Source organism: Pseudomonas nicosulfuronedens (assembly GCF_005877905.1).
GTDB classification, from domain to species: Bacteria; Pseudomonadota; Gammaproteobacteria; order Pseudomonadales; family Pseudomonadaceae; genus Pseudomonas; species Pseudomonas nicosulfuronedens.
In genome coordinates this window covers 1-115,343 of sequence record NZ_SWDV01000019.1, presented here as the reverse complement: position 1 = coordinate 115,343, position 115,343 = coordinate 1, and the positions used below count along the sequence as shown (strand labels likewise).

Here is a 115,343-nt window from a genome sequence, read left to right as displayed (position 1 = left end):
GATCAGCACTTCCTGCTGGATCTTCGGGTTGTCGGCCACGACCGTGCCGATGCCGCTCTCGTCGAAGTAACGGCCAACGATGGTTTCATGGGCACGCTCGACCACTTCCACTACGGCGCCTTCACGGCGACCACGGCGATCGAAGCCGGACACACGTGCCAGAGCGCGGTCGCCGTCGAACACCAGGCGCATCTGCGTCGGGCTGAGGAACAGGTCGTCGCTGCCGTCATCGGGGATCAGGAAGCCGAAGCCGTCGCGGTGGCCGGCAATGCGGCCGAGGATCAGGTCGAGCTTGTCCACCGGCGCATAGGCGCCACGGCGGGTATAGATAAGCTGGCCGTCGCGCTCCATGGCGCGCAGGCGGCGCCGCAGCGCTTCTTCCTGCTCTTCGCCGGAGAGGCCAAGCTCGTCCATCAACTGGGAGCGAGTCGCGGGTGCGCCGCGCTCGGCGAGGTGCGCCAGGATGAGTTCACGGCTGGGGATGGGGTTGTCGTATTTTTCCGCCTCGCGGGCGGCCTCGGGATCGAGGTTTTGCCAATCGGCCATTAAAGTGCGGTCACCTTATATATAGGGGTATGGATCGCCATGTGCTTATTGAAGCGCGAAATCCGCTCATCGGTCAGCTTCGAGCAAGAATAAATTTTTTATCACATCAGGGGTTTACAAGCGAAAAGGCTGCCCGTATAGTTCGCGCCCACAGCGTCAGACAGACGTTGTAACACGGAAACGATGAGTAATCATCGACTCCAGTGCCCAGGTGGCGGAATTGGTAGACGCACTAGGTTCAGGTCCTAGCGGTGGCAACACCGTGGAAGTTCGAGTCTTCTCCTGGGCACCATCTTCAAACGAAAAAGCCGAGCACTGCTCGGCTTTTTCGTTTTCGGCATTCCGAAAATCCTGGAGCCGAACGCCGCAGCGCCCCACTCCTCCCTCACGCCTTGAATTGCCCCAGGCTGGCGCGCAACTGACCGGCCAGGCCATCGAGCACTCGACCACTGCTCGCAGTCGCACTCACCGCTTCCGCTGCGCGGCTCGCCTCGGCATGGATCACTTCGACCCGACCACGCACCGCCGCGGCGCCGGCTGCCTGCTGTTGCGCTGAATGGGTAGCCGCCTCGATGGCGCCATGCACCTCTTCCACCGCACTCTGCACTTCGCGCTGCAGCCGCTCGCTGTCCTGCAGCGCAGTCAAACCCTGCACCGCCTGCTCACGGGCCTGCCCAATGGCGGACACCGCCTCGCGCGCACCTTCCTGCAGCGCACCGATGTGCGACTGGATATCACCCGTGGATTGCTGCGTCTTGCTGGCCAGCGCACGCACCTCGTCCGCCACCACGGCGAACCCCCGCCCACTCTCACCCGCGCGCGCCGCCTCGATGGCCGCATTCAGCGCCAGCAGGTTGGTCTGCTCGGCGATGCCATGGATCACCGACAGCACCACCTCGATCTGCTCGCTCTGCCGCGCCAGGCGCTCGATCACGCCAGCACCGTTCTGCACGCGGGACTCCAGAGTCTCGATCAGGCCACCGACCTTGCGGGCAATGGCTGCATTGTCCTGCGCCGCCTTGCGGATCTCGCCGACCCGCGCCAGCGCCGCCTGCATCGAACGACTTTCCATCTCGGCTTCCGCCACCATGCCGGAGAGCGCCTCCAGACTGCCGGCCACCTCATTGCGCTGCCGGTCCGCCGCCGCTTCGGCACTGGCACTTCGACTGGCCAGCGCAGCGATCTCACTACCAGTCTGCTGCGCCACCTGCCCCGCTTCTCGCACGATGGGCTGGAGCTTGTCGACGAAGCGATTCACCGCCGTCGCCATCTCCCCCAACTCATCACGACTATCCAGCCGAACGCGACGAGTCAGGTCACCCTCCCCGGCCGCCAGGTCGTTCAGCGCGTCGATCAACAGGCGCAGGCGGTTCACCACGCGGTGCCCCAGCACGATCGCCAGACACAGCAACACGCCCAGACCGACCAGCAGCAGCCCCATGCCGATCCGCCAGCGCAACGTTCCCGCCGCCTCCTCGATGGATGCCTTCGCCCCCTGACTCATGCCTTCTGCCGCCTGCTTCGCGGATTGCAGGCGCGCCGTCAGCGCCTTGGTGCTGTCGGCCGCCGCGCCGGCGAGGCTGTCGCCCACCAACTGATCACCACTGGCGACCAGGGCGGAGAAGCGCTGGTCGAGCGCAGCAATCTGCTTTTCGATGGCGTCAGTGGAAACGCCCAGGCGCACCGTGCCGATGACCACACCATTAGGGCTGATCGGCGCCTCGACAAGGAACACCGAGTCGTCGTGCCCCGCCGCCTCCAGCACCTTGTCCAGCGCGCGCTCGCCCTTGCCTTTCTCCAGCAGCGCCTGAACTCGTGCATCTTCGCGATTGAGGTAACGGGTCAGGTGCTGCCCCTGGGGATCGTCATAGACCACAAAAAGCACATTGGGATTGGCCTGGGCACGCCGGGCATAATCAGAAAGCACCGGTACGTCGTTGTCCCACATGGCCTTGGGCGCCACGGCGGCCAACAGTTGCGCCAATTCAGTGGCGGACTGGCGCAAGCTCTGCTCCAGTCCCTGGCGCAATACCGCCTGCTCCTCCTCCAGGCGAGCCGAAAGTGCCGACCCCAGGCGCTCACGGGTGCGCGCGGACAACTCATTCAGGCCGGAAGTGACTTCCTTGCCGGCCTGCTCCAGCTCACCGGCCAGGCGCTCCGATTCGTTACCCAGATGAGCGCCAAGGTCATTGACCAGACCATCGACAGTACTGCGAGTAAGCCACAGGGCAATCGCCAGCTGCACCAGCAGCGCAATGCCCAGGGCGATGAAAGCGGGGCGCAGCAAGCGGCTGCGCAACAAAGACAGGACGGCGGACACGGCGGGTTTCCTCCGGACGTAACGGATGTCTGGCGCGAAAGGCGCCAATCCGTTTCACCAGCAAAGCGCATGCCGCCGCGCAAATTGGATCCCCAGAAACGACAACGGGCCGCATGAGCGGCCCGTTGCAGTTCACAGCTGTAGATCAGCCGAACGGATGGCGCAGGACGATGGTCTCGGCGCGGTCCGGGCCGGTGGAGATGATGTCGATGGGTGCACCGACCAACTCCTCGATGCGCTTGATGTAGGCGCGCGCATTGGCCGGCAGGCCATCCAGGGACTGAACACCCACGGTGGATTCGCTCCAGCCCGGCAGGTCTTCGTAGATCGGCTGCAGGCCGATATAGCTGTCGGCGTCGGTCGGCGCGTCGGTCAGCAGCTCGCCCTCGGCGTTCTTGTAGCCGGTGCAGATGCGCACGGTCTCCAGGCCGTCGAGGACATCCAGCTTGGTCAGGCACAGGCCGGACAGGCTGTTGATCTCGATGGCGCGACGCAGGATGACGGCATCGAACCAGCCGCAACGACGGGCACGACCGGTGGTAGCACCGAACTCGTGACCCACCTTGGCCAGGCGCGCACCGACGTCATCGAACAGCTCGGTCGGGAACGGGCCGGAACCCACGCGAGTGGTGTAGGCCTTGGTGATACCCAGGATGTAGTCCAGGTACAGCGGACCGAAGCCCGAACCGGTGGCGGTGCCGCCAGCGGTGGTGTTGGAGCTGGTGACGAACGGGTAGGTGCCGTGGTCGATGTCCAGCAGCGAACCCTGGGCGCCTTCGAACATGATGTTCTCGTTGGCGCGGCGCAGGTCATGCAGGGTCGAGGTGACGTCAGCCATCAGCGGACGCAGCTCTTCGGCGTAGGCCATGCACTCATCCAGAGTCTTCTGGAAGTCGACGGCCGGCTCCTTGTAATAGTTCTGCAGGACGAAGTTGTGGTAGTCCAGCAGCTCGCCCAGCTTGGCGGCGAAGCGCTCGCGGTGGAACAGGTCACCCACGCGCAGGCCACGACGGGCCACTTTGTCTTCGTACGCCGGGCCGATGCCGCGACCGGTGGTGCCGATCTTCGCGTCGCCACGGGCCTTCTCGCGAGCCTGGTCCAGGGCCACGTGGAAGGACAGGATCAGCGGGCAGGACGGGCTGATGCGCAGGCGCTCGCGCACCGGTACGCCCTTTTCTTCCAGCTTGGCGATTTCGCGCATCAGCGCGTCGGGCGCCAGCACCACGCCGTTGCCGATCAGGCACTGCACGCCTTCGCGCAGGACGCCCGACGGAATCAGGTGCAGTACGGTCTTCTCGCCAGCGACTACCAGGGTATGACCGGCGTTGTGGCCGCCCTGGTAACGCACCACGGCAGCAGCCTGGTCGGTCAGCAGGTCGACGATCTTGCCTTTGCCCTCATCACCCCACTGGGTGCCCAGGACTACGACATTCTTACCCATAACTCTTGTCCCCATCGTGGATGTTCGGTGCCGGCCGCGGCCGGCAGAAACTCGAAGTGGCGCGCCTCAGAGCGCTGCCACCTGCCAATTGCCATCGCGAACCAGCAATTGCTGGTCGCAGCCCGCTTCGGAAGCCGAAGCCGCATCCTGCCCGGGCAGCGCCTGTACCACGCGCACACCCTGACGGCGCAACTGCTGCACCGCCTGCCACAAGCCAGCGCCATCGGCCGGCGCCCAGACTCCGGTGCGCGGCTCGTCGAGCTGGGCGCGACCAAGAGTGACCAGGGTCTTGAGGTCAGTAGAGAAACCGGTAGCCGGACGCGCACGGCCGAAATCGGCGCCGATATCGTCGTAACGACCGCCCTGGGCGATGGACTCGCCAACCCCGGGCACGAACGCGGCAAACACCACGCCCGTGTGATAGTGATAACCGCGCAGCTCGCCCAGGTCGAAGTACAGCGGCAACTGCGGGAAACGCGCCGCCAGCGAGTCAGCGATGGCGGTCAGGTCAGCAAGCGCCGCCTGAACGTTGGCCGGAGCGCCAGCGAGCACCTCGCGCGCTTGCTCCAGCACTTCACGGCTGCCACACAGTTCAGCGAGGGCGCGAAGCATGCCGGCGAGCTCGCTCGGCAGGCCTTCGGTCAGTGCCGCGACTTCGTCCACGGCCTTGCGCTGCAGGGCGTCGAACAGCAGTTGCTCGACCTCGCCGGACAGGCCGGCTGCCTGGGCCAGGCCACGGTAGATACCGACATGCCCGAGGTCCATGTGCACATCCGGCACCTGAGCCATTTCGAGCATGTCGAGCAGCAGGCTGATGACTTCGACGTCACCGGCCGAACCGGTGTTGCCGTAGAGTTCGGCACCCAGCTGGATCGGGCTGCGCGAAGTGGCCAGCGCACGCGGACGGGCATGCAGCACACTGCCGGCGTAGCACAGGCGATTCGGGCCTTCGCGACGCAGGCTATGGGCATCCATGCGCGCCACTTGCGGGGTGATGTCCGCACGGAAACCCATCAGACGGCCGGAAGCCGGATCGGTGACCTTGAAGGTACGCAGGTCCAGATCCTGGCCGGCACCGGTCAGCAGGGATTCCAGGTATTCGATATGCGGGGTGACGACGAACTCGTAACCCCAGCGCTGGAACAGATCCAGCACCTGACGGCGGGCTGCTTCAACGCGAGCCGCCTCCGGTGGCAGCACTTCTTCGATTCCATCTGGCAGCAGCCAGCGGTCTACCGTTGCCATGTCGCCTCTCTCCTTTTTTAGGCCGGGCGGCACTTCAATGAATGCAGTAAAGAAGGACGGTGCCGAGCAGCATGCTGCCCAGCCCGATGAGTCTCAGACTGCGGTCGCCAAGGCGTCCGAGCCCGCTCACGGCGTCGCGCCAGCCACGCGGGTACAGGAATGGAAGGATGCCTTCCAGCACCAGCAACAGACAGAACGCCTTGCCCAATTCCTGCCACATGGCTCTCGTACATCATTCTCGCGGACGCAAAAAAGCCGGGATTTCCCGGCTGACCCATGATAACACGATTTCTCCGGCGGGCGCTGCCGCCCGCCGGAGACTTTGACTTACGGTTTAGCTTTTTCCAGATAGCGGAAGAACTCGTTGCTCGGATCGAGCACCAGCACGTCCTTCTTGTCTGCAAAGCTTTCGCGGTAAGCCTTGAGGCTGCGAGTGAAAGCGTAGAACTCCGGATCGGCGGTGTAGGCCTTGGCATAGATCGCCGCCGCCTTCGCATCGCCATCACCACGGGTCTCTTCCGACTCGCGATAAGCCTCGGCCAGCAATACACGACGCTGACGGTCGGCATCCGCGCGGATACCCTCGGCCAGTTCGCGACCCTTGGCGCGGTGCTCGCGGGCTTCCCGCTCACGCTCGGTGCTCATCCGCTCGAACACGCTACGGTTCACTTCCTTGGGCAGGTCGATGGCCTTGACGCGAACGTCGACCACCTCGATGCCCAGCTCCTTCTGCGCCATGCGGTTCAGCGAAGCGGTGATATCGCCCATCAGCGCATCACGCTCACCCGACACCACTTCGTGCAGGGTGCGCTTGCCGAACTGATCACGCAGACCGGCTTCCAGACGACGGGACAGACGCTCGTCGGCGATCTGCTTCATGCCGGAAGTCGCAGTGTAGAAGCGCTCGGCATCGGAGACGCGCCACTTGGCGTAGGCGTCGACCATCACCGCTTTCTTCTCCAGCGTCAGGAAGCGCTGGGTCGGCGAATCCAGGGTCAGCAGGCGGCCGTCGAACTTGCGCACCGTGTTGACGTACGGGATCTTGAAGTGCAAGCCAGGCTTCACGTCTGGCTCGACCACGCGACCGAAGCGCAGCATGACGGCGCGCTCGGTCTGCTGCACCACGTAGACGCTGCTCCAGACGGCAACAGCAACCACCACACCCGCGATGAGGGCGATCAGGGACTTGTTACTCATCAGCGGCTCTCCCGGGTACGCGTGTCACGCTGCTGCAGGTCGCTGGCGACCCGCGAACCGATATCCGGCGTGCTGCTGCTCGCGCTGGGCGCGGCGCTCGGAGCTGCCGAACCACGGCCATCCATCATCTTGTCCAGCGGCAGGTAGATCAGGTTGTTCTGACCTTGCTGGCCGGTGACCAGCACCTTGCTGGTCTGGCTCAGGACATCCTGCATGGTGTCCAGATACAGACGCTGACGGGTGACATCCGGCGACTTGTGGTACTCGCTGGCCAGCTTGGTGAAGCGATCCGCCTCACCCTGGGCGCGGGAGACCACTTCATCGCGGTAGCCATTGGCTTCCTCGATGATGCGCTGGGCCTGACCACGGGCTTCAGGCACCACGCCGTTGGCGTAGGCTTCGGCCTGGTTCTTCTCACGCTGCTCGTCCTCGCGGGCACGGATCACGTCGTCGAACGCTTCCTGTACTTCACGCGGCGCGGCGGCGCTCTGGATATTCACCTGAGTCACCGTGATACCGGTCTTGTAGGTATCGAGGAAACGCTGCAGACGATCACGCACCTCGGTGGCCATCTGTTCACGGCCCTCGGTGAGGATCTTGTCCATGGTGGTGGAGCCGGCCACGTGGCGCAGGGCGCTTTCGGTGGCGTGCTGCAGGCTCACTTCCGGCTGGTCGACGTTGAGCACGAAGTCCTTCAGGTTGCTGACCTTGTACTGCACGGTCAGCGGAACCTCGACGATGTTCTCGTCCTCGGTGAGCATCTGACCCTGCTTGCTGTAAGCACGCTCGCGGGTGACGTTCTCCTGGAACTTCTTGTCGATCGGCGGGAAGTAGATGTTCAGGCCGGGGCCCACGGTGTCGTGGTACTGGCCGAAGCGCAGGATCACCGCCTGCTCCTGCTCATCCACGACGTAGATGGCGTTGTACAGCCACAGCACGGCGAGGATCGCCAGGCCGATGCCGAACAGACCGAGGCTACCGCCCCGGCCACTGCCGCCACCGCCCGAACCACTGCCGCGCTTGGGTTTGCCGAAAATTCCGTTCAGGCTGTCTTGCAGCTTGCGGAAGGCCTCATCCAGATCAGGCGGGCCCTGGCGACCACCACCACGGCGTCCACCCCAGGGGTCCTGGTCGTTCTTGTTCGAGTTGTCACCCGGCTCATTCCAAGCCATAGCGCTCTCCATCTGATAACGCGAAAACGCGCCTACGGCGCGCCCACCTATGCTACCGAATGCCCCTTACCCTGCCAAAAACAGTGTGCCGGGCTTTATTGCAAAGTGTGTTGCGCAATGAACTCCGCCGGCTGCCAGCCTTCGCGGCTCACCATGCGGTTCAACTCGACACGCGGCAGGCGAACCTGCAAAACGGCGCGTCCTTGTTCGTCGTGATTCTCCGACTGTACCGCACCCAGCTCGAAGAACTGAGCCCGGAGTCGTCCCAGGCGCTGTGGCAGGCAGAGCGTTCCCACGAACATGTCCTCCCCCAGCAACTCGGCGACCGCCTGCTCCAGCAGCTCCAGCCCGCGCGATTCCCGCGCCGACAGCCAGACTCGCACCGGCTTGCCCAGTTCGTCGCGCTGGATCATCGGCTGCAAGTCCGGCAGCAGGTCGATCTTGTTGTACACCTCGAGCATCGGCAACTCGTTCGCGCCGATTTCCTTGAGCACCGCCAGCACCTGCTCGATCTGCGCATCACGATCCGGCTCGTGGGAGTCGATCACGTGCAACAGCAGGTCGGAGTTGCTGGACTCTTCCAAGGTAGCCCGAAACGCCTCCACCAGCTTGTGCGGCAGGTGGCGAATGAAGCCTACGGTATCGGCCAGCACGATCGGACCGACGTCATCCAGCTCCAGACGGCGCAGGGTCGGGTCGAGGGTGGCGAACAACTGGTCGGCCGCGTAGACCTCGGAAGTAGTCAGCGCATTGAACAGCGTGGACTTGCCGGCGTTGGTGTAACCCACCAGGGACACCGCTGGGATCTCTGCTCGGCGACGGCCACGACGAGCCTGCTCGCGCTGGCTGCGGACCTTTTCCAGGCGCGACTTGATCTGGCGGATGCGCCCACGCAGCAGGCGGCGGTCGGTTTCCAGCTGGGTTTCACCCGGGCCACGCAGGCCGATACCGCCTTTCTGGCGCTCAAGGTGAGTCCAGCCGCGCACCAGACGCGTGCTCATGTGTTCCAGCTGGGCGAGCTCCACCTGCAGCTTGCCCTCATGGGTGCGGGCGCGCTGGGCGAAGATGTCGAGGATCAGACCCGTACGATCGAGCACGCGACACTCGAGCGCTCGCTCGAGGTTACGCTCCTGGCTCGGCGTGAGGGTGTGATTGAAGATGATCAGCTCGACCTTCTCGGCGTGGACGAGGTCGTGCAACTCTTCGACCTTGCCGCTGCCGATCAGGTACTTGGCTGAGGGTTGATGGCGCGAAATGCTGACGAAAGCAACCGATTCCGCGCCTGCCGAACGGGCCAGCTCCTGGAATTCCTGCGGGTCTTCGCGCGCCTCGGGGTCCTGACCTTCCAGATGGACCAGAATGGCCCGTTCCCCACCACCCGGGCGCTCAAAGAACAAGGCGGACTCCCGTCAAACGTTTCCCGGCTCGGCCGGTTGATCACCGGTGGGCAGGCGCACGGGGCGGCTGGGAACCACGGTGGAAATGGCGTGTTTGTAGACCATCTGGCTGACAGTGTTCTTCAGCAGGATGACGAACTGGTCGAAGGATTCGATCTGACCCTGCAGCTTGATGCCGTTGACCAGGTAGATGGAAACCGGAACGCGTTCTTTGCGCAGGGTATTGAGGTAAGGGTCTTGTAGCGAATGCCCTTTTGACATATGCCGCACTCCTTGTAAGGGTAAAAAACTGATTTAGTAGTAGTCGAATTTGGCTTAACGCCGTCCTGAACCCCAAGGATAGACGGCCGGAATTAAGGTCTCGAGCCTATATGGAGACCGCCTCAAAGTATTTCAAGGCACGCGGCAAATTGTCGCTTGCCTGACTGTCCAACCAGTGTAGATCGCTCCAGCTGCGGAGCCAGGTGAACTGGCGCTTGGCCAGCTGCCGCGTGGCGATGACGCCGCGCTCCACCATCTCAGCGTAGGACAGTTTGCCCTCGAGGTAATCCCATACCTGTCGGTAACCCACCGCTCTTATGGACGGTAGCCCCACGTGCAAGTCACTCCTTGCGCGAAGGCGTTCGACCTCGGCGATGAAGCCCTGTTCCAGCATCTGGTCAAAACGTTGCGCGATACGCTCGTGCAACACCTGGCGCTGCAGAGGCGCGATCGCCAGATGAGCCACAGTATACGGTAATTGTCCACCGCCTTGCGCGCCGAGACCCGCATTTTCACTCGCCTGGCGAAGGCGGTGTGCAGTCATGGACATACCGCTGACGCGGTACACCTCGAGGGCCCGGACAAGTCGCTGGGGGTCATTGGGATGGATACGCGCAGCCGACTCCGGATCAACGCGGGCCAGCTCTTCGTGCAGGGCACCCCAGCCTTCGGCGGCGGCCAGGCCTTCCAGCTCAGCACGCACGGCGGGGTCGGCGCTGGGCATGTCGGCCAGGCCTTCCAGCAACGCCTTGAAATACAACATGGTGCCACCCACCAGCAGCGGGATCTTCCCGGCCGCGGTGATCTCGGCCATGGCCACCAGGGCGTCGGCGCGAAATTCCGCCGCCGAATAAGCCTCGCTGGGGTCACGGATGTCGATCAGGCGGTGCGGGAAAGCCTCCAACACCTCACGGGGCGGCTTGGCGGTGCCGATGTCCATGCCACGGTAGATCAGCGCCGAATCCACGCTGATCAGCTCCACCGGCAGCAGACGCGCCAGCTCCAGCGCCAGGTCGGTCTTGCCGGCGGCGGTGGGGCCCATGAGGAATATCGCGGGAGGCAGGGACATCAGGGACTCGTTGTTACGCACTGCTGGTTATTGCGTGCTGCTGAATCGATTGGCGTGCAGTTTACTGCACTTTCCTGAACGCAAGCTTACGAAAATCAACGTCCACGCAGGAACAGCTTGTCCAGTTCGTCGAGCCCCAGCTGCGTCCAGGTCGGCCGTCCGTGGTTGCACTGGCCGCTGCGCTCGGTCACTTCCATGTCGCGTAGCAGGCCGTTCATCTCCGGCAACGTCAGGCGGCGATTGGCGCGCACGGCGCCGTGGCAGGCCATGGTGCCGAGCAACTCGTTGAGATGCGCCTGGATGCGGTCGCTGGTGCCGTACTCCAGCAGGTCGGCAAGCACGTCTCGCACCAGCTGGGTGGCCTCCGCCTGCTTGAGCAGCGCGGGAATCTGTCGGATCGCCAGGGTCTCCGGGCCGAGCCGTTGCAGTTCGAAGCCGAGCCTGGAGAACCAGGCGCCATGCTCTTCCGCGCAGTCCGCCTCTCGCTCGCTGACGGCGATGGATTCGGGCACCAGCAGCGGCTGGCCGCGCAGGCCTTCGCTGGCCATGGCGGTCTTCAGGCGTTCGTACATGATCCGCTCGTGGGCGGCATGCATGTCCACCAGCACCAGGCCGTGGGCATTTTCCGAGAGGATGTAGATGCCCTTGAGCTGCGCTAGCGCATAGCCCAGCGGCGGCACGTCCTGACTGCTTTCCGGCAGGGCCTGGGGCACCTGATCGGGCAGCGGCGCGAAATAGGCCTTGTAGGCGCCCTGGGCCTCCTGGATTGGCGGCAGATCCGGGCGCGTCGGCTGGTAGCTGTAGCCACCACTGCCACCGGACCCACTCGAAGACGGGCTCGGCTGCCAGGCTCGCGCAGCGGCCGGGGCTTCCAGCACGGTCTCGGACAGGCGCATCTCCCCCTGCGGACCGAACTCGCCAGCCTCAGCGCCGGTCGGGCGCGGCACGGTCAAGGTGGTCGCTCCAGGCGGCGCCAGCTGGTCGTCCGGACGCACTTCCGCCAGCGCCCGGTGCAAGGTGCCGTAGAGGAAGTCGTGGACCATGCGGCTGTCGCGGAAGCGCACTTCATGCTTGGTCGGATGGACGTTGACGTCCACCACCGACGGGTCGACCTCGAAGAACAGCACGAAGGTCGGATGACGGCCGTTGTACAGCACGTCGCGGTACGCCTGGCGCACGGCGTGGGCGACCAGCTTGTCGCGCACCATGCGGCCGTTCACGTAGAAATACTGCAGGTCCGGCTGGCTGCGGGAAAAGGTCGGAAGACCGACCCAACCCCACAAATGCAGGCCGTTGCGCTCCACTTCGATGGGCAACGCCTGCTCGAGGAAGCCGGTGCTGCAGACCGCGCCCACGCGGCGAGCGCGGGAGGCTTCGTCCTTCGCTTCGTGCAGCGAAAGGATGGTCTTGCCGTTGTGCCGCAGGTGGAAAGCCACGTCGAAGCGCGCCAGCGCCAGACGCTTGATGACTTCCTGCAGGTGATCGAACTCGGTCTTCTCGGCGCGCAGGAACTTGCGGCGCGCCGGAGTATTGAAGAACAGATCGCGCACTTCGATGCTGGTGCCTACCGGGTGGGCCGCCGGCTTCACCGTGGACTCCATGTCACGGCCCTCGACTTCCACCTGCCAGGCCTGCTCGGCGTCGGCGGTACGGGAGGTCAGGGTCAGGCGCGAGACGGAGCTGATCGAGGCCAGCGCTTCGCCACGGAAGCCCAGGCTCATCACCCGTTCCAGGTCTTCCAGCTCGCGGATCTTGCTGGTGGCGTGGCGCGCCAGGGCCAGAGGCAGGTCGTCGGCAGGAATGCCACTGCCATCGTCGCGCACGCGCAGCAGCTTGACGCCGCCCTGCTCGACCTCGATGTCGATGCGCTTGGCGCCGGCGTCCAGGCAGTTTTCCAGCAGTTCCTTGATGACCGACGCGGGTCGCTCGACCACTTCGCCGGCCGCGATCTGGTTCGCCAGCCGCGGAGTGAGCAGCTGGATTCGGCGAACGTCACTCATTGCTGCGACGCCAGGGAGGTGCCCGGGATCTTCAGCACCTGACCAATCTTCAGTTCGTCGCTCTTGAGCGAGTTGGCGCTGCGGATCGAGGCCGTGCTGACGTCGAAGCGGCTGGCAACCATCGCCAGGCTGTCGCCACTGCGCACCACATACTCACGCGGGCCGGAAGCCAGTTGGCCACCATCGCGCAGCGAGGCGATGTAGGTGCCCGGCGGCGGGGTCTGCACGAAGTACTGGCGCACGCCGGCGGCGATGGAGCGCGCCAACGCCTGCTGGTGCGAGCCGCTGGCCAGCTTGGCAGACTCGTTCGGGTTGGAGATGAAGCCGGTTTCCACCAGGATCGACGGGATATCCGGGGACTTCAGCACCATGAAGCCGGCCTGTTCCACGCGGCGCTTGTGCAGCGGGGTGACGCGACCGACGCTGGTCAGCACTTTGTGGCCGACGTCCAGGCTGGAAGACATGGTGGCGGTCATCGACAGGTCGAGCAGCACGCCGGCGAGCATCTTGTCCTTGTCGTCGAGATTCACGCCGCCGTCGCCGCCGATGAGGTCGGAACGGTTTTCCGTGTCAGCCAGCCAGCGCGCAGTCTCGGACGTTGCGCCACGGTCGGACAGGGCGAATACCGAGGCCCCGAAGGCGCTGCGGCTGGGCGCGGCGTCGGCGTGGATGGAGACAAACAGGTCCGCGCCCTTCTTGCGGGCGATCACGGTGCGGTTGCGCAACGGAATGAAGTAGTCGCCGGTGCGCGTCAGTTCGGCACGGAAGCCCTTCATCTGGTTGATCTGCCGCTGCAGTTCGCGGGCGATCGACAGGGTGATGTTCTTCTCGTGCAGACCGTTCGGACCGAGGGCGCCGGGGTCTTCGCCGCCGTGGCCGGCGTCGATGGCAATCACGACGTCGCGCTTGCCGCCACTGCTGGGCGCGGGAATCTTGGCGACCGACTGCGCCGGGCTGACCGGCGTGGCGGGCACGCTGGGGGTCGGGGTCGCGGGGACGTCCGGGGCGATGTCGGCGCCCTGGTCATAGAGATCGACGACCAGGCGGTTGCCGTACTGCTGGTTCGGCGGCAGCACGAAGCTCTTGGGCGTGACCGCGTTCTTCAGGTCCAGCACCAGGCGCAGGTCGGTGGGCGAGCGCTGGGCAGAACGCATTGCGGTGATCGGCGTATTGCCGAGCTTGAGCTTGTCGAGGGCGGCGGACATTTGCGCGCCGTTGATGTCGACGACGATGCGGTTGGGCGCACTCAGGGTGAACAGACTGTGCTGCACGGGACCGGACAGATCGAACACCAGGCGTGTGTTGTCCGGCGCGCGCCAGATGCGCACGCTCTTGATTTGCGTGGCGGCAGAAACCTCACCGGCAACGAATGCCAGCAGAACGGACACCCCGATAAACAACGCCCGAAGGCGCAACCCCCAACCCATCTTTTTTCTATGCTCCCGTGGCCAGGGCGGCACACCAGGCTTCGCCCCGTGTTCCGTGCGGGTCGAGGCGCAGCATGCGTCCGCCCGCATGCGGAACAATGGTAATGTCCATGTCGGCCTTTGGCAAAATGCCTTTGCCGCGCTCTGCCCACTCGATCAGGCACAAGGCATCGCCTTCGAAGTAGTCGCGGATGCCCAGGAACTCCAGTTCCTCCGGGTCGGCGAGGCGGTAGAGATCGAAGTGGAAGGCGCGCAGATCGCCGATTTCGTAGGGCTCGACCAGGGTAAAGGTCGGGCTTTTTACCGAGCCGCCATGGCCCAATCCCCGCAGAATGCCGCGCGACAACGTGGTCTTGCCCGCTCCCAGGTCGCCATGCAGGTAGATCACCCCGTGTCCACCGGTCGCTTCGGCAATCCGGCGGCCGAGATCGACCATGGCCTCTTCGCCGTCGGCGAACAGATTCAGTTCAGGCATGGCGACAGCTCCTCGAGCAACTGACGAACGGCAGGAATCAGATCGGCGGCAGCCAGGCCGCGCCCTTGCGCGCCAAGCGACTCGCCAGCGCGGGCATGCAGCCAGACTGCCAGGCACGCTGCTTCGAAAGCAGGCACCCGCTGCGCCAGCAGCGCACCGAGGATGCCGGACAGCACATCCCCCAACCCGGCGCCCGCCATGGCGGGATGCCCGTGATTGCACAGCGCCAGCCGACCATCCGGAGAGGCGACCAGACTACCGACGCCCTTGAGCACGGCTACCGCCTGGTAGCGCTGCGCCAACGCGTGCGCGGCTTTCGGCCGGTCGGCCTGGACCTCGGCGGTGGAGAGGCCCAGCAGGCGCGCCGCCTCAGCCGGGTGGGGGGTGATCACCCAGTCGCCGGCCGGACGAGCGACCAGGCCTTCGGCCAGCAGGTTGAGCGCATCGGCATCCCACACCTGTCGGCGCTCCAGGCTCGCGGCGGCGCTGACCAGCACGCGCCCCCAGGCTTCGCGGCCGACACCGGGGCCGACCACCAGCACATCGGCACGCTCGGCGACGCGCAGCAGCTCAGCGGAAGAAGAGACGCCACGCGCCATCAGCTCAGGCCGGCGAGCCAGTGCAGCGGGTACGTGAGCGGCACGGGTCGCCAGCGACACCAACCCGGCACCGCAGCGCAGCGCGCTCTCGGCGGCCAGCAGCACGGCGCCGCCCATACCGGTATCACCACCGATCACCAAGGCGTGGCCGAACAGCCCCTTGTGCGCGGCCTTCGGGCGCGCAGCCAGGCGAGCCAGCGAGACCGGAGCGAGACGGCGCGCCACGCCGTCCTCGGAAATCAGCGCAGGATCGGCATCGAGCCCGTCGAAAGCCAGCTCGCCGCATTGATCGGGACCATTGCCGGTGAACAGGCCGAGCTTGAGGCCGATGAAGGTCACGGTCAGGTCGGCATTCACCGCGCAACCCAGCACCTGCCCGGTGTCGGCACTCAGACCGGAGGGAATGTCCACAGCCAGCACCGGTAGCCCGCTGGCATTGATCGCAGCAATCACAGAGGCATAAGGCTCGCGCACCTCGCCGCCCAGACCGGTGCCCAGCAACGCGTCTACCAGCACACCGCGCAGCTCGGCGCGATCACTCCAGGTCTCGATATCCACGCCGACCGAGCGCGCTTCGCCATGGGCCGAAGCCGCATCGCCGGACAGGCGGGAGACATCGCCCGCCGCCAGCACGCGTACACGCCAGCCGGCGCGCAAGGCCAGGGCAGCGATCAGATAGCCGTCGCCGGCGTTGTTGCCATGGCCGGCCAGCACGGTGATTTCGCCGGCATCCGGCCATTGGCGGCGCAGGGCGCGCCAGGCGGCATGCGCGGCGCGGCGCATCAGCTCGAAGCCGGGCGTGCCGGCGGCGATCAGGCGCGCGTCAAGGTCGCGTACCTGCTGGGCGCTGTACAGATCAAGGGGCAGTTCGTCGTGGGCAGTCATCGCGGTTCCGGGCGGCAGAATGTGTCGCCTTGGCGTACGGACGGGCCGACGCCGGCAAGGTCTGGCAGAATTATACGCACCCGGACTTCGCTTTCTCGCCTTCCATGCACGATTCAACACTCGACTATGCCGACCTCGCCCTCTCCATCAAGGACTGGGGGCGCGAACTCGGCTTCCAGCAGGTCGGCATCAGCGGGCTGGACCTGGAAGCGCATGGCGAGCACTTGCAACGCTGGCTGGAGGCGGGCTACCACGGCGAGATGGACTACATGGGCGCCCACGGCAGCAAGCGCTGGCGGCCCGACGAACTGGTGCCCGGTACGCTACGGGTCGTATCGCTGCGCATGGACTACCTGCCCGGCGATACGCGCATGGCGCAGGTCCTGGGCGATCCGGAGAAGGCCTATGTGTCGCGCTACGCCCTGGGCCGCGACTACCACAAGCTGATCCGCAAGCGCCTGCAGCAACTGGCCGAGCGCATCCAGCAGCAGATTGGTCCGTTCGGCTTCCGCGCCTTCGTCGACAGTGCGCCGGTGCTGGAGAAGGCCATCGCCGAGCAATCGGGCCTGGGCTGGATCGGCAAGAACACCCTGGTGCTCAACCGCAAGGCCGGCAGCTACTTCTTCCTCGGGGAGCTGTTCACCGACCTGCCGCTACCGGTGGACGAGCCCCACGGCACGGAGCACTGCGGACGCTGCACGGCCTGCATGGACATCTGCCCCACCGCCGCCTTCGTGGCGCCCTATGTGCTGGATGCGCGGCGCTGCATTTCCTACCTGACCATCGAATTGAAGGGCCCGATCCCCGAAGACCTGCGCCCGCTGATCGGCAACCGCGTGTTCGGCTGCGACGACTGCCAGATGGTCTGCCCGTGGAACCGCTTCTCCCGCGCCACCGACCAGGGCGACTTCCAGCCACGCCACAGCCTGGACAACGCCGCGCTGGCGGAGCTGTTCCTGTGGACGGAAGAAGAATTCCTCAGCCGCACCGAGGGCTCGCCGCTAAGACGCGCCGGTTACGAGCGCTGGCTGCGCAACCTGGCCGTGGGGCTGGGCAATGCGCCGTCGACCATTCCGGTGATCGAGGCGCTGCGCGCGCGGCGGGAGTTCCCGTCGGAACTGGTGCGCGAGCATGTGACCTGGGCGCTGCACCGGCACGGCGCCTAAGGCTTTTTGTAGGAGCGAGCTTGCTCGCGAACAGCCTCGCAGCGGGTCTGGTTCGCGAGCAAGCTCGCTCCTACAGCTACGGCCTCGGACATGAGGCACCGTGGTTACAGCTTGATGAAGTGCTCGCGGTAGTAACGCAGCTCGGCAATGGACTCGCGGATGTCGTCCAGCGCCAGGTGGGTGTTGCCTTTCTTGAAACCGTCGCGCACCGCAGGCGCCCAGCGCGCGGCCAGCTCCTTGAGGGTGGAGACGTCCAGGTTGCGGTAGTGGAAGTAGCCTTCCAGCTTCGGCATGTGGCGGTAGAGGAAGCGGCGGTCCTGGCAGATGCTGTTGCCGCAGATCGGCGAGCTGCGCTTGGGCACCCACTTTTCCAGGAAGGCGATAGTCATGGCTTCGGCTTCGGCGGCGGAGATGGTGCTTTCGCGCACGCGCTGGGTCAGGCCGGACTGGCCGTGCTGCCGGGTGTTCCACTCGTCCATGCCGGCGAGCAGCTCCTCGCTCTGGTGCACGGCGATCACCGGGCCTTCCTCGAGGATGTTCAGGTCACTGTCGGTGACGATGGTCGCCATCTCGATGATGACGTCCTTGTCCGGGTCCAGCCCGGTCATTTCCAGGTCGATCCAGATCAGGTTCTGCGGGTTCTGCATGATGGGGCTCCTCAGCTCAGCCCTCTAGTTTAGCGGGAAGCACGCCGCCGCATGCTAAACTCCGCCGCGATTTTCCCTGTGGATACCCTATGGCCAAGCGTCACCTCACCCGCCGGCAGAGCTGGCGGATCGAAAAAGTCCAGGAAGAACGCGCCGCGCGCGCGGCGAAGCGAGAGTCTCGCGCCCTGGAAGAACTGGAAGGCGGCGACCTCGGCCCGGAACAGACCGGCCAGGTGATCGCTCACTTCGGTGTGCAGGTGGAAGTCGAAGCCCAGGACGGCGACGCCGCCGGCCAGGTGTTCCGCTGCCACCTGCGCGCCAACCTGCCACCGCTGGTGACCGGCGACCAGGTGGTCTGGCGCCCGGGCAACCAGGGCATCGGCGTGATCGTCGCGCAGCTGCCCCGCACCTCCGAGCTGCGCCGCCCGGACATGCGCGGCGTGCTCAAGCCCGTGGCGGCCAACGTCGACCGCATCGTCATCGTATTCGCACCGCGCCCCGAGCCCCACGCCAACCTGATCGACCGCTACCTGGTGGCTGCCGAGCACGCGGGCATCAAGCCGCTGTTGCTGCTGAACAAGGCCGACCTGATCGACGAGGACAATGCCCCCTTCCTCGACTCGCTGCTGGGCACCTACCGCGAGCTGGGCTACCCGCTGCTGGAGGTCTCGGCCGCCAACGGCCTGGCACTGGACGCCCTGCGCGCCGCACTGAACGAGCACGTCAGCGTGTTCGTCGGTCAGTCGGGCGTGGGCAAGTCCTCGCTGGTGAACGCGCTGCTGCCGGGCGTCGACACCCGTGTCGGCGACCTCTCGGAAGTCACCGGCAAGGGCACCCACACCACGACCACCGCGCGGCTGTTCCACTTCCCCGCCGGCGGCGACCTGATCGACTCCCCGGGCATCCGCGAATTCGGCCTCGGCCATGTCAGCCGCGATGACGTGGAAGCGGGCTTCATCGAGTTCCACGACCTGCTCGGCCGCTGTCGCTTCCGCGACTGCAAGCACGACCGCGAACCGGGCTGCGCCCTGCTCAAGGCGCTGGAAGACGGGCGTATCTCACCGCAGCGGATGAACAGCTATCGGCACATTCTCGCCAGCCTGCCGGAAGACACGTACTAAACGATCTGTAGGGCGCATAACGCCTCAAGCGTTATCCGCCGCCTGGCCGTGCAGATGGCGCAAAGAAAAAGGCCAGCTTTTCAGCTGGCCTTCTGCGTTCTTACTGCTGCTTGTTCAGCTCGTCGAGCTTCAGCGTGCCGCCGTCGTCGAACAGGTTGAGCTTCTGCTTGAGCTGGTCCGGCGGCAGCGGGTCACCCTGCCCGGCTGCCGGCTGGGCCGGAGCGGCGCCCGGCGCGACCGGAGCAGCACCCTCGGGCAGCTTCTGCGTCCCGCCATCCTGTCCCTCGATGGCCCGCTGGGCCTTCTTGGTCAGGACGATGATGTCGATGCGGCGGTTCACCGGGTTGAGCGGCTTGTCACGGTCGAACAGCGCGGAAGAGGCGTACCCCACCACGCGGGCGATCTGGTCTACCGGGTAGCCGCCGGCCTCCAGCGCACGGCGTGCGGCGTTGGCGCGGTTGGCTGACAACTCCCAGTTGCCGAACTCGCCGTTGCCGGCGTAGGGCTTGGCATCGGTGTGACCGCTGATGCTGATCTTGTTCGGCACCTGCTTGATGGTCTCGGCCAGCGCCAGCAGGATGTCCTCGAAGTACGGCTGCAGGCGCGCGCTGCCCAGGTCGAACATCGGCCGGTTGTCCGAGTCGACGATCTGGATGCGCAGGCCGTCCTGGGTGATCTCGAAGAGGATCTGGTCCTTGAAGCGCTTCAGGGTCGGGTTCTCGTCGACCTTGTTCTGCAACTCCTGCAGCAACAGCTCCAGACGTTCCTTTTCCACCTGCTCGGCGACGTCCTGGGCCTGTTGCTCGGTGATCTTGGCATTCTCGTCCGGGTTGATCCGCGTCTCGTCGGCGTCCGGCTGGGCCTGGATCTGCGGGTTCAGGGTCTTGTCCGGCGCCGGCGTCGGCGTGCCACCCAGGTCGATGACATAGGGGCTGGCACTCTCGGTGAAACCGATGGGGTCCTGGAAGTAGCCGGAGATGGCCTTCTTCTGCTCCGGCGTGGCCGAGGACAGCAGCCAGAGCACCAGGAAGAACGCCATCATGGCGGTGGCGAAGTCGGCGAAGGCGATCTTCCAGCCACCGCCATGGTGGCCGGCGGCATAGCGCTTGATGCGCTTGACGATGATCGGCTGGTTGTTATCCATGCTTAGCGCCCACGTACCGCCTGTTCCAGCTCACTGAAGCTGGGACGGTGCGCCGGCAGCAGCACCTTGCGGCCGAACTCGACGGCCAGCGACGGCGGCATGCCGGAGGCGGACGCCACCAGGCAGGCCTTGATCGACTCGTAAAGGTTCAGCTCTTCCTTGGCGTCATGCTCCAGGGCGTTGGCCAGCGGACCGACAAAGCCGTAGGCCGCGAGAATACCGAGGAAGGTACCCACCAGCGCTGCGGCGACGTGGTGGCCGATCTCGGCCTGGCTACCCTGGCCGAGCAGGGCCATGGTGATCACGATACCCAGGACCGCGGCAACGATACCGAAGCCCGGCAGGGCGTCGGCGACGCGGGTCACGGCATGGGCCGGGTGTTCCAGATCTTCCTTCAGGCTGCCCAGCTCCATGTCGAACAGGCCTTCCAGCTCGTGGGGCGCCATGTTGCCGGAGGACATGATGCGCAGGTAATCGCAGACATACGCCGTCATGCGTTCGTCCTTGAGCACCGCGGGGTACTTGCTGAAGATCGGGCTGGCGGCCGGGTCCTCGACATCGGCCTCGATGGCCATCATGCCTTCACGACGGCTCTTGTTGAGCACTTCATAAAGCATGCCCAGCACCTCCAGGTAGAAGGTGTGGGTGAAGCGGTTGCCGAACATCTTCGGCGCCTTCTTCAGCACGGTCATGAAGGTGCTGCCGGGGTTCGCCTGAAGGAATGCACCCAGCGCGGCGCCGCCGATGATCAGCACCTCGAACGGCTGAATGATGGCCGCGATCTTGCCGCCGGAGAGCATGTAGCCGCCGAGTACGCTGGCCATGAGAACGATGATGCCGATGATTTTTGCCATGGGGACCGGACTGAAACGGTGAACAGAAAGGGAGGCATGTTTCCCGCCTCCCTGTTGTTATCGGAGATTTCGGGCAAGACTATAGGCCGAAAACACTAAAAACCAGTTCGGCGCCTCACGCATGTCAAAGCAAATGCTTCATCCAGAGCGTCTCAAGGCCTGGCTCGATCAGTTGGAAGATCTGCCTTTACCGGTTCCGCTGGAGCAGCGCGATGACATTCGCCGTGCGTTGAACGATAGCCGGCGCTCGATCCGAGAGATCGCCGACCTGCTGCAGGACGCGCCAACGCTGGCGTTCGCCATCCTGCGCGAAGCCAACCGGGCACAGAGCGCCAGGGACAATCCGGCGGAAAGCCTGGAAGTTGCGCTCAACCGCCTGGGCCTGAGTCGCGCCAGCCAGTTGCTCGACAGCCTCCCCGCGGTGCCCGAGGCGCAGATGCCGCGCGCGCTGAACCAGCTGCTGCTGATCAGCCGCCATGCCATGCAGCAGGCCAGCGGCCTGTTCGCCAATCGCCTGGCGCGACTCTGGCAGGAAATTCACTGGGGCAGTCTGTTCACCCTCGCGCCGCTGTGGGCGCTGGCGACCGCAAGACCGGAGCTGATGGAGAGCTGGCAGCGCCAGGTCTACGGCCTGGGCCGCTGCAGCAGCGAGGTCGAAGAGGAACTGCTCGGCACCCGGCTGCTGCCGCTGTGCCGCGCGCTGGCCGACAGTTGGCGGCTGCCGGACTGGGTTGGCCAGGGCTACGCCCTGCTCAGCGACGACAAGCGCCTGCTGGTGCGTGCCCTGCATGTTGCGCATACCGAGCATGAACCACTGGGCCAGCAGCAACGCCTGGACGCCGACCCGGAGCTGCAACGCTGGCTGACCCGCCCGGCCAACACCATTCTCCTCGCCAACAGCATCGCCATGGCCGCGCACCAATCCTGGGGCGGCGTACACATGCTGCGCTGGCAGCGCCTGACCAGCCTTTATCTGCAGATACCGCTGGAAGAACTGCAACAGATAGTCCACGGTCTCGCCGCGCAGAGCGCCCGCCGCCACGCCCGCCCGCTACTCTGGCACCCCGCCGAGGCGCTGCTGTGGCCCTGGGACGCGCGCCGCTGGCTCAACGGGCCGAAAGCCGAGGAACCGGCCAAGGCGCCGGACACCCTGGCCGAATGGCGCCAGCACTGCACCCGCCTGATGCAGGCGCCCAGCCCGTTCGGCAACGCCGTGCAGCTGCTCGACTGCGCCACCGCAGCGCTGCAAGCCTGCGGCCTGCAGCGCGGCATGATCCTGCTGGCCGACAAGGGCGGCAACTGGCTGCAGGCGCGTCGGCACTTCGGCCTGGACGGCGAGATCGGCGATTTCAAACTGGAGGTCGCCGCCAGCCCGGTGCTGCGCAAACTCCTGCAACAACCCGGTCAGTTGCGCCTGAGCCCGGCCAACATGGCCGAGTTCTCGGCGCTGATTCCCGGCGCGCTGAAGGCGCTGATCCCCAGCGAACACCTGCTGCTGCGCTCGCTGGGCAACGGCGCGCGGGTGGTCATGCTGGTCCTCAGCGACCGCCACGGCCAGCCGCTGGCGGACCTTCACGCGCAGGCCTTCGGCCGCACCGTGCAGTGCATCGAGCACGCGGTGAAGCAGATGGCACGGGGCGCCTGATCGGCGAAAGGTTTGCGCACCGCCGCGTCCCCTTTAAACTAACCGCCCTCACGGGGTAGCCCAGGGCGCCTGCTCACGTTGCCTCCCCCCACCGTTCCCGCCGGGAGACTCCGACATGTCCGCCTTCTCCGCCCTGCCCCTGGTGATCGAACCGGCTGACCTCGCCAGCCGCCTCGACGCCCCCGAACTGATCCTGGTCGACCTGACCAGCGCCGCGCGTTATGCGCAGGGCCACATTCCCGGTGCACGCTTCGTTGCTCCCGCGCGCACTCAGCTGGGCGGCACGCCGGCTCCGGGCCTGCTGCCGGCCAAGGCCGACCTGGAAGCGCTGTTCGGCGAACTGGGCCACAACCCCGATGCTGTCTATGTGGTCTACGACGACGAAGGCGGTGGCTGGGCCGGCCGCTTCATCTGGCTGCTGGATGTGATCGGCCACGGTAACTACCACTACGTCGACGGCGGCCTGCACGCCTGGCTCGCCGACGGCCTGCCACTCTCCGAGGACGTCCCGGCGCCAGCTGGCGGCCCGCTGCCGCTGACCCTGCACGAAGGGCCCACCGCCACCCGCGAATACCTGCAGAGCCGCCTGGGCGCCGCCGACCTGGCCGTCTGGGACGCCCGCAACCCCAGCGAGTACAGCGGCCAGAAAGTCCTCGCCGCCAAGGCCGGCCATGTGCCCGGCGCCGTCAATTTCGAATGGACCGCCGGCATGGACCCGGCCCGCGCCCTGCGCATCCGTACCGATATGCCGCAGATCCTCCAGGACCTGGGCATTACCAAGGACAAGGAAGTGATCACCCACTGCCAGACCCACCACCGTTCCGGCTTCACCTACCTGGTGGCCAAGGCCCTCGGCTATCCGCGGGTCAAGGGCTATGCCGGTTCCTGGTCGGAATGGGGCAACCATCCCGACACCCCCGTAGAGGTTTAAGGAATGTCGTTCAAAGATCGTCTGTTCATCCTCGCCCAGTACCTGCTGCCGCATCACCTGCTGTCGCGCCTGATCGGCTGCGCCGCAGAGTGCCGCGCGCCCTGGTTCAAGGACCGCCTGATCCCCTGGTTCGCCCGCCGCTACCGGGTGGACATGCGCGAAGCCCAGGTCGAGGACCTGCGTGCCTATGAGCACTTCAACGCCTTCTTCACCCGCGCCCTGAAAGACGGCGCGCGCCCGCTGGACGACACCGCCGGCTCCGTGCTCTGCCCCGCCGACGGCGCCATCAGCCAACTCGGCCCGATCGAGCACGGCCGTGTGTTCCAGGCCAAGGGCCACAGTTACAGCCTGATGGAACTGCTGGGCGGCGACGCCGAACGCGCCGCGCCCTTCATGGGCGGCGAATTCGCCACCGTCTACCTGTCGCCCAAGGACTACCACCGCGTGCACATGCCGCTGGCCGGCACCCTGCGCGAGATGGTCTATGTGCCAGGCCGCCTGTTCTCGGTGAACCAGCTGACCGCCGAGCAGGTGCCGGAACTGTTCGCCCGCAACGAGCGCGTGGTGTGCATCTTCGACACCGAGCGCGGGCCGATGGCGGTCGTACTGGTAGGCGCGATGATCGTCGCCTCCATCGAAACCGTCTGGGCCGGCCTGGTGACCCCGCCCAAGCGAGAGCTGAAGTCGTTCTCCTACGACGAAGCTTCCCGCGCACCGATCCACCTGGAGAAAGGCGCCGAGCTGGGCCGCTTCAAGCTCGGTTCCACCGCCATCGTGCTGTTCGGGCCGGAGCAGGTGAGCTGGGCGGAAAACCTCGCTGCCACCAGCGCCGTGCGCATGGGCGAGCGCCTGGGTGGCGCGCGCCAGGGCTGACGCCCATTCCTATAAGGCGGGCGGCCAACGAGTCGCCCGCCAACGCTTTCCGCCTCATCGTGCCAATTCCCTGCCATGAAACGCTTCCTGCATCTGATGGGCTGGCGTGCCAACGCCACCAGCCATCTCGAGAAATGGCTCTCCGCAATCGGAGCGCTGTGCGGCATCGCCGTCATCTATGCCGTCACCCACTGGGTCCTGCCCAGCGAAGCGGCCATCTGGGTCGTCGCCTCCATGGGCGCCAGTGCCGTGTTGCTGTTCGCCGTCCCCCACGGCGCGCTGTCGCAGCCCTGGGCGGTGCTCGGCGGCCAGGTCCTCTCGGCCATCGTCGGAGTGATCTGCCAGAAACTCTTTCCCGGCCAGGCCTTCACCCCCGCTCTCGCGGTGGGCGCGGCGATCCTGGTCATGCACTACACCCGCTGCATCCACCCACCGGGTGGCGCCACCGCGCTGGCGGCGGTGTCCGGCGGGCCGGCAATCAGTGCGCTGGGCTTCCACTACGTGCTCAGCCCGGTACTGCTCAACGTGGCGCTGATCCTCGCCGTTGCCGTGCTCTTCAACGGCTTGTTCGCCTGGCGCCGCTACCCCGCGCCACTGGCACGCCTGCCGCAAACCCCGAAGCTGCCGGCCGGCCCCGCGCCGGAAGATCTCTACCACGCGCTGCGCAAGATGGATTCGTACATCGACGTGCAGTTCGACGACCTGCTGAAGATTCTCCAGCTGGCCCAGGAGCACGCCCAGGCGCAGCGCCTGACGCCGGAGGATGTCCTGCTCGGCGCCAGCTACAGCAACGCCCTGAGCGGCGATGCCTGGGCCGTGCGTCAGGTGATCGACGACCACCCGGACAAGCGCGGCCGCCAGGATCAACTGGTCTACAAGGTGGTGGCCGGCGCCGGCAAGGGCAACACCGGCGTGTGCCGCCGCCAGGACCTGCTCGACTGGGCCGCCCATCCGGTGATCGCCCAGGGCGACGGCTGGGTGCGCAGCACAGCGCAGGACTCGGCAAAAAACGCACTGCAACGACAGTTAACAGGCGAAACACCGCTGGCGTGACCTGTCCGCGCACCATCCGGGCGATGGGCTGCGGCGCGCGACGGATGCTGCTAGAGTTCGGAAAAAGCCGACAGTTATGACCAACCGGTTCGTACAACGAGCCGGATTGTGGAGAAACCATTCCCACCATGGACAACAGTCCCCAGCAGTTTCTACGTGTCCCCACCCCGACGCACGAGAGCCTGAGCTTCTGCAACGCCAACGCGCGCGAGCTGAAAAACTGGCTGGATCACCTGCCCAAGGCCAACCTCGGGGAAACGGCCCGCCAGCTCTACCAGGGGCTGATCGAACTCAACCAGCTCAAGCTGCCGGTCGAGACGCGCCTGCAATTGCTGGAACTGTTCCGTCCGGAAGTCCACTTCGTCTGCCATAACCTGGAACGCCACTTCCTCAACCAGTCGATCGTCCTGGACGAGCGTCCGCGCAAGGTCGCGAACCTCTGCCAGGCGCTGCAGAACCACCTGGCCATCGGCTACAAGCTGATTGTCGTGCGCGAGGCCTCGCGCTTCACCCGCGAGCGCGCGCAGGTCATGACCGCCGCCATCCAGCGCGCCATCCGCAGCCTTTGCGGCCCGCTGGTGCGTGCCTCCCAGCTGTACTGCCCGGTGCCGGAAAACCTCTGGCTGGAACTCCACCAGCTCTACCAGCTCGCCCGCCAGCACGGTCTGCAGAACACCCCCGTGCGCGATGCCCTGGCACGCCAATCCCAAGGGCTGTCCATCGAGCACTCCTATCTCGTCGCGCTGATGCTTGGCTCGGCGCGCTGCAACCAGATGCGCCAGAACAATATCGCCCGCGTCGCCGAAGTCCTCGAGGGCTGGACCGCACAGGTAAGAGTCCAGGCGGCTGATGCACCCTCCACCCTGTTCGTGGTGGTGCCGCAGGTGGATGGCCCGCCGCGCTACCGCACCCTGTTCAAGGACAGCGACCTTGCCGGCGCCCTGGGCATCGACCCGCAGCCGCTGGTGGACGTGATCCGCGAGTACCTCCTGCTGCCTCCGGAAAACCGCGCGCAGGCGCGCCTGAAAGTGCCCGAGGGGGTCAGCGTCGACCTGTTGCAGCACCTCGCCGCAGCCTGGGGCGACATCGCCGAACGCACCTTCCACCGCACCCCCGGCCAGGGCCAGCTGACCCTGTGCATCGGCATGAGCGCCCTGCACTACTTCCTCGCCGGCCGCAAAAGCTTCAATGACCTGCTGAAGATCCAGGTGCAGGAACAGGTGCCGACCTTCAAGGCCGACGTCAAAGATGCCTGGTCAGGCGCCTTCGATGCACAGAAGGTCAACGACTGGCAGCCCGGCATGCCACTGGAGGAAATCGAATACACCGCGCCTCGCGCCGTCGACGACTCCAACCTGAGCCTGGGCGGGGTGACGGAAACCCAGCGCGACGACTACCCGGTGTTCACCCTGAACATCGTCAACCACAGCCCAGGCGGCTACTGCCTGACCTGGCCAAAGGACATTCCCAGCCAGTTGCAGGCCGGTGAGCTGCTCGGCATCCAGGACACCCCGGAGCACAGCTGGAGCGTCGCCGTGGTGCGCTGGATCCGTCAGGTCCGTGGCGGCGGCACGCAGATGGGCATCGAACTGATCGCCCCGCTTGCCCAACCCTGTGGCCTGCAACTGCTGCGCAAGACCGAGCAGGGCAGCCAGTACCTGCGCGCCCTGCTGCTGCCTGAGATCGCCGCGATCTCCCGCCCAGCCACCGTCATCACCCCGCGCCTGCCCTTCCAGGAAGGCAACCGCGTGCAGCTCAACCTGCAGGGGGACGAACGCCGCGCCACCCTGACACGCAAGGTCACCGCCACCGCCAGCTTCACCCAGTTCGAATACCAGGCACAGGATGCAGCCGGCGTACCGAGCGATAAGCCCATCACAGCCCCGAATGCTCGCGGCGCTGGAGGGGAGGAAGACTTTGACTCGCTGTGGAAGTCTCTGTAGATTCCGGGAATTCCCTTTCGTCGCCTTTTTGCTGCCGTCCAGCGCGGTATAAGCAGCCTTCCCCATGGCCAATGAAAAGAAAACCATCCGCCTGCTGATCCTGGAAGACTCGCAGAACGAAGCCGAGCGCCTGGTCAGCCTGTTCCGCAACGCCGGTCGTGCGACCCGCGTCCACCGCATCACCTCCAGTGAAGACCTGACGGACATCCTGCCCCAGGGCTGGGACCTGCTGATCGCGGCCCCGGAAGCCGAGGCCCTGGACCCGAGCGAAGCGCTGGGCGCTATTCGCCGCCAGGCCAAGGACATTCCCTTCATCCAGCTGGTCAGCGGCAATGATTCCGACGCCGTGACCGAGGCCCTGGCCCTCGGCGCGCAGGATGCCCTGCCGCAAGGCGAGGACGAGCGACTGATCCTGGTCGCCAACCGTGAGCTGTCCAACCTCGAGGAGCGCCGCGCCCGCCGCTCCGCCGAAGTCGCCCTGCGTGAAGCGGAGAAGCGCTGCCAACTGCTGCTGGACAGCTCGGTGGACGCGATCACCTACGTCCACGACGGCATGCACATCTACGCCAACCGCGCCTACGTCGGCCTGTTCGGCTACGAGGACGCCGAGGAGCTGGAAGGCATGCCGATGATCGACCTGATCGCCGGCTGCGACCAGTCCACCTTCAAGGACTTCCTCAAGGGCTATCAGACCACCGAAGACGCCGAACTCGCCTGCAGCGGCATCCGCAGCGACGGCCAGGCCTTCGCCGCGCGCATGACCTTCTCGCCCGCCACCTATGACGGCGAACCGTGCATCCAGGTGGTGATCCGCGCCGAGTCGGATAACGCCCAGCTCGAGGAAAAACTCCGCGAAGTCAGCAGCCAGGATCTGGTCACCGGCCTGTACAACCGCGCCCACTTCCTCGACCTGATGGACAGCGCCGTGGAGCGCGCGGTGACCGCCGGCCAGCCAGCCACCTTCGCCTACATGCAACTCGACCGCGCCCAGGCGCTGCAACTGGACCTGGGCGTTGCCAGCATCGACCTGCTGCTGGCGGACCTGGGCAACCTGCTGCGCGGGCAATTCCCCGAGCCGGCTCAACTGGCACGCCTGAGCGACGACGTGTTCGCCGTGCTGCTGCCGGGCGAGGCACCGGAGCACTCCGCACCGCGCTTCAGCTCGCTGCTGAAGAAAATCGAAGGCCACCTGTTCGACATCCATGGCCGCACCGCACAGGTCACCCTCTCCATCGGCACTGCCGGGCTGGACGAGAAGACCACCCGCGCCCAGGACGTCATTGAACGCGCCCACCGCGGCGCCGACGAGGTCGCGCAGAAGAACGGCAATGGCCTGAAGGTCTTCAACCCGGCCGATGAACTGGCCGCCGCCGCCTACCGCGGCGATATCAGCGCGATCATCCGCCAGGCGCTGGAGCAGAACAGTTTCCGCCTGCTGTTCCAGCCGATCATCAGCCTGCGCGGCGACACCCACGAACACTATGAAGTGCTGCTGCGCCTGCTCAACCCGCAGGGCGAGGAAGTGCCGCCGGCAGACTTCCTCAACGCCGCCAAGTCCAGCGGCCTGGCCGAGAAGATCGACCGCTGGGTACTGCTCAACTCCATCAAGCTGCTCTCCGAGCACCGCGCCAAGGGGCACGAAACCAAACTCTTCGTGCACCTCTCCAGCGCCAGCCTGCAGGACCCGGAACTACTCCCCTGGCTGAGCGTGGCACTCAAGGCCTCGCGCCTGCCGGCCGACGCGCTGATCGTGCAGATCAGCGAACCGGATGCCATCGCCTTCCTGCGTCAGGCCAAGGTGCTGAGCCAGGGCCTGGCCGAACTGCACTGCCAGATCGCACTCTGTCAGTTCGGCTGCGCGCTCAACCCGTTCAACACGCTCAAGCACATGAACGTCGACTTCGTAAAGGTCGACGGCTCCTACGTGCAGGACCTGAACGTCCCGGAGAACCAGGAAAACCTGAAAACGCTGATGGCCAGCCTGCACGCCCAGGCCAAGCTGACCATCGTGCCCATGGTGGAAAGCGCCACCGCCCTGGCCACCCTGTGGCAGGCCGGCGCCAACTACATCCAGGGCCGCTACCTGCAGGGCCCCAGCCAGGCGATGGACTACGACTTCGCCTCGGACGAGTGATCCGGGAGGGAACCTGTAGGAGCGAGCTCGCTCGCGAACAGAGTCAACCGGTACCTCCAATGCTGGGCGCGGTTCGCGAGCAAGCTCGCTCCTACAAAAAAGCGCTCTCCAGCTCGCACGACGGATAATGACAAAGACAAAAAAGCCGCCCTTGGGGCGGCTTTTTCTTTTCAGCAGCGTTCAGCGCTCGTCAGGCACCTTCGCGGTCACGGAAGCCGAGCAGGTACAGGATGCCATCCAACCCAAGGGTGGAGATCGCCTGCTTGGCCGACTGCTTGACCAGCGGCTTGGCTCGGAAGGCCACGCCCAGGCCGGCCAGGCCGAGCATCGGCAGATCGTTGGCACCGTCGCCCACGGCAATCGTCTGCTCAAGCTGCAGACCTTCCTTCGCCGCCAGTTCACGCAGCAGGTCGGCCTTGCGCTGGGCGTCGACGATGGGCTCGATGGCTACGCCGGTCAGCTTGCCGTCAACGATCTGCAGTTCGTTGGCGAACACATAGTCGATGCCCAGCTTCGCCTGCAGCTGCTTGGCGAAGTAGCTGAAGCCACCGGAAAGAATGGCGGTCTTGTACCCCAGGCGCTTGAGCTCGGCGAAGAGGGTTTCGGCACCCTCGGTCAGGCGCAGCGAGGCGCCGATCTCTTCCAGCACGTCCTCGGAGAGACCTTGCAGCAGCGCCAGGCGCTCCTTGAAGCTGGCACGGAAGTCCAGCTCACCGCGCATGGCGCGCTCGGTGATCTCGGAGACCTGCTCACCGACGCCCGCGGCCTTGGCCAGTTCGTCGATCACTTCGGCCTCGATCAGCGTCGAGTCCATGTCGAACACCGCCAGGCGGCGATTACGGCGGAACACCGAGTCCTGCTGGAAGGCGATGTCGACGTTCAGCTCCTGGGCCACGCTGAGGAACTCGGCGCGCAGTGCCGCCGGATCGGCCGGCTCCCCGCGCACGGAGAATTCGATGCAGCCCTTGCCTTCGTCAGCCGGCATGTCCAGCGGCATGCGCCCTGACAGGCGATCGATCTGGTCGATATTCAGGCCGTATTTGGCGGTGATCGAGCTGACCCGCTGCAGCTGCTCGGCGGTTACCCGGCGAGTCAGCAGGGTGACAATGTGGCGAGGCTTGCCCTGGCCACCGACCCACTGACGGTAGTCGTCTTCGGAGACCGGCGTGAAGCGTACCTGCTGGTCGAGCTTGTAGGCCGTGAACAACACGTCCTTGAGCACCGACGAGGCCCGCTCGTTATCCGGAATTTCCACCAGGATGCCGAAGGACAGGGTGTCGTGGATCACCGCCTGGCCGATATCGAGGATGTTCACGCCCCCCTGCGCCAGGACGCCGGTAATGGCCGCAGTGAGGCCGGGGCGGTCTTCCCCGGTGATGTTGATCAGGACGATCTCGCGCAAGGCGCTGTCTCCGCCATGGAAAAAAGGCGGTCATTCTACCTGCTTTCACGGCCTGCGGATGCTCCGCTCGCCCGCCCGCCCACGGCTCAAGAGACGGCACCGCCGATCGGAATGCACGGCGGATCGACGCAGCACACAGACTTTCGCCGGCTTGACAGCGCCTGCGGCGCTTTGCCCCCCGGTAGGGCCTCGTTATACTGCCCCACATCTGCCCTAAAGAAGACCGAGCCCGCTGTGACCCGGCCCACCTCCGTCAAGCCCGACAATTTCTTCCTGCTGCTCTTCCACGCCCTGCGTCAGCGCCGCGTGCCGATTGCCCTGCGCATCGCCGTTCACGGCCTGTTGCTGGTGGCCACGGCCCTGGTGATCTACGCCTGCGTGATGGGTCTGCAGTTCAAGCAGGCCATGCAGCAGCAGGCCGACGCCCTCGGCCAGAGCCTGACGACGCAGACTGCGCAGTCGGCCACCGAGCTGCTGGTGTCCAACGACATCCTCAGCCTCAACGTGCTGCTCAACAACCTGACCAAGAATCCGCTGGTGGCCCACGCGGCTATCTACAGCGTGGACAACCGCATCCTCGCCGAGTCCGGCACGCGCCCCAAGCAGGGCCTGCTGGGTGACGCCGAAGGCCTGTATTCCACGCCCATCACCTTCCAGGAAGTGATCGCCGGTCACCTGCGCATCAGCCTCGACATGCACCAGTTCGAGCAGCCGATGACCGTCAGCCTGCAGAGCATGGGGCTGATCAGCCTGATCCTGCTGCTGCTCACCCTGACCTTCGGCCTGCGCCTGGGCCGGCAGATTTCCACACCACTGTTACAACTTCGCGTCTGGCTGCGCGATCCGGACGACAGCGCGCCGGGCGCCGGCCTGCAGAACGAGATCGGCGACCTTGCCCGACAGCTGCAAGCGCGCCTGGCACCCGAGAAGCCGCCGGCCCCCGAGCCGGTGGTCAGCGCCCCCGCACCGCGCCCGAAAGCGCCGGCCAAGGCTGGCAAGCCCGCACCCAGAGAGCCGTCTCTGGATGCCAACGACGCCGCTGACGAACACGAATTCGACGAGAACATCTTCTCCGACGACGAACTGCTCACCCCCGCCGCGCGCCGCAAGGCCGACGCCGACGAGGACTTCCCGGAGGAAGAGTTCGAGGCGCTGACCGAAGACGAAGCCGAAGACGAGATCGGCGTCGACGAAGAAGAGCCTGAAGCCGAGCCGGAGCCGGTTTCCACCGGCACCAGCGCCGTGCTGGCCGTGCAGCTGGGCGCCCAGGAACAGCTGCGCCGCCTGCCGCGCGCCCGCCTGGTCGACCTGCTGCAGCGCTACCGCGACTGCCTGGAGCAGGCCGCGCGCCTGTACAAGGGCGCGCTCTATACCCTCAGCGACGGCGGCAGCCTGATCCTCTTCCACAGCCGCGACCAGGACGAGGAATTCCTCACCAACGCCCTTTGCTGCGGCGAGCTGATGCGCGCCCTGGGTCATGCCCTGCAGATCGAAGTGGCCGACAGCGGCATCACCCTGCAACTGCAACTGGGCCTGGTGCTGGGCGAGGACGTCGCCGACCTGGAGCAGGCAGACCTGCTGCAGGACGCTTCCGCCCAGGACGCCCTGGCCCTTAGTCAGCACAGCCGCAACCTGCTGCTGGTGGAGAAATCCATCGGCGACGACGAGAAGGTCCGCGAGCGGGCACGCATTCGCCCCATCGCCAGCCCGGAAAACGCCTGCTGCGTGGAATGGCTGAAGGAACCCTACCCGTCCATGCTGGAGCGTCAGCTCTCGCGTATGCGCGCCCTGCGCACGACCTGACCGCCAATAGAAAAGAGAGAGGGGCCGCCTGGCCCCTCGTGGAACGGATTCCATGACCACCCTGATCACCCATCCCCTGCCCGCGCTCGCCGTGGGCCTGGCGCTCGGCTCGCGCTTCATCCCGCCGCGCCTGCTGCTGGCCGGCATGCTCGCCGCCTGCCTGCCCGACCTCGATGTGGTCGCCTTCAAGCTGGGCATCGCCTACCACGACGCCTTCGGCCATCGCGGCTTCAGCCATTCCTTGCTGTTTGCGGCATGCATGGGAGTACTCGGGGCGCTGTGCTGCCGCCTGCTGGGCAGCGGCCCGCTGAAAGCCGGCCTGTGGGTCGGCCTCGCCACCGCCTCCCACAGCGTGCTGGATGCGATGACCGACGGCGGCCTGGGAGTCGCATGGTTCTGGCCCTGGAGCGACCAGCGTTACTTCCTGCCGCTGCACCCCATCGAAGTCTCACCGATCGGCCTGTCGCGCTTTCTCAGCCCACGCGGGCTGGAGGTGCTGATCTCGGAGGCGCGCTGGGTCTGGCTGCCCTGCCTGGGCGTGGCGGCGGCCGGTATCGTCCTGCGCCGGGTGCTGCGTCGAAACGACTGAATCAGCGCTTGCCCAACTGCACCTGGAGCTGCTCCAGCAACGAAGCCTGTGCGCTCTTCAAAGGCAGCTGCGCACTGTAGCCCTGGAAGCTGCTGAAGCGCGCCTGGTAATCCAGTTCGACCTGGAAGCGATTGTCCCAGCCGGGAGAATCCTCCGGCATCAGCTGATCGCAATCATGCAAGGCCTGCGGTGTCGCGCAGGGCTTGAAAGCTTGCGGGTAGACCTGGCGCTTCCAGAGCACCCAGGGCGACAGCGACAACCCGGCGAGGCTATTGCGCTGCAGGTCCAGCTCCAGGAGTTGCAACAGGCCGTTCCCTCCCAGGTACTGGTGCTGATAGTCGACCATCACCATGTCCACACTGTGCCCCAGGTCATTGAGCATCCGTGTGTGCGCAGCCCCATCGGCGTGTGCATTCAGGGTGAGGAATACCTGGTCATTGCGGCGAATCAGCCGGTCCCATAGCAGCACACCGCTGGCGTTGTCCTCGCGGGACAGCTCCGCCAGGCCGCCAGCGCTGCGTCGCAGGATACTGTGCGAGGCAAGGATCACCGGCACATGGGGATGCTCGTCGATGACGCTCTGGGCCCACGCCAGGGTGGCCTCGGAGGGGCTCCAGTCCAGCGCCAGCAGCAGGAACGACTGACCATATCGCTGGAACAGGTGCACCTGGCTCAGGCCCTTGGGATCGCTGCCGACGTAGGTACTCTGCCAGGCGGCGCGCTCGGGGCCGAAGTGGTCCGCGAAACGATCGAGGAAGGAGCGACGATCATCCGTGCTGGCCTCTTCGTGCACGTCACGCTCCCCCGTGGCGATGCTGTAGGGCACGCCACGTTCTTCCAGCGTACGCATGGCGCCGCTGGCGGTCTGCCACTGGGTGACGACACCGGCGTTTTCCACCACGTCGCCCAGGTGCACCACCATCGGGACCTGCAGCACCTCGGCGTACTTGGCCAGCCAGAATGTCTGCGCGAAGAACGCCAGCGCCGGCTGGTACGGCAGGTCGGGGAAACGTTGCTCGCTGCGGAACAGGTGGCGCTTGCGGTGGTTGTTCTCCGCGTAGAACTGGGTATCGGGCAGCAAGGGCAATACGAAGCTGCCGCCGCCGGACACGATCTCCAGCGGTGGCAACGGGTGCTGGCGGAAGAACGCCTGGTCCCGTTCGACCACATCCTGGGTATCGGAATCACCACAACCGCCCAGCAGCAGGCAGCAGGCGAGCAGGGAAGTCAGTGCTTTCATCACGGCTTGGTGCCCACTCCGGGAAGGCGCAGCAGGCGGAAAGTGTTCTTGTCGAAACTGCCTTCGAACAACAGCTGGGAAGCCGCAGGCAAGGTGGTAGCAATGCGCTCGGCGTCGCGAGCCTGGATCATCAGGTAGAACGGGCCGCTCTGCGCCGCCAACTGCTCAGGACGGTCAACGAACAGCGGCTTCAGGTCGCGATCGAGATTGACCATCAGCTTGATCGCCTGCGCGTCCGGCGCCATGCCATAGAGCGCCAGGGGCGCGGGCTGAGCGTCGAGTTGGCGTAGCACTTCGCGGGAAAAACCCTGACTGTCGTACAGGCGGCGCTCCATTGGCTCGAAGACCAGGATGTAGCTGGCCCAAAGGGCGAGCGCGGCGCCCAGCGCCAGTGCTGCCGGACGTCGCCAGCGCAGTGCGCCGAAAGCCAGCAGAGCGGAGAGCACCACGATGCACGCCGGCAAGCGCCAACCCAGCGCGGCAAGTTCCTGTGGATAACGCTTCCAGGCCAGCCACAAACCCGCCAGCAGCAGGACCGGCAAAACCAGCCACAGCGCTCGCAGCAAGCCACGCAGCACTTGCGCCAAACGGCTGCCGGCGACCATGAACGGGTAGCCCGCAACGATGGCGGCCAGCGGCGCCAGCGCAATGATATAGCGGGCCTTCTTGGCCTGCGGCACCGACAGCCCGGCCATGACCACCAGCGCCGCCAGGGCGCAGCCTGCCACCAGACGGAACGCCGGCTCGCGGCGACGCTGCCAGAGCAGCGCCAGCGCCGGCAGCGCCAGCGGGAAGGCCAGCGCGTAGTTACCCAGGGAACTGCGGAAGTAATACAGCGCATCGCTGGAGCCGGCGGAACCATCCAGCCGACCGATCACCTGCATCTGCAGGACGTCCTGGACAAAGGCTTCGCCACCCACCGAGCGTGCCAGGGCGATCAGCGCGAACACGCAGAGGAGCAACAGCGCCAGCGCGCTCGCCGAGAAGGCGATCAGCCGCTTCCAGCACCGGTCCAGCAGCAGTTGACTGCACACCATGCCTGCCGGCACCACCAGCCCCAATGGGCCGCGCAGCGCGAAACCGGCCAGCAGCAATGGCAGCAGGCGCAGCAGCAAGCCCGGCACGCCATGGCGCTCGGCGTGGAAGGCAACGTAGAAGGCCAGCAGGCCGACCGCGGCCACCATCAGATCAAGGGACACGGCCCGCGTTTCGCTGACGAAGGTGGCGGTCAGCAGCAACATCGCCACGCTGACCAGCGCCCAGCAGCGGGAGAGCGGCGCCACCAGGCGATACACGACACCGGTGCAGATCGCCGCGGCCAGCGCGGTAGGGAGCCAAGCGGTGAATTCGGTCACCCGCCCCAGCGGCAGCGAGAGCAGGTAGGTCAGAAAGGTCGAGGTGGCCGGATAGTCCGGATAAGGAACGCCGTAGGTGGTGGGGAACCAGCCCGGCCCGTGGCGCAGCATTTCGCGCGCGAACAGTACGAAGCGCGAGTCGAAGCCGACGAAGGCATCGCCCTGCACACCGAGCAGGAACAGCACCAGCGCCGCCAGCATCACGCAAAGCGTCTGACGATTCAGGGCGGAATCCGCCTGAACACTGGAAAATTGAGGGAGTGAAGACACGCGCGAGTCTCTCGCAGGTTCCGCGCGGAAAATGTCCGGGCGCCAATAACCTGCACAAGCGCCCGTAGATACCACAGGGGCCGTCAAGAAGATGTCAAAACAGGCCACGACAGAAGCAAAACGGCCCGCAAAGCTATGCTCTGCGGGCCGCGAATACCACGATCGCTGTGATCGGCTTAGAAGCGGTAGACCTCGACATCGGTGCGGATCGGCACCACCAGCGGGATCTTCGGCCCTTCTTCCTTGGGCTTGGCCGCCTGCTCGGTGTTGACCACAACCGGCTTGCGTGGCGGCGTAGCCTGCTGCTCGGCAACCGCTGCGGCGACCGGACGCACGTCACGGGCCAGTTGCACCGACAGCTTGCGCAGCAGGTCACCCTGCGCACGCACCTGGTCCTGCACGCTGCCAGAATGCGCCTCTTCCTCGCGGAAAACGCGGCTGTCGCGCAGCTCGCCCTTCTGGTCGAGCAGACGCCAGCGCGCCTCCAGCACCGCCGGCTCCTTGGGGCCGGAGTCCAGGCGGCTGATGGTCAGCATGACCTGGACCTGCGGGGTGAAGCCGGGCTTCTCCGGGAACAGTGCCAGGCGGGTGCTATCGAGCTCGCCCGAGAGCAGGCGCATCAGTTGCTGGCTGACGTTGGTCTCGAGGCTGCCGGCCCAGCGGGCTTCGGTCGACAGGTTGAGGATACCGTCGGCCTGACGCTGGACCATGGTCTCGCGTTTCAGGTAATCGGCCAGGGAAACCGGGCCGAGCAGTACTGCGACGCCGTTGTCACGGGTCGGGACAGGAACCGCGCCCGCATCCAGCTGGAACAGCTGGGTCGGTCGATTCACCGTACAACCCGCCAGCCCGAGGAGGCTGACGAGGGAAAGATAGGCCAAGGCGCGCAAAGCGCTCATCTGGATCACCGTCATTCGCCGAATTTCGGCGCTACTTCCAACAAAACCAATATGACTTCAGGCAACGCGCCGCGGCGCCGGTTACCCAAAGGGACGTATCATCCCTTAACCGGCGCCTCAGCTCCAGAGGCAGAATGTATCGAGCCGCGTTTCAATCCTGAGACAGCGATTCTACCAGCAAGGCGTCCACTCGCTGGAAACCGCGCGGCAGTTTGTTGCCACGACGGCCTCTTTCGCCCTTGTAGTGCTCCAGGTCGTCACCCTTGAGCGAGAGCGTCCGCTTGCCGGCCTGCAGCACCAGGGTCGCGCCCGTCGGAAGAACGGCCAGGTCAGTGAGGTACTCCTCGCGGCTCGCCACGCGGTCGCCCGGCACGCTGATGATCTTGTTGCCCTTGCCCTTGGCCAGTTGCGGCAGGTCGGACACCTTGAACAGGAGCAGGCGGCCCTCGGTGGTCACGGCGGCGATCCAGTCTTGCTCGACGTCGGCGACCGGCCGCGGCGCCATCACCTGCGCGCCATTGGGCAGACTGAGCAGCGCCTTGCCGGCCTTGTTCTTGGCCTGCATGTCCTCGCCCTTGGCAACGAAACCGTAGCCGGCATCAGAGGCCAGCACATAGAGCGCACTGTCCTCAGGCAGCAGCACACGGTCGAAGGTCGCTCCCGGCGGCGGTGTCAGGCGGCCGGTCAGCGGCTCACCCTGGCCACGGGCGGACGGCAGGCTGTGGGCCGCCAGCGAGTAGCTGCGGCCAGTCGAGTCGATGAACACCGCGTACTGGTTCGAACGACCCGGCGCGGCTGCCTTGAAGCCGTCGCCGGCCTTGTAAGACAGGCCGGTGGCGTCGATGTCGTGGCCCTTGGCGCAACGTACCCAGCCTTTTTCGGACAGCACCACGGTCACCGGCTCGGTCGGCATCAGCTCGGTTTCCGACAGGGCGCGGGCTTCGGCGCGGGCGACGATGGGCGAGCGGCGGTCGTCGCCGTAGGTTTCGGCGTCGGCGACCAGCTCATCGCGCACCAGTTTGCGCAGCTTGGCGTTGGAGCCCAGGATGGCCAGCAGCTTGGCGCGTTCCTTGGCCAGCTCGTCCTGCTCGCCGCGGATCTTCATCTCTTCCAGCCGCGCCAGCTGACGCAGGCGGGTGTCGAGGATGTAGTCGGCCTGCAGCTCGGAGAGTTCGAAGCGCTGCATCAGGACCGGCTTGGGCTGGTCCTCGGTGCGGATGATGTGGATGACTTCATCGAGGTTGAGGAAGGCGACCAGCAAGCCTTCCAACAGGTGCAGACGCTTCTCGACCTTGTCCAGGCGGAACTGCAGGCGGCGGCGCACGGTGTCGGTGCGGTAGGTCAGCCACTCGCTCAGCACCTGGCGCAGGTCCTTGACCTGGGGTTTGCCGTCCAGGCCGATGACGTTCATGTTCACCCGGTACGAGCTTTCCAGATCGGTGGTGGCGAACAGGTGGGTCATCAGTTCTTCGGCATCCACGCGGTTGGAGCGCGGGATGATGACGATGCGGGTCGGGTTCTCGTGGTCCGACTCGTCGCGCAGGTCGGCCACCATCGGCAGCTTCTTGGCCTGCATCTGCCCGGCGATCTGCTCCAGCACCTTGGCCCCGGAGACCTGGTGCGGCAGCGCGGTGACCACGATGTCGCCGTCCTCGACGCGGTACACGGCGCGCATGCGCACCGAGCCACGGCCGGTTTCGTAGATCTTCTGCAGGTCGGCGCGCGGAGTGATGATTTCCGCCTCGGTCGGGAAATCCGGGCCCTGTACATGCTCAAGCAGGTCGCCAACGGTCGCCTGCGGCTCATCCAGCAGGCGGATACAGGCGGCGGCCACTTCGCGCAGATTGTGCGGCGGAATATCGGTGGCCATGCCGACGGCGATGCCGGTGGTGCCGTTGAGCAGCAAGTTGGGCAGGCGCGCCGGCAGCACAGCCGGCTCGTCCATGGTGCCGTCGAAGTTCGGCACCCAGTCCGCGGTGCCCTGCCCCAGCTCGGACAGCAGGGTCTCGGCATAGCGTGACAGGCGGGCCTCGGTGTAACGCATGGCGGCGAAGGACTTGGGATCGTCCGGCGCACCCCAGTTGCCCTGGCCGTCCACCAGCGGGTAGCGGTAGGAGAACGGCTGCGCCATCAGCACCATGGCTTCGTAGCACGCCGAGTCACCGTGGGGGTGGTATTTACCCAGCACGTCGCCGACGGTCCGCGCCGATTTCTTGTGCTTGGAGTCGGCGTCCAGGCCCAGTTCGCTCATGGCGTAGACGATGCGCCGCTGCACGGGTTTCAGGCCGTCGCCGATATGCGGCAGGGCGCGGTCCATGATCACGTACATGGAATAGTTCAGGTAAGCCTGTTCGGTGAAGTCGGCCAGTGACCGGCGCTCCACGCCCTCCAGACTCAGATCGAGGGTTTCGCTCATGCGTGCCTCACGGTGTAGATCGCTGGCGCAGCACCAGGGTGCCGTCCTGCTGGGTGAAATCGAGTTGTCTGAGTGCGCTCATGCCGAGCAGCACCTCGTCGCCTTCCATGCCCGGCGCGATCAGCGCCGGCACGTCGGTCAGGCGGATGTCGCCAAGCTGCAGGCTGGGCAGGCGCGTGCGCCAGCCCTGGCTGCGGCCGTTGGCGGTGTCCAGGGTCACCGGCAAACCTCGCGGCAGGCCGAGACGGTCGGCCAGGCGCTGCGGCAGGGCCACCTGGGTGGCGCCGGTGTCGAGCATGAAGGTCACCGCCTCGCTGCCGATCCGGCCGTCCACCACATAGTGGCCAGCGCGATTGCCGACCAGCCGCACTTCCACGTAGCCGTCGCCGCGGGTCGACTGCGGCTGCGGATTGGGGTTGTGCTGACGGGTTTCCCAGGCGCCGAAATAACGGGTGGCCAGCAGGATGCCCGCGCCCCAGGCGAGGAACATCATGATCTTGCCGATCCGCTTGCCCGGCACCGCGTCGTTCATTTGCCACCGAGCCAGCCGCCGGCCGGCGCCGCGAAGCGCAGCACATAGGGGCGGCTATCACCGTCGGCGCGGGCGTGCTCGCCGTTGTCCAGGCCGATCCAGGCCCCCTGGTCGTCGAGAATCAGCGCCTCGGCTACGCCGTAAGGCAGGTCGTAGCGACGCTCCGGAGCCAGCGCACCGGCGGCGAAGGACCAGCAAAGCTCCTGCGCGCCGGTCTTGGCATCGCGGCGGCAGATCTGGTGCGCCAGGCGCTCCAGGGTGAACAGCTTGTCCTTGTATAACGCCAGGTCGGAGAAATCGATCGGCAGCGCGCGCTCTGCGCCCAGCTCCGGCGGCGGCAGCGCGGTGCCGCCTTCGCTGAGCATCACGCAGTTGCCGTCGCACTTCCAGGTACCGTTCTCGTTATGCACCTTGAGCAGGCCACGGCGCTGGCGCTCGGCGGCCAGCCACAGCTGCTTGCCGTCGGCGCTGATGGCAATGCCTTCGTAGAGCGCATTGAACTCCATCAGCAGGCCGCTGGCGCGGGCCTGGCGCAGCAGGTTCTGCGGCAACGGCAGCCAGCTCGGCTCGCCAACGGCCGGCAGCAGCAGGACAGCCGCGTAACCTTCGCTGACGACGTAGCGGTTGCCCGCCTGGTCGCAGCTGATGCCCTCGAAATCCATGGCGCCACCACGCAGCAGCCCGCCGACGGTCACCCGCGCGCGGGTGCCCCAGGACAAGCCGCTTTCCGGCGTGCCCGGCACCACGAACGGTTCGGCGCTGGCCTGCCAGGCCTTGCCCGGTGTGTCGTCGATCAGCAGGCGATAAAGACGGTCGTCGTCGCGGTCGGACACCGTCCACATCTCGCTGCCGCACAGCGCCAGCCCGGAGAGATTGCCGCTGGGCATGCCTTCCACCGGGTGCTCGGCAACGAACTGCAGCGAAGCCGGCGCAGCCGGAATGGCGACCGGCGCAACTGCCTTCGGCGCCTCGACGGGCGCTTGGGCAGCAACGGCGAGGCCGGCGAACAGCCCCAGAGAGGCCAGCAGCCAGCGCATCAGGCGAAGTCCGCCAGGTTGCCTTTGGTTTCCAGCCAGGACTTGCGATCGCCGGCGCGCTTCTTGGCCAGCAGCATGTCCATCATTTCCACGGTGCCGTCGGTGTCTTCCAGGGTCAGCTGGACCAGGCGACGGGTGTTGGGGTCCATGGTGGTTTCGCGCAGTTGCGGCGGGTTCATCTCGCCCAGGCCCTTGAATCGAGTGACCTGCGGCTTGCCGCGTCGCTTCTCGGCCGCCAGGCGATCGAGGATACCGTCGCGCTCGGCTTCGTCCAGGGCGTAGAAGACTTCCTTGCCCAGGTCGATACGGAACAGCGGCGGCATGGCGACGTAGACGTGGCCGGCCTCCACCAGCGGGCGGAAGTGGCGGACGAACAGCGCGCACAGCAGGGTGGCGATGTGCAGGCCGTCGGAGTCGGCGTCGGCGAGGATACAGATCTTGCCGTAGCGCAGCTGGCTCAGGTCGGCCGCGCCCGGATCGACGCCGATGGCCACGGCGATATCGTGGACTTCCTGGCTGGCGAGCACCTCGCCGCCGTCCACTTCCCAGGTGTTCAGGATCTTCCCGCGCAGCGGCATGATCGCCTGGAACTCCTTGTCCCGCGCCTGCTTGGCCGAGCCACCGGCGGAGTCACCTTCCACCAGGAACAGCTCCGAGCGCATCGGGTCCTGCCCTGCGCAGTCGGCCAGCTTGCCGGGCAGCGCCGGGCCCTGGGTGATCTTCTTGCGCTCGACCTTCTTGCCCGCCTTGAGGCGCCGGCCGGCGTTGCTGATGGCCAGTTCAGCCAGTTGCAGGCCCAGCTCGGGGTGAGCGTTGAGCCACAGGCTGAAGGCATCCTTGACCACACCGGAGACGAACGCGGCGGCCTCGCGGGAGGACAGGCGCTCCTTGGTCTGCCCGGAGAACTGCGGTTCCTGCATCTTCATCGAGAGGACGAAGGCGATGCGCTCCCAGACGTCTTCCGGAGCCAGCTTCACGCCGCGCGGCAGCAGGTTGCGGAACTCGCAGAACTCGCGCATCGCGTCCAGCAGGCCCTGGCGCAGGCCGTTGACGTGGGTGCCGCCCTGGGCGGTGGGGATCAGGTTGACGTAGCTTTCCTGCAGCGATTCGCCGCCCTCGGGCAGCCACAGCAGGGCCCAGTCCACGGCTTCCTTGTTGCCGGCCAGCGAGCCGCAGAACGGCTCGTCGGGCAGGCGCAGGTTCTCGGAGACCGAGTCGACCAGGTAGGAACGCAGGCCGTCCTCGTAGTGCCACTCGATGCGCTCGCCGGTGGACTTGTCTTCGAAGCTGACCAGCAGGCCCGGGCAAAGTACAGCCTTGGCCTTGAGCACGTGCTTCAGGCGGCTGACGGAGAACTTGTGCGAATCGAAGTACTTGGCGTCCGGCCAGAAATGCACGCTGGTGCCGGTGTTGCGCTTGCCGACGGTACCGACGACCTCCAGGTCGCTGGACTTGAAGCCGTCGGCGAAGGTCATGCGGTATTCGTTGCCGTCACGCTTGACCCGCACCTCGACCAGGGTCGACAGCGCGTTCACCACCGAGATGCCCACGCCGTGCAAGCCGCCGGAGAACTGGTAGTTCTTGTTGGAGAACTTGCCGCCGGCGTGCAGCTTGGTGAGGATCAGCTCGACGCCGGGCACGCCTTCTTCAGGGTGGATATCCACCGGCATGCCTCGGCCGTCGTCGATCACTTCCAGCGAGTTGTCCTCGTGGAGGATCACCTGCACGCTCTTCGCGTGGCCGGCGAGTGCTTCGTCGACGCTGTTGTCGATGACTTCCTGGGCCAGGTGGTTGGGCCGCGAGGTGTCGGTGTACATGCCCGGGCGCTTGCGCACCGGGTCGAGGCCGGAGAGAACCTCGATGGCGTCTGCGTTATAGGCGTTCTGCTGGGCCATGGGGTTCCTGCTTAATCAGTCGAAGAGGTGATGGCTTCAAATTCGGAGAAATCCACGTCGCGCCACTGGCTGGACGGCACACCGGCAAAGGCCAGGAGCGACGGCAGGTGGCTGACGAAGCGCTGGAAGCTATGGTCGCCGCCGGACTCGATGCGCAACGCGGCGGTCCGGTAATAGCGTTCGGCCGCACGGTAGTCGAGAGTCTCGTCGGCGGTCTGCAGCCATACCTGGTAGCGCGCGCCATCGATGGGCGCGGGGACTTCGAGTTCCGCCAGTGCGGCGACGTGATCCAGGGTCAGTTCCCAGGTCTCGCCGCTGTAGTAGTTGGTCTGCGGGCCGAGCTGGCCGTCGAACAGCCGGTGCGGCGCCACGGCCGGGTTGATCAGCACGGCCTTCAGGCCATGGCGCTCGGCCAGGTACGTCGAGTAATAGCCGCCCAGGGAGCTGCCGATCAGCAGTGGCTGGCCCAGTTCGGCAACGGCGGATTCCAGTTGCGCCATGGCCTGGCGCGGATGGTGATGCAGTTCAGGCACGCGCAGCCGATCGGCCAGGCCCAGGCGCTGCATGGCAGCCGTGAACTGGCGTGCCTTCTGCGAGCCGGGCGAACTGTTGAATCCGTGGATATAGAGGAATGCGGTCATGGGCCGGGAGGCTACAAGCTGCAAGTGGCATGCCGCAAGTGGGTCAGCGTCGCAAGGCGTTCGAAGCGTGACCGATCAATAGCCCTTGATGCTGTAGTCGACTTCGAACTCGATGTCGGTCACTCGCGAAACGCCGGTCTGCACTTCACCATCCGCCATAAGCCGTAGCCAGCGGTAGCCCGGCGCCGGGCTGTCGACGCAGAAGTCCTCGCTGCCCGGAGTGAACTGCACGCAGGTCGACGGCGAGGCCAGCAGGCGCACGTCACCGCGCATGCGGTCGATTTCCTGATGCACATGGCCCCAGAGCAGGCAGCGCACGTTCGGGTAGCGGTCGATGACCGCGAACAGTCGCTCCGGGTTGTAGATGCCGATGCGGTCCATCCACTGGCTGCCGATGGAGATGGGATGGTGATGGAAGCTGATCAGCAGGTGCTTGTCCGGCGCGGCCTGGATGGCGCACTCCAGCAACTGGATCTGTTCGACGGTCATCTGCCCCGGCACCGCGCCGGGAATGGTGGAGTCCAGCAGGATCACGCGCCAGGCGCCCAGGTCGATCACCGGATCGAGCAGGTCGGTGCCGGCCGTGGCTTCGCGCATCGGCTCCATTTCGTCGTGATTGCCGGGGAACCAGCGAGTCGCTGCGTCGATCGGCGCCGTGATGGCGCGGAAGCGCTGGTAGGACTCGACCGAGCCATCCTGGGAGAGATCACCCGTGGCCAGCACCAGATCGATCACCGGTTGCTCCTCGCCCACCAGGCGGACGACCTGCGTCAGGCTGTCGGCGGTATCCATGCCCAGCAGCCGGCCATTCTCCTGTGCAAACAGGTGGCTGTCGGAAAGCTGGACGACCAGGACGGAATCGGAAGCGGTGGGCTGGGTGGGCAAAACGCCTTCTCCTGTGAGGCGGGCGTGCGGGAATTCGTGACGAAGTATGGTGACAGGCGCCCCCCTGAGCAAACCGGGAAAGCGTCACAGATCACAGTTAGGGACACGAGTCTGCGATGGGCGGGCAGGATATCACGGCGCGACCATATCACATGGCCATCATCGCGATTTCAGCGCTGCAGCACCGGCTCCAGCTCGTGGCCGCAGGACAGGCAGTGGCTCAGCCATTCGCCGAGGAACTGATTGAGCTGGTTCTTCTCGTCCGGCTGGTGCATCGCCTGGTTCGGGTAGGGATAGATCGCCAGCAGGCGGCGCGCCTGCTCGGCGCCGACCACTTCGGCCATGCGCGCATCGTGGTACACCCGTACTTCCAGCTTGGGCGCCGGCAGCCAGGGCAGGCCCAGCTCCTGGCGCACTTGCAGCACGGTGGTGTACGGGCAGGCTTCGATCACGTCCAGCGCCAGCACGCCGAGCAGCCGCTCGCCTTCGCTGAGCGCCACGCGGCGCGAGACCTGGGCCTCGCGCATCTCCGGCAACAGGCGCATCAGGCGCAAGTAGTTCGCCTCGCAGGTCGCCTGCAGACCCGCCAGGTCGACGCGATAGCGCTCGCGCAGCAGATTCACACCCATAACCCCCTGACCTCGGCGCGATTGAGCGCCAGCCATTGCAGGGCGAGCATGCTCGCCGCGTTGTTGATGCGGCCGTCACGCACGGCCTGCAGTGCTTCCTCGAACGGCATGACGTGGACGCGGATGTCCTCGCCCTCCTCCTCCAGCCCGTGGATGCCCGAGGCGGTGCTGCTGTCGCAGCGGCCGACGAACAGGTGCACCAGCTCGTTGCTGCCGCCGGGCGACGGCAGGTACTGGGCGATCGGCCAGAGTGCGCCGAGGGTCAGGCCGGCTTCTTCCACCGCTTCACGGCGCGCCACTTCCTCGGGCTCCTCGTCCTTGTCGATCAGCCCGGCCACCAGCTCCATCAGCCAGGGATTGACCCCGGCGTCCATGGCGCCAACGCGGAACTGCTCGATCAGCACCACTTCATCGCGCTGCGGATCGTAGGGCAACACGCACACGGCATCATGGCGCACGAACAACTCGCGCTTGAGCACCGGGCCCATGCCGCCGGCGAACTGGCGGTGCCGCAGGTGCAGGCGGTCGACCTTGTAGAAGCCCTTGAAGCACTGCTCGCGCTTCTGGATCTCGATGTCCTGGGGGCCTGGCTTGAACGTTTCCGACATCCCGTTCCACTCACTCTGCGTTGAACTTCGCGCCATCCTATCGCGCCGCCGTGGCAGGCGCAGCCTCTTTCGCGGGCCGCCGGGCGGCCGGATGGCTGTGACCGTCGCACACTGCCGCCGCCGCGCCAAAGTGGTTCATACTCATCCGCCGAACCGGCAGCGCCGATGGCGGTCGAACCACTCCATTGCCGGCGAACGTCAACGACAAGGACTCTCATGCGACTTCTGAAACTTGCCGCCCTGGGCAGCATCTGCCTGTTACTGGGGGCGTGCCAGGGACTGTTCAAGCCCTCGCTCGACGAGCCGCTGAGCGCGAGCCATACCGCGTTCGAACACCCGAAACCCGGTTGCCAGGGCGACCAGTGCCCGCTGTTCAACCTCGATACCCTGAGCTTCGACGACGAGCCGGCGCTCAACGAAGCGATCAACGCGCAACTGCTGCAACTGGCCCGTGAAGGCGACGGCGCGGCGCCGGCCAGCCTGGACGTCTACGAGAAGCGCTTCCTCGATTCGGCCCAGCCCGGCTGGAGTTCCTACCTGCAAGCCAAGATCCGCGAACAGCATGACGGTCTGGTGATCATCGAGCTGTCCAGCTATCGCTTCACCGGCGGCGAGTACGGCCAGCCCGGCCGCGCGTTCATCAATTATGATCGACGTATCCACAAGGTGCTCACCCTGCAGGACATTCTTCTGCCCGGCCAGGAGGACAACTTCTGGAAGGTGGCGCGCATGGCGCACCAGGCGTGGATCCTGCAGAACAAGCTGGACGAACAGGACCCGAACTTCTCGAAGGACTGGCCATTCCAGCCGACCGAGCATTTCGCCCTGACCTTCGGCGCCATGACGCTCAAGTACGACATCAACCGAATCGCCCCGCACTCGGTCGGGCACCCGGAACTGAAGATCCCGTACCCGCGCCTGAACGGCATCGTGAAGACCTACTACTTCCCGGGGCGCGGGGCGCAGTAGGTCAGCACCGGAGCTGCCGATGAGTCATCGCGGACAGAGTCCGCTCCTGCGCCAGATATTGGCACCCATGGTAGGAGCAGACTCATCCGCGATCCGCCGGCAAGGCCGGCATTGGGCGGCTTCGCGAGCAAGCTCGCTCCTACAGACCCAACGCCGGAGCAACGGCTCTCGCAAAACGCCTCAGGCCGAAGCCGGCGCCCTGACGCCAACACGCCCCAGCAACAGCTGCAACACCGCTGCCACCACCAGCGCCGGCAGGGTCGAACCCAGGTCCGGCTGGTAGTTCGCCAGCAGGTGATACACCACCACGCCACCACCCCAGGCCAGCAGCGAGCCCCAGCGCAAGCCGTGGGGAATTGCAGCCGGCGCGCGGCGACGCAGGACGAAGTGATCGATAAGCACCACGCCGAACAGCGGCGCGAACACCGAGCCGATCAGCAGCAGGAAGTTCTGGTACTGCTCCAGCGGTGCGAACCAGGCGATCAGGGTGCAGATCACCCCGATGGCCAGGGCCAGCAGCTCGACCTTGAGCGGCAGCAGGATGCCACTGGAAACCGCCGCCGAATGGATGTCGGCGAAAGCCTTCTCCGATTCGTCCAGCAGGATCAGCAGCAGCGGGATGCCCATGCCCGCGCCGGCCAACGCCAGCAGCAGTGCGTTGGCGTCGCTGCCCTGGGCGAACGCCAGGGTGTAGGCCACGCCCAGGCCCATCAGCCAGAAGCAGCCGATGAAGAAGCCCAGCGCCGCACCGGTGAAGGTGTGCCCGGCACGTTTGCCGAAGCGCGAGTAGTCGGCGATCAGCGGCAGCCAGGACAGCGGCATGGCGATGGCAATGTCGAAGCCCACGGCGAAGGACAGCGAACCGTCGCCCGCCTTGGCCCAGATCGCCGCCAGATCGGCGCGCTGGAACAGATCGAAAGTCAGCCAGACGCACGCAGCGATCAGCAGCCAGATACCCCAGCGGCGCAGCACGCGGCGCACAAAGGCGAGCGGGCCGGCAACCGCCAGCAGGGTCGCCAGCGCGCCGAATACCAGGGTCCATAACGCCGGACTGGTCCAGGCGCCGCCCTCGCCGAAGGCGCGGGTTGCGAGCAGGCTGGCGGCGTCACGCATGACGATGATCTCGAAGGCGCCCCAGCCGATCAGCTGCATCAGGTTCAGCAACGCCGGCAACGCAGCGCCGTGACTGCCCAGGCTGAGCTTGAGCGAAGCCATGGCGGACAGGCCGGTGTCGGTGCCGATCACCCCGGCGCTGGCCAGCAGCAGCACGCCGACCAGGGTGCCGAGCAGGATCGCGCCGAGCGCGCCGGCCAGGCCCAGGCCCGGCGCCAGCAGGGCGCCGGTCTGCAGCACCATCAGGCCGATGCCCAGGGAGAACCAGAGGGAGAACAGGTCGCGCAGGCCGAGCACGCGCTGAGCGCTGCCCACGGCGGAAGTCGGTGAATAGTCGATGGCGGTAGTGGTCACGATGCGTGCAGGGCTCGAAAGGTGGTTTAGGTTTTGTTTTTGCTTTGGCTATTGGTAGGAGCGATCTTGCTCGCGAACCCAGCTCGCCGCTGACTCCGCTGCTGGGCGGTTCGCGAGCAAGATCGCTCCTACAGGGCTGCCCGTCCTCGTCATGGGGCGGGCGCGGGTGTCACACCTGCTTGTAGATCACCGAGCCTTCATCCTTGAAGCGCGCAGCCTGCTCCTGGAAGCCGGCCTCGATGGCTTTCTGCTCATCGGTCAGGCCGTTCTCCTTGGCGTAGTCGCGGACTTCCTGGGTGATCTTCATGGAGCAGAACTTCGGCCCGCACATGGAGCAGAAGTGCGCCACCTTGGCCGAGTCCTTGGGCAGCGTCTCGTCGTGGAAGGCGCGGGCGGTGTCCGGGTCCAGGCCGAGGTTGAACTGGTCTTCCCAGCGGAACTCGAAGCGCGCCTTGGACAACGCGTTGTCGCGGATCTGCGCGCCCGGATGCCCCTTGGCAAGGTCGGCGGCGTGCGCGGCGATCTTGTAGGTGATGATGCCGGTCTTCACGTCATCCTTGTTCGGCAGGCCCAGGTGCTCCTTGGGCGTGACGTAGCAGAGCATGGCGCAGCCGAACCAGCCGATCATCGCCGCGCCGATACCGGACGTGATGTGGTCATAGCCCGGCGCGATGTCGGTGGTCAGCGGGCCGAGGGTGTAGAACGGCGCTTCGTCGCAGCACTCCAGTTGCTTGTCCATGTTCTCCTTGATCAGGTGCATCGGCACGTGACCAGGGCCCTCGATCAGCACCTGGACGTCGTGCTTCCAGGCGATGCGAGTCAGCTCGCCGAGGGTTTCCAGCTCGCCGAATTGCGCGGCGTCGTTGGCGTCGGCAATAGAGCCCGGACGCAGGCCGTCGCCCAGCGAGAAGCTGACGTCGTAGGCCTTCATGATTTCGCAGATTTCCTCGAAGTGCGTATAGAGGAAATTCTCCTGGTGATGGGCCAGGCACCACTTGGCCATGATCGAGCCGCCCCGGGAGACGATGCCGGTGACGCGCTTGGCGGTCAGCGGCACATAGCGCAGCAGCACGCCGGCATGGATGGTGAAGTAGTCCACGCCCTGCTCGGCCTGCTCGATCAGGGTGTCGCGGAAGATTTCCCAGGTCAGGTCCTCGGCGATGCCGTTGACCTTCTCCAGTGCCTGATAGATCGGCACGGTACCGATGGGGACCGGGCTGTTGCGCAGGATCCACTCGCGGGTCTCGTGGATGTGCTTGCCGGTAGACAGGTCCATCACCGTGTCGGCGCCCCAACGGATGCCCCAGGTGAGTTTCTCCACTTCTTCCTCGATGGAGGAGCCCAGTGCGCTGTTGCCGATGTTGCCGTTGATCTTCACCAGGAAGTTGCGGCCGATGATCATCGGTTCCAGTTCCGTGTGGTTGATGTTCGCCGGAATGATCGCGCGGCCGCGGGCCACTTCCTCACGGACGAACTCGGGAGTGATTTCCTTCGGAATGCTCGCCCCGAAGCTCTGGCCCGGATGCTGGGCGTCCAGCAGGCCACCGGCACGGGCCTCCTGCAGCTTCATGTTCTCGCGGATGGCGATGTATTCCATCTCCGGCGTGATGATGCCCTGGCGCGCGTAGTGCATCTGCGTGACGTTCTGGCCGGCCTTGGCGCGGCGCGGGGTGCGCACGTGGGCGAAGCGCAGGGCGTCGAGGCTGGCGTCGGCCAGGCGCGACTGGCCGAACTCGGAGGTCAGGCCGGGAAGGATTTCGGTGTCGCCGCGCTCGTCGATCCAGCGCGAGCGCACGTCCGGCAGGCCCTTGCGCAGGTCGATGCGCACGTCCGGGTCGGTGTAGGGGCCGGAGGTGTCGTAGACCATCACCGGGGCGTTCTTCTCGCCGCCGAAGGCGGTCGGGGTGTCGGCGAGGGAAATTTCCCGCACGGGGACGCGGATGTCCGGGCGGGAGCCGGTCAGGTAGACCTTCTGCGAGTTCGGAAAGGGCTGGGTCGACTGGCGGTCCAGCTGTTCAAGGCGGGTGACGTTGTTTTTCTGGGTGCTCATCCTGGCTCTCCTGGGGTTGATTGCCGGGGAGAACCTGGGACGAAAGGAGCTGCTTGCCGCAGCGAAGGGACGCATCCCGTGGGGACGGGGGCCGGGGCGGAAAGCGCCTGGGGATGCGGTCTTCTTGTTCCCTACGCGGGTGCTAACCCGATCAGGTTCAACGGGATCCGGAACTATCCGATCTCAGCCCCTCGCAATGGGGCACCCCGACAAGAACGCCCGCAGTCTAATCAAGTGCGCACGGATTAGCCAACGCCGCCCGGCCGAAAACGCGCAATTGCCTACGCGCGGCTACACTCCTGCCTCGGAAGGCTCGTACGAACGTGCCTTGACCGCCATCGGCGGCGACCGTAGCCTTGCCCCACCTCGCATCACTTTCCAGGACGAACGAATGCTGCGCAGACTCTCTCTGGCTGTCGCTGTAGCCGCAACGACAGGCTTTGCCTGGGCTGCACAGCCCGCTCCGGCCGCCCCATCCCTGCCCTCCAAGACTGACCTGATCAACGTCTACAAGGACGCCGTCGACAACAACGCCGACCTCGCCGCCGCCCAGGCCGACTACCTGGCGCGCAAGGAAGCCGTGCCCCAGGCACGTTCCGGCCTGCTGCCGCAGATCAACGCAGGGGCTGATATCGGTAACAGCCGTACCTCATTGGATACTCCCAACGTCACGCTGAACCGCAGCAGCCAGGTGATCCAGGCGACCCTGAGCCAGCCGCTGTTCCGCGCCGACCGCTGGTTCCAGCTCAAGGCGGCGGAAAACACCACCGAACAGGCCCAGCTGGAGTTCTCCGCGACCCAGCAGCAGCTGATCCTGCAGACCGCCCAGACTTACTTCGGCGTATTGCGCGCCCAGGACAACCTGGCCGCCAGTAAGGCCGAGGAAGCGGCCTTCAAGCGCCAGCTCGACCAGTCCAACGAGCGCTTCGATGTCGGCCTGTCCGACAAGACCGACGTACTCGAGTCCCAGGCCAGCTACGACACCGCGCGGGCCAACCGCCTGGTGGCCGAACAGCAGGTGGATGACGCCTTCCAGGCCTTGGTAACACTGACCAACCGCGAGTACAGCTCCATCGAGGGTATCCTCCACTCGCTGCCCGTAGTGCCGCCGATGCCTAACGACGCCAAGGCCTGGGTCGACACCTCGGTGCAGCAGAACCTGCGCCTGCAGGCCAGCAACTACGCGGTCGACGCCGCCGAAGAGACCCTGCGCCAGCGCAAGGCCGGCCACCTGCCGACCGTGGACGCTGTGGCCCAGTACCAGAAGGGCGATAACGACGCCCTGGGCTTCACCAACTCCGGCGCGCCGGGTGACACGCATTACGGTAAATGGGTCGACCAGAGCAGCATCGGCCTGCAGCTGAACGTGCCCATCTACAGCGGCGGGCTGACCAGCTCCCAGGTGCGCGAGTCCTATCAGCGCCTGAACCAGAGCGAACAACTGCGCGAAAGCCAGCGCCGCCAGGTGGTACAGGATGCGCGCAACCAGCACCGCGCGGTAAACACCGACGTCGAGACCGTGAAAGCGCGGCGCCAGGCGATCATCTCCAACCAGAGCTCGCTGGAAGCCACCGAGATCGGCTACCAGGTCGGCACCCGCAACATCGTCGACGTCCTGGACGCCCAGCGCTCGCTGTACAACTCGGTGCGCGACTACAACAACAGCCGCTACGACTACATCCTCGACAACCTGAGCCTCAAGCAGACCGCCGGCACCCTCGCGCCGAGCGACCTCGAGGCACTGGGCGCCTACCTGAAGCCGGACTACAACCCGGACAAGGACTTCCTGCCGCCGGACCTGGCCAAGGCCGCCGAGGCGCAGCTCAAGTCCAAGCCCCAGTACTGAGCCAGTCCCATGCAAAAAGCCCCGCGATGCGGGGCTTTTTCTTTGTGTCGTCACGCGCTCCTACCGGGAGACGCCGCAACGCGGGCCGAATGCGACGATCAGTCCCGATACCCCGGCGATACCCGATCCAGCATGCGCAGCAGCGCACTCCACGCCAGGTCGTAGCCATCCGGGTCGCTCAACTCCCCTTCCGCCAGCGGCCGCGCCGGGGCGTTGAATTGTTGCTCGGTGTGACGGCACACCTCCTCCGGCGGGGTCACCAGCTCACCGCCCGCCTGGGCCGCCAGTTGGATGTCACAGGCCTTCTCCAGGTAGTACATGCGCAGGAACGCCTGCTGCACCGTCTGCCCCACGGTCAGCAGGCCGTGGTTGCGCAGCATCAGGCCGTAGTGGTCGCCCAGGTCGCGCACCAGGCGCTCCTGCTCGTCCATCGACAGGGCAATGCCCTCGTAGTCGTGGTAGCCCAGGCGCCCGTAGAACTCCAGGGAGATCTGGTTCAGCGGCAGCAGCCCGCAGGCCTGGGCGGCCACCGCGCAACCGGCGCGGGTATGGGTGTGCAGGACACACTGCGCGTCCTCGCGAGCGCCGTGGATGGCGCTGTGGATCACGAAGCCGGCCGGGTTGACCTTGTACGGCGATGGCTCCACCGCATGGCCGCTGAGGTCGATCTTCACCAGGCTGGATGCGGTGATCTCGTCGAACATCAGGCCATAGGGATTGATCAGGAAATGGTGCTCGGGACCGGGGATGCGCACCGAGATGTGGGTGAAGATCAGGTCGGTCATGCGGTAGTGCGCGATCAGACGGTAGCAGGCCGCCAGCTCCTCGCGCAGCTTCCATTCCTCGGGCGAACAGGTGGCGCGACTGGGCGCCTGCAGCGACGTCATGGTGCACTTCTCCTCATGGCTTTTCTTGTCTGGAGAAACGCCGGGGCCAGCAAAGGCCCCGGCGTCACGGTCACATTCTGGTTATTGCGCGGCCCAGGCGTTGAAGCGCTCTTCCAGCTCTTCGCCGTGGTCGACCCAGAACTCATCGTCCATCGCCAGGCCCTGGGGCAGGTTCTGCGTGGAGGTCGGCACCCAGCCGGCCAGGTCGGACGGCAGGCGCTCGGCGGCCTGCTTGTTGGTCGGACCATACGCAATGTGCTTCACGTAGTCGACCTGGGCATCGGGCTGGTTGGCGAAGGCGATGAAGCGCTTTGCCGAGTCGACGTGCTGCGAACCCTTGATGATTGCCCAGTAGTCCATGCCATACAGGCTGCCCGGCCAGACCAGTTGCAGGTTGCGCCCGCCCTTGTAGGCATCGGCGATGCGCCCGGTGTAGGTGGTGGTCATCACCACGTCACCGGCGGCCAGCCACTGCGCCGGTTGCGCGCCGGCTTCCCACCACTGCACGTAGGGCTTGATCTGGTTGAGCTTGGCGAAGGCGCGATCGACGCCGGCCTTGGTGCCCAGCTCCTTGTAGACGTCGGCGGGCTTCACGCCGTCGGCCATCAGGGCGAACTCCAGGTTGTAGATCGCGCGCTTGCGCATGCCCCGCTTGCCGGGGAATTTCTGCACGTCCCAGAAATCCGCCCAGGATTGCGGTGCCGGCTTGAGCTTGTCGGCGTCATAGGCGATGGCCACGCCCCACACCAGGGCAGCCGAGCCGCAGTCCTTGGCCGCATTGGGGATAAGCTGCTCCTTGCCGCCGATCTGCTGCCAGTCCAGTGGCACGAACAGGCCTTCGTCGCAGCCGCGGGCCAGGTCCGGACCCTCGATCTGTACCACGTCCCAGTCGGCGTGGCCGGTGTCAGCCATCACCTTGATGCGCGCCATCTCGCCGTTGTACTCGCTCTGGGTCACACCAACCCCGGACTGCTTGCTGAAGGGCTGGAAGAAGGCCGCGTCCTGGGCCTTCTGGCCGGCGCCGCCGTAGCCGACCACCACCATGTTCTCGGCGGCCTGGGCGGCGCCGCAGCTCAGCCCGAGGGCGAGCAGCAGCGGCGAGACGGCGATCTTGAAGAAGGAGCGTTTGTGGCAGGTGTTGCGGTGAAGAGTCATCGAGCATACCCCCAGTCGTAGGTGGCAATGGGCGCAGCCGGGATGGCCGCGCACACGCTGGACGGGCGCGCCGAAACAACGTTGCAAGAAAGGCAGGGCAAAGGGATATCGATTGCCAGCGGGTAGGCCCGCCATGCGAGGGGGGACCGTACGGGACGGTTCATGCGCCTCTCCTCTTGTAGTTGTTGTGGAGCACGTCGCGGTGGCCCCGGAATCATCCGGAGCGGGATTGAAACTACCCAGTCACTTTTAAAAAAACAAGTTGATTTTTTACTGCCGGTAAATTTCCATAGGAAGAACTTAAACAACAATTGCTTAGGCAACATCGCCCGTTTCAGGAGAAGCCGCCGTGTCCCAGGTCCGCCATTTCCAGCAATCTGCCCTGCAGTTCCAGCCCTACGGTGGGCAGGACATCGAAAGCGCCGCCATCTGCCGGCTGATAGGCCCGGCGGACAGCGAGACCATGGGGGCGGGCCTCGCCCGCTTCGACGGGGTCTCCATCGAGTGGACCGTGCTCTACGACGAACTGATCGTGGTACTCGAAGGAAACTTCCGCCTGCGCCTGGCCGACCAGGTGATCGACGCCAAGCCGGGCGACGTGATCTGGGTCCCCGAACGCACGCCGCTGGCCTACGAGGGTGAGAAAGCCTGCGTGTTCTACGCCCTCTACCCGGTGGACTGGCAGGCGCGCAACGCCTGAGTCCGCACCCCGGCCGCCCGAAGCGGCCGGCGCCGCACCACCCGCTGCACCACAACAAGAATCCGGAGTTGCCCGATGAGCCAGTTTCCCCACCTGTTCAGCCCGCTGCGCATTCGCGGCAAGGCGCTGAAGAACCGCATCATGTCCACCGGGCACGACACCTCGATGCCCACCGACAACCTGGTCAACGACCAGTTGGTGGCCTACCACACCGCCCGCGCCAAGGGCGGCGTCGGCCTGATCGTGCTGCAGGTCGCCGGTGTGCACGACAGCGCCCGTTATACCTCCCACGTGCTGATGGCCACCGATGACGAGTGCATCCCCGGCTACCGGCGCATCGCCGAGGCGTGCCACGCCGAGGGGACCGTGGTGCTGTCCCAGGTGTTTCACCCCGGCCGCGAGATCATGGAGTCCAGTGACGGCCTGCTGGCCGTGGCCTATGCTCCTTCCGCCTCGCCCAACGAACGCTTCCGGGTGATGCCGCGTGAACTGAGCCAGGCGATGATCGACGAGATCATCCAGGGCTACGCCGCCGCCGCGCGCCGCCTGCACGCCGCCGGCATCGACGGCGTTGAAGTGGTCGCCAGCCACGGCTACCTGCCGGCACAGTTCCTCAATCCACGGGTGAACCGCCGTAGCGACGGCTACAACGGCGACCTCGACGCCCGCCTGCGCTTCACCCGCGAAGTGATCGCCGCCGTGCGCGCCGCCACCGACGAAGACTTCATCGTCGGCCTGCGCATTTCCGCCGACGAGCGCGACCCGGAAGGCCTCACCGAGGACGAGTCGCTGCAGGCGGTGAAGTCCCTGCAGAACCAGCTGGACTACGTGCACATCGTCGCCGGCACCTCGGCATCGCTGGGCGGCGCCATCCACATCGTCCCGCCGATGGCCATCGAAGCGGCCTACCTGGCCAATGAAGCCGGCACCTTCAAGCGCAACCTGGAGATCCCGCTGTTCGTCACCGGACGCATCAACCAGCCGCAGGAAGCCGAGCTGATCGTCGCCCGTGGCCAGGCCGATGTCTGCGGCATGACCCGCGCGCTGATCTGCGACCCGCAGATGCCGAGCAAGACCGAAAGCGGCCACGTCGAGGACGTGCGCGCCTGCATCGCCTGCAACCAGGCGTGCATCGGCCACTTCCACCGCGGCTACCCGATTTCCTGCATCCAGCATCCGGAAACCGGCCGCGAACTGATCTACGCCGACCGCCAGATGGCCACCCAGCGCAAGCGCGTGCTGGTGGTCGGTGGCGGGCCGGCAGGCATGAAGGCCGCCGCCGTCGCGGCCCAGCGTGGCCATGACGTGACCCTCTGCGAGGCCAGCGGCCAGCTCGGCGGCCAGGTCAACCTTGCCCAGTTGTTGCCGCGCCGCGCGGAGTTCGGTGGCGCCTCCACCAACCTGCAGCGCGAGATGCAGCTGGCCGGCGTCGAAGTGCGCCGCAACACTCGCGTCGACCGCGCACTGGTGGAAGCCGAGCGCCCCGACGTGGTGATCGTCGCCACCGGCGCCAAGCCCTACCGTCCGCCCTACGAGGAGGCCGGTGAGCTGCAGGTGGTGGACGCCTGGCAAGTACTGCGTGGCGAAGTGCAGCTCGGCCGCTCGGTGCTGGTCACCGACTGGCGCGCCGACTGGATCGCTCCCGGCATCGCCGAGCGCCTGGTGCGCGACGGCCACCAGGTGCACCTGGCGGTGAACGGCACCCACGCCGGCGAGAGCCTGCCGCTCTATGTGCGCGACCATCTGGCCGGCGAGCTGCACCGCCTGGGCATCACCATTACCCCCTACGCCCGCCTGTACGGCGTCGATGACAGCACCGTCTACCTGCAACACACCGCCAGCGGCGAGCCGATGCTGGTGGAAAACATCGACACCCTGGTGCTCTGCCAGGGCCACCAACCCGTGGACGAGCTGGCCGACGAGATCGCCGACCTCGCCGAGGTCCGCCGCATCGGCGACTGCCTGGCGCCGCGCACGGCGGAGGAAGCGATCTACGAGGGGCTCAAGGCGGGTTGGGCGATCTGAGGCACGGAAAGCCACTTTTGAATGAAGCAGCTCCGAATGGTCCGGCTTGCGCATGAGTAGGATGGCGTGGAGCGCAGCGATACCCATCAAGCCCAGGCAGCGGCAGCATGGGTATCGCTTCGCTCCACCCATCCTACGACTGTAGGAGCACGCCATGCGCGCGATCGCGGGCATGGCCCGCTCCTACAGATCAGCCTCGGCGTCAAATGGCACGGCGGCAGACCCACAGCCCCGGCGCATTGTTTAGAATGCCCCACGACGCCACTCGCCAGGACCCCCTTCGCATGAGCCGCAAAGCCCCGCAGGAAGCACCCGCCAACGCCGAAGCGCAGTTCCTCGGCACCCGCATCCGCGGCCTGCGCAAGCGGCGCGGCATGACCCTGGCGGAGCTGGCCGAGCAGAGTGGGCTGACCGCGGGCTACATCAGCCAGCTGGAACGCAACCTGGCCTACCCGTCGATCCCGGCGCTGTTCAACATCGCCCGCAGCCTGGGCGTGACCATCCAGTGGTTCTTCGCCAGCGAAGTGCAGGTCGACCCGGCGGACGCCGGCTACGTGGTGCGGCGCAACGCCCGTACCAGCGTGCATTATGAAGACGGCATCGTCGACGAACTGCTCAGCCCGCAGCCCAGCCGCCAGCTGGAAATCCTTCATTCGAAGTTCCCGCCCGGCACCTACAGCCAGCAGAGTTACAGCCACGAGGGCGAGGAAGCCGGCTACCTGCTCAGCGGCACTTTCGAGCTCTGGGTGGGCGAGCGCTATTTCCTGCTCAATGAAGGCGACAGCTTCAGCTACTCCAGCCAGGAGCCGCACCGCTACGGCAACCCCGGAGAGGTGGATGCCGTGGTGCTCTGGGTGATTACACCGCCGACTTTCTGAGGTGCTACCGGCTTTTTGTAGGAGCGAGCTTGCTCGCGAACGCTCTCCCGGCGGCTCGGGTGCCAAGCAGGTTCGCGAGCCAGCTCGCTCCTGCAGCCAGGGCACCGGGAAGCTCTGGGGGAGCTCTCTCTCCCCGGCCCTCCCCCTGAAGGGAGAGGGAGCAAACCGGAGCAATCGGCTGACTCAGCGCTCCGCCTGATACCAAACGGTCCCCTCTCCTTTCAGGGAGAGGGTTAGGGAGAGGCCAAACCGTCACGCCGCTCCCCAATCAACCCTCGATCAACCGTCCCAGCCCATTGAGCAGCCTTTCCAGCGCACCCTGGTTGGCCTTCATCACGTCCAGCCCGGCGTCGGCCATACGCTCGGCAACAGCCGGCTCGTCCCACAGCGCGGCCACGGCCACCGCCAGCGAAGGCGCATCAGCTACTTCGCGCAGCGCGCCAACCTCGCGCAGTTGCGCGGCGATTTCCAGGAAGTTGAACAGGTGCGGGCCGGACAGTACCGGCTTGCCCAGTGCCGCCGGCTCCAGCAGATTGTGCCCGCCATTGGGCACCAGGCTGCCGCCGACAAAGGCGACATCGGCCAGCGCATAGAGGAACAGCAGTTCGCCCATGGTGTCGCCCAGCAGCACCTGGGTTTCCGCCATGACCCGTTCACCGGTGGAACGGCGCTGGGTGCGGAATCCTTCGCGCGTGCACAGTTCGAACATCGGGCTGAAGCGCTCCGGGTGGCGCGGCACCAGGATCAGCAGCGCCTCCGGGTGCTTCTCCAGCAAATGGCGGTGGGCAGCGAGGATGATCTCGTCTTCCCCGGCATGGGTGCTGGCGGCGATCCACACCGGCCGCTGCTGCGCCTGCCACTGGGCGCGCAGGTCATCGGCGCGGGCCAGCAATGCGGGATCGATAGTCAGGTCGAACTTGATCGAGCCAGTGACGCTCACGCAGTCCGGGCGCGCACCGAGCTGGCGGAAGCGCTCGGCCTCGGCCTCGGTCTGCACGGCGATCCAGCTCATCTCTTCCAGCATCGGCCGGGTCAGTCCGGCGAAGCGCGCATAGCCGCGCGCCGAGCGCTCGGACAGCCGCGCATTGGCCAGCGCCACCGGGATGCCGCGCTTGGCGCACTGATGGATATGGTTGGGCCACAGCTCGGTTTCCATGATCACGCCCAGTACCGGCCGTGCACGGTCGAGGAAGCGCGCCGCCGCCCAGGGCAGGTCGTAGGGCAGGTAACAGTGCTGCACCTGGTCGCCGAACATCGCGCGGATACGCTCGGAACCTGTGGGCGTCATGCAGGTGACAGTGATCGGCAGGCCGGGATGGCGCTGCATCAGCGCGCGGATCATCGGCGCGGCGGCGATGCTCTCTCCCACCGACACCGCGTGCACCCAGATGCCGCCGGGCTTGAGCGCCGGCAGGCCAAGGGCGAAGCGCTCGCCGACGCGCTGGGCATAGGCAGGGGCCTTGCGCGAGCGCAGGAACAGGCGCAGCGCGACCAGCGGCAGGCCCAGGTGGAACAGCAGGGTATAGAGGGTCCGGTTCATGGCGGCGGAGAGTAGCAAATTAGCGGGCTTGGCGACCGCACAATCCTGCAGGGTGCACCGTTCTTGGTAGGAGCGAGCTTGCTCGCGAACCGCTTGACGTTGGAGCGGCCGGAAAGTCCTGTTCGCGAGCGAGCTCGCTCCTGCGAAGAGCAGGTCAAACGGGAGCGGCGAGATGCTCGGCAAAGCACTCGCCCAACCAGTTGGCCGCTGGCCCCAGGGGCTCATCACGGCGCCAGACCAGCTCCACCACCAACGGCGGCGGTGTCCAGTCGCTGGCCAGTTCCACCAGCAGCGGCTGGTACGCCGGGTACTGCGCCACGTGGGTCGGCAGCCAGGCCCAGCCGAGGTCGCGCATCAGCAGTTCGGCCATGGCGTAGAAGCTGTCGGCGCGCCACACCAGCGGGCTGATCTGCTCGCCGCCTGGGTAGTGGCTGTCCTGCGGCGCCATCAGCAACTGACGGTGTCTGGCCAGCTCTCGGCGGTCCGCGTAATCCAGCCTGGCCAGCTCATGGCCGGCGCCGCACACGGTGACCATCTCGATAGTTCCCAGGCGCTGCCGTTCAAGCTCCTGCGGCATCCCCTCGTGATGGAACAGCAGGCCAAGGTCCGCGCGGCGCTCCAGCAGCTTGCGCGCCACGTCGCCCTGGGCGCTGCTGGAAAGCTGCACCTCCACCGTGGGGAACTCCTGCGCCAGCGCCTGCAGGCCGGAAAGCACCGGCTGGTAAGGCATCGCCTCGTCCTGTGCCAGTCGCAACAAAGGCTCGGTGCCGCGCACCAGCGACAGTGCGCGGCTCTCCAGCCGTTCGCACTGGCGCAGCACTTCGCGCGCCTCGTCCAGCAGCGCACGCCCCTCGACGGTCAGCACCGGCTGGCGGCCGCTACTGCGCTCGAACAGGGTCACGCCCAGGTCGCTCTCCAGCAGCGCGATGGACGAACTCACCGCAGACTGCACGCGCTTGAGCTGCCGCGCAGCAGCGGAGAAAGACGACTGATCGGCGACGCTGACGAACAGGCGCAACTGGTCCAGGTTCCATTGCATAACCCATCTCCATAGCAGATAGGTAATGACTTTATCCCATCATCCACGGGACTAGAATGGCGACCAGAATCGAACGTCAGCTGCGTGTCGCTCATACCGAGCGGCGTGTCGTTCCGGGGAGCACCCACCATGCCCGGCTATCTCTATCTCGCCATTGCCATCGTCGCCGAAGTCATCGCCACCGCCTCGCTCAAGTCAGTGAAGGGCCTGTCCACGCCTCTGCCGCTGGTACTGGTGATCGTCGGCTACGCCATCTCTTTCTGGATGCTCACCCTGGTGGTGCGCAGCATTCCCGTGGGCATCGCCTACGCCATCTGGGCCGGTCTGGGTATCGTGCTGGTCAGCATTGCGGCCATGGTGCTCTACCAACAGAAGCTCGACTCCGCCGCTCTGCTGGGCATGGGCCTGATCGTCAGCGGGGTCGTGGTGATCCAGCTGTTCTCCGGTAACGCTGGTCACTGATGCGGCGCCGTCAGCACTCTGTAGGAGCGAGCTTGCTCGCGAACCAGCCTCCGTCGCGCAAAGCCTTCGCGAGCAAGCTCGCTCCTACGAAAGCGGCCTGAAGCAACGGACGTTTGCCGCTGCTCTCTGGCGTTATACTGCGCGCCTTGTTTTCCCCTTCGAGGCGCTTTCATGTCCGAATCCCTGAGCACCGACATCCTCATCGTCGGCGGCGGTATCGCCGGTCTCTGGCTCAATGCCCGCCTGCGGCGCGCTGGCTTTTCCACCGTGCTGGTAGAAAACACTGCGCTGGGCGGCGTGCAGAGCATGCGCTCGCAGGGAATCATCCATGGCGGCACCAAGTACGCCCTGCACGGCGCGTTGACCGGCGCCTCCGAAGCCATCGCCGACATGCCCGCGCTGTGGCGCGACTGCCTGGCCGGCACCGGCGAAGTGGACCTGCGCGGCGTACGTGTGCTCTCCGACGCCCATTACCTGTGGTCCCCCGGCGGCCTGGCCGGCAACCTCACCAGCTTCTTCGCCAGCAAGGCGGTGCGCAGCCGCGTAGCCCAGGTGAAAGGCGGTGACCTGCCACCGGCCCTGCAGGACAAGGCCTTCAAGGGCAAGGCCTACCGCCTCACCGAACTGGTGCTGGACGTGCCCAGCCTGATCTCTCGCCTTGCCGAGCTGGCCGGTGACAGCCTGCTGGCCGGCGAACGCCTCGAAGCGTTGCGCGACGGCGGCAAACTGGTCGGGCTGCGCGTAGACGGTCGCGAAATCCGCGCTCAGCGCGTGGTACTCAGCGCCGGCGCCGGCAATGAAGCCTTGCTGCGCGAACTGGGACTGGAACGCCCGGAAATGCAGCGTCGCCCGCTGCACATGGTGCTGCTCACCGCCCCCACCCTGAAGCCGCTCTACGCCCACTGCCTCGGCGGCGGTCCGAAGCCTCGCGTCACCGTCACCACCCACCCGCTGAGCAACGGCGACTGGGTCTGGTACCTGGGCGGCGACATCGCCGAAGCCAGCGGCGTGGGGCGCAACGAGGCCGAGCAGATCGCCGAGGCGCAGCGCGAATTGCACAAGCTGGTGCCGTGGATCGATCTCTCCGCTGCCCGCTGGGCCACCCTGCGCGTCGACCGCGCCGAGCCCTCGCAGAACAACCTGCTGCGCCCGGACAGTGCCTTCCTCGCCGAGGACGACGCGCTGCTGGTCGGCTGGCCGACCAAGCTGGCCCTGGCGCCGAACTTCGCCGATCGTGTACTGGAATCCCTGGAAAAAGCCGGCATTAGCCCACAGGCAACAGCCGCCCTTCCCGAACTGCCACGCCCCGCCATGGCCCGCCCGGTGTGGGAGGAACTGCTCGGATGAAAACCCTGCATCACCTGCACCGCCCGCTGGGCAGTACCGGCCTGAGCGTCTCGCCGCTGGGCCTGGGCACTGTGAAGCTCGGCCGCGACCAGGGCGTGAAGTACCCCGCAGGCTTCCGCATCCCCGATGACCGCGAAGCCGCCGACCTGATCGCGCTGGCCCGCGACCTGGGCATCAACCTGATCGACACCGCCCCGGCCTACGGCCGCAGCGAGGAACGCCTCGGCCCGTTGCTGCGCGGTCAGCGTGACCAGTGGGTGATCGTCAGCAAGACCGGCGAGGAATTCGTCGGCGGCCAGTCGCAATTCGACTTCAGCGCCGCCCACACCCGTCGCTCGGTGGAGCGCAGCCTGCAGCGCCTGGAGACCGACTACATCGACCTGGTGCTGGTGCATTCCGACGGCAACGACCTGGACATCCTGCGCGGCACCGAGGTCTACGCGACCCTGGAGCGCCTGAAGGACGGAGGGCTGATCCGCGGCTTCGGCTTCTCCGGCAAGACCGCCGACGGCGGCCTGCTGGCCCTGGAGCGCGGCGACTGCGCGATGGTCACCTACAACCTCAACGAGCAGGCGGAAAAGCCGGTGATCGACCATGCCCAGACCCATGGGCGCGGCATCCTGATCAAGAAGGCCCTGGCCAGCGGCCACGCCACTCTCGCCCCCGGCGTCGACCCGGTGCGCGCCAGCTTCGAGCTGGTGCTAGGCCATCCGGGCGTGGCCAGCGCCATCGTCGGCACCATCAATCCGCTGCATCTGGCTCACAACGTGGCGATCGCGGCTGAGGTACTCGACCGCTGATCGACGGTCATGTGGATTACGTATTCCTGTGCCATGCTCAGATTCCCCCGGGGTCTCTCGGGGGCACAGAAACTGTCGCCAACCGGTGATTGCCAAGGAAATTCCTCGTGATCACCAAGCCTTTCAGGGAAAAATCCGGAAATCCTTTTGATTTTCGATGACACCAGGAGCGGTGTCAGGCTGTCTAGGTTGTAGCGACCCCGTAAAAAACGCTCGGCCGGACCGTCCCTCCAGACGGTCAGCGTTCGCGTCGGCGTCGCCCGCCAGTCAACCAACTGAAGGGACACGCCAACGCAACCCGGCGCCCTGTACGACCAGGCCCTGCAAGACCAGGCTCTGCAAGAAAAGGAAGCCCACATGCCCCGTACGCTCGCCCGCAAGGACCCGACCGCCTTCAAGACCCTGCCGCTGCTGGTGGAAGCCAGCCCGGAAGGTCTCGCCTACCAGACCCTCGGCAAGCCCCTGAACTTCGCCCAGGTCCTGGAAAAGCGCCGTCCCATCGAGATCCCCGAGACCGAACACTTCACCACCGAACTGGCCAACCTTGGCGTTTCGGTGCGTCTGACCCTGAACTACCAGGGCCGCGATCACTGGATTCTGGTTCGCCAGCGCCGCCTGGACCGTGGCGACACGGTGCTCAAGCTGATTTCCGGCTACGTGCCGGCCCACGAACTGAACCTGCCGCTGCTCACCGCGATCCAGGAAGTGGCCGAAGAATGCCTGGTGGAAACCGCCGACGGCTGGCTCGGCGGGCGCTTCGGCGACACCTGGCTGCCGACGCCCTACGAGGGCATCCTGCGCTACCGCGAGAGCAGCCACTTCTCCCTGACCCCGCTGTCCGGCGCCTCGCGCCCGGTGCAGGCCGGCGCGCTGCGCCTGCTGGAGCGCCCGCAGGCCTACGTGCACCTGCCAACGGCCTCACTGCAGCTGGTCTATGACCTGCGCATGGAGCTACCCAAGGATGCCCGCGAGGTCAGCCTGTTCCACGTCGACGAGAAACTCGAAAGCGGCCCGCTGGTGGCCCGCCTCGACCGTCGCCGCCCGGACATCTACCTGCTGCCACTGGACCACGGCCAGCCGACCGGCGAGCTGTTCACCCTGAGCAAGGGCGAGCTGAGCAAGGCCAGCACCCGAGGCCTGTGGCTGTCGGAGAGCTTTGCCGAGCAGGATGGCTGGCTCGTACGCGAGGAACGTATCCGCTTCCGCGAATGGATGGAGCAATGGCCGCCCGCCGCCGGCAATGCCGGCAGCGGGCGGCGCACGGCCTGAGGCCGTTATCTGTCCCAGCCGGCCTTGACCTGTAGGAGCGAGCTTGCTCGCGAACCGCCCAACGCCATCGTGCTCGGGGACGTTGTTCGCGAGCAAGCTCGCTCCTACAAGAGCCCTGCGCTCACTTAAGCTGGCTGGAACTCTTGCCCAGCAGCCGCCGCGCCACGATCAGCAACTGGATCTGCTGGGTGCCTTCGAAGATGTCGAGGATCTTCGAGTCCCGCGCCCACTTCTCCAGCAACTCCTCCTCCCCATAGCCCAGCGCCCCCGCCAACTCGACACATTTGAGCGTGACCTCGTTGGCGACCCGACCGGCCTTGGCCTTGGCGATGGAAGCCTCCTTGGAGTTGGGCAGGCGGTTGTCGGCCATCCAGGCGGCCTTCAGGGTCAGCAGGCGCGCGGCTTCCCATTCGGCTTCCAGGCGGTACAGCGTGGCTTCGACATGACTGGCCGTAAGCAGCGGTTGTCGATAGTCGAAGCGGCAGCCCGCCTTTTTCAGCAGCTCGCGGGTACGGTCCAGCGAGGACTTGGCCACGCCGATGGCCATGGCGGCGACCAGCGGACGGGTGTTGTCGAAGGTTTCCATCACCCCGGCAAAGCCCTTCTGCACGTCGATCTCGGCGTTGCCCAGCAGGTTGGCGGCCGGCACGCGGCAGTCGCTGAAGCTGATGGAGGCAGTGTCCGAGGCCTTGATGCCGAGCTTCTTCTCCAGGCGCGTGACGGTCATGCCGGGCGTGCCCTTTTCCACCACGAAGGACTTGATCGCGGCACGACCCAGGCTCTTGTCCAGGGTCGCCCAGACCACCACCGCGTCGGCGCGAGCGCCGGAGGTGACGAAGATCTTCTCGCCGTTGAGCACATAGTCATCACCGTCGCGGGTGGCGCTGGTGCGGATCGCTGCCGAGTCCGAACCACAGCCCGGTTCGGTGATGGCCATGGCCGCCCAGGTGCCGGAGAAGCGCTTGAGCTGCTCCTCGTTGGCCACCGCGGCGATGGCAGCGTTGCCCAGCCCCTGGCGCGGCATGGCCAGCAGCAGGCCGGTGTCGCCCCAGCACATTTCCATCACACCCAGGCAGGCGGAGAGGTTGCCGCCGTTCTTCACACCCTCCTCCGCTCCGGCCTTGCGCTTGCTGGCCGAGGTGGCGCCGACGGCGTCCGGCGAGCCGGCGTTCATACCGTCCAGCAACGCCGCCAGCAGGTCCAGCTCCTTGGGATAGGCGTGCTCGGCCTTGTCGTACTTGCGGGAGATCGGTCGCAGGTAGTTCTCCGCCACCTGGCGGGCCTGGTTCTGCAAGGTGCGGAATTTCTTTGGCGTCTCGAGGTACATGCAAGGCTCCTTACAGGTGCAGGCCGCCAGCCATCAGGCTGACGGCGCGCAGGTCGCGGTACCAGCGCTCGGCCGGGTGTTCCTGGGTGAAGCCATGGCCGCCGAGCAGTTGCACCGCATCGGTGCCGATCTTCATCGCCTTCTCGGCGCAAAGCAGCTTCGCCAGGTAGGCCTCGCGGTGGAACCCCTGCCCGCGTTCGGCCAGCGCGCAGGCGCGCCAGACCATCAGGCGCATGGCGTCCAGCTCGACGGCGATGTCCGCGACCATGAAGGCCACGCCCTGGCGATGGCTGATAGGCTCGCCGAAGGCCTCGCGCTCGTTGCAGTAGGTGATCACGTAATCGAGTGCTGCCTGCCCCGTGCCCACGGCCAGCGCACACCAGGCCAGCGCGGTGTGATCGACGAAGGCCTGGAAGTCGAAGCGCTCCGCCGCCAGCCGCTGCTCGGCCGGCACCTTCACACCCTTGAAGCGAACCCGCGCAGTGCCGGTGGCCTTCAGGCCCATGGCCGGTTCGGCGCGCACTTCAACACCCTTGGCACGGGTATCGACGAGGAACAGCGCCGGTCCGTCGCCGGCATCCGCCGCAACGATCAACTTCTGCGCATCCACGCCGCGCACCACCAAGCACTTTTCGCCGGACAGCGTGTAGCTCGAACCGCGCTTGCGCGCCTTGGTCGACAGCCGCAGCGGATCGGCCAGCAGTTGCGGCTCGTTGACCGCAATGGCGATCAACGGCGCGGCCTCTTCGGCGACGAAAGCCGGCAACCAGCGTGCCTGTTGCTCCGGCGAGCCCCAACGGCGAATGCAGTTGGCTGCCGACAACGGAACCAGCAGCGCGGCGGCCAGGCTCAGGTCGCCACGGGCAAGGGATTCGGCGATCAACGCATTGGTCACCACGGTGCGCTCGCCGGCCATGCCGCCGTGCACTTCGCTGACGCCATAGTGGGTCAGGCCCAGTTCCTGCGCCTGGGCCAGCAGCTCCAGGCTCAGGCCGGCCTTGGCGTCAGCCTCATGGGCAGCCGGGCGCAATACTTCGGCGGCGAAGCCTTCGAGCATCTCCACGAGCATCTGCTGCTCGTCGGACAGGGACAGGTCGAACAGCCCGTCCGGGTCGGCCTTGCGCGGCGTCTTGGGTTGCTTGGCGGCGCGCTCGCTGGCCAGCCGGAAGCCGGTGCGGCTGCCGTTGTAGAGCAGTCTTTCGAAGGGTTTGCGCAGCTTGAGTCGGTCCGGCCAGTCGGCCTGGGCGACACGGTTCAGCACGGCCAGGGCGCGGCCCTGCACGTCGGTGGTCATGGCATCTCGCTCCGCGGAGGGTGGATGCCTTGATCATGCGCTTCGACAGGGCGCAGGGACCATGACCGCTTTGCCGCCGGTCACTGGCAGAGCGGTCAGTGCATCGCCACAAACAAAAAGGGCGCTACCCGGTAGCGCCCTTTCTGGGGAGGAGAGGATCAGCCCTGGTGGCGAATCTTCTCCACGATGGCGGTGGTGGAGCTGTTTTCCACCAGGCCCAGCACGCGGACTTCGCCGCCGTAGGCCTTGACGATGTCGGCGCCGACCACCTGCTCGACACCGTAGTCGCCGCCCTTCACCAGCACGTCCGGGCGGACTTCGCTGAGCAGGCGCTCGGGGGTGTCTTCGGCGAAGCTGACGACCCAGTCCACCGCGCCGAGGCCGGCGAGTACGGCCATGCGGCGGTCGACGCTGTTGATCGGGCGGCCCGGGCCTTTCAGACGGGTCACCGAACCGTCGTCGTTGACCCCGACGATCAGGCGGTCGCCCTGGGCGCGCGCCTGCTCCAGGTAGGTCACGTGGCCGGCGTGGAGGATGTCGAAGCAGCCGTTGGTGAAGACGATCTTCTCACCGTGGGCGCGGGCATCCTCGATGGCCAGCAGCAGCTGGTCGAGGCTCAGCACGCCACGCTCGGAGCCCTGCTCGCGCTGCACCGCGCGACGCAGCTCCGGGGCGCTGATGGCGGCGGTACCGAGCTTGCCGACGACGATGCCGGCGGCCAGGTTGGCCAGGGCCACGGCCTGCGGCAGGTCCTCACCGGCAGCGATGGCGCCAGCCAGGGTGGAAATCACGGTGTCGCCGGCGCCGGTGACGTCGAACACTTCGCGGGCACGGGCCGGCAGGTGCAGGGCGCTGTGGCCGGGACGCAGCAGGGTCATGCCGTGTTCGCCTCGGGTGACCAGCAGCGCGCCGAGCTCCAGCTCGGTCATCAACTGCTGGCCCTTCGCAACGAGGTCGGCTTCGTCGGTGCAACGGCCGACGATGGCCTCGAATTCGGAGAGGTTCGGGGTGATCAGGCTGGCGCCCCGGTAGATGGCGAAGTCCTTGCCCTTGGGATCGGCCAGCACCGGGATGCCGCGTTTGCGCGCGGCCTGGATCAGCGCCTGGTGGTTCTTCAGCGCTCCCTTGCCGTAGTCGGAGAGCACCAGCACTCGGACCTGGTCCAGCAGCGCCTCGACGTCGGCAGACAAGGCCACGGCGTCGGTACGGAAAGCTTCCTCGAAGTCCACGCGCAGCAGCTGCTGGTGGCGGCTCATGACCCGCAGCTTGACGATGGTCGGCTGGCCGGCGATGCGCTGGAAGCGGGTGGTCACACCCACTGCCTGCAGGCTATCGCTCAGGCTGTCGGCGGCCTCGTCGACGCCAGTGACGCCAACCAGGAAGGCCGGAGCGCCGAGGGCGGCAAGGTTCAACGCGACGTTGGCGGCGCCACCGGGGCGGTCCTCATGCTGCTCGACCCGCACCACGGGCACCGGCGCCTCGGGCGAGATGCGCGAGGTCGCGCCGTGCCAGTAGCGGTCGAGCATCACGTCGCCGACGACTAGAACGGGGGCCTGATCGAATCGGGGCATGGTCAATTTCATGGGAACTCCGCAGGTCGAAATCGCCGCGGATAATACCATAGCCGCCCGCTGCGACTTGCGCCGGGCAGCAGGCGGTCAGCGTATGAGTTACGGCAGTTTGCGAACCCAGAACAGCTCGTGGCGGCGCACCGCCTTGCGGAAGAACTCGTCGTCGCCAGTGGCCGGCCATTGGCGCCCGGCCAGCACGCGCTGGATCAGCCGGCGCAGGCGCTTCTTGCCAGTCAGCGGGGTCTGCAGGTCGTGCTGCAGGGCCAAGGCCTGAGCCTTGTCGATGCGGGTCGCAGCGTCCAGCGTCGGGCTCCACAGTGGGTCGGCCGGCAACGGTTCGATACACGGTGGCAGGGCGATGCCCCCGTCCGCCGGCCCCATCGGCCAGCGGTCGTTGTCGTGCAGGTGGTTGGCGTAGAGCAGCAGGGTCTGTGGCTTCCAGCTGCTGCGCCCAATGGCCTCCAGCGTCGCGCGCGTAGCCTGGACGTGGTCGGCGTGGGGATCCAGCTCCGGATGGGCGGTGAGGATGACCTCCGGGCGGACGTGTTCGATCAGCGCGGTGAGGTCGGCCACCAGGTTGAGCCAGGTCGGTGCGCCGTCACTGTCACCCGGCAGCGCGAAGGGATTGAAGCCTCGCACGCTGCGGATGTCGATTTCGCCGGACTCCTTCGAGCCGAATGCCTGACTGGGCTCGGCGGCCATGGACGGTAGTTGCAGGCAGTAGTAGCCCAGTTGCACACAGCGCTCGGCTGGCACGCCGCCCCAGAGCGGCGCGGCAATGCTGTCCCAGGTGCGCAGGCGGCCCTTCAGGCGCGCCGCAGCGGCCTTGTCCAGACCCAGGCGCTGGTAGTGCTCGGCCTCGATCTCACCCTGGGTCAGGGTGACGATCCAGGCCTCCGGGCACCGGCTGTACTGGCCAAAGGCGGCCAGCTCGGCGTCGTCGGCGTGGGGCGCGATAACCAGCAGGCGCTGCTTGGCGTAGTCGGGATTGTGGAAGGCATGCAGCACGCCTTGCTGCGCCAGCCGGCAATGGCGGCTACGGATGCGCAGATGCCCGGAGCGCAGCGCTTCGCCCTGGCCGGAGAGATTGATGTAGCGCTTGCCGCTGACACCGCGCTCGAAGTCCTGACGGTCGTTCTCGACGCCCTCGACCAGCACCTGCGGGTCGAGCCAGCGACCGAGCAGCGACGCCTTGACGTCGATCTCCAATACCAGCGTTTCCTCGTTCTCCGGCAGCGCACCGGTGGCGACGTGCAGGCCGTGCGGGCCGAGGGACACCGGCAGGGCGATGGAGCCCTCGGGGAAGTCGTAGCGGTAGTCGTCGCGTGGCGAGTAGAAGAGGTGATCGGCGAACCACGCCTCATGGGCGACCCAGCCGAGCACCACGGCCAGCGGCACACTCCACCAGGGCGCGAAGATACCCAGCAGGATCAGCGCCAGCAGGGCGACGAGCAGGACCGCGCGCTTCTTGCGACGGTGCTGTTTGAGCAGATGCTGCTTGCGGGCGCTCATGTGCATCTCCGTGGAAACCGATCGCGGACGCAGTCCGCTCCTACGCACGGGCCAAGGCAACCCGTACACGAACTATAGGAGCGAGCTTGCTCGCGAACGGTGCTCCGCCTGGCACTGTCGTGGCAGGCGGTTCGCGAGCAAGCTCGCTCCTACGAAGAGCTTGAAGTCAGACCTGGAACACCGGCACGCGGTGGCACCAGCGGTCCTTGTACTCGCGGTCGGCGCGACCGAAGGAATAGCGCAGCGGTTTGCCCAGCGCCTCGGCCTCGGCCCAGGCCTCCTGGGTATTGACGAAACTGAGCACGCTGCCGGGGCTGAACTCGCGGTTCTCCGGAGCCACGCCGCCATTGATGTATTCGACGCTGACCCATTTCGGCGCTTCGACCCGATAGAGAATCTGGATCGCCACCGGCTCGCCGTCCAGGCGCACCAGCGAACCGCGCATGAATTCGCGCATCAGGCCGAACACCTCGGCCAGCCGTGCCTTGCCTGGCACCTCGAATTCCCAGCGGCGCTGGAACAGGTCGGCATAGATGCTCGCCTGTTCCTCAGGGCTCAGCTCGCTCATGGGCTGCAGTACCCCGCCCGCCTCTTCCAGCAGGCGCTGCTCACGGCGCTGGTTGTAGCGGAATTTCTTCGAGAAGTCGGCCGGGGCGCGGTTCATCGCCAGTTGCTCGGGCTGCTCGCGGGCGTCGCTGATCTGCTCGCGGTTGAGCTCGGAGAGGTAGCGCACCTGATGACGCAGCTCGATGCGCGCGCCCTCGGCGATGGGCAGGATGATCTCGGCATTGCCCAGGTCGAACAGCGCCTTCTTGCCCTCGCGCTTGAGCACGTCCTTGGACAGCGCCAGGTTGCGTCCCCAGGTCGGCACGGCGGCGAGCAGTTCATCGCCTTCGAACCAGCCCAGGTAGCGCACCGGAATGCCGGCCAGATGGGCGAGACGCTCGACCACCTCCGGGTGGGTGGCGACGCTGCCGCCGAAGCGCTGCCAGGCGGTGGCATAGTCGGCCGACGCGATGGGCGTCCAGCCGCGTTCGCGGAAGACTCGCAGGCGATTCAGCATGAACGGCAATTCCCCACTGCCGTCATACCGGTTGCTCGACCGCTGCTTCTTCGGTCCCGTCGACCGGATCGTCCGCGAACTGGCGAGCATGCAGGCGAGCGTAGTAGCCGTTCTGCGCGATCAGTTCATCGTGGGAGCCGCGCTCGACGATATGGCCCTGGTCCATCACCAGGATCAAGTCCGCCGCCTCGATGGTGCTCAGGCGGTGGGCGATGACCAGCGTGGTGCGACCTTCCATGACCTTCTCGAGGGCAGCCTGGATATGCCGCTCGGATTCGGTGTCCAGCGCCGAGGTAGCCTCGTCGAGGATCAGCACCGGGGCATCCTTGAGCAGTGCGCGTGCAATCGCCAGGCGCTGGCGCTGGCCGCCGGAAAGCATCACGCCGTTCTCGCCGACTTCGGTCTCGAAGCCTGCGGGCAGGCGGTCGATGAACTCGCGAGCGAAGGCATCATCGGCGGCCTTTTCCACCGCTTCGCGCGGTCGGCTGGCGAGGTCGCCGTAGGCGATGTTGTTGAGCACGCTGTCGTTGAACAGGTTGACCTGCTGGGTCACCAGCGCGATATGCCGGCGCAGGTTGCTCAGCTTGTAGTCTTCGACGTCGGTGCCATCGAGCAGGATCTGCCCGTCGCTGTGGTCGTAGAAGCGCGGGATCAGGTTGGCCAGGGTCGACTTGCCGCTGCCGGAACGGCCGACCAGCGCCACCATCTGGCCCGGCTCGACGCTGAAGTTCAGGTCGTTGAGGACCTTCTTCTCGGTGCCCGGGTAGGTGAAGCTGAGGTTCTTCACTTCGAGGCGGCCCTGCACACGGTCACGCTCGATGGTGCCGTTGTCCACCTCAGGCGGCTCGTCGAGCTGCTCGAAGATGCTCTCCGCGCCGGCCACGCCCTTCTGGATGGTCGAGCTGACTTCGGATAGCTGGCGGATCGGCTTGGGCAGCAGGCCGGCCATGGAGATATAGGCCACCAGGTCGCCGACGGTGGCATCGCCACGCAGCAACAGTACGAGGTACAGCAGTACCGCCATGGCGCTGTAGATCACCAGTTGCAGCATCGGCGTGTAGATCGCCGAAGTCTTGTTCATGCGCAGGTTCTTGCTGGTGTTCTCGTTGGTGACGTGGCGGAAGCGTTCGCGCTCGTAGGGCTCGCCGCCGAAGCTGCGGACCACGCGGTAACCCTGGATGGTCTCGGAGGACACATGGGTCACGTCGCCCATGGCCACCTGGATCTTCTTGCTCTGCTTGCGGAACTTGCGGCTGGCGCTGGTCACCATCAAGGCGATGACGGGCAGGATCGCCAGCATCACCAGGGTCAGCTTCCAGTTCATGTAGAGCAGGGAGAGGAACAGGAAGACCACGGTCATGCCTTCGCGGATCACCACCTTGATCGCGTCGGTGGCGGCGCCGGTGACCATGGTCACGTTGAAGGTGATGCGCGAGATCAGATGCCCGGAATTGTTGCTGTCGAAGTAGCGGTTGGGCAAGGTCAGCAGGTTGTTGAACAGCGCGATGCGCAAGTCCTGCACCAGACCCAGGGAAACCTTGGCGATGAAGTAGTTGCCGAGGAAGGACCCCACGCCTTGCCAGACAGCGATCAGCACCACCAGCAGCGGTACCGCATAGAGCAGCGAGAGGTCTCGCAACCAAGCCCAGGGCGCATTGGGGAACAGCTTGGCGTCCGGGTGGGCCAGGCCGTCGACGAAATACTTGAGGATGCCCGCCAGCATTGGCTGGGTCGCGGCGAAGATCAGGAAGCCGATGATGCTGAGCATGAACATGCCGATGTACGGACGCACATAGGACAGCAGTCGGAAGTAGATCTTCAGGCTCGAAGGAGCCTGGGGTTCTTTACCGGACATGTAGGAATCGCACGCTTAAAAGGTCGGCGATTATAACACAGCGCTCTCGTTTGCCCGGCGGCTGGGCTACTATAGCCGGCTATCGATTCAGGGATCCGTTATGCAAGACCTCGCCCTCTCCGCCTACGAAGCGCTGCGCGCCGGCGCCCAGGTGCTGGAAGCCGACAAGCATGGCGACAAGGTCCTGCGCCTGGCCGATGGCAACTTCCTGAAACTGTTCCGGCGCAAGCGGCTGATCTCCTCGGCAGCGCTCTATCCCTATGCGCAGCGCTTTGCCGACAACACCCAGACGCTGCAGCGGCTGGCGGTGCCCTGCCCGCAGATCATCGCGGTGTACCGCATTGCCGATATCGCCCGCGACGCGGTGCACTACCAGCCCCTGCCGGGCGACACGTTGCGCCAGGTGATCGAAGCGGGCGAGGCGGACACGCAACTGGCAGCGCAACTGGGCGAGCTGATCGCCGAACTGCATGATCAGGGCGTGTACTTCCGCTCGCTGCACCTGGGTAACGTGGTGAAGACCCCCGAAGGCACCCTGGGCCTGATCGATCTGGCGGACATGAAGAAACAGCGCCGGGCGCTGTCGCGCCAGCAGCGCAAGCGCAACTTCGCGCACATGCTGCGCTATACCCAGGATCGCCAGTGGCTGCTGGCCGGCAATGCCGACAGCTTGTCCGCGGCCTACCTCGCCCGCAGCCGAGTGCGCTGGTCGCTGCCCGAACTCCGGCAGTTCCTCAGTTCGGCTCCATAACCGCTGGTCGCACCTGAGGCCAGCGCTCCAGGCTCAGCCCCAGCAGAATCACCACCCAGGGCATCAGCCACATGGCACGCGTGCGCTCCCACAGGCTGAACACGTCGAACTGCATGGCAACGCTGGAGAACACCCACAGCAGCATCACCGACAGGCCCAGCGCCCGCGAGCGGCTGCGCCAGGCGTTGTAGCCGATCGCCCCCCATAGGGCCAGGAACGCCAGCAGAGCCGGCACACCGTACTGGATCGCAGTATGTACGGGGAAATTGTGCGCCCCGTTCTGGTACACGGAGCTCCCGCTGGTCACCGAATAATCGGACCCCAGCCCAACCCCGAACCAGAAATGCTGCTGGATCTGCGGCCAGGCATTGCGCAGCAACTCGAAGCGCTCGGCATCTCCGCGCTCCATCAGACCCGGCTCGACGATAACCAGTGCCGCCCCACCCACCAACAGGAGCAAAGGCAGCAGCTTGGCTATCCGCCCTGGCACCAGGCTCAAGCTGAAGATGGCCGTGACCATCAGCGCCAGCAATGCCCCGCGACTTCCGCAGAGCACCACGTAGACAAGCGATGCGGCCAGCAGCAGCACCCAGGGCAACTGCGACCAGCCGCGGCGCGGCAGCAACGGCACGCATAACACCGTGACGAAGGCGATCGAGTAGGCCGCCGCATTGGGGTTGTCGAGGAAGCCGCCAAACCCGTTCAGGCGCCCCATTCCGAACGCCGGGGCGAACAGCAGTGCCGCCACGCTGTAGAAACCGACCACGAGCGCCAGCGATAGCATCGTCAGGCGCAGCCGGCGCTCGTCCGCGCGGGCCCAGAGCACCCAACCGAAGATGAACAGCATGAACAGCGAAACACTCTTGAGTTGCCCCAGCGGCTTCCCCGATGTCGACCAGAGCAGCGAGAGGACCGCCCAACCGAACAGCGCCAGGAGCACCCACATCTCCCGGTGAGCCCGCAGCAAGTGGCCAAGCTCTTCGCGGCGAGCGATGCACAACCACAGCGATGGCACGTAGACGAACAACGCAACCATCTGGAAGTAGAATTTCATGCTGGGCGTCAGCATCACGCCCGCGATGGTCCACAGTACGCCGATACCCAGCATTGCCTCGGCTATCCGGCTTCCCCGGCGCTGTGTCACGCCAGTGGGAGTTACAGCGGGGCACCAGGCCCTCCAGGCCGGAGCAATCACATCTTTCATCAGCAAACGTCTTATTCCCGCCCGAACTTGAACAGCAAATGGCGAACCCGCCGCAGGGTAATACGATTCCAGCGCCACGGCGGAAGCTGCAGCAACAGCGACCAGGCGTAGCCCTTGTCGTTGACCACGGACTGCTTGAGCGCCTTGTTGAGGATACAGGTCATACCAGAGCCGTACGCCGGGTGATCACGGTAAGGAGCGACCGCCATCCGATCATAATGCAGCTGGTTCTTGTAGGCCGTACGCGACAGGTTGCCCTCGTGGCGGCGGTAGCCGCTGACCACCTCCGGGAGGACTTCGACCCGGTAGCCCAGGTGTGCGATCTTCAGGCTCATCTGGAAGTCCTGGATGCGGATCTGCGGATCATAACCGCCTACCCGATCCATGGCCTCGCGCCGGTACATGGCCACGGTCGCACCAATAGCGATGGCCTGCCCCAGCAGTTCGTCGAAGCTGTACTGGCGCACGGCATTGCCGGGACCGCCTTTCAGGTGCTTGCCGTCGGCATCGATGTAGACAGCGCGCCCGCCCAGGCAACCGACCTCGGGATGCTCACTCAGGTAGCTCGCCTGCAGGCTCAGGCGCCCCGGCATCATGATGTCGTCGGAGTCCGGCGTCGCCACCAGCTCACCCCGCGCATGGCCCAACGCCGTGTTGAGCGCGGCACTGACACCCTGGTTGGCCTGACGGTAGAACTGGAAGCCATGCTGTTGCTGAAGTGCCTGAATCTTCTCGGCACTGCGGTCACTGGACCCGTCATCCACCACGATCAGCTCGAAGTTGGGGTAATCCTGCCCGAGGATGCTCAGCAGCGTTTCTTCGATATAACGTTCACGGTTATAGCAAGGCACCAACACGGAAATCAGCGGGTATTCCACAGACACCTCAATAACCGGCAGGAAATGGCCACAGGTCAGATCCCCAACGCCCGGCGCCAGCGCTCCAGCATACCGGGACGCGGACGCTCACGCAGCGGGGCAGCCATGGCCTGGACGATGCGGGCGCCGATCTGGCTGAAGCCGAAGCCCTCCACCGCCAGCGCCCGTCCGGCTCCGGCAATCCGGCTCGCCTGCTGCGGGTCTTCGCGCAGCACCTGCAGCTTGCTGCGCAGCTGCGCTACGTCTTGGTATAGCACCACGTTATGCATGTCCTGCAACCCCAGCGCGCGGTTCTCCGCCTCCCCCTGGTCATACGCCAGCAGCACGCAACCACAGGCCATGGCCTCGAAGTTCTTGATCATGTACTCGCCCATGCCAACGTCCGCGCTGACGAAGAAGCGGATGCGATTGAGCGTGTTCAGGTAGTCCTCGCCCGAGTTGGTCTTGGTCACCAGCAGGTTTTCCACCTGCCCCAGCTCATCCAGCAACGCCTTGCGACCGCTGTAGGCAACACTACCGGTGCTGCCGACGAAGGCCAGTTCGATATCCCGCTCCCGCCCCAGGTCATGCAACAGGTTCTGGTCGTAGCCCTTGGGCACGAAGACCGCATCGAAGCCTTCCCGGCGCAGGCGCTCGCTGACCATGAAGCCCGAGCTGATGACCCTGACCCATGGCAGGCGGCGGTAGTGCGCACTGAACTTGCCGGTGTACTTGCAGGGAATGTAGTTCTGGTAAGCGTCGTGCTCGAGGATGACCAGGTTGGGCACGCTGCGGATGAAGGAGGCCTGGCGGATTTCCTTCTTGAAGCGCAGGAAGAACAGGATGCGGTCATACTTCGATACGTCCACGTGATCGCGGAAATACCGGCGCAGGTTGGCCTGCTCATCGCTGCTGAGCCAGCGCAGGTCGCAGTCGCAGTGTTCGGCGATGCCGTCATACAGACGGTCGAGAATGGCGCGTTGTTCTTTCTGGACCAGGAACAGAACTTTCAAGACTCACCTTTACATCCCAGAGTGCGGGCAATCGAATTAACGTGCATCCTGGGCCGGATACGGCAATCGCCCAGCTTCCATGCGCCCCGCCCGTCACCCTCCGCAAGGAAATCGGCGACAAGGACAATGCGCCGCGAAGATTAGGGGACGCTGAACAGCCCGGTCAAGGCGATGGCCGTCTCAGGATATAGCAGGCAGGATCTGGCTTTGACGGACGTTATAGAAGGTGCAACCCGCGGGGAGGTCCTTGTTGACGAAAGACATCGCCCCAATGGTGACACCACTTCCAATCTCGAGTTCATCGGCGATGATGCAGCTGTGCGCGCCGAGGCTCACATCGTCACCGATCACCAGCGAGTAGCGCGACAAGCCCAACGTCTTGATACCCACTGTGGAGTTCTGCCGAATGAAGAAATTCCTGCCGATCGTCGCGTAGCCAGTGATGACCACTCCCGGCAGGTGGGCAATCCGGAAACCGGGGCCGATCTGCGCGGCAACGCTGATGTCTACGGCATAGCGACGGTTCAACTTGCGCTGCATGCGCAACGCGTAACGACGTCGCATTCCGCCTTTGGCGTAAAGGAACTGAGCCAGGCGAAACTGCAGCAGGTAGCGGAGCACGTTGCTCTTGTAGGCCCGCTTCACGATGTTGCTGAACAGGCCGATGCGGCTACCAGGTTTCTTCTTGTTCGAGACTTCGCACTTCCAGCACTCGATCAGTTGCTGCAGATCCATCACGACCTCGCTCGCAGGTGTTTGCCATCCGCCGCTGCCACTTCTGCTTCGAGTAATGCATCCAGCTGGGTGGTTTCTATTTTCGGAACAACGCTGGCCGGCAATCGGCTGAGCGGCGACAGATTGAAAAGCCGCAGTGGATACCGGGGCGAAACCTGTTCGGCGACGATCCGGAAGCTGGGCAGGATGTAATCCTCGAAGTCCTCGTCGAGGCTGCTGGGCAGGGCGGCCGCCCCTGTTTCGTAGAAGCGCCCGATAGCCTTGTTCAGGTCCATCCCGATGAGGAACACCTGGCTGAAGCCCAGGTGGCAAGCCAGCTGTGTCGCGGCGTAGGGAATGGTACGCCCCCCGAAGTAGCCCTTGCTCATGTTGCGGCTGAAGCCGATCCGATTGGTCTTCCTGCGCAGCAGGGAGAACCCGCAGATCAGGTCAGGATCACGGCGGATGGACCAGGCATAGGAGCGATCCGAGAGCACGGCCATGCCATGGCGACGGTTGACCCGCTCCAGCAGCAGAACACCGGACCTCTGCGGCAGCAGTGTTGGGTCATGGCGATGCAGCTCCTGGAGGCAGCTCAGGCTCATCGCCAGGTGCGTGGCACTACGCGCGCCGAGGCAGGCAAGGTCGGGGCGATCGCGCACGAATCCGGGGTCGTCACAGATATAGAAGAACGGCGTGATCTTCTGGTCAGCGCAGCGAACGATGGAACCATTCATCGCAATGACCGGCCAGTCCGCATAGCGCGCCAGCGGGAACTCTCCGGCGGAAGGCCCGGATGCAAGCAGGAAAACACTCCCCTCGTATCGCCCAAGGCACTCCTCGAACTCGGTAATGGGAATCTGCACACGCCCATCGCCGAGCCAGCGTCGACCACCTTCCAGTTTGAGTTCCAGCATTTGCAATCGCGCGCTCGTCAATGAATCGCCAAAGGGCGCACCCAGCGTCCAGGCCAGTATAAATGGAGGGTGCCCGCCAGTCCGTCAGCGGGCCGGCGCGAGCAGCGCCTTCACCAGCGGCAGACTCCAGAACTCCCGGCGCACAGCCTCATCGCTGAAGCGCGTCTGCAGACGTTGCTCCATCTGCTGCGCACACATCACCCGCTGCTCGCGGTCCAGTACCGACAGATGACGCAGACCTTCGGCCAGTGCGGCATCGTCGCCCAGCGGGAAAAGAATGCCCAACCCCTCGACGATTTCTCCCGCGCCACCACCGGAAGTCGAGATCAGCGGCACGCCGGCCACCATCGCTTCCAGCAGAACCATGCCGAAAGGCTCGTGGTCGGAGGTCAGGGCAAAAACGTCGAAGGCCTTGAAGTAGCGCTTGGCGTCCGGGACCTGGCCGAGGAACAGCACGCGGTCGGCGATGCCCAGCTCGCGCGCGAGGTCCTTGAGGTCCTCCTCCAGACGCCCTTTGCCGAGGATCGCCAGCAGGCTGTTGTGCGGCAGGCGCGGCAGTGCGCGAGCGAAGCCACGCAGCAGGGTGGCCTGGTCCTTGTCCGGATGCAGGCGGCCGACGTTGCCGACCACCCAGGCATTGTCCGCCAGCCCCAGGTGTTGGCGAGCGGGATAGCGCTCGACCTGTTGTGCCTGCAGCGCGTCGACGTCGACCCGGTTGTACAGCGTCTCGATGCGTTCCTGCGGCCAGGCCGGCAGACAGGCGCGGATTTCGTCGCGCACCGCATTGGAAACACCCAGCAGGCTCAGGCGTTCGGCGAAGAAGCGCGCGAACAGCTTGCGCCCCAGGCGCTGGAAATCACCGAAACCGTGGTGCACACCGATGATCGGCAGCTTGGTGCCGAGCATGGCAATCCAGGTTGGCTTGAAACGGTGCGCGATGCAGAACCGGAAATCGCGGGATCGGGCGATCTCGCGCAGGTCGCGGATTGCCTTGAGCTTCAGCCCGCGGATATCCCGCGAGCTGTAGTCGAGGAAGAGCACCTCGTCGCTGGCGCAACCGGCCACCACTTCCGGATCGGGCGCACCGGTAAGGAACACCGTGGTGACCCGATAGCCGGTACCGGCGAACAGGCTGGCGTACTGACGGGCACAGTCGAGGAACGGCCCGTCATAGCCGTGGCAGAACTGCAGTACGCGCGGTTCAGCCGAGCGAGTCATAGGGCTCCGCGCCGTCCTTGACCACGAGGATGTCCTGCATGATCAGGTACTGCAGGTCCGAGCCGTAGAACATGTTCAGGGCGTCGGTCGGCGAGCAGACCATCGGCTCGCCACGGCGGTTCAGCGAGGTGTTGAGCGCCACGCCGTTGCCGGTGAGCCGCTCCAGCTCCTTCATCATGTCGTAGTAGCGTGGGTTGAACTCGCGCTTGAGTACCTGGGCGCGGGAGGTGCCGTCTTCATGGACGACTTCCGGCACACGGGTCTTCCACTCTTCGTTGACCTCGAAGGTGAAGGTCATGAAGGGCGCCGGGTGGTCGATCTTGAACATCTGCGGGCCGACGGTATCGAGCATCGACGGGCAGAAGGGCCTCCAGCGCTCGCGGAACTTGATCTGCGCGTTGATGCGGTCAGCCACGCCGGGGACGCTCGGGCAGCCGATGATCGAGCGGCCGCCGAGGGCGCGCGGACCGAACTCCAGACGGCCCTGGAACCAGGCCACCGGGTTGCCGTCCACCAGCACCTTGGCGATCAGTTCGGACAGGTTGTCGATCTTGCGCCAGGTCGGTTTCGCCTCGTGGCGGGCGCAGGCGGCGATAACATCTTCGTTGCTGTATTCCGGGCCGAGGTAGACGTGCTCCATCTTCTCGACCGGTACGCCGCGCTCCCAGGAGACGTAGGCCGCCGCGCCAACCGCGGTGCCGGCGTCGCTGGCCGCGGGCTGCACGTACAGCTCCTTGACCTCGGGACGGGCGATGATCTTCTGGTTGAGCTTGACGTTCAGTGCGCAGCCGCCCGCGAAGGCAATCTTGCCGGTCTCGCGAATGATGTCGCCCAGGTAATAATCCATCATCTCCAGCGCCAGCTTCTCGAACAGCGCCTGGATGCTGGCGGCGTAGTGAATGTACGGATCGTCGGCGATATCGCCTTCACGCTTCGGACCGAGCCATTCGATCAACTTGGGCGAGAAGTAGTAGCCCTTGCCCTTTTCCTTGTAGCGACGGAAGCCGATGACGTTGGCATAGTCGGTGTTGATCACCAGCTCACCGTTCTCGAACTTGGCCAGACGGGAGAAATCGTACTTGCTGGCGTCGCCGTAGGGCGCCATGCCCATGACCTTGAACTCGCCGTCGAGCATGTCGAAGCCGAGGTACTCGGTCAGCGCACCGTACAGGCCGCCCAGGGAGTCCGGATCGTAGAACTCCTTGATCTTGTGGATCTTGCCGTTCTCGCCGTAGCCGAAGAAGGTGGTGGCGTACTCGCCCTTGCCGTCGATCCCGAGGATCGCCGTCTTCTCCTTGAAGCCCGAGCAGTGGTAGGCACTGGAGGCGTGGGCCAGGTGATGCTCGACCGGCTGGATCTTGGTCTTCTTCAGGTCGAAACCCAGCTGCTGCAGGCACCACTGGATGCGCTTGTAGTAGCGGTGGTAGCGGCGGTTGCCGAGCAGGATGGCGTCCAGCGCGCGGTCCGGCGCGTAGGCGTAGCGCTTGGCATAGTGCCAGCGGGCCTTGTCGAAGATGCTGATGGGGGCGAAGGGAATGGCCACCACGTCAACGTCCGACGGCTTGATCCCGGCCTGCTCCAGGCAGAACTTGGCCGACTCGTAGGGCATGCGGTTCTTCGCGTGCTTGTCGCGGACGAAGCGCTCTTCTTCGACGGCCGCGACCAGCTTGCCGTCGATGTACAGGGCGGCGGAAGGGTCATGGCTTACGGCGCCGGACAGGCCGAGGATGGTCAATGCCACAGGGTCTAGCCTCTTTCATCTGGGCGGGTGCCAGGCACCCGCGGTAAACGTTCGTCGAGCAGCCGGTGCAATGCGCTGCCCTCTGGCCAGTTGCGCAGGAAACGCGCACGGTCGCGGGCATAGGCGCGGGCGAAGCTCGCTTCTCGCGAGTGGCGCTGCATGGCATCGAGGTCGATCAACGACCACTGCCCACCTTCGCCCTGCTCCTGCCAGAACAGGTTGTGCCCTTTCAGGTCGCCGTGGCTGATGCGCTCGCGCACCAGCGCCGCGAACAGTCTGTCCAGGGCCACAAGATCCGATTCCGGCGGCAGGCCGCCCCCCTCCGGATGGTCCAGGTAGGGTTTGAAACGGGCGATTATATCCTGACCCGCCAGGTAATCGGTAATCAGGAAGGCCGGGCCCCGCAGCCACAGCCAGCGCCGCTCGATCACCGCCAGCGGCTTGGGTGTGGCGATGCCGAGGAAGTCCAGGCGGTTGCCCTCGCGCCAGGAGGCCCAGGCGCGACTGGGGCGCCAGAAGCGCTTGAGCCAGTGCAACAGGTTCTTGATGTTGTAGCGCTTGACCACCAGAGGCCGGCCATTGAGCTCCACGCGGGCAACGGTCGCCGCGCCGCCGGTCTTGTAGATGTGTCCGCGATTTATGTAGGAATCCGGATCGGACAGCAGCGGCTGCAAGCTCTCCTCTTCTTCGCGGCGTACCGCGCGCAGGCCAAATGGCCCCCTGAACACGCTGAACAGGCTGCAGTCGCGGGCGATCTTCTTCATCAGGTCGCCGACGCGCCAGCGTCGAACCCTGGCGATTTCCTTCTGCAGCGCTTCCAACGGCAACGCGTGCTCGCCATTGGCCAACAGATAATGAATCAGCAGCTCTTCCAGATACGGATCGAGGCTCGCCGGCAGCTGGGCGAAGAATACCCCGAGGTTTTCCAGCACGTGCTTGCGCGACAGCGGCTGCCCCGGAGTTTCCGCGCGAATGCCGGCGCCGTCGATCAGGTACAGCTTGCCGGCGTGGCGCAGCAGGTTGTCCAGGTGCAGGTCTTCCTGCCACAGGCCCTTGAGGTGCAGCTGGGCGATGGCGGTCAGGGCTTCGGCGATGACGGCGGTCTGACCGTCGGACAGCAGCGGCTCGCCTTCCACGGCGCGCCAGGCGTCCCAGAGACTTTCGGAATTTTCGAGGAACTCGAAGAGCAGCCAGCCGCCTTCGCCGTCCTTCAGGCCGTCAGCCAGCAGCTGCGGCGTGGTCAGGCCCTGCTCGGCAAGTAGGCGCACGCCTTCACGCTCACGCTGGAAGTGCCGCGCAGCCTTGCCGCCGACCAGCAGCTTGGCCAGTACCGACCGGCCGCGCCAATTGGCCGCACCGACGTAGCGCTGGCCGGGCAGGACGCGCAGCAGGCGGTCCAGCCGCAGTTCGGCCGGGCCGGCACCGTCTTCCAGCTCGATGCGCAGGGGTAGCGCCGGAGCGCGGCCGGCATCGCGCAGGGCAGACAGCCTCATGCGCGGTTTTCCTTCTTCTTGCGGCGCGCACCCAGGCGACGGTACCAGTCGTCCACTTCAGGGCCGGTGGACGAGGTGCCCAGGTAGGCCGCCAGCAGGTTGCGCACGTCGGTCTCGTTCCAGTCCGGCGCACGGCGCAGCAGAGGCTCCAGGTCGCGCACGCGGTCGCGCTGGCCAAACCACAGCGGGCGGGTCTTTTCCAGGTCGATCAGGGTCGCCTCGAAGGCGTCGTCGGTTTCGCGCAGGAAGATGTGCTTGGGGTAGAAGCAGCCGTGCATCTGCCCGGCCTCGTGCAGGCGACGAGCGAGCATGCCGCAGGCGCGCAGGATGGCCTGGCGACGTTCGGCAGGCAGGTTCGACCAGCCCTGCAGCAGGCTGTCGAGGTCGCGCCAGCCGTCCAGGGCGCGGGTCATCAGGATCGCCCGGCGCTCGCCACCGACCTGCCGCGCGCCGAAGAACGCTGCTTGCATCGACGGGATGCCGAGCTGGTGATAGCGCTGGATATTGCGGAACTCGCGGCTGAAGGTCGGCTCGCCGAGCGGACGCTTCAGGCTGCGGGTCAAGTGGTTGCTCTGGCGCTTGAGGTAGTAGGCGGTGCCGTCCAGCTCCAGGCGGTACACGCTGCTCCAGCCACCACGCTCGGTGTTGGGCTCATCAACGGCTTCCAGCTGAAGAGCCCAGAGCGCATCGAAATCGGCCAGGGCGTTGATTTCCAGCAAGGCCTGGTCGCCCTCGGCAATGAAATCCTTCACTCGCGTCCCTCAAAGAAATGGACGATCTGTCGGACACGTTTCTTGTCCGACGCGTTCAGTCGCTCGCGGCGCCGGTACAGCAGGTAGAACTGCAGGCGCTGCGTGTGGGAAAGGTGGTACTTGGCGACCTTGTCGAGGGTGGCCAGGTCCTTGGTGATGCGGTAACGCAGCATGAAGCTGATCCAGAAGTCGCCGATCGGGCAGTCGATGAAGTACACCGTACCCTCCCCGTCCACCAGGATGTTGCGCCACTTCAGGTCGTTGTGGGTGAAGTGGTGGTCATGCATGGTCCGGGTGTAGCCGGCCAGCTGACGCATGACGTGCTCGACCCAGGCGCGATCCTTCAGGCGCGGATCGTTCTGCTTGGCCAGGGCATGCAGGTCCTCGGTGCCAACCAGCTCGCGGGTGATGATCGCGCCACGGGAGAAGCCGCCGTTGACGCGTTCCAGGCCATAGGCCACGACCTGTGCAGTCGGTATGCCCCACTTGGCGAACTGTTTGAGGTTCTGCCACTCGGCCTTCACCCGTGGGCGCGGCAGATAACGGCGGAAACCCTTGCCCGGCTTGCGGTAACGCTTGACGTAATAGCGCACGCCGTCGCGTTCGATGCGCACGACGTCGGACATCGCATCCTTGGTGATGCGCTCGCCTTCGAGGGCAAACACGGCATCCAGGCTGCCGAAATCGGCGGCGAGATGCTGGTAGTCGGCTTCGAGTACCCAGCCGGCCATCAGAGCAGGTCTCCGTAGCGTTGTTTGCGGTCGTAGAGCTTGGCCGCCTTGCGTTCCATCCACGCCAGCAGCGCAGCTTCCTCGCGGAGGATGTCACGCAGCGGACGCTGGAAGTAACCGCACAGGAAGCGCAATTTGTCACGGCGCGTAAGGCCGATGTCCAGCGCGGAGAAGTACAGCGCCGCCAGGTCCTTGTCGCGCCAGCGGCGTGGGGTAGCAGTGCGGGTCTGAGCGCGGTGCAGGTCGATCACCGACAAGCACAGGTCATCGGCGCTGATCGGGCGGTCAGTGTGCAGCAGGAAGTGGCAGATATAGCAGTCGCGGTGGTTCACCCCGGCGCGATGCATGGTGCCGACCATCTTCGCCACTTCGGCGATCAGCGCACGCTTCAGGCGTGGCTCGGGCGGCGTCTGCAGCCAGTCCAGCGAGAGGACTTCCAGGTCGGTGGTCGGCGCCAACTCCTCGGTGATGATGAAGGAGTGCTGCGCGGCCGGATTGCCGCCACGTTCGCCGTAGGCCACCGAGGTCATGGTCGCCACGCCGGCCTGGTGCAGGCGCTCCAGGGCGCGCTGTTCCTGGCCCGCACCCAGCACCGGGAGCTTGGCACTGAACAGGTTCTTGACGATCTCGCCCCAGCCGATGCCGCGGTGGATCTTCACGAAATAACCGCGCCCTTGGACTTCGGTGCGCAGCGTGCGGCGGCCTTCCAGCTCGCGATAGACCTTGCCCTGCAGGCGCTCGACTTCGGCGAACGGGTCCTTGCCGGCCCAGAGGCTTTTGAACGGTTCGTGCAGCTCAAGCTTCATGGGCAGCGCCTTTGTAGGAGCGAGCTTGCTCGCGAACCCGCATGACACTGCGGCATGCCGGGAAATGCTTCGCGAGCAAGCTCGCTCCTACGAGAGCCAAAGCGTTCATGCGCGCTCCCGCAGGATCAGATCGGCGGCGTGCTGCGGCATGCTGTAGAGATCGGCGCTGTCGGCGAAGGCCAGGCCATTGCGCGACCAGTCGGCGCGCGCCACGTCGTCTTCCAGCATGTCCTTGAGCATGGCGTTCAGGCGCTCCTGCTCGAAGGGCGACGGCACCACGCGCCCGGCTTTCGCCTCGTCGATGTAATGGGCGTAGCCGCAGACGTCGGTGACCAGCACCGGCAGGCCCGCGACCAGCGCTTCCAGCAGCACGGTGCCGGTGTTTTCGTTGTAAGCCGGATGAATCAGCAGGTCGGCGCCGAGCAGGAAGCGCGGAATATCGCTGCGCCCCTTGAGGATCTGCACGTTGTCCGACAGCCCCAGCGCCTTCACCTGCAGCAGGAACGGCTTGGGATCGTCCTGGCCGATGGCGATCAGCCGGGTGCGCTTGCGCAGCGAGCGCGGCAGCGCGGCCAGCGCCTTGAGGCTGCGGTCCAGGCCCTTGGTCTTGAAACCGGAGCCGATCTGCACCAGCAGCAGGTCGTCGTCACCCAGCTTGAACTCGCGGCGGAAATCGGCGCGGATCTCGGCGGCGTTGGCCGGCGCGCGACGGTCCTGGGCGATGCCCGGCGGCAACAGATGGAAACGTGCCTCGGGGGTGCGGTAATGCTTGATGAACAGCGGTTGCTGGACTTCGGAGATCATCAGGATCTCGGTCTTGGACTCCGGTGCAAACACCGCACGCTCATAATCGGCGAAGTGCTTGTAGCGGCCCCAGCGACGGTAGAAGGAATTGCGCAAGGTCTGCGCCTTGTCCTCGAAGCAACCGTCGGCGGCGTAGTAGACGTCCAGACCGGGCATCTTGTTGAAACCGATCACCCGGTCCACCGGCGAACGCGCGAGGTCCGCCGCCAGCCAGGCGCTGAATTTCTCGTTGCGGCGGTGGTTGAACAGCGACTTCACCGGCGCCACCCGCACGTCGAAGCCAGGCGGCACTTCGCCCTCCCAGATCGGCGTGTAGACGCGGATGGAGTGGCCGCGCTGCTGGCACTCCAGGGCAATGCGCATGAAATCGCGCTGCAGCCCGCCGAACGGGAAGTATTTGTAGAGAACGAAAGCCAGGGTCATCGAAGCGTCTCCGGGGCCAGCAGCAGTGCCTCCAGCTGGGTGGCCACACGCTGGGGATTCAGGCGCGTGAAGCACAGAGGCTGTTCATGCCGCAGGTCGAACTGGCGCTTGTCTTCGGCCGTCGGCTGGTAGGTGCAGGTCTTCTGCAGGCACGGCGCACACGAGGGCCAGTCACTGGCCAGGTGCACCTGCGAGCGCCCGTAGGCCCCCGTAAGACCGGGGTTGGTCGGACCGAACAGCGATAGCGTCGGCACGTCCAGGGCGGCTGCCAGGTGTCCGAGTCCGGTGTCGACCGCCACGCAGGCGGAAGCGCCGGCCAGGACCTTGGCCATGCCTGCGAGGCTTAATTTGGGGAGCACCGAGGCGTTTTCCAAGCCTTCGGCAAGCCGTTCAGCGCGTTGCCGCTCGGCTTCGTTGCCCCAAGGCAGGCGAACCTGCCAGCCGCGCTCGCCCATACGCTGGGCCAACTCGCGCCAGTAAACCTCGGGCCAGTGCTTGGTCACCCAGGTGGTGCCGTGCAGGAAGACCAGGTAGGGCTCGGTTTCCACCGAATCCAGCAGGCGATTGCGGTCCAGGCCGTAGTCACCGGTGTCAGCGGGCAGCGGGTAGTCCAGCGCCTGGGCGAACAGCTGACGCACGCGCTCGACGGCGTGCTGGCCCCAGGCGACCGGGTAGGTCCGGTTATAGAAGCGGCTGGCGGCCGGCTCGCGGGCCGACGCCTTGTCCAGCCCGGCGATCGGCGTGCGGCGGCGCGCATAGCGGGTCAGCCAGGCACTCTTGAGCAGGCCCTGGGCATCGATCACCAGGTCGTAGTCGACCTCCTTCAGGCGGCGCTTGAAGCGACTCCACTCACCGCTCTTGAGGGTCTGCCAGAGATTCTTGCGCCAGCGCCGGATCGCCACCGGGATCACCTGGGCCACGGCCGGGTGCCAGGCAGGAATCTCGGCGAAGCCCTCTTCCACCACCCAGTCGAACTGGATGCCGGGAATGGCGCGGGCAGCGTCGGTCAGTGCTGGCAGGGTATGGATGACATCGCCCAGGGACGAGGTCTTGATCAGCAGGACCCTCATTCGGCGCTTTCCACATCCACCGGGTCAGCGACCAGTCGGTCCAGCGCTTCGATCACCGGGCGCGGCTTCAGCTCGCGCAGGCAGTTGTAGTGGCCGAAGCGGCACACGCGATCGAAGCAGGGGCTGCATTCCAGGCCGAGGCGGACGATTTCCACGGCATCGGCCAACGGCGGGGTGAACTGCGGCGAAGTGGAGCCGTAAACCGCCACCAGCGGGCGGTTCAGCGCGGCGGCCACGTGCATCAGGCCGGAATCGTTGGTGATCACGGCGCCTGCGCAGGACATCAGGTCGATGGCCTCGGACAGCGCGGTCTCGCCGGCGAGGTTCACCGATTCTTCGCGCAGCCCGGGAATCAGGCGCATGCGAATGTCTTCGCCGCCGGGGTGGTCGTTCTTCGAGCCGAAGATCCACACCTGCCAGCCGGAGCGGATCTTCACCTCGGCGACCTTGGCGTAGTACTCCGCCGGCCAGCGCTTGGCCTCGCCAAACTCGGCGCCGGGGCACAGCGCCAGCACCGGGCGATCCAGGCTCAGGCCGAACTTGGCCAGCGCGGCCTCGCGGCTCTGTGGGTCGATGGCCAGGCGCGGCTGTGGATAAGGTTGCGGTAGCTCGGCGCCCGGCGCATAGGCCAGGGCCATGAAGCGCTCGATCATCAGCGGGTAGCGCTCTTTATCCAGCGTGCGGATATCGTTGAGCAAGCCGTAGCGCATCTCGCCCTTCCAGCCGGTGCGCTTGGGGATGCCGGCGAAATACGGCACCAGCGCCGACTTGAGCGAGTTGGGCAGGAGGATCGCCTGGTCGTACTGGCCCTTGAGGGTCTTGCCGATGCGCCGGCGCGAGGCGATGTCCAACACGCCATGGCCGAGCGGGAAGCTCAGGGCCTGGCGCACCTCGGGCATGCGCTCGAGGATCGGCCGGCTCCAGTCGGGCGCCAGCACGTCGATCACGCAGTCCGGATGCTGCTGCTTCAGACACTGGAAGAGTGTCTGCGCCATCACCATGTCGCCCACCCAGGAGGGGCCTACGATCAGAATTCTCATGCCTTTTCCAGAAACGACCGGGGAGGCTCTCGCCTCCCCGTACTCCATTCATCCAGCCGTGCGGTGCTTGCCCTCACGGTCAGGTGCCGAGCATCGAATGCCGGCAGTCTAGCCCAGCGCACCTGGCGGCCGGGCGGATTTCGTCACTCCCTGTGACCTGGCGCAATGGCATCACGCGCCCAACTCCTGACCTCTGTATAGCTGCACAAGCAACCGACAGCGCGGCCCGCTCCGGCGATCATCATCCCGCCGGATGCTGGCTACTTCATAGGAAATCGCAGCGAATCAGGTCAGCTCGAAGGCCTTCCACATCTGCATCACCATGCGTCTTTCCGCATGGAAGTGGTCGCCGCTCACCACGCCTGGCTGCTTCTGCAGGGACAATCGGTGCGCCGCCGCCCGGTAGGCCTTATAGGCGTCCTGCAACTTCAGGACATCCTCACCGGACATCAACCCGACCCGCTCCAGTGCTTCCAGGATGCGGATATTGTCGGTGAACTCCACCAGCTCCGGGTGTTGCCACGACCAGGCCAGGGCCGCGTATTGCACCATAAATTCGATATCGACGATACCACCGGCATCCTGCTTGAGATCGAACGGGGCCGCGGCCTCGAAGGCATTCGGCGCGGTGCCGGCAGCCGTGCTGGGGGTGCCGAGGTTGTCGCGCATCTTGGCGCGCATCTCGCTGACCTCCTTGCGCAACTCCGGCAGATCGCGTTGCTGGCCGAGCACTTTCGCGCGGATCGCCTCGAAGGCCCTGGCCACCCGCTGGCAGCCGGCGAGCACCCGGGCGCGCACCAGCGCCTGGTGCTCCCAGGTCCAGGCCTCGCCCAGCTGGTAGGCCTCGAAGGCGCGCAGCGAGCTGACCAGCAGGCCGGAGGCACCGCTGGGGCGCAGGCGCATGTCCACTTCATAGAGCATGCCCGAAGGCGTCTGCGCGGTGAGGAAGTGGATGATCTTCTGCCCCAGGCGCGTATAGAACTGCGCCCCATCGATGGGCTTGGCGCCGTCGGTCTCGCTCTGCGGGTCGCCATCGTGGATGAATACCAGGTCCAGGTCGGAGCCGTGGCCCAGCTCCAGGCCACCGGACTTGCCGTAGCCGATGATGATGAAGTCCGGATCGCACGGCGTGCCGTCCACACGGGTCGGCCGGCCGTGGCGCTGCACCAGTTGGTCCCAGGTCAGGCTCAGCACCTGTTCGAGGATCGCTTCGGCCAGCCAGGTCAGGTAGTCGCTGACCTTCATTAAAGGCAGAGTCCCGGCGATCTCCGAGGCCACCACGCGCAGGCCGTGGGCCAGCTTGAAGTGGCGCAGGGTTTCCATCTGCTGCTCGAGGTCGTCCTCCGGGATACGCATCAGCCGTTCGCGCAGCTCGGCACCCAGCTCGGCAGCCTGCGGCGGGCGGAACAAGCGCCCTTCATTCAATAGCTCGTCGAGCAGAATGGGGAAGCGCGCAATCTGCTCGGCCACCATCGGGCTGGCCGCACAGAGCGTCAGCAGACGCTCCAGCGCGCCGGGGTTTTCGGTCAGCAGCACGAGATAGGCGGAGCGCCGCGCCACCGCCTCGATCAGCGGCAGTGTGCGCTCCAGCAGTACATCCGCCGGGCCGCGCTCGGCAATCATGTTCAGCAGGCGCGGCATGAAGGCGTCCAGCCGCTCGCGGCCCAGGCGCTGCATGGCGCGCACCTGCGTACCGTGGCGCAGGTCGGTGAGGCGTTTCCAGGCCGCCGCCGGCTGGGTGAACCCGGCGTCGGCGAACTGCCGGCAGGCAGACTCTTCATCCACCGCCTCTTCCCACAAGGGGATCCACTCGCCACCGATGGTGGTATCCACCTGGCCTTCTGCATCTTCATCCGGATCGGCGATGACCTGGCGGAAGTGCCAGTCGATGCGGTCGCGCCACTGGTTGGTGGCCTGGTGGAAGGCCGACCAGTTGGCGAAGCCCATGATGAAGGCGACGCGGATACGCTCGAACTCGTCCTCCGGCAGCATCTGCGTCTGGCGGTCGGCGATGGCCTGCAACGCGTGCTCGGCATAGCGCAGGAATTCGTAGCCCTCGCGCAATTCGGCAACCACCTGCGGCGGCAGGTAACCCTGCCCTTCGAGGATCGCCAGCACGCGCAGCAGCGGCCGCTGCTGCAGGCTCAGGTCGCGACCGCCATGGATCAACTGGAAGGCCTGGGCGATGAACTCCACCTCGCGGATGCCGCCGGCGCCCAGCTTGATGTTCTCGCTCATGCCCTTGCGCCGGACTTCCTGCTGGATCAGCTGCTTCATGGTGCGCAGCGCCTCGATGGCGGAGAAGTCCAGGTAGCGGCGGTAGACGAACGGGCGCAGCAGGTCCAGCAGGCGCTGGCCGGCCTCCTGGTCGCCACCGACCACGCGAGCCTTGATCATCGCGTAGCGTTCCCAGTCGCGCCCCTGATCCTGGTAGTACTGCTCCAGCGCAGCGAAGCTGTGCACCAGCGGGCCGCTGGAGCCGTAGGGGCGCAGACGCATATCGACGCGGAAGGCGAAGCCTTCGACGGTGATGGCGTCCAGCGACTTGATCAGCTTCTGCCCCAGGCGAGTGAAGAACTCCTGGTTATCCAGCGCACGCTTGGCGCCCTGGGTCTCCCCACCCTCGGGGTAGCCGAAGATCAGGTCGATGTCCGAGGACAGGTTCAGCTCGCCAGCGCCCAGCTTGCCCATCCCCAGCACGATCATCTTCTGCGGCAGGCCCGAGCGGTTGCCGATGGGCACGCCGAACTGCTGGCAATGGCGCTGATAAAGCCAGGCCAGGGACTGGTCGATGCTGGCGTCGGCGAGGTCCGACAGGTCGCGACAGGTGCCCGCGAGGTCGCTGCGGCGAGTCAGGTCGCGCCAGATGATGCGCATCTGCTGGCGTCGACGGAAGCGACGCAGGCGGCGGCCCAGTTCGTCCTCGTCGGCGCAGTCGGCCAGCAGCGCTTCCAGTTGCGCGCCCATCTCACCGGGCTGCAGGGCACGCTCCAGTTCGCCGGTCGCGGCCAACGCCAATAGAAAGGCAGGATCGCGCTGGACCTGCTCGGCGACGAAATCGCTACCGGCGGTGACGCGGGCGAAATCGGCATGCCGCTCGTCGGACCAGCTGTCGAAGCTGTCGATCTGCTCGGCGGAAAGCGCGGCGATGGCGGTACGGAAATTCTGCTCAGCGCGCTCGGCGAGAGGCTTGAGAGTAGCCGGCAAAGCGGCCAGGGACGGCAGGCTCATGGTCTATCCTGAGTGGTCGGCGAGGCGCCGGCATTCCTGTCTTTTCGTGCCCCTGTAGTTTTACTACTAACTTTTTCGAGGGGAGGGATGTATCCGCTGGCGATTTGTAGTAAAACTACAACCCGCCGGGCGTACCCCCGGAGCACTTCCAAGAATTCGCCGCGTCGCCCACGAGGTTGGCGCAGCTATCGGCAACGATCTACTGGCTTCCGATTCTGGAAGCCTTTCCGCCCTGGAGCAAGCCATGCAAGACCTCGATCCCGTCGAAACCCAGGAATGGCTGGACGCCCTGGAATCGGTCCTGGACCGTGAAGGTGAAGACCGCGCCCATTACCTGATGACCCGCATGGGCGAGCTGGCCAGCCGGTCCGGCACCCAACTGCCCTACGCCATCACCACGCCGTACCGCAACAGCATCCCGGTGACCCACGAAGCGCGCATGCCCGGCGACCTGTTCATGGAGCGCCGCATCCGCTCCCTGGTGCGCTGGAACGCCCTGGCGATGGTGATGAAGGCCAACAAGAACGACCCGGATCTGGGTGGCCACATCTCCTCCTTCGCCTCCTCGGCGACTCTGTATGACGTTGGCTTCAACTACTTCTTCCAGGCCCCGACCGACGAGCACGGCGGCGACCTGGTGTTCTTCCAGGGCCACGCCTCCCCCGGCGTCTACGCCCGCGCCTTCCTCGAAGGCCGCATCAGCGAAGACCAGCTGAACAACTTCCGCCAGGAAGTGGACGGCAACGGCCTGTCTTCCTACCCGCACCCCTGGCTGATGCCGGACTTCTGGCAGTTCCCGACCGTATCCATGGGTCTGGGTCCGATCCAGGCGATCTACCAGGCGCGCTTCATGAAGTACCTGGAAAGCCGCGGCTTCATCCCCGCCGGCAAGCAGAAAGTCTGGTGCTTCATGGGCGACGGCGAGTGCGACGAGCCTGAATCCCTGGGCGCGATCTCCCTGGCCGGCCGCGAGAAGCTGGACAACCTGATCTTCGTCATCAACTGCAACCTGCAGCGCCTCGACGGCCCGGTTCGCGGCAACGGCAAGATCATCCAGGAACTCGAAGGCGTGTTCCGTGGCGCCGAGTGGAACGTCAACAAGGTGGTCTGGGGTCGCTTCTGGGACCCGCTGTTCGCCAAGGACACCGCCGGCCTGCTGCAAGCGCGCATGGACGAGGTCATCGACGGCGAGTACCAGAACTACAAGGCCAAAGACGGCGCCTACGTGCGTGAGCACTTCTTCGGTGCCCGTCCGGAGCTGCTGGAGATGGTCAAGGACCTCTCCGACGAAGAGATCTGGAAACTCAACCGTGGCGGCCACGACCCCTACAAGGTCTATGCGGCCTACCACCAGGCGGTCAACCACAAGGGTCAGCCGACCGTCATCCTGGCCAAGACCATCAAGGGCTATGGCACAGGTTCGGGCGAAGCGAAGAACATCGCGCACAACGTCAAGAAGGTCGACGTCGAGTCCCTGAAGTCGTTCCGCGACAAGTTCGACATCCCGGTCAAGGATGCCGACCTGGAAAACCTGCCGTTCTACCGCCCCGAAGAAGGCAGCGCCGAAGCCAAGTACCTGGCCTCCCGCCGTGCTGCGCTGGGCGGCGTGATGCCGGTTCGCCGCGAGAAGAGCTTCCAGGTCCCGGTTCCCCCGCTGGAAACCCTCAAGGCCATGCTCGACGGCTCGGGCGACCGCGAAATCTCCACCACCATGGCCTTCGTGCGGATCATCTCGCAGCTGGTCAAGGACAAGGAACTCGGCCCGCGCATCGTCCCGATCGTTCCGGACGAAGCCCGTACCTTCGGTATGGAAGGCATGTTCCGTCAGTTGGGTATCTACTCTTCCGTCGGCCAGCTGTACGAGCCGGTGGATAAAGACCAGGTGATGTTCTACCGCGAGGACAAGAAAGGTCAGATCCTCGAGGAAGGCATCAACGAAGCCGGCGCCATGTCCAGCTGGATTGCCGCGGGTACCTCGTACTCCACGCACAACCAGCCGATGCTGCCGTTCTACATCTTCTATTCGATGTTCGGCTTCCAGCGTATCGGCGACCTGGCCTGGGCCGCTGGCGACAGCCGCGCCCACGGCTTCCTGATCGGCGGTACCGCCGGCCGTACCACCCTGAACGGTGAAGGCCTGCAGCACGAAGACGGTCACAGCCACCTGCTGGCAGCGACCATCCCGAACTGCCGCACCTACGATCCGACCTATGCGTACGAGCTGGCGGTGATCATCCGCGAAGGCTCGCGGCAGATGATCGAAGAGCAGCAGGACATCTTCTATTACATCACCGTGATGAACGAGAACTACGTCCAGCCGGCCATGCCCAAAGGCGCCGAGGAAGGCATCATCAAGGGCATGTACCTGCTCGATGAGGACAAGAAGGACGCCGCGCACCACGTGCAGCTGCTGGGTTCGGGCACCATCCTGCGCGAAGTCGAAGCCGCCGCGAAGATCCTGCGCGAAGACTTCGGCATCGGCGCCGACGTCTGGTCCGTTCCAAGCTTCAACGAACTGCGCCGCGACGGCCTGGCCGTGGAGCGCTGGAACCGCCTGCACCCGGGTCAGAAGCCCAAGCAGAGCTATGTCGAAGAGTGCCTGTCCGGCCGCAAGGGCCCGGTCATTGCCTCCACCGACTACATGAAGCTCTATGCCGAGCAGATCCGCCAGTGGGTTCCGAGCAAGGAATTCAAGGTCCTGGGCACCGACGGCTTCGGCCGCAGCGACAGCCGCCGCAAGCTGCGCGACTTCTTCGAAGTCGACCGCCACTGGGTGGTGCTGGCCGCGCTGGAAGCCCTGGCTGATCGCGGTGATATCGAACCCAAGGTCGTGGCGGAAGCCATCGCCAAGTTCGGCATCAACCCCGAAAAACGTAACCCGCTGGACTGCTGAGGAGAGGCACGATGAGCGAACTGATTCGTGTACCCGACATCGGCAATGGCCAGGGTGAAGTCATCGAGCTGCTGGTCAAGGTGGGCGACACCGTCGAGGCCGACCAGAGCCTGCTGACCCTGGAATCCGACAAGGCCAGCATGGAAATCCCCTCGCCCAAGGCCGGCGTGGTGAAAAGCCTGAAGGTCAAGGTGGGCGACACCCTGAAGGAAGGCGACGAGATCCTCGAACTGGAAGTCGAGGGTGGTTCGGCTGCCGCCGAAGCGCCCAAGGCCGAAGCACCGGCTCCGGCCGCCGAGGCACCGAAGGCAGAGGCTCCGGCCGCTGCCCCGGCTGCCGCGCCCGCCGCTGGCGCCAGCGTCCAGGACATCCACGTCCCGGACATCGGCTCCGCCGGCAAGGCCAACGTCATCGAAGTCATGGTGAAAGCCGGCGACACGGTCGAAGCCGACCAGTCGCTGATCACCCTGGAGTCGGACAAGGCCAGCATGGAAATCCCCTCGCCGGCTTCCGGCGTGGTAGAGAGCGTATCGATCAAGGTCGGTGACGAAGTCGGCACCGGTGACCTGATCCTCAAGCTCAAGGTCGCAGGCGCTGCTGCCCCGGCCGCGGCGGAAGCTCCGGCTGCTGCTCCGGCTCCGGCCGCTGCTCCTGCCGCCGCTCCCGCGCCGACCGCCGCAGCTCCGGCCAAGGCACCTGAAGCTGCTCCGGTGGGTGCGCCCAGCCGTGACGGCACCAAGGTCCACGCCGGCCCCGCCGTGCGCATGGTTGCCCGCGAGTTCGGCGTCGAGTTGGGCGAAGTCAAAGGCACCGGTCCGAAAGGCCGCATCCTCAAGGAAGACGTGCAGGCGTTCGTCAAGGAACAACTGCAACGCGCCAAGTCCGGCCCGGCTGCGGGCGCTACCGGTGGCGCGGGCATCCCGCCGATCCCGGAAGTCGACTTCAGCAAGTTCGGCGAAGTGGAAGAAGTGGCCATGACCCGCCTGATGCAGGTCGGCGCCGCCAACCTGCATCGCAGCTGGCTGAACGTGCCGCACGTGACCCAGTTCGACTCGGCCGACATCACCGAGATGGAAGCCTTCCGCGTGGCCCAGAAAGCCGTCGCGGAGAAGGCCGGGGTCAAGCTGACCGTACTGCCGATCCTGCTGAAAGCCTGCGCCCACCTGCTCAAGGAAATGCCGGACTTCAACAGCTCCCTCGCCCCCAGCGGCAAGGCGCTGATCCGCAAGAAGTACGTGAACATCGGCTTCGCCGTGGACACGCCGGACGGTCTGCTGGTCCCGGTGATCAAGAACGTCGACCAGAAGAGCCTCCTGCAGCTCGCCGCCGAAGCCGCCGAACTGGCCGAGAAAGCGCGCACCAAGAAGCTCTCCGCCGACGCCATGCAGGGCGCCTGCTTCACCATCTCCAGCCTCGGACACATTGGCGGCACCGGCTTCACGCCGATCGTCAACGCGCCGGAAGTGGCGATCCTGGGTGTCAGCAAGGCGACCATGCAGCCGGTGTGGGACGGCAAGGCCTTCCAGCCGCGCCTGATGCTGCCGCTGTCGCTGTCCTACGATCACCGCGTGATCAACGGGGCGGCCGCTGCGCGCTACACCAAGCGCCTGTCGGACCTGCTGGGCGATATCCGCACCCTGCTCCTGTAAGTGCGGCTGCTGTAAGTGTTGTAAAGGCCGGCCCCGCGCCGGCCTTCCTCTCGACGAGCACGCCACGCTCGTACTCTCCAGCCCTGCCGGATGGCGGGGCTTCTTTTTTTGCCGGACAGGCGGTCACGCCTGGCTCCCGCCGCTCGCTCAACTTCGCTCTGTGATGGCCGATACAGTCTTGGCTTGTCATGGCCCCGTGCCTCATGCAAATCTTGCCAACGCCCATAGAAGTCGGGTGGGGCGAAGTACCCCATCCAGCACCCTGGAAATCTCCCGCGCATGAAGAGTCATCCCGATGCCGCCAGCCGTCAGGCGGCCGAGGTTGTCACGCAGCTTCCCGTCCCTTCGAGGCTCGGGATGCTGCGCTTCGAGCGCCTGAATGAACCCAGCTGGACCCTGCTGTTCCTCGACCCCGGTTGTGAGCGGCAGATCGGCGTACCGGCCCAGGACCTCTGCGGCATCCTTGACGCCCCCTACGCCAGCCTGATGGAGCCCGAGGCGCGCCATCGCCTGCATGAGCAGGTGCAGCAGCAACTGCTCAAGGACGGCCGCTACCGGGTGCGCTACCTGCTCCACTCGCCGCGCGGCACGCTGAACGTGCTGGAGGTCGGCGAAAGTTTCCAGCAGCACGGTCGCCAACTGCTCCACGGCTACCTGCTGCAGACCGAGGCGGACGAGCACGAAACCGAACTCGACCCGCGCCTGCTGGACCTGGAAGCGCAGAACATCCGCCTGAAGATGTCCCTGGAGATGTACCAGCGCTCCCAGGACGAACACCTGCAGCACCTGGTGCGCTCGCGCACCCAGCAGAACCTGATCGTGCGCCTGGCGCGGCACCGCTACCTGTCCAGCGACCCGCTGCTCGAAGCCGCCCAGTTGATCGCCCAGGCCGCCTGCGAGGCCTACGACGTGGCCCGCGCCGGCATCTGGCGCCTGCACCCGGACCATCGCCTGGAAGCGGTGACCATCTACCGCCGCGACACCGACCAGTACGAAAAGCCCCAGGACATCGACGCCAGCAATTTCCCCAATTACCTCGACGCGGTCCACAGCGGCCGCGCCATCGACGCCCACAATGCCCAGCAGGACCCGCGCACCCAGGAACTGGCCGCACGCTACCTGCGCCCGCAGGGCATCAGCGCCATGCTTGACGCCACCATCCGCGTCGGCGGCGAAGTGGTCGGCGTGCTCTGCCTGGAACATGTCGGCGAAGTGCGCATGTGGCAGAGCGACGAGATCGCTTTCGCCGGCGAGCTGGCCGACCAGTATGCCCAGGTGTTGATGAACCACGAGCGGCGCAACGTCTCCAGCGCACTGCACCTGTTCCAGCGCGCCGTCGAGCAGAGCGCCAGCGCCTTCCTGCTGATCGACCGCGACGGCCTGGTGGAGTACGTCAACCCGAGCTTCACCGCGATCACCCAGTACGGCGCCGACGAAGTGCGCGGCCGTCGCCTGCCGGAGCTGCCGGCGCTGGCGAACCTCAGCGAGCTGCTGTTCGACGCGCGCTCCACCCTGGTGACGCAGAACAGCTGGCAGGGTGAGTTCCGCAGCCGACGCAAGAACCTCGAGCCCTACTGGGGCCAGCTGTCGCTGTCCAAGGTCTACGACGACAAGGGCGAGCTGACCCACTACATCGGCATCTACGAAGACATCACCCAGAGCAAGCTGGCCCAGCAGCACATCGAGAAGCTCGCCTACCGCGACAACCTCACCGGCCTGGCCAACCGGCACTTCTTCATCAATGCCCTGGAAGAGCGTCTGCAGGTAGGCAGCGAGCACTCGCTGAGCCTGCTGCTGGTGGACATCGACAACTTCAAGCGGATCAACGACAGCCTCGGCCACCAGACCGGCGACAAGCTGCTGGCCAACCTCGCCCGCCGCCTGCGCAGCAGCCTGAGCGACAGCGCCACCCTGGCGCGCTTCGCCAGCAACGAATTCGCCGTGCTGCTGGAAGAGTCCGTGGCCGGCCGTGGCGAGAAGGTCGCCGCGCAGATCCTCGACGTGCTCGACAAGCCGCTGTTCGTCGACAACCAGCTGATCAGCATCACCGGCTCGGTCGGCATCGCCTACGCGCCACAGCACGGCCAGGACCCGCAGACGCTGATGAAGCACGCGGGCCTGGCGCTGCACAAGGCCAAGGCCAACGGCAAGCACCAGGTGCAGACCTTTACCGAGGCAATGACTGCCGAGGCCAGCTACAAGCTGTTCGTCGAGAGCAACCTGCGCCGCGCGCTGGTGCAGGACGAACTGGCAGTGCACTACCAGCCCAAGCTGTGCCTGCGCAGTGGCGCGCTGCTCGGCCTGGAGGCACTGCTGCGCTGGCAGCACCCGGAGAAGGGGATGATCCGCCCGGACCAGTTCATCAGCGTCGCCGAGGAAACCGGGCTGATCATCCCCATCGGCAAGTGGGTGATCCGCCAGGCCTGCCGCCAGGTGCGCGAGCTGGCCGCCAAGGGGCTGGGCGAGCTGCACATGGCGATCAACCTGTCACCCAAGCAGTTCAGCGACCCGGACCTGGTCGGCTCCATCGCCGCGATCCTCCACGAAGAAAGCATTCCGGCCTCTCAGCTCGAGCTTGAACTCACCGAGAGCCTGCTGCTGGACGCCACCGACGACACCCGCCAGCAGCTGGAGCGCCTGAAGAGCCTTGGCCTGACCTTGGCCATGGACGACTTCGGCACCGGTTATTCGTCGCTGAGCTACCTGAAGAAATTCCCCATCGACGTGATCAAGATCGATCGCAGCTTCATCAAGGACATCCCGGACAACCAGGACGACATGGAAATCACCTCGGCGGTGATCGCCATGGCCCACAACCTCAAGCTGCAGGTGGTCGCCGAAGGCGTCGAGACCGCCGCCCAGTTGGCCTTCCTGCGGCGCAACCGCTGCGACATCGGCCAGGGCTACCTGTTCGACAAGCCCATCCCCAGCCACGACCTGTCTTCCAGCCTGCAGCGCTATCCCTGCCGCCCACATTGAGGCGCCCTGGCGCGGCGTGCCCGCAGCCAATCCCGCCAGCGGTATCAAACCTCCCGCAAAGCAAAACAAACGCTGTAATCTTCGGCGAGTACCCGAGTCTATTGCCGCCCCTATTCAGAGGAGACGAATGCCATGACCCTGCGCTCGCAAATACTTGCCCACAAGCTGGAACTGCCTAGCTCCGCCCAGGCCCTGCCCGGGCGCGAGAGTCCGATGTCGGTGCCCGAAGCGCATTACGTCAATGGCCACCCGCTGACCGCGCCCTTCCCGTCGGGCCTGCAGCAGATCGTCCTCGGCATGGGCTGCTTCTGGGGCGCCGAACGGCGTTTCTGGCAGCAACCCGGCGTGTGGGTCACCGCGGTGGGATACGCCGGTGGCTTCACACCGAACCCGACCTACGACGAAGTCTGCTCCGGGCTGACCGGCCACAGCGAAGTGGTACTGGTGGTCTACGACCCGCGTGAAACCACCATCGAGGCACTGCTCAAGGTGTTCTGGGAATCCCACGACCCGACCCAGGGCATGCGCCAGGGCAATGACACCGGTACCCAGTACCGCTCGGTGATCTACTGGTTCGACCAGGCGCAGAAAGCCGCCATCGACGCCAGCCGCGCGGCCTTCCAGAAAGAGCTCAGCACCAAGGGCTACGGCGAGATCACCACGGAGATTCGCGAAGTGCCGCCCTTCTACTATGCCGAGACCTACCACCAGCAGTACCTGGGGAAGGTTCCCTACGGTTACTGCGGCCTCGGTGGCACGGGCGTCTGCCTGCCGGCGTGAGCCGGCTCTTGTAGGAGCGAGCTTGCTCGCGAACCGGCAGCGCAATGAGGCTGTTCGCGAGCGAGCTCGCTCCTACACAGGCGCCGTATCCGCTCGGCGCGTTGCAGACACCGGCCGCGATCGGCCCTGCCCCACGCTGAACCAACACGGTCATAGCCATGAAAAAGCCCCGGCACTGCCGGGGCTTTTTTCATTCGGCGATCAGCCAGTCCACCTGGCTGCTACCTTCGCTCTGCGCCAGGGTCTCGGCCAGCCAGGGCAGCAGGCCGCGCAGCTCTTCGTCCAGCGGCCACGGCGGATTGACGATGACCAGCCCGGAGCCGTTCAGGCGATCGGCCGTCTCGGCCGGGTGCACGCACAGCTCCACGCGGAGCATCTTCGGTGCCGAGCTCTTTTCCAGGCGCTGGTAGAAGCGCTTGAGCTGGCGACGGTCCTTGATCGGATACCAGATCGCGACCACGGTCTGACGCATGCGGCCGATGGCTTCGTCCAGGGCGACCACGCAGCGCTCCAGGTCGTCAGGCTGCTCGAAGGGCGGGTCGATCAGCAGTACACCGCGCTTCTCCGACACCGGCAGAAAGGCACGGGGCAGCAGCCAGCCGTCGCCCTGGTGTACCGAGATGCGGCGCTCGCCGCCCATGTTGGCCTTGAGCAGGCGGCCGTCTTCCGGGTGCAGCTCGTTGAGCAGGACGCGGTCTTGCGGACGGGTCAGGCGGCGCGCCAGCTCCGGCGAGCCGGGGTAGTACTCCAGACCGCCATCGGGGTTGAGCGCACGCACCACCTCCAGGTAGTCCTGCAGCAGCTCCGGTAGGTCATCGCGCTCATACAGTCGGCCGATGCCCGACTCCCACTCGCCGGTGCGGCTGGCTTCATCGCCCAGCAGGTCATACAGGCCGATGCCGGAATGGCTGTCGAGGTAGGCAAAGGGCGTGTCCTTGCGCGCCATCAGCGCGAAGAGACGGGCGAGGACGATGTGTTTCAGCACGTCGGCGTGGTTGCCGGCGTGGTAAGCGTGGCGGTAGTTCATGGATAGCGGACTCCTCAAGGCGCGCAGTTTAGGTCCTGGGGCGGGTGCGGTGCGAGTCCGCCGTCGCCGGGGCCCGCCGGGAGGCCGGGCGTTTTAGCCCTTTATCACGCTCATGGATGATTCTGTGCGCGCTTCATTCACCAGACTAGACTGCGGCGATTCCCACGGAGGTCGATCCATGTCCGAGACCCTGCTCAGCTCCCGCAACCTCGCTTTCGAACTCTACGAAGTGCTCGACGCCGAGGCCCTGACCCAGCGCGAACGCTTCGCCGACCACAACCGCGAGACCTTCGACGCCGCCCTGGGCACCGCCCGCGGCATCGCCGAGGAGCTGTTCGCCCCGCACAACCGCAAGAACGACGAGAACGAACCGCAGTACGTCGATGGCGGCGCGGTACTCATCCCGGAAGTGAAGCCGGCGGTGGACGCCTTCAATGAGGCCGGCTTCCAGAACGCCTCGCGCAGCTTCGAACAGGGCGGCATGCAGCTGCCGCACCTGCTGTCGCGCGCCTGCTTTGCGCACTTCCAGTCGGCCAACATCGCCACCTCGTCGTACCCGATGCTGAGCATGGGCGCCAGCCACCTGATCGAGACCTTCGGCAGCGACGAGCAGAAACGCCTGTTCCTGCAGCCGATGATCGAGGCGCGCTTCTTCGGCACCATGGCGCTCACCGAGCCGCACGCCGGCTCGTCCCTGGCCGACATCCGCACCCGCGCGGAGCCGGCCGCCGACGGCAGCTACCGGATCAAGGGCAACAAGATCTTCATCTCCGGCGGCGACCACCCGCTGTCGGACAACATCGTGCACATGGTGCTGGCCAAGCTGCCGGACGCCCCACCCGGCGTGAAAGGCATCAGCCTGTTCATCGTGCCCAAGTTCCTGGTCAACGAAGACGGCTCCCTCGGCGCGCGCAACGACGTGACCCTGGCCGGCCTGTTCCACAAGATGGGCTGGCGCGGCACCACGTCCACCGCGCTGAACTTCGGCGACAAGGGCGAGTGCGTCGGCTACCTGGTCGGCAAGCCGCACCACGGCCTGGCCTACATGTTCCAGATGATGAACGAGGCACGCATCGGCGTCGGCATGGGCGCCATCATGCTCGGCTACGCCGGCTACCTGTACTCGCTGGAGTACGCCCGCGAACGCCCGCAGGGCCGCCCGGTGGACGCCAAGGACCCGACTGCCGCGCCGGTGTCCATCGTCCAGCACACCGACGTCAAGCGCATGTTGCTGACCCAGAAGGCCTACGTCGAAGGCGCCTTTGACCTCGGCCTGTATGCCTCACGACTGGTGGACGACTGCGAGACGCTGGCGACCGAAGAAGAACGCAAGCAGGCCCACGAGCTGCTGGACCTGCTGACCCCGATCGTCAAATCCTGGCCCTCGGAGTTCTGCCTGAAGGCCAACGAACTGGCGATCCAGATCCTCGGCGGCCACGGCTACACCCGCGAATACCCGGTGGAGCAGTACTACCGCGACAACCGCCTGAACCCGATCCACGAAGGCACCCACGGTATCCAGTCGCTGGACCTGCTGGGCCGCAAGCTGGCGCAAAACAACGGCGCCGGCCTCAAGCAGCTGACCCGCCTGATCAACCAGACCTGCGAGCGCGCCCAGGCGCACGCCTCGCTGGACAAGCTGCGCGAGCCGCTGGAGCAGCTGATGGCACGCCTGTCCGCGACCACCCTGAGCCTGCTCGGCGACCTGATGCAGGGGCGCGTGGCCCAGGGCCTGGCCAACTCGGCGCTGTACCTGAAGGTCTTCGGCCATGCCGTAATCGGCTGGCGCTGGCTGGAGCAGGCCATTCGTGCCGAAGAAGGCCTGGCGCGCGGCGATGCCGCCGATACCGACTTCTACCGCGGCAAGCTGCAGGCCGCGCGCTACTTCCTGACCTGGGAAGTGCCGTCCTGCCACCATGACCTGACGCTGCTCGAAGCTCGCGACGACACCTGTTCCACCATGCAGGACGCCTGGTTCTAGGCCCCCGCATGCCCCTTGTGCCCCGGTCACGTCCGGGGCTTTTTTATGCCCGTGGAAACGTGGGCCCTGGCAGCAATGCTGCAGGACACCGATTGAATTGAAGGAATATTCAGACAGCAACAGCTGACCAGGCCGACAGCGAAGTCGGGGGCGTTTGCCGTTGAATGGCGCCCGCGAAACTTTTCACCTTCATGACCATGGCCGCCTACCCCACCTTCCTCGCCAACGCTTCACGCCGCTGCCTGCATTGGCTGCCCCTGCTTGCCATCACGGTAGCGCTGGGTTGTGTGCTCGCCCTGTTCAACACCGGCCCGGCCGACGCCCTGCCCGAGGGCAACTCGCAGCGCAGCCAGAACGCGTCCCTCAGTTCCACCCCCATCTTCAACGAAGCCAATGACGAGGCCGTCCGGCACGTCGACGATTACCTGAAGAGCATCGATACGGCGATGAGCAACGGGCTCGAGGTCCTGCGCGGCGGCGATGGCAAGTCGATCACCGCGCAGGGCCGTTACTTCAATGCCCTGGTCAATGCGGGCTACGCCCAGTTCGGCTCGTCCTATTACGACCCGCTGGGCAGTTGCGGCGTAGCCGGCAGCTCCGCTCGCCACCTGTGGCACACGCAGGTCCGCGCGATCAGCGGCGAGACGAACATCGCCGGTGAAGTCGGCAAGGCCCGCACCACCTTGCAGCGTGACCGTCAGGCCTGCCTCGACTCCGTCCGGCTGCCGCTGGAGGAGGCCGTTGCCTGGGCGCCCACCCAAGTGACTTCGCCCAGCCTGGTGCCCACCTGGGCCACCAGCGGGGCCTGGCCCGAAACCACCGCCGAGCGGACCTCAACAAACCTTTGACAGCCTTGTAAATCCGCAGGTTAGAATCGATTGGCATGCGGCCTGCATCCTGATCCTTGAGTAGCGTCGCCACTCCCCCATTCTCCAGGAGGTCGACACCTTGGATGCCGTGGCCATCAACAGCTATTTCCTGATCGCTGCGGTGCTGATCGGCATGAGCATCCTGGTCAGCTCGCTGTCTTCGCGCCTGGGCATCCCGATCCTGGTCATCTTCCTTGCCGTGGGCATGATCGCCGGCACCGACGGTCCCGGAGGCATCGGCTTCTCCAACTACCCCATGGCCTACCTGGTGGGCAACCTGGCGCTGGCGGTGATCCTGCTGGACGGCGGTTTGCGCACACGGGTGTCGAGCTTCCGCGTGGCACTCTGGCCGGCCCTGTCACTGGCCACCGCCGGGGTGCTGATCACCGCCGGGCTCACCGGCATTGCCGCCGCCTGGCTGTTCAAGCTGAGCTGGATGGAAGGCCTGCTGATCGGCGCCATCGTCGGCTCCACGGATGCCGCAGCAGTGTTCTCGCTGCTGGGCGGCAAGGGCCTGAACGAGCGGGTTACCGCGACTCTGGAAATCGAATCGGGCAGTAACGACCCCATGGCGGTGTTCCTCACCGTCACCCTGATCGACATGCTTGCCCATGGCGAGAGCGGCCTGTCCTGGAGCTTCCTCTGGCACTTCCTCCGCGAATTCGGCATCGGCTCGGTGCTGGGCCTCGCCGGCGGCTGGCTGCTGCTACAGGTGATCAACCGCATCCACCTGGCCAACGGCCTCTACCCGCTGCTGGCAATCAGCGGCGGCCTGCTGATCTTTGCCCTGGCCAACGCGGTGCACGGCAGCGGCATCCTCGCCATCTACCTGTGCGGCCTGGTGCTGGGCAACCAGCCGATCCGCTCGCGCCACGGCATCATGCACATGCTCGACGGCATGGCCTGGCTGGCGCAGATCGGCATGTTCCTGGTACTGGGCCTGCTGGTCACGCCCCATGACCTGTGGCCAATCGCCCTGCCCGCCCTCGGCCTGGCGCTGTGGATGATCCTCTTCGCCCGCCCGCTGTCGGTGCTGGTCGGCCTGTTCCCGTTCCGCGCCTTCCATGGCCGCGAGAAGGCCTTCATCGCCTGGGTGGGCCTGCGCGGCGCGGTGCCGATCATTCTGGCGGTGTTCCCGCTGATGGCCGGGCTGCCCAACGCCCAGCTGTTCTTCAACGTGGCTTTCTTCATCGTGCTGGTCTCGCTGCTGGTGCAGGGCACCAGCCTGCCCTGGGCCGCCAAGCTGCTGCGCGTGGTGGTGCCGCCGGACCCGGCGCCGATCTCCCGCGCCGGCCTGGAGGTCCACCCCACCAGCGAGTGGGAGCTGTTCGTCTACCACCTCAGCAAGGAAAAGTGGTGCATCGGCGCCGCCCTGCGCGAGCTGAAGATGCCCGAGGGCACCCGTATCGCCGCGCTGTTCCGCGGTACCCAGCTCCTGCACCCGTCCGGCAGTACCATCCTCGAGGCCGACGACATCCTCTGTGTGATCGGCCACGAGCATGACCTCTCGGCGCTGGGCAAGCTGTTCAGCCAGGCGCCGGATCGCGGCCTGAGCGCACGCTTCTTCGGCGACTTCGTCCTCGAAGGTGACGCGCAGCTTTCCGCCGTGGCGTCGCTCTATGGCCTGAAGCTCGAAGGCGTGGACGGCGAACAGAATCTGGGCCGTTTCATCGCCCACGAAATTGGCGGCCAGGCGATCATCGGCGACCAGGTGGAATGGAACGGCCTGACCTGGACCGTGGCCGCGCTGGACGGGAACAAGATCCGCAAGGTCGGGGTCAAATTCCCGGAAGGCCGTCCCGGCCCCGGTCTGTTCCTCTGACCGCCCACCGGCACCCGCTTGCGGGTGCCGGCCTGCCAGCACTACCCTCACTCCACTTTTTTGCACGAGCCGCTGAACGCGACCATGTCATTCCTGCTGCGTACCCTTCTGACCGCCGTCCTCCTGGCCGGCTCGCTCACCGGCCTGCCCGCGCTGGCCGCCGAATCCACCGTGCCGAGCGCCGAGAAGGTGCAGCAGAGCCTCGACGGCCTGGCCGACCGCAAGCTGGCCGACGCCGAGGCCAAGCCGATCAAGGCCAGCCTGGAAAACACCCTCAAGTTGCTGGCCAGCAAGGCTGACAGCGAGAAGCAGCTGGAGGAACTGAACGGCAAGCTGGCCGACGCGCCCAAGCTGATCAACGAGAACCAGAAGGCCCTCACCCGCCTCAAGGCCACCAGCGAAAAACCGGCCAGCCAGCGCTACGGCAGCTACAGCGCCACCCAGCTGGAAATGCTCCTCAACGAGCAGTCCACCCAGCTTGCAGCCTGGCAAAAGGACATGGTCGACGCCAAGAGCGAGATCCTCACCGCGCAGACCCGCCCCGAGCGCGCCCAGGCTGACCTGAGCAAGAACCAGACGCGTCTGCTGGATATCAACACCACGCTCAAGGCTGGCAAGGAAGGCTCGAAGCCGCTCGCCGAGGAGCGCCGCAACGAGCTGCTGGCTGAACAGGCTTCGCTCACGGCGCAGAACCAATTGCTGCGCAAGCAATTGGCGGGCAACAACCTGCTGCTGGACCTCGCCTCCAGCCAGCGCGACCTGCTGGCCGAGCGCATCGGCCGCGAGGAACGCGAGACCCTCGAACTGCAGGCGATGATCAGCGACAAGCGCCGCGAACAGTCGGAGAAGACTGTCGCCGAACTATCCAAGGACAGCAGCCAGGCCGCCGGCACCGACAGCCTGCTGAGTCAGCAGAGCGCAGCCAACCTCAAGCTCTCCGACTACCTGCTGCGCACCACCGATCGCCTCAACACCCTCACCCGGCGCAACCTGGAAGCCAAGCAGCAGCTGGATAACCTGACCCAGGGCGAGCAGGCCCTGGACGAACAGATCAATGTGCTGCGCGGCAGCCTGCTGCTGTCGAAGATCCTCTACCAACAGAAGCAGTCGCTGCCGGTCATCAAGACCGACCAGGACCTCGCCGACGAGATCGCCGACCTGCGTCTGTACCAGTTCGAGCTGAACCAGAAGCGCGACGAGATCAACAACACCCAGGTCTACATCGACAACCTGCTGGCCCAGCAATCGCAGGAAAGCGTCACCCCGCAACTGCGCCATGACCTCGGCGAACTGGTGGACACCCGCCTGGAACTGATGGAGCGCCTCAACCACGAGCTGAACGCGCTCCTCAACGAAGCCATCACCCTGCAGCTGAACCAGAAGCAGCTCAAGGAAACCAGCGACAGCCTGCGCGCCACCCTTGACGAGCAGATGTTCTGGATCCCCAGCAACCGCCCGCTGGATCTGTCGTGGTTCAAGATGACCCCGACCCTGCTGCACCACCAACTGGCCGAAGTGCCCTGGGGCTCGGGGGTGAAGGAGCTGTTCGAAGGCCTGATCGACCGGCCCTTCCTGTTCCTGCCGCTGCTCCTGCTGGTCGCCGGGCTCTTGTGGAAGCGCAAGTTCCTCTACGACAAGCTGGAGTCGCTGAACGACGACATCGGTCACTTCAAGCGCGACAGCCAAGCCCACACCCCACTGGCCCTGCTGCTCGCCGTACTGCTGGCACTGCCCGGCACCCTGGCACTGGCCATCGCCGGCCTCGCGCTGCTGCTCGACGCCCGCGGGCAGAACGCTACCCTGGGCAGCGCGCTGCTGGAGATGGCGCAGGTCTGGCTGGTGTTCTACACCGCGCACCGCATCCTGCGTCCGGGCGGCATCGCCGAGCGGCACTTCCACTGGAGCCAGCCGCAGGTGCTGTTCCTCGGCAAGCTGATGCGCCGACTGGGCCTGGTGGTGATGTCGCTGGTCGCCGTGGTCACCGTCGCCGAGCACGCGCCAGCCTCCCTGGCTGATGACGTGATCGGCATTGCCGTGGTGCTGTTCGGCTACGGCGCCATGACCTGGCTGCTCGCCCAGCTGCTGTTCAAGAGCCCGTCCAGCGAGCGCCCGTCGATGATCAAGATGATCGTCGGCCTGGGCTTCACCGCCCTGCCGGTAGCGCTGTTCCTGGCCGTGGGCTTCGGCTACTACTACACCGCGCTCAAGCTCACCGATCGACTGATCGATACCCTGTTCCTGCTGATGTTCTGGATGGTGGTGGAAGCCACCTTCGTCCGCGGCATGGGTGTCGCCGCCCGCCGCCTGGCCTACCAGCGCGCGCTGTCGAAGCGACAGAACGCACCCAAGGAAGGCATCGAGGGCACCGAGGTGGTCGAAGAGCCGACCCTGGGCATCGAGCAGATCAACGACCAGTCCATGCGCCTGATCCGCCTGGGCCTGCTGATCGGATTCGTGGTCACCCTGTACTGGGTCTGGGCCGACCTGATCAGCGTCGTCTCCTACCTCGACAACGTGACCCTCTACCAGTACACCAGCGGCACCGGCGACGCGGCGTCCACCACGCCGATCAGCCTCAGTGACTTCCTCATGGCACTGGTGATCGCCGCCGTGACCGTGGCCCTGGCGCGCAACCTGCCTGGCCTGCTGGAAGTTCTGGTGCTGCAACGCCTGACCCTGGCCCAGGGCAGCGCCTACGCCATCACCACCCTGCTGTCCTACACCATCAGCGGCATCGGCTTCGTCAGCGCGCTGTCCACCCTCGGGGTGAGCTGGGACAAGCTGCAATGGCTGGTGGCCGCGCTGTCGGTTGGCCTGGGCTTCGGCCTGCAGGCGATCTTCTCCAACTTCGTCTCCGGCCTGATCATCCTCTTCGAGCGCCCGGTACGGATCGGCGACGTGGTGACCATCGGCACGCTGTCCGGCACCGTCAGCCGGATTCGCATCCGCGCCACCACCATCACCGACTTCGACCGCAAGGAAATCATCGTCCCCAACCAGACCTTCATCACCGGCCAACTGGTGAACTGGTCGCTGAGCGATACCGTCACGCGCGTCACCATCAAGATCGGCCTGGCCTACGAGAGCGACCTGCCGCTGGCGCGCAAGATCATGCTCGACGCCGCCCATGCCAACACCCGCATCCTGCGCGACCCGGAGCCGGTGCTGTACTTCACCACCATCAGCGCCAGCACCTTCGACTACGAACTGCGCTTCCATGTGCGCGAACTGGGCGACCGCAACCCGGCGGTGGACGAAACCCTCACCCGCATTGCCCTGGCCTTCCGCGAGGCTGGCATCGACATGGCCTTCAACCAGGTCGACGTGTTCCTGAAGAACTTCCAGGGCCAGGAAGCCCAGGTCATCGTTGGCCAGCAGCAACCCACCGCCACACCGGTGAAGCTGCCCGCAACGCAGAACGAGAAGCCCGCCGGCGACAAGGCCTAAGGGTGGACGCCTTCGGACAAGTCCGAGCACAATGCTCGGACTTGTCCCGGAGATGCGTGTGAAAAAGCTCGACGAACTGACCTTCGATAACCGCTTCGCCCGCCTGGGCGACGTGTTTTCCACCCAGGTCCTGCCCGATCCCATCGCCGACCCACGCCTGGTCGTCGCCAGCCCCGCCGCCATGGCCCTGCTCGACCTCGACGCGAGCGAGGCAGACAACCCGCTGTTCGCGGAAATCTTTGCCGGCCACAAGCTCTGGGAAGAAGCCGATCCGCGCGCGATGGTCTATTCCGGGCACCAGTTCGGCTCCTACAACCCACGCCTGGGCGACGGCCGCGGCCTGTTGCTGGGCGAAGTGGTCAACGACGCCGGAGAACACTGGGATCTGCACCTCAAGGGTGCCGGACAGACCCCCTATTCGCGCATGGGCGATGGCCGCGCGGTGCTGCGCTCGTCGATCCGTGAATTCCTCGCCAGCGAATACCTCACCGCCCTGGGCATTCCCAGCAGTCGCGCACTGTGCGTGACCGGTTCCAGCACCACGGTGTGGCGCGAGTCCAGGGAAACTGGCGCCATGCTGTTGCGCCTAGCGCCCAGCCACGTGCGCTTCGGCCACTTCGAGTACTTCTACTACACCCAGCAGGAAGAACAGCTGCGCACCCTCGGCGAGTTCGTTCTCCAGTCGTATTACCCGCAGTGCCTGGGCGACGAGAAGCCTTACCTCGCGTTCTTCCGCGAAGTCGTCGAGCGCAACGCCGAGATGATCGCCCTCTGGCAGGCCTACGGCTTCTGCCACGGTGTAATGAACACCGACAACATGTCGATCCTCGGCATCACCTTCGACTACGGCCCCTACGCCTTCCTCGACGACTTCGACGCCAACCACATCTGCAACCACTCCGACGACACCGGCCGCTACTCCTTCAGCAACCAGGTGCCCATCGCCCACTGGAACCTCGCCGCCCTCGGCCAGGCGCTGACGCCCTTCGTCGAAGTGGACGACCTGCGCGCCACGCTGGACCTGTTCCTGCCGCTCTACCAGGCGCACTACCTGGATCGGATGCGCCGCAGACTCGGCCTAACCAGCGCCGAAGACGGAGACCTGGAGCTGGTGCAGCGCCTGCTGCAATCCATGCAGAAAGGTGCGGTGGACTATTCGCTGTTCTTCCGCCGCCTCGGCGAACAAGCGCCGGAGCAGGCGCTGGCGGTGGTCCGGGAAGACTTCGTCGACCTCGCCGGTTTCGACGCCTGGGCCGCCGACTACCGGGCCCGAGTTGAGCGTGAAGGCGGCAGCCAGGACGAGCGACGCGCCCGCATGCACGCCGTCAACCCGCTCTACATGCTGCGCAATTACCTCGCCCAGGAAGCCATCACGGCTGCCGAACAAGGCGACTACAGCGTCGTGCGCCGCCTGTATGAAGTGCTCAGCCGGCCCTTCGAAGAGCACCCGGATGCCGAAGCCTTCACCCGTCGCCCGCCGGACTGGGGCAAGCACCTGGAGATCAGTTGCTCGTCCTGAGCCGGTTATAAGCTCAGCGAAAAGCGATCTAGCGGCGCCCCGGCCACATTGCTCCCGGTCATTGACCAGGGCCGGGCGCCGCTCGCATCCTCGGGGCTTTCTGCCACAAGGACGCTCGAACAATGAAACCGGAAACCCTGGCCATCCACGCCGGCTACAGCCCCGACCCGACCACCAAGGCCGTGGCCGTGCCGATCTACCAGACCAGCTCCTACGCCTTCGACGACACCCAGCACGGTGCTGACCTGTTCGACCTGAAAGTCGCCGGCAACATCTACACGCGCATCATGAACCCCACCAACGCGGTGCTCGAGGAGCGCGTGGCCGCCCTGGAAGGCGGCGTCGCGGCGCTGGCCGTGGCTTCCGGCATGGCCGCCATCACCTACGCCATCCAGACCGTCGCCGAGGCCGGCGACAACATCGTCTCGGTAGCCAAGCTCTACGGCGGCACCTACAACCTGTTCGCCCATACACTGCCGCGCTTCGGCATCCAGACCCGCTTCGCGCCGCACGATGACATCGCCGCCCTCGAAGCGCTGATCGACGAGCGCACCAAGGCCGTCTTCTGCGAATCCATCGGCAACCCGGCGGGCAACATCGTCGATCTCCAGGCCCTGGCCGATGCCGCGCACCGCCACGGCGTGCCACTGATCGTCGACAACACCGTCGCCACGCCGATCCTCTGCCGCCCGTTCGAACACGGCGCGGACATCGTCGTGCACTCGCTGACCAAGTACATCGGCGGCCACGGCACCAGCATCGGCGGCATCGTCGTCGACTCCGGCAAATTCCCCTGGGCCGACAACAAAGAGCGCTTCCCGCTGCTCAACACGCCTGACCCGTCCTACCACGGCGTCACCTATACCGAAGCCTTCGGCCCCGCCGCCTTCATCGGCCGCTGCCGCGTCGTGCCGCTGCGCAACACCGGTGCCGCACTTTCGCCGTTCAATGCCTTCCTCATCCTGCAGGGCCTGGAAACCCTCGCCCTGCGCATGGAGCGCCACTGCGAGAACGCGGTGAAAGTCGCCCAGTACCTGCAGGACCACCCCCAAGTCAGCTGGGTGAAATACGCAGGCCTTGCCGATCACCCCGAGCAGGAACTGGCGTTGCGCTACATGGGCGGCAAGCCAGCGTCGATCCTCTCGTTCGGCATCAAGGGCGGGCAGGAAGCCGGCGCACGCTTCATCGACGCACTCAAGCTGGTGGTGCGCCTGGTGAACATCGGCGACGCCAAGTCCCTGGCCTGCCACCCGGCTTCCACCACGCACCGCCAACTCAACGACGAGGAACTGCAGAAGGCCGGCGTGCCGCGTGACATGGTGCGCCTGTCCATCGGCATCGAGCACATCGACGATATCCTCGCTGACCTCACCCAGGCGCTGGACGCGGCCAAGGCCTGACCCAACTCGCCTCGCACGAGTCCCCAAGGGCCTCGTGCGGGCGCCCGCAATATCTCTTTGCCATCATTTCCGGGCGCAGCATCGGACGATTCCGTACAATCCCGCCCAGCGCCGACAGCCAGCGCGTAACCGCACCGCACGACACGCCAGCGAACAGGGATTTCGTCCGCCTTTCCCCCGCCCCTTGTCTTCCGACCCGCCTCCGGCGCGGGCCGGTGGATAACTTTTTCGCCCGTGACCATACGGTTCTGCCCCGACCTGCCGATAGGGTCTTGGCGCGGTCCGCCCGCCTGGCCCCCAACAAGAACAATCTCCGAACGGCCTGACTTCACACAACCTTTCCTGGAGATCGTCAATGAACCGCTGGATTTCCGACTTGAGCGTCAACCTCAAGTTGGCCCTGGGCTTCGGCCTGGTGCTCGCCTTCACCGCCATCCTCGCCATCGTCAGCTGGGTCGGCCTGGGCTCGCTGATCGACCGCAGCAACTGGATGAGCGACATCACCGAGCTGAACTCGCGCCTCACCAAGCTGCGCATCACCCGCCTGCAGTACATGATCGCCGACGGCGCCGAGCAGGAAGCCGCCAACGTCATGAGCACCCTGGCCGACTTCAAGGCCCAGCAGCAGAAACTGCGCGCGTCCTTCGTCAGCCCCGAGAACGTGCGCATGCTCGACCAGCTCGGCGGCATCATCGCCGACTACGAGAAGTCCCTGGCCGCCATGCGCGCCGGCTACCAGAGTGCCGGCATCACCCGCCGCGCCCTGCAGGACAATGCCGCCCGCGCCAATGAGCTGACCGCGCAGATCCAGCAGGACATCCTCAAGGCGCCGGCCGACGAAGAGCGCGCCACCCGCTTCCAGGCCATTACCGGCACCCGCGAGGACCTGCTGCAAGCGCGCTACGACGTGCGCGACTACCTCGCCACCGCCCTCACCAGCAACGGTGACGGCGTGACCCGCCAGCTCGATGAAAGCATCGCCGGCCTGCCGGCCCTGGAAAGCGTGCTCGGTGTCGCCGAAGCGCAATACGTTCAGCAACTCGGTACCGCCCTGCGCACCTACCGCGACGCCGTGCAGACCCTGCGCCAGCACATGGCCGCGATCGTCCAGGCGCGCAAGGAAATGACCGCCCAGGGACAAGACATCGTCAAGATCAGCGAAAATCTCTACCAGTTGCAGCTCGATCGCCGCGACGTCGAGAGCGCCAAAGCTCGCAGTCTGCAGACCCTGGTCACCCTGCTCGCACTGGTGTTGGGCAGCATCGCTGCGCTGATCATCACTCGCCAGATCACCCGTCCGCTGCACGACACCATGGCGGTGGTCGACCGCATCGCTGCCGGTGACCTGTCGCAGAGCATCCAGGTCAGCCGCCGTGACGAACTCGGCCGCCTGCAGCAGAGCATGCAGCGCATGAGTCAGAGCCTGCGCGAGCTGATCGGCGGCATCCGCGATGGCGTCACCCAGATCGCCAGCGCCGCCGAGGAACTCTCTGCCGTCACCGAGCAGACCAGCGCCGGCGCCAACACCCAGAAGGTCGAGACCGACCAGGTCGCCACCGCCATGCACGAGATGTCCGCCACCGTGCAGGAAGTCGCGCGCAACGCCGAACAGGCCTCCCAGGCCGCCTCCGCCGCCGACCACCAGGCCCAGGACGGCGACCGCGTGGTGAACAAGGCCGTCGAGCAGATCGAACGCCTGGCCATCGAGGTCGAGCGCTCCGCCGAAGCCATGCAGCGCCTGGAGCAGGAGAGCGAGAAAATCGGCAAGGTCATGGACGTGATCAAATCAGTCGCAGAACAGACCAACCTGCTGGCCCTCAACGCAGCCATCGAAGCTGCCCGCGCGGGCGAGGCCGGGCGAGGATTCGCCGTGGTTGCCGACGAAGTGCGCGGCCTGGCCCAGCGCACCCAGCAATCCACCGAAGAGATCGAAGCCCTGGTCGCCGGCCTGCAAAGCGGCACTCGCCAGGTCTCCAGCGTCATGCTCGGCAGCCGCGAACTCACCGCCAGCAGCGTCGCCCTGAGCCGCCAGGCCGGCGAGTCGCTGGGCGAGATCACCCGCACCGTCTCCAACATCCAGGCAATGAACCAGCAGATCGCCACCGCCGCCGAAGAACAGAGCGCCGTCGCCGAGGAAATCAGCCGCAGTGTCGTCAACGTCCGCGACGTTTCCGAACAGACCGCCTCCGCCAACGAAGAAGTCGCCGCCTCCAGCGTCGAACTCGCCCGGCTAGGTGGGCAGCTGCAAACCCTGGTCAGTCACTTCCGCGTGTGACCCCAAGGCCGCTGGCAGTCCCAGCGGCCACTGGCCGGAGCGGTCACTTTCGCGCGCTGCTGCCACACCGCAGCGCGCCGAGGCTAATCCGGCCTGATCGGTGCGAGCCAGCCGTCGCCGCTGCAGACACGCTCACACCGTCAGTCTGCCGGCCAACTCATCAGCCGCTACGTCTGCAACAAAGCTGGCCCAGTGAAGAATCAACGCTGGTCAAAAATCGATTTTTCTACCGCCGACTTGCGTCTCGCTACCGCTCTGATCGGCAACCATGGCCGAGGCGCCGACTGCATGTTGATTCGCCCATTCACGAAGCCTTGTAAATTCCTCCTTGCGCATTTTGCTCATGGGGACCAAGCGCGAAATAGTCGTTTCAAAATCAGCCATCGTCAGGTCGCTCGTATCATCGGCGCCAGACATTCTCCGCGAAAAAGCCTCAATCAGCGATTCCCCTACCCAGGCTTCGATTTCAGCACCGGACAGCACGACATCCTTACCAAAATTCGACTCTCCCCCCAGTGCAGCCAACTGGTCCAGGTCAAACTTCTGTGGATCGCGTTTCAACTTCTTCAGGTGAATTTCAAGGATCTTCTTTCTTTCCACTGTTGACGGGAAGTCTACGAAAAATATTTCATCGAACCGCCCTTTCCTCAACAGTTCTGGCGGTAGATTGCCAATATTGTTAGCCGTGGCAAACACGAAGACAGGCGCCGTTTTTTCCTGCATCCAGGTTAACAGCGTGCCGAACACGCGAGACGCCGTGCCACCATCCGATGCTCCGCCGGACGAGCCGGAAAGTCCCTTTTCAATCTCATCGATCCACAAGATGCAGGGAGAAATAGCCTCGGCAGTATGCAGCGCGGAACGAATATTGGACTCTGAAGAACCAACCAACCCCTGGAAGATCTTCCCCATATCAAGACGCAATAACGGCATGTTCCACGAGGAAGATACGCATTTTGCGGTCAGGGACTTACCGCAACCTGGAACCCCGGTTAAGAGCAACCCCTTTGGAGTTCCGACACCGAACGCCTGGGCGGCCTGCCCAAAACACCGACTGCGCAAATTAAGCCACTTCTTGAGCGTTGCCAGTCCGCCAACGTCATCAAGATCCACCTTGGAGTCGATGTATTCCAAG

General features: G+C 65.7%; 89 protein-coding genes, 1 tRNA gene, 1 pseudogene and 1 riboswitch (1 of these 92 running past the window's edge). Of the genes and pseudogenes, 32 read left to right on the top strand and 59 right to left on the bottom strand.

Annotated elements, in window-relative coordinates; genetic code table 11:
* Positions 1-546, bottom strand: the 5' end (the start) of a protein-coding gene (rnr, locus tag FAS41_RS16660; RefSeq protein WP_138524147.1) for a ribonuclease R. The gene continues 2,184 nt to the left of window position 1, outside the view; 546 of the gene's 2,730 nt are visible here — the first part of the coding sequence; its start codon is at positions 544-546; its stop codon lies beyond the left edge, outside the window.
* Positions 547-751: 205 nt separating this feature from the next.
* Between rnr and FAS41_RS16655 the strand changes: the two genes are divergently transcribed.
* A tRNA-Leu gene (locus tag FAS41_RS16655) sits at positions 752-838 on the top strand.
* A 93-nt stretch (positions 839-931) separates the two neighbouring features.
* Here FAS41_RS16655 and FAS41_RS31470 read toward each other — a convergent pair.
* The 14 genes and pseudogenes from FAS41_RS31470 to FAS41_RS16590 form a co-directional block, all read right to left on the bottom strand.
* A complete protein-coding gene (locus tag FAS41_RS31470; RefSeq protein WP_425048998.1) occupies positions 932-1,816 on the bottom strand; it encodes a methyl-accepting chemotaxis protein in 885 nt (294 codons plus the stop codon).
* Positions 1,790-1,987 (bottom strand): annotated as a pseudogene (locus FAS41_RS31565) (HAMP domain-containing protein); the annotation flags it as partial. The gene FAS41_RS31470 and the pseudogene FAS41_RS31565, both read right to left, overlap by 27 nt.
* A gap of 1,024 nt (positions 1,988-3,011) precedes the next feature.
* Positions 3,012-4,307 (bottom strand): adenylosuccinate synthase, encoded by a 1,296-nt coding sequence (locus FAS41_RS16645; protein WP_138524143.1) that lies wholly within the window; start codon positions 4,305-4,307, stop codon positions 3,012-3,014.
* A gap of 66 nt (positions 4,308-4,373) precedes the next feature.
* Positions 4,374-5,552, bottom strand: coding sequence for an ATP phosphoribosyltransferase regulatory subunit (locus FAS41_RS16640; RefSeq protein WP_138214041.1), 1,179 nt, complete (start codon positions 5,550-5,552; stop codon positions 4,374-4,376).
* Positions 5,553-5,586: 34 nt separating this feature from the next.
* A complete protein-coding gene (locus tag FAS41_RS16635) occupies positions 5,587-5,772 on the bottom strand; it encodes a DUF2065 domain-containing protein (protein ID WP_138524140.1) in 186 nt (61 codons plus the stop codon).
* Positions 5,773-5,879: 107 nt separating this feature from the next.
* Complete coding sequence (gene hflC / locus FAS41_RS16630; RefSeq protein WP_081515534.1) at positions 5,880-6,749, bottom strand: protease modulator HflC; 870 nt, start codon at positions 6,747-6,749, stop codon at positions 5,880-5,882.
* Positions 6,749-7,921, bottom strand: a complete 1,173-nt coding sequence (gene hflK / locus FAS41_RS16625) for an FtsH protease activity modulator HflK (protein WP_138524138.1) — start codon at positions 7,919-7,921, stop codon at positions 6,749-6,751. Before hflK ends, hflC begins: the two co-directional genes overlap by 1 nt.
* A 95-nt stretch (positions 7,922-8,016) precedes the next feature.
* On the bottom strand, positions 8,017-9,318 hold the full coding sequence (gene hflX, locus FAS41_RS16620; protein WP_138524136.1) for a ribosome rescue GTPase HflX: 1,302 nt from the start codon (positions 9,316-9,318) through the stop codon (positions 8,017-8,019).
* A 12-nt stretch (positions 9,319-9,330) separates the two neighbouring features.
* Positions 9,331-9,579, bottom strand: a complete 249-nt coding sequence (gene hfq, locus FAS41_RS16615) for an RNA chaperone Hfq (protein ID WP_017520393.1) — start codon at positions 9,577-9,579, stop codon at positions 9,331-9,333.
* A 106-nt stretch (positions 9,580-9,685) separates the two neighbouring features.
* A complete protein-coding gene (gene miaA / locus FAS41_RS16610) occupies positions 9,686-10,651 on the bottom strand; it encodes a tRNA (adenosine(37)-N6)-dimethylallyltransferase MiaA (protein WP_138524243.1) in 966 nt (321 codons plus the stop codon).
* A 92-nt stretch (positions 10,652-10,743) separates the two neighbouring features.
* Complete coding sequence (mutL, locus tag FAS41_RS16605; protein WP_138524134.1) at positions 10,744-12,648, bottom strand: DNA mismatch repair endonuclease MutL; 1,905 nt, start codon at positions 12,646-12,648, stop codon at positions 10,744-10,746.
* A complete protein-coding gene (gene amiB / locus FAS41_RS16600) occupies positions 12,645-14,075 on the bottom strand; it encodes an N-acetylmuramoyl-L-alanine amidase AmiB (RefSeq protein WP_138524132.1) in 1,431 nt (476 codons plus the stop codon). Before amiB ends, mutL begins: the two co-directional genes overlap by 4 nt.
* Positions 14,076-14,082: 7 nt before the next feature.
* Positions 14,083-14,550 carry a tRNA (adenosine(37)-N6)-threonylcarbamoyltransferase complex ATPase subunit type 1 TsaE gene (tsaE, locus tag FAS41_RS16595; protein ID WP_081515528.1) on the bottom strand — a complete coding sequence of 156 codons (468 nt, stop codon included), beginning with the start codon at positions 14,548-14,550 and terminating at the stop codon, positions 14,083-14,085.
* Complete coding sequence (locus FAS41_RS16590) at positions 14,538-16,034, bottom strand: NAD(P)H-hydrate dehydratase (RefSeq protein ID WP_138524130.1); 1,497 nt, start codon at positions 16,032-16,034, stop codon at positions 14,538-14,540. The genes tsaE and FAS41_RS16590 overlap by 13 nt, the downstream gene beginning before the upstream one ends.
* A gap of 104 nt (positions 16,035-16,138) precedes the next feature.
* Here FAS41_RS16590 and queG point away from each other — a divergent pair, with 104 nt between their 5' ends.
* Positions 16,139-17,200 carry a tRNA epoxyqueuosine(34) reductase QueG gene (gene queG / locus FAS41_RS16585; protein WP_138524241.1) on the top strand — a complete coding sequence of 354 codons (1,062 nt, stop codon included), beginning with the start codon at positions 16,139-16,141 and terminating at the stop codon, positions 17,198-17,200.
* A 104-nt stretch (positions 17,201-17,304) separates the two neighbouring features.
* Here queG and orn read toward each other — a convergent pair whose 3' ends face one another.
* Entirely contained in the window at positions 17,305-17,847 is a 543-nt protein-coding gene (gene orn / locus FAS41_RS16580) for an oligoribonuclease (RefSeq protein WP_088416176.1), read from the bottom strand.
* An 89-nt stretch (positions 17,848-17,936) separates the two neighbouring features.
* On the opposite strand from orn, the gene rsgA reads away from it, so the two are divergent.
* Positions 17,937-18,968: a small ribosomal subunit biogenesis GTPase RsgA gene (gene rsgA, locus FAS41_RS16575; RefSeq protein WP_138524128.1), complete on the top strand. Its 1,032-nt coding sequence runs from the start codon at positions 17,937-17,939 to the stop codon at positions 18,966-18,968.
* Positions 18,969-19,068: 100 nt separating this feature from the next.
* Here the strand turns inward: rsgA and motB are convergent, their stop codons facing one another.
* On the bottom strand, positions 19,069-20,112 hold the full coding sequence (gene motB, locus FAS41_RS16570) for a flagellar motor protein MotB (protein ID WP_138524126.1): 1,044 nt from the start codon (positions 20,110-20,112) through the stop codon (positions 19,069-19,071).
* A gap of 2 nt (positions 20,113-20,114) precedes the next feature.
* Positions 20,115-20,966 (bottom strand): flagellar motor stator protein MotA, encoded by an 852-nt coding sequence (gene motA, locus FAS41_RS16565; RefSeq protein ID WP_081515523.1) that lies wholly within the window; start codon positions 20,964-20,966, stop codon positions 20,115-20,117.
* Positions 20,967-21,099: 133 nt separating this feature from the next.
* Here motA and FAS41_RS16560 point away from each other — a divergent pair, with 133 nt between their 5' ends.
* The 6 genes from FAS41_RS16560 (at position 21,100) to FAS41_RS16535 (ending at position 29,545) form a co-directional block, all read left to right on the top strand.
* Entirely contained in the window at positions 21,100-22,611 is a 1,512-nt protein-coding gene (locus tag FAS41_RS16560; protein WP_138524239.1) for an HDOD domain-containing protein, read from the top strand.
* A 115-nt stretch (positions 22,612-22,726) separates the two neighbouring features.
* Positions 22,727-23,542 (top strand): thiosulfate sulfurtransferase, encoded by an 816-nt coding sequence (gene rhdA, locus FAS41_RS16555; protein WP_138524124.1) that lies wholly within the window; start codon positions 22,727-22,729, stop codon positions 23,540-23,542.
* 3 nt (positions 23,543-23,545) lie between these two features.
* Positions 23,546-24,415, top strand: coding sequence for an archaetidylserine decarboxylase (gene asd, locus FAS41_RS16550; RefSeq protein ID WP_138524122.1), 870 nt, complete (start codon positions 23,546-23,548; stop codon positions 24,413-24,415).
* 75 nt (positions 24,416-24,490) lie between these two features.
* Positions 24,491-25,468, top strand: a complete 978-nt coding sequence (locus FAS41_RS16545; RefSeq protein WP_138524120.1) for an HPP family protein — start codon at positions 24,491-24,493, stop codon at positions 25,466-25,468.
* Between the two features lie 128 nt (positions 25,469-25,596).
* Complete coding sequence (locus tag FAS41_RS16540) at positions 25,597-27,411, top strand: molecular chaperone (RefSeq protein ID WP_138524118.1); 1,815 nt, start codon at positions 25,597-25,599, stop codon at positions 27,409-27,411.
* A 64-nt stretch (positions 27,412-27,475) separates the two neighbouring features.
* Positions 27,476-29,545: an EAL domain-containing response regulator gene (locus FAS41_RS16535; protein WP_138524116.1), complete on the top strand. Its 2,070-nt coding sequence runs from the start codon at positions 27,476-27,478 to the stop codon at positions 29,543-29,545.
* 190 nt (positions 29,546-29,735) lie between these two features.
* On the opposite strand, the gene serB is transcribed toward FAS41_RS16535, so the two are convergent.
* Positions 29,736-30,947 carry a phosphoserine phosphatase SerB gene (gene serB, locus FAS41_RS16530; RefSeq protein WP_138524114.1) on the bottom strand — a complete coding sequence of 404 codons (1,212 nt, stop codon included), beginning with the start codon at positions 30,945-30,947 and terminating at the stop codon, positions 29,736-29,738.
* A gap of 234 nt (positions 30,948-31,181) precedes the next feature.
* On the opposite strand from serB, the gene FAS41_RS16525 reads away from it, so the two are divergent.
* The gene (locus FAS41_RS16525; protein WP_138524112.1) at positions 31,182-32,750 is read left to right on the top strand and encodes an AhpA/YtjB family protein; all 1,569 of its coding nucleotides are present in this window, start codon (positions 31,182-31,184) and stop codon (positions 32,748-32,750) included.
* A 52-nt stretch (positions 32,751-32,802) separates the two neighbouring features.
* Positions 32,803-33,339 (top strand): metal-dependent hydrolase, encoded by a 537-nt coding sequence (locus FAS41_RS16520; RefSeq protein ID WP_138524110.1) that lies wholly within the window; start codon positions 32,803-32,805, stop codon positions 33,337-33,339.
* Position 33,340: 1 nt separating this feature from the next.
* Here the strand turns inward: FAS41_RS16520 and FAS41_RS16515 are convergent, their stop codons facing one another.
* The 11 genes from FAS41_RS16515 to FAS41_RS16465 form a co-directional block, all read right to left on the bottom strand.
* Positions 33,341-34,579, bottom strand: a complete 1,239-nt coding sequence (locus FAS41_RS16515; RefSeq protein WP_138524108.1) for a metallophosphoesterase family protein — start codon at positions 34,577-34,579, stop codon at positions 33,341-33,343.
* Positions 34,579-36,135, bottom strand: a complete 1,557-nt coding sequence (locus FAS41_RS16510) for an ArnT family glycosyltransferase (protein ID WP_138524237.1) — start codon at positions 36,133-36,135, stop codon at positions 34,579-34,581. Before FAS41_RS16510 ends, FAS41_RS16515 begins: the two co-directional genes overlap by 1 nt.
* A gap of 245 nt (positions 36,136-36,380) precedes the next feature.
* Entirely contained in the window at positions 36,381-37,103 is a 723-nt protein-coding gene (locus FAS41_RS16505; protein ID WP_138524106.1) for a PqiC family protein, read from the bottom strand.
* A gap of 151 nt (positions 37,104-37,254) precedes the next feature.
* Positions 37,255-39,519: a DNA topoisomerase IV subunit A gene (gene parC / locus FAS41_RS16500; RefSeq protein ID WP_138524104.1), complete on the bottom strand. Its 2,265-nt coding sequence runs from the start codon at positions 39,517-39,519 to the stop codon at positions 37,255-37,257.
* Positions 39,520-39,526: 7 nt separating this feature from the next.
* Positions 39,527-40,051, bottom strand: a complete 525-nt coding sequence (locus tag FAS41_RS16495; protein ID WP_138524102.1) for a retropepsin-like aspartic protease family protein — start codon at positions 40,049-40,051, stop codon at positions 39,527-39,529.
* Entirely contained in the window at positions 40,048-41,088 is a 1,041-nt protein-coding gene (locus tag FAS41_RS16490) for an esterase-like activity of phytase family protein (RefSeq protein ID WP_138524100.1), read from the bottom strand. The genes FAS41_RS16495 and FAS41_RS16490 overlap by 4 nt, the downstream gene beginning before the upstream one ends.
* A complete protein-coding gene (gene parE, locus FAS41_RS16485; protein ID WP_138524098.1) occupies positions 41,088-42,983 on the bottom strand; it encodes a DNA topoisomerase IV subunit B in 1,896 nt (631 codons plus the stop codon). The genes FAS41_RS16490 and parE overlap by 1 nt, the downstream gene beginning before the upstream one ends.
* An 11-nt stretch (positions 42,984-42,994) precedes the next feature.
* Positions 42,995-43,624, bottom strand: coding sequence for a YqiA/YcfP family alpha/beta fold hydrolase (locus FAS41_RS16480; protein WP_138524096.1), 630 nt, complete (start codon positions 43,622-43,624; stop codon positions 42,995-42,997).
* A gap of 75 nt (positions 43,625-43,699) precedes the next feature.
* A complete protein-coding gene (cpdA, locus tag FAS41_RS16475; protein WP_138524094.1) occupies positions 43,700-44,509 on the bottom strand; it encodes a 3',5'-cyclic-AMP phosphodiesterase in 810 nt (269 codons plus the stop codon).
* 170 nt (positions 44,510-44,679) lie between these two features.
* On the bottom strand, positions 44,680-45,138 hold the full coding sequence (locus FAS41_RS16470; RefSeq protein WP_045216166.1) for a DUF1249 domain-containing protein: 459 nt from the start codon (positions 45,136-45,138) through the stop codon (positions 44,680-44,682).
* Entirely contained in the window at positions 45,129-45,746 is a 618-nt protein-coding gene (locus tag FAS41_RS16465) for an NUDIX domain-containing protein (RefSeq protein WP_138524092.1), read from the bottom strand. Before FAS41_RS16465 ends, FAS41_RS16470 begins: the two co-directional genes overlap by 10 nt.
* A 216-nt stretch (positions 45,747-45,962) precedes the next feature.
* Here FAS41_RS16465 and FAS41_RS16460 point away from each other — a divergent pair, with 216 nt between their 5' ends.
* On the top strand, positions 45,963-46,715 hold the full coding sequence (locus FAS41_RS16460) for an RsiV family protein (protein WP_138524090.1): 753 nt from the start codon (positions 45,963-45,965) through the stop codon (positions 46,713-46,715).
* A gap of 180 nt (positions 46,716-46,895) precedes the next feature.
* On the opposite strand, the gene cytX is transcribed toward FAS41_RS16460, so the two are convergent.
* Both cytX and thiC read right to left on the bottom strand, forming a co-directional pair.
* Positions 46,896-48,182: a putative hydroxymethylpyrimidine transporter CytX gene (gene cytX / locus FAS41_RS16455; RefSeq protein ID WP_138524088.1), complete on the bottom strand. Its 1,287-nt coding sequence runs from the start codon at positions 48,180-48,182 to the stop codon at positions 46,896-46,898.
* Positions 48,183-48,351: 169 nt separating this feature from the next.
* On the bottom strand, positions 48,352-50,232 hold the full coding sequence (thiC, locus tag FAS41_RS16450) for a phosphomethylpyrimidine synthase ThiC (RefSeq protein WP_138524086.1): 1,881 nt from the start codon (positions 50,230-50,232) through the stop codon (positions 48,352-48,354).
* Positions 50,233-50,343: 111 nt separating this feature from the next.
* Positions 50,344-50,451, bottom strand: a riboswitch (TPP riboswitch).
* Between the two features lie 172 nt (positions 50,452-50,623).
* Here thiC and FAS41_RS16445 point away from each other — a divergent pair.
* Positions 50,624-52,078, top strand: coding sequence for a TolC family outer membrane protein (locus FAS41_RS16445; RefSeq protein ID WP_138524084.1), 1,455 nt, complete (start codon positions 50,624-50,626; stop codon positions 52,076-52,078).
* 98 nt (positions 52,079-52,176) lie between these two features.
* On the opposite strand, the gene FAS41_RS16440 is transcribed toward FAS41_RS16445, so the two are convergent.
* Positions 52,177-52,965 (bottom strand): class II aldolase/adducin family protein, encoded by a 789-nt coding sequence (locus tag FAS41_RS16440; protein ID WP_138524082.1) that lies wholly within the window; start codon positions 52,963-52,965, stop codon positions 52,177-52,179.
* Positions 52,966-53,046: 81 nt separating this feature from the next.
* Positions 53,047-54,120: an ABC transporter substrate-binding protein gene (locus tag FAS41_RS16435; protein WP_138524080.1), complete on the bottom strand. Its 1,074-nt coding sequence runs from the start codon at positions 54,118-54,120 to the stop codon at positions 53,047-53,049.
* A 349-nt stretch (positions 54,121-54,469) separates the two neighbouring features.
* Between FAS41_RS16435 and FAS41_RS16430 the strand changes: the two genes are divergently transcribed.
* The 3 genes from FAS41_RS16430 to FAS41_RS16420 all read left to right on the top strand — a co-directional run bounded on the left by FAS41_RS16430 (position 54,470) and on the right by FAS41_RS16420 (position 57,723).
* Entirely contained in the window at positions 54,470-54,820 is a 351-nt protein-coding gene (locus tag FAS41_RS16430) for a cupin domain-containing protein (RefSeq protein ID WP_138524078.1), read from the top strand.
* A gap of 75 nt (positions 54,821-54,895) precedes the next feature.
* The gene (locus tag FAS41_RS16425) at positions 54,896-56,845 is read left to right on the top strand and encodes an oxidoreductase (RefSeq protein WP_138524076.1); all 1,950 of its coding nucleotides are present in this window, start codon (positions 54,896-54,898) and stop codon (positions 56,843-56,845) included.
* Between the two features lie 284 nt (positions 56,846-57,129).
* A complete protein-coding gene (locus tag FAS41_RS16420) occupies positions 57,130-57,723 on the top strand; it encodes a helix-turn-helix domain-containing protein (RefSeq protein WP_138524074.1) in 594 nt (197 codons plus the stop codon).
* A gap of 268 nt (positions 57,724-57,991) precedes the next feature.
* On the opposite strand, the gene waaA is transcribed toward FAS41_RS16420, so the two are convergent.
* Together waaA and FAS41_RS16410 are read right to left on the bottom strand one after the other, a co-directional pair.
* Complete coding sequence (gene waaA, locus FAS41_RS16415; RefSeq protein ID WP_138524072.1) at positions 57,992-59,263, bottom strand: lipid IV(A) 3-deoxy-D-manno-octulosonic acid transferase; 1,272 nt, start codon at positions 59,261-59,263, stop codon at positions 57,992-57,994.
* Positions 59,264-59,417: 154 nt separating this feature from the next.
* Positions 59,418-60,302 carry a LysR family transcriptional regulator gene (locus FAS41_RS16410; protein ID WP_138524070.1) on the bottom strand — a complete coding sequence of 295 codons (885 nt, stop codon included), beginning with the start codon at positions 60,300-60,302 and terminating at the stop codon, positions 59,418-59,420.
* Between the two features lie 129 nt (positions 60,303-60,431).
* Here FAS41_RS16410 and FAS41_RS16405 point away from each other — a divergent pair, with 129 nt between their 5' ends.
* The 4 genes from FAS41_RS16405 to FAS41_RS16390 all read left to right on the top strand — a co-directional run bounded on the left by FAS41_RS16405 (position 60,432) and on the right by FAS41_RS16390 (position 64,180).
* Positions 60,432-60,764, top strand: a complete 333-nt coding sequence (locus FAS41_RS16405) for a DMT family transporter (RefSeq protein ID WP_138524068.1) — start codon at positions 60,432-60,434, stop codon at positions 60,762-60,764.
* Positions 60,765-60,935: 171 nt separating this feature from the next.
* Entirely contained in the window at positions 60,936-62,111 is a 1,176-nt protein-coding gene (locus FAS41_RS16400) for an NAD(P)/FAD-dependent oxidoreductase (protein WP_138524066.1), read from the top strand.
* Positions 62,108-62,911 (top strand): aldo/keto reductase, encoded by an 804-nt coding sequence (locus tag FAS41_RS16395; protein ID WP_138524064.1) that lies wholly within the window; start codon positions 62,108-62,110, stop codon positions 62,909-62,911. Before FAS41_RS16400 ends, FAS41_RS16395 begins: the two co-directional genes overlap by 4 nt.
* A 357-nt stretch (positions 62,912-63,268) precedes the next feature.
* Complete coding sequence (locus FAS41_RS16390; protein ID WP_138524062.1) at positions 63,269-64,180, top strand: metal ABC transporter ATPase; 912 nt, start codon at positions 63,269-63,271, stop codon at positions 64,178-64,180.
* 121 nt (positions 64,181-64,301) lie between these two features.
* On the opposite strand, the gene FAS41_RS16385 is transcribed toward FAS41_RS16390, so the two are convergent.
* From FAS41_RS16385 to msbA, 6 genes are all read right to left on the bottom strand, one after another.
* Complete coding sequence (locus FAS41_RS16385; protein WP_138524060.1) at positions 64,302-65,507, bottom strand: acyl-CoA dehydrogenase family protein; 1,206 nt, start codon at positions 65,505-65,507, stop codon at positions 64,302-64,304.
* Between the two features lie 10 nt (positions 65,508-65,517).
* A complete protein-coding gene (locus FAS41_RS16380; protein WP_138524058.1) occupies positions 65,518-66,801 on the bottom strand; it encodes an acyl-CoA dehydrogenase family protein in 1,284 nt (427 codons plus the stop codon).
* 158 nt (positions 66,802-66,959) lie between these two features.
* Positions 66,960-68,384, bottom strand: coding sequence for a bifunctional D-glycero-beta-D-manno-heptose-7-phosphate kinase/D-glycero-beta-D-manno-heptose 1-phosphate adenylyltransferase HldE (gene hldE / locus FAS41_RS16375; protein ID WP_138524056.1), 1,425 nt, complete (start codon positions 68,382-68,384; stop codon positions 66,960-66,962).
* 87 nt (positions 68,385-68,471) lie between these two features.
* The gene (locus tag FAS41_RS16370; protein ID WP_138524054.1) at positions 68,472-69,884 is read right to left on the bottom strand and encodes a PIG-L deacetylase family protein; all 1,413 of its coding nucleotides are present in this window, start codon (positions 69,882-69,884) and stop codon (positions 68,472-68,474) included.
* Positions 69,885-70,050: 166 nt separating this feature from the next.
* Positions 70,051-70,947 carry a GNAT family N-acetyltransferase gene (locus FAS41_RS16365; protein ID WP_138524052.1) on the bottom strand — a complete coding sequence of 299 codons (897 nt, stop codon included), beginning with the start codon at positions 70,945-70,947 and terminating at the stop codon, positions 70,051-70,053.
* Between the two features lie 22 nt (positions 70,948-70,969).
* On the bottom strand, positions 70,970-72,802 hold the full coding sequence (msbA, locus tag FAS41_RS16360; protein WP_138524050.1) for a lipid A export permease/ATP-binding protein MsbA: 1,833 nt from the start codon (positions 72,800-72,802) through the stop codon (positions 70,970-70,972).
* Between the two features lie 100 nt (positions 72,803-72,902).
* On the opposite strand from msbA, the gene FAS41_RS16355 reads away from it, so the two are divergent.
* On the top strand, positions 72,903-73,553 hold the full coding sequence (locus tag FAS41_RS16355; RefSeq protein ID WP_138524048.1) for a lipopolysaccharide kinase InaA family protein: 651 nt from the start codon (positions 72,903-72,905) through the stop codon (positions 73,551-73,553).
* Here FAS41_RS16355 and FAS41_RS16350 read toward each other — a convergent pair.
* From FAS41_RS16350 to glnE, 15 genes are all read right to left on the bottom strand, one after another.
* Entirely contained in the window at positions 73,537-74,661 is a 1,125-nt protein-coding gene (locus FAS41_RS16350) for an O-antigen ligase family protein (RefSeq protein ID WP_138524046.1), read from the bottom strand. The two genes, FAS41_RS16355 and FAS41_RS16350, sit on opposite strands and share 17 nt — an antisense overlap.
* Positions 74,662-74,768: 107 nt before the next feature.
* Positions 74,769-75,635 (bottom strand): glycosyltransferase family 2 protein, encoded by an 867-nt coding sequence (locus FAS41_RS16345; RefSeq protein WP_138524235.1) that lies wholly within the window; start codon positions 75,633-75,635, stop codon positions 74,769-74,771.
* A 35-nt stretch (positions 75,636-75,670) separates the two neighbouring features.
* The gene (locus FAS41_RS16340) at positions 75,671-76,627 is read right to left on the bottom strand and encodes a glycosyltransferase family protein (protein ID WP_138524044.1); all 957 of its coding nucleotides are present in this window, start codon (positions 76,625-76,627) and stop codon (positions 75,671-75,673) included.
* Between the two features lie 180 nt (positions 76,628-76,807).
* On the bottom strand, positions 76,808-77,362 hold the full coding sequence (locus FAS41_RS16335; RefSeq protein ID WP_138524042.1) for a serine acetyltransferase: 555 nt from the start codon (positions 77,360-77,362) through the stop codon (positions 76,808-76,810).
* Positions 77,362-78,258: a lipopolysaccharide core biosynthesis protein gene (locus FAS41_RS16330; RefSeq protein ID WP_138524040.1), complete on the bottom strand. Its 897-nt coding sequence runs from the start codon at positions 78,256-78,258 to the stop codon at positions 77,362-77,364. The genes FAS41_RS16335 and FAS41_RS16330 overlap by 1 nt, the downstream gene beginning before the upstream one ends.
* An 84-nt stretch (positions 78,259-78,342) precedes the next feature.
* Positions 78,343-79,476 carry a glycosyltransferase gene (locus FAS41_RS16325; RefSeq protein ID WP_138524038.1) on the bottom strand — a complete coding sequence of 378 codons (1,134 nt, stop codon included), beginning with the start codon at positions 79,474-79,476 and terminating at the stop codon, positions 78,343-78,345.
* Positions 79,460-81,217: a carbamoyltransferase family protein gene (locus tag FAS41_RS16320; protein ID WP_138524036.1), complete on the bottom strand. Its 1,758-nt coding sequence runs from the start codon at positions 81,215-81,217 to the stop codon at positions 79,460-79,462. The genes FAS41_RS16325 and FAS41_RS16320 overlap by 17 nt, the downstream gene beginning before the upstream one ends.
* 5 nt (positions 81,218-81,222) lie before the next feature.
* Positions 81,223-82,710 (bottom strand): lipopolysaccharide kinase InaA family protein, encoded by a 1,488-nt coding sequence (locus FAS41_RS16315; protein ID WP_138524034.1) that lies wholly within the window; start codon positions 82,708-82,710, stop codon positions 81,223-81,225.
* On the bottom strand, positions 82,707-83,462 hold the full coding sequence (locus FAS41_RS16310) for a lipopolysaccharide kinase InaA family protein (RefSeq protein WP_138524032.1): 756 nt from the start codon (positions 83,460-83,462) through the stop codon (positions 82,707-82,709). The genes FAS41_RS16315 and FAS41_RS16310 overlap by 4 nt, the downstream gene beginning before the upstream one ends.
* On the bottom strand, positions 83,459-84,193 hold the full coding sequence (locus FAS41_RS16305) for a lipopolysaccharide kinase InaA family protein (RefSeq protein WP_138524030.1): 735 nt from the start codon (positions 84,191-84,193) through the stop codon (positions 83,459-83,461). The genes FAS41_RS16310 and FAS41_RS16305 overlap by 4 nt, the downstream gene beginning before the upstream one ends.
* The gene (rfaP, locus tag FAS41_RS16300; RefSeq protein WP_138524028.1) at positions 84,193-84,999 is read right to left on the bottom strand and encodes a lipopolysaccharide core heptose(I) kinase RfaP; all 807 of its coding nucleotides are present in this window, start codon (positions 84,997-84,999) and stop codon (positions 84,193-84,195) included. Before rfaP ends, FAS41_RS16305 begins: the two co-directional genes overlap by 1 nt.
* A 105-nt stretch (positions 85,000-85,104) precedes the next feature.
* On the bottom strand, positions 85,105-86,226 hold the full coding sequence (locus FAS41_RS16295) for a glycosyltransferase family 4 protein (RefSeq protein ID WP_138524026.1): 1,122 nt from the start codon (positions 86,224-86,226) through the stop codon (positions 85,105-85,107).
* Complete coding sequence (gene waaC / locus FAS41_RS16290) at positions 86,223-87,296, bottom strand: lipopolysaccharide heptosyltransferase I (protein ID WP_138524024.1); 1,074 nt, start codon at positions 87,294-87,296, stop codon at positions 86,223-86,225. Before waaC ends, FAS41_RS16295 begins: the two co-directional genes overlap by 4 nt.
* Positions 87,293-88,336 carry a lipopolysaccharide heptosyltransferase II gene (gene waaF, locus FAS41_RS16285; RefSeq protein WP_138524022.1) on the bottom strand — a complete coding sequence of 348 codons (1,044 nt, stop codon included), beginning with the start codon at positions 88,334-88,336 and terminating at the stop codon, positions 87,293-87,295. The genes waaC and waaF overlap by 4 nt, the downstream gene beginning before the upstream one ends.
* A gap of 285 nt (positions 88,337-88,621) precedes the next feature.
* A complete protein-coding gene (gene glnE, locus FAS41_RS16280) occupies positions 88,622-91,567 on the bottom strand; it encodes a bifunctional [glutamate--ammonia ligase]-adenylyl-L-tyrosine phosphorylase/[glutamate--ammonia-ligase] adenylyltransferase (RefSeq protein WP_138524020.1) in 2,946 nt (981 codons plus the stop codon).
* A gap of 244 nt (positions 91,568-91,811) precedes the next feature.
* Between glnE and aceE the strand changes: the two genes are divergently transcribed.
* From aceE to msrA, 4 genes are all read left to right on the top strand, one after another.
* Positions 91,812-94,460 (top strand): pyruvate dehydrogenase (acetyl-transferring), homodimeric type, encoded by a 2,649-nt coding sequence (gene aceE / locus FAS41_RS16275; RefSeq protein WP_138524018.1) that lies wholly within the window; start codon positions 91,812-91,814, stop codon positions 94,458-94,460.
* Between the two features lie 11 nt (positions 94,461-94,471).
* On the top strand, positions 94,472-96,109 hold the full coding sequence (aceF, locus tag FAS41_RS16270; protein ID WP_138524016.1) for a dihydrolipoyllysine-residue acetyltransferase: 1,638 nt from the start codon (positions 94,472-94,474) through the stop codon (positions 96,107-96,109).
* Between the two features lie 279 nt (positions 96,110-96,388).
* A complete protein-coding gene (locus FAS41_RS16265) occupies positions 96,389-99,088 on the top strand; it encodes a putative bifunctional diguanylate cyclase/phosphodiesterase (RefSeq protein ID WP_138524014.1) in 2,700 nt (899 codons plus the stop codon).
* Positions 99,089-99,220: 132 nt separating this feature from the next.
* A complete protein-coding gene (gene msrA / locus FAS41_RS16260) occupies positions 99,221-99,868 on the top strand; it encodes a peptide-methionine (S)-S-oxide reductase MsrA (RefSeq protein WP_138524012.1) in 648 nt (215 codons plus the stop codon).
* A gap of 190 nt (positions 99,869-100,058) precedes the next feature.
* On the opposite strand, the gene FAS41_RS16255 is transcribed toward msrA, so the two are convergent.
* Complete coding sequence (locus tag FAS41_RS16255) at positions 100,059-100,895, bottom strand: 23S rRNA (adenine(2030)-N(6))-methyltransferase RlmJ (RefSeq protein ID WP_138524010.1); 837 nt, start codon at positions 100,893-100,895, stop codon at positions 100,059-100,061.
* 178 nt (positions 100,896-101,073) lie between these two features.
* On the opposite strand from FAS41_RS16255, the gene FAS41_RS16250 reads away from it, so the two are divergent.
* From FAS41_RS16250 to FAS41_RS16220, 7 genes are all read left to right on the top strand, one after another.
* Positions 101,074-102,876 carry an acyl-CoA dehydrogenase gene (locus tag FAS41_RS16250; protein ID WP_138524008.1) on the top strand — a complete coding sequence of 601 codons (1,803 nt, stop codon included), beginning with the start codon at positions 101,074-101,076 and terminating at the stop codon, positions 102,874-102,876.
* A gap of 164 nt (positions 102,877-103,040) precedes the next feature.
* Positions 103,041-103,724, top strand: a complete 684-nt coding sequence (locus FAS41_RS16245) for a hypothetical protein (RefSeq protein WP_171049497.1) — start codon at positions 103,041-103,043, stop codon at positions 103,722-103,724.
* A gap of 100 nt (positions 103,725-103,824) precedes the next feature.
* Positions 103,825-105,567, top strand: coding sequence for a potassium/proton antiporter (locus tag FAS41_RS16240; protein WP_138524004.1), 1,743 nt, complete (start codon positions 103,825-103,827; stop codon positions 105,565-105,567).
* 84 nt (positions 105,568-105,651) lie between these two features.
* Entirely contained in the window at positions 105,652-109,014 is a 3,363-nt protein-coding gene (mscK, locus tag FAS41_RS16235; RefSeq protein ID WP_138524002.1) for a mechanosensitive channel MscK, read from the top strand.
* A gap of 58 nt (positions 109,015-109,072) precedes the next feature.
* Positions 109,073-110,533 (top strand): protein adenylyltransferase SelO, encoded by a 1,461-nt coding sequence (selO, locus tag FAS41_RS16230; RefSeq protein WP_138524000.1) that lies wholly within the window; start codon positions 109,073-109,075, stop codon positions 110,531-110,533.
* 122 nt (positions 110,534-110,655) lie between these two features.
* Positions 110,656-111,933: a bifunctional O-acetylhomoserine aminocarboxypropyltransferase/cysteine synthase gene (locus FAS41_RS16225; RefSeq protein WP_138523998.1), complete on the top strand. Its 1,278-nt coding sequence runs from the start codon at positions 110,656-110,658 to the stop codon at positions 111,931-111,933.
* A gap of 355 nt (positions 111,934-112,288) precedes the next feature.
* Positions 112,289-114,208, top strand: coding sequence for a methyl-accepting chemotaxis protein (locus FAS41_RS16220; RefSeq protein ID WP_138523996.1), 1,920 nt, complete (start codon positions 112,289-112,291; stop codon positions 114,206-114,208).
* A 210-nt stretch (positions 114,209-114,418) separates the two neighbouring features.
* On the opposite strand, the gene FAS41_RS16215 is transcribed toward FAS41_RS16220, so the two are convergent.
* Positions 114,419-115,343: AAA family ATPase (locus FAS41_RS16215; protein ID WP_138523994.1), on the bottom strand; the 925-nt coding region annotated here is incomplete at its 5' end.

Excerpts from the sequence above, each read along its gene's own strand:
- FAS41_RS31470 (WP_425048998.1), bottom strand. The coding sequence starts at position 1,816 with ATGGCGACGGCGGTGAATCGCTTCGTCGACAAGCTCCAGCCCATCGTG.
- FAS41_RS16645 (WP_138524143.1), bottom strand. The coding sequence starts at position 4,307 with ATGGGTAAGAATGTCGTAGTCCTGGGCACCCAGTGGGGTGATGAGGGC.
- FAS41_RS16640 (WP_138214041.1), bottom strand. The coding sequence starts at position 5,552 with ATGGCAACGGTAGACCGCTGGCTGCTGCCAGATGGAATCGAAGAAGTG.
- FAS41_RS16635 (WP_138524140.1), bottom strand. The coding sequence starts at position 5,772 with ATGTGGCAGGAATTGGGCAAGGCGTTCTGTCTGTTGCTGGTGCTGGAA.
- hflC (WP_081515534.1), bottom strand. The coding sequence starts at position 6,749 with ATGAGTAACAAGTCCCTGATCGCCCTCATCGCGGGTGTGGTGGTTGCT.
- hflK (WP_138524138.1), bottom strand. The coding sequence starts at position 7,921 with ATGGCTTGGAATGAGCCGGGTGACAACTCGAACAAGAACGACCAGGAC.
- hfq (WP_017520393.1), bottom strand. The coding sequence starts at position 9,579 with ATGTCAAAAGGGCATTCGCTACAAGACCCTTACCTCAATACCCTGCGC.
- mutL (WP_138524134.1), bottom strand. The coding sequence starts at position 12,648 with ATGAGTGACGTTCGCCGAATCCAGCTGCTCACTCCGCGGCTGGCGAAC.
- amiB (WP_138524132.1), bottom strand. The coding sequence starts at position 14,075 with ATGGGTTGGGGGTTGCGCCTTCGGGCGTTGTTTATCGGGGTGTCCGTT.
- tsaE (WP_081515528.1), bottom strand. The coding sequence starts at position 14,550 with ATGCCTGAACTGAATCTGTTCGCCGACGGCGAAGAGGCCATGGTCGAT.
- FAS41_RS16590 (WP_138524130.1), bottom strand. The coding sequence starts at position 16,034 with ATGACTGCCCACGACGAACTGCCCCTTGATCTGTACAGCGCCCAGCAG.
- queG (WP_138524241.1), top strand. The coding sequence starts at position 16,139 with ATGCACGATTCAACACTCGACTATGCCGACCTCGCCCTCTCCATCAAG.
- orn (WP_088416176.1), bottom strand. The coding sequence starts at position 17,847 with ATGCAGAACCCGCAGAACCTGATCTGGATCGACCTGGAAATGACCGGG.
- rsgA (WP_138524128.1), top strand. The coding sequence starts at position 17,937 with ATGGCCAAGCGTCACCTCACCCGCCGGCAGAGCTGGCGGATCGAAAAA.
- motB (WP_138524126.1), bottom strand. The coding sequence starts at position 20,112 with ATGGATAACAACCAGCCGATCATCGTCAAGCGCATCAAGCGCTATGCC.
- motA (WP_081515523.1), bottom strand. The coding sequence starts at position 20,966 with ATGGCAAAAATCATCGGCATCATCGTTCTCATGGCCAGCGTACTCGGC.
- FAS41_RS16560 (WP_138524239.1), top strand. The coding sequence starts at position 21,100 with ATGCTTCATCCAGAGCGTCTCAAGGCCTGGCTCGATCAGTTGGAAGAT.
- rhdA (WP_138524124.1), top strand. The coding sequence starts at position 22,727 with ATGTCCGCCTTCTCCGCCCTGCCCCTGGTGATCGAACCGGCTGACCTC.
- asd (WP_138524122.1), top strand. The coding sequence starts at position 23,546 with ATGTCGTTCAAAGATCGTCTGTTCATCCTCGCCCAGTACCTGCTGCCG.
- FAS41_RS16545 (WP_138524120.1), top strand. The coding sequence starts at position 24,491 with ATGAAACGCTTCCTGCATCTGATGGGCTGGCGTGCCAACGCCACCAGC.
- FAS41_RS16540 (WP_138524118.1), top strand. The coding sequence starts at position 25,597 with ATGGACAACAGTCCCCAGCAGTTTCTACGTGTCCCCACCCCGACGCAC.
- FAS41_RS16535 (WP_138524116.1), top strand. The coding sequence starts at position 27,476 with ATGGCCAATGAAAAGAAAACCATCCGCCTGCTGATCCTGGAAGACTCG.
- FAS41_RS16520 (WP_138524110.1), top strand. The coding sequence starts at position 32,803 with ATGACCACCCTGATCACCCATCCCCTGCCCGCGCTCGCCGTGGGCCTG.
- FAS41_RS16515 (WP_138524108.1), bottom strand. The coding sequence starts at position 34,579 with ATGAAAGCACTGACTTCCCTGCTCGCCTGCTGCCTGCTGCTGGGCGGT.
- FAS41_RS16510 (WP_138524237.1), bottom strand. The coding sequence starts at position 36,135 with ATGCTGGCGGCGCTGGTGCTGTTCCTGCTCGGTGTGCAGGGCGATGCC.
- FAS41_RS16505 (WP_138524106.1), bottom strand. The coding sequence starts at position 37,103 with ATGAGCGCTTTGCGCGCCTTGGCCTATCTTTCCCTCGTCAGCCTCCTC.
- parC (WP_138524104.1), bottom strand. The coding sequence starts at position 39,519 with ATGAGCGAAACCCTCGATCTGAGTCTGGAGGGCGTGGAGCGCCGGTCA.
- FAS41_RS16495 (WP_138524102.1), bottom strand. The coding sequence starts at position 40,051 with ATGAACGACGCGGTGCCGGGCAAGCGGATCGGCAAGATCATGATGTTC.
- FAS41_RS16490 (WP_138524100.1), bottom strand. The coding sequence starts at position 41,088 with ATGCGCTGGCTGCTGGCCTCTCTGGGGCTGTTCGCCGGCCTCGCCGTT.
- parE (WP_138524098.1), bottom strand. The coding sequence starts at position 42,983 with ATGGCCCAGCAGAACGCCTATAACGCAGACGCCATCGAGGTTCTCTCC.
- FAS41_RS16480 (WP_138524096.1), bottom strand. The coding sequence starts at position 43,624 with ATGACCGCATTCCTCTATATCCACGGATTCAACAGTTCGCCCGGCTCG.
- FAS41_RS16470 (WP_045216166.1), bottom strand. The coding sequence starts at position 45,138 with ATGGGTGTGAATCTGCTGCGCGAGCGCTATCGCGTCGACCTGGCGGGT.
- FAS41_RS16465 (WP_138524092.1), bottom strand. The coding sequence starts at position 45,746 with ATGTCGGAAACGTTCAAGCCAGGCCCCCAGGACATCGAGATCCAGAAG.
- FAS41_RS16460 (WP_138524090.1), top strand. The coding sequence starts at position 45,963 with ATGCGACTTCTGAAACTTGCCGCCCTGGGCAGCATCTGCCTGTTACTG.
- thiC (WP_138524086.1), bottom strand. The coding sequence starts at position 50,232 with ATGAGCACCCAGAAAAACAACGTCACCCGCCTTGAACAGCTGGACCGC.
- FAS41_RS16445 (WP_138524084.1), top strand. The coding sequence starts at position 50,624 with ATGCTGCGCAGACTCTCTCTGGCTGTCGCTGTAGCCGCAACGACAGGC.
- FAS41_RS16440 (WP_138524082.1), bottom strand. The coding sequence starts at position 52,965 with ATGACGTCGCTGCAGGCGCCCAGTCGCGCCACCTGTTCGCCCGAGGAA.
- FAS41_RS16435 (WP_138524080.1), bottom strand. The coding sequence starts at position 54,120 with ATGACTCTTCACCGCAACACCTGCCACAAACGCTCCTTCTTCAAGATC.
- FAS41_RS16425 (WP_138524076.1), top strand. The coding sequence starts at position 54,896 with ATGAGCCAGTTTCCCCACCTGTTCAGCCCGCTGCGCATTCGCGGCAAG.
- FAS41_RS16420 (WP_138524074.1), top strand. The coding sequence starts at position 57,130 with ATGAGCCGCAAAGCCCCGCAGGAAGCACCCGCCAACGCCGAAGCGCAG.
- waaA (WP_138524072.1), bottom strand. The coding sequence starts at position 59,263 with ATGAACCGGACCCTCTATACCCTGCTGTTCCACCTGGGCCTGCCGCTG.
- FAS41_RS16410 (WP_138524070.1), bottom strand. The coding sequence starts at position 60,302 with ATGCAATGGAACCTGGACCAGTTGCGCCTGTTCGTCAGCGTCGCCGAT.
- FAS41_RS16405 (WP_138524068.1), top strand. The coding sequence starts at position 60,432 with ATGCCCGGCTATCTCTATCTCGCCATTGCCATCGTCGCCGAAGTCATC.
- FAS41_RS16400 (WP_138524066.1), top strand. The coding sequence starts at position 60,936 with ATGTCCGAATCCCTGAGCACCGACATCCTCATCGTCGGCGGCGGTATC.
- FAS41_RS16395 (WP_138524064.1), top strand. The coding sequence starts at position 62,108 with ATGAAAACCCTGCATCACCTGCACCGCCCGCTGGGCAGTACCGGCCTG.
- FAS41_RS16390 (WP_138524062.1), top strand. The coding sequence starts at position 63,269 with ATGCCCCGTACGCTCGCCCGCAAGGACCCGACCGCCTTCAAGACCCTG.
- FAS41_RS16385 (WP_138524060.1), bottom strand. The coding sequence starts at position 65,507 with ATGTACCTCGAGACGCCAAAGAAATTCCGCACCTTGCAGAACCAGGCC.
- FAS41_RS16380 (WP_138524058.1), bottom strand. The coding sequence starts at position 66,801 with ATGACCACCGACGTGCAGGGCCGCGCCCTGGCCGTGCTGAACCGTGTC.
- hldE (WP_138524056.1), bottom strand. The coding sequence starts at position 68,384 with ATGAAATTGACCATGCCCCGATTCGATCAGGCCCCCGTTCTAGTCGTC.
- FAS41_RS16370 (WP_138524054.1), bottom strand. The coding sequence starts at position 69,884 with ATGAGCGCCCGCAAGCAGCATCTGCTCAAACAGCACCGTCGCAAGAAG.
- FAS41_RS16365 (WP_138524052.1), bottom strand. The coding sequence starts at position 70,947 with ATGCTGAATCGCCTGCGAGTCTTCCGCGAACGCGGCTGGACGCCCATC.
- msbA (WP_138524050.1), bottom strand. The coding sequence starts at position 72,802 with ATGTCCGGTAAAGAACCCCAGGCTCCTTCGAGCCTGAAGATCTACTTC.
- FAS41_RS16355 (WP_138524048.1), top strand. The coding sequence starts at position 72,903 with ATGCAAGACCTCGCCCTCTCCGCCTACGAAGCGCTGCGCGCCGGCGCC.
- FAS41_RS16350 (WP_138524046.1), bottom strand. The coding sequence starts at position 74,661 with ATGCTGGGTATCGGCGTACTGTGGACCATCGCGGGCGTGATGCTGACG.
- FAS41_RS16335 (WP_138524042.1), bottom strand. The coding sequence starts at position 77,362 with ATGGATCTGCAGCAACTGATCGAGTGCTGGAAGTGCGAAGTCTCGAAC.
- FAS41_RS16330 (WP_138524040.1), bottom strand. The coding sequence starts at position 78,258 with ATGCTGGAACTCAAACTGGAAGGTGGTCGACGCTGGCTCGGCGATGGG.
- FAS41_RS16325 (WP_138524038.1), bottom strand. The coding sequence starts at position 79,476 with ATGACTCGCTCGGCTGAACCGCGCGTACTGCAGTTCTGCCACGGCTAT.
- FAS41_RS16315 (WP_138524034.1), bottom strand. The coding sequence starts at position 82,710 with ATGAGGCTGTCTGCCCTGCGCGATGCCGGCCGCGCTCCGGCGCTACCC.
- FAS41_RS16305 (WP_138524030.1), bottom strand. The coding sequence starts at position 84,193 with ATGGCCGGCTGGGTACTCGAAGCCGACTACCAGCATCTCGCCGCCGAT.
- rfaP (WP_138524028.1), bottom strand. The coding sequence starts at position 84,999 with ATGAAGCTTGAGCTGCACGAACCGTTCAAAAGCCTCTGGGCCGGCAAG.
- FAS41_RS16295 (WP_138524026.1), bottom strand. The coding sequence starts at position 86,226 with ATGACCCTGGCTTTCGTTCTCTACAAATACTTCCCGTTCGGCGGGCTG.
- waaC (WP_138524024.1), bottom strand. The coding sequence starts at position 87,296 with ATGAGGGTCCTGCTGATCAAGACCTCGTCCCTGGGCGATGTCATCCAT.
- waaF (WP_138524022.1), bottom strand. The coding sequence starts at position 88,336 with ATGAGAATTCTGATCGTAGGCCCCTCCTGGGTGGGCGACATGGTGATG.
- glnE (WP_138524020.1), bottom strand. The coding sequence starts at position 91,567 with ATGAGCCTGCCGTCCCTGGCCGCTTTGCCGGCTACTCTCAAGCCTCTC.
- aceE (WP_138524018.1), top strand. The coding sequence starts at position 91,812 with ATGCAAGACCTCGATCCCGTCGAAACCCAGGAATGGCTGGACGCCCTG.
- aceF (WP_138524016.1), top strand. The coding sequence starts at position 94,472 with ATGAGCGAACTGATTCGTGTACCCGACATCGGCAATGGCCAGGGTGAA.
- FAS41_RS16265 (WP_138524014.1), top strand. The coding sequence starts at position 96,389 with ATGAAGAGTCATCCCGATGCCGCCAGCCGTCAGGCGGCCGAGGTTGTC.
- msrA (WP_138524012.1), top strand. The coding sequence starts at position 99,221 with ATGACCCTGCGCTCGCAAATACTTGCCCACAAGCTGGAACTGCCTAGC.
- FAS41_RS16255 (WP_138524010.1), bottom strand. The coding sequence starts at position 100,895 with ATGAACTACCGCCACGCTTACCACGCCGGCAACCACGCCGACGTGCTG.
- FAS41_RS16250 (WP_138524008.1), top strand. The coding sequence starts at position 101,074 with ATGTCCGAGACCCTGCTCAGCTCCCGCAACCTCGCTTTCGAACTCTAC.
- FAS41_RS16245 (WP_171049497.1), top strand. The coding sequence starts at position 103,041 with ATGGCGCCCGCGAAACTTTTCACCTTCATGACCATGGCCGCCTACCCC.
- mscK (WP_138524002.1), top strand. The coding sequence starts at position 105,652 with ATGTCATTCCTGCTGCGTACCCTTCTGACCGCCGTCCTCCTGGCCGGC.
- FAS41_RS16225 (WP_138523998.1), top strand. The coding sequence starts at position 110,656 with ATGAAACCGGAAACCCTGGCCATCCACGCCGGCTACAGCCCCGACCCG.
- FAS41_RS16220 (WP_138523996.1), top strand. The coding sequence starts at position 112,289 with ATGAACCGCTGGATTTCCGACTTGAGCGTCAACCTCAAGTTGGCCCTG.